This is a genomic window from Pseudomonas sp. NBRC 100443 (assembly GCF_030268185.1).
Classification (GTDB): Bacteria; Pseudomonadota; Gammaproteobacteria; order Pseudomonadales; family Pseudomonadaceae; genus Pseudomonas; species Pseudomonas citronellolis.
In genome coordinates, this window is sequence record NZ_BSQE01000001.1 from 451,324 (window position 1) to 532,327 (window position 81,004).

The window sequence follows — 81,004 nt, forward strand, 5'->3', positions numbered from 1 at the left end:
AGGTGGGCGCAGCCTCTGGGGTTCGGTGTCTGCGTGCTTTGCTGCCTGGTCGTACTGCTTGCTGCCAGGAGCAAGCTGCCGCCACGCGTCACAAACATCCCGGTTGGCCGGGTGCTGTGTGCGTCCATGCTCATCCTGTTCACCTGGCTGCTCTATCTGTTTTCAGCTGTGATCGCAGGCTTCCTGCTGCTGTTCAGCCAGAGCCTGGCGCCGGTCCGGGCAAGCCTGGGCTGGCCGCTGCTGGCTCTGTTCGGAGCCGCCGTCGCATTGCTGCTGCTCTGGTGGGGGGCAGGGAGCATCTCGCGCGGATACCTGGCCAAGCGCCTGGAGGAGGCGACTCAGCCTTCTCCGAGATAATCCCCCCGGCTCAACCCATGCCGCTGCATCTTCTCGTTGAGGGTGCGGCGCGGCAGGCCGAGCAGTTCCATCACCGCCTTGATGTCGCCCTTGCACTGGCTCAGGGCCTGGCGGATGCATTCGGCCTCGTAGGCTTCCATGCGTTCGAACAGGCCGCTGCCGGCCGGCGCTTCCAGTTGCGCGGCGCGGTCCAGGCCGAGCACGTGGCGTTCGGCGGCGTTGGCCAGTTCGCGCACGTTGCCCGGCCAGTCGTGGGCCAGCAGTCGCGCCAGTTCCGCGGTGGACAGCGGCGGCGCTTCGCGGCCGAGCTTCTCGCTGGCCAACTGGGCGAAGTGTTCGAACAGCAGCGGGATGTCCTCGCGCCTTTCGCGCAGCGGCGGCAGGCGCAGTTCGGCGACGTTCAGGCGGTACACCAGGTCCTCGCGGAAGCGCCCGGCGCGGGCCTCTTCCAGCAGGTCCGGCTTGGTCGCGGCGATCACCCGCAGGTCGACGCGGATGCTCTGGTTCGAGCCCAGGCGCTCCAACTGCTGCTCCTGCAGCACGCGCAGCAGCTTGACCTGCTGGGCCAGCGGCATGCTCTCGATCTCGTCGAGGAACAGGCTGCCGCCGTTGGCGTGCTCCAGCTTGCCGATGCGCTTGCCCTGGGCGCCGGTGAAGGCGCCGCTCTCGTGGCCGAACAGCTCGCTTTCGAACAACTGCTCGGGGATGGCCGCGCAGTTCAGCGCGACGAAAGGCTTGTCGGCGCGCGGGCCGAAGTCGTGCAGGCAGCGGGCGACCAGTTCCTTGCCGGCGCCGGTTTCGCCGCGGATCAGCACGTTCACCGGGGTGCCGGCCAGGGCCAGCACCTGGCGGCGCAGGGCCTCCATCGGCTTCGACACGCCGAGCAGGCGCGACTCCACCTGGTTCTTGAGCGTGGCCTGCTCGCGCAGCTGGCGGTTCTCCAGCACCAGGCGGCGCTTTTCCAGGGCGCGGCGCAGGCTGTCCAGCAGGCGCTCGGGGGTGAAGGGCTTCTCGATGAAGTCGTAGGCGCCGTCGCGCATGGCCTGCACCGCCATGGGCACGTCGCCGTGGCCGGTGACCATGATCACCGGCAGGTCGCGGTCCAGCTGCTGCAGGCGTTCGAGCAGGGCCAGGCCGTCCGTGCCGGGCATGCGCACGTCGCTGATCACCACGCCGGCGAAGCCGCGCTCCAGGTTCTTCAGGCACTCCTCGGCGCTCTTGCACAGGCGCACCGTGAAGCCGGACAGCTGCAGCCACTGCTGCACGGCTTCGCGGATGGCGGCTTCGTCATCGACGAAAATCACGTGTTCGGTCATGTCTCTTCGCTCGCGGCGGGCAGCACCAGGCGGAACAGCGCGCCGCCTTCGGGACGGTTGGCGGCCTCCAGGCGGCCGCCGAGTTCGTGGACGATGCCGTAGGATACCGCCAGTCCCAGGCCGAGTCCCTCGCCCACCGGCTTGGTGGTGAAGAAGGGATCGAAGACGTTGCCCAGGTGCTCGGCGGCGATGCCCGCGCCGTTGTCGGCGACTTCCAGAATCCAGTACGGGTCCTCGCGACGCAGCGCCACCTCGATGTGCGGGCGCTCGACGCCGGCCACCGCGTCCAGGGCGTTGCGCAGCAGGTTGACCAGCACCTGTTCCAGGCGGATGGCGTCGCCCAGCACCCAGGCCGGCACGCTGAGCACCTGGCTGACCTCCACCTGCTCGGCGCGGATGCGCGGCGTCAGCAATTGCAGGGCCTGGTCCAGCACGTGGCCCAGTTCGATGCGTTCGCGCAGGCCGCCGGGGGTCTTGCGGGCGAAGGTCTTCAGGTGGCCGGTCAGCGCGGCCATGCGCTCCAGCAACTCGTCCAGGCGCGCCAGGGCGGCGCGCGCCTCGTCGCTGCGCCCGGCGTCCAGCAGCAGGCGCACGCTGGCCAGGTGCATGCGCTGGGCGGTCAGCGGCTGGTTGATCTCGTGGGCCAGGGCCGCCGACATCTGCCCCAGGGCGGCCAGCTTGGCGGCCTGCACCAGGCCGTCCTGGGCGGTTTTCAGGGCGGCGGTGCGTTGTTCCACCAACTGCTCCAGTTCCTCGCGGCTGCGCTGGCGCAGGCGGGCGATGCGCCAGCGCTGTTGCAGCAGCAGGGCCAGGAACACCAGCGCCAGCCAGGCCCCGGCGGCGGCCAGGCGCGCGGTGGCGACGTCGCTCTGCACGCCGCGGGCGTCGCGCAGCAGGTGCAGGGTCCAGTCGTCGTCGGGCAGGCTCAGGGACTGCCAGAGGTAGTCGGTTTCGTCGTCCTTGGCGCCGACGCGCACCAGGCGGCTGTCCTCGCCCAGCGGCTGCAGGGTGCGGTGCTGCAACGGGCTCAGCGGCTGGCGGTCGTACTGGCGGGTCTGCGCCAGTTCCAGGCGGGCGAAGGTGTCCAGCGGCTGCAATTCGCGGTAGCGCCAGCCGGGGTGGTTGGCGAGGAAGACGATGCCCTTGGTGTCGCTGACCAGCACCAGGTCGGGGGTCTGGCTCCACTGCTGTTCCAGGTCGGGGAACTCCAGCTTGACCACGATGGCGCCGAGGAAGCGCCCGGCCTCGTCGCGCACCGCGTTGGCCAGGAAGTAGCCGGGGATGCCGGTGGTCACGCCCACCGCGTAGAAGCGCCCGGTGCCCTGGGCGATGGTCTGGCGGAAGTAGGGGCGGAAGGCGTAGTTGTGGCCGACGTAGCTGGTCGGCAGGCGCCAGTTGCTGGCAGCCACCGCCAGGCCGTCGTGGTCGAGCAGTTCCAGGGTGGAGGAGCGCGCCGCGGCGTTGATCCGCTCCAGCTTGAGGTTCAGCGCCTGCTGCAGCTCGCCCGTGATCGGGCCGGCCAGGGCCTGGCGCAGTTCCGGGTCCAGGGCCAGCACCGCCGGCAGACTGCGGTAGCGTTCCAGCAGGGTGCGCAGGGAGCTGACGTACAGCCCCAACTGTTCGTGGGCGGCCTCGGCCTCGGCGAGCAGCGAGCGGTGCCGCGCCTTTTCCCCGGCCCAGTACACCGACAGCAGCAGGCCGGCCAGCACCAGCAGGCTGGCGAGGATCAGGCGCAGGGGACGGGTTGGGCTCATGGCGCTCGGTGCGGGTGGGCGGAGCGCGACCATAGCACGTCCGGGCACTGGTCCGGCGCGGCCGCGGGTCGCTACACTGCGCGACCCTCGAGGAGAACGTCCGATGCAGTTGATCGCCTGGTCCCATTCCTGCTCCGCCGGCTTCACCCTGCGCGGCTGGCGCAGCGAACCCAGCGGCAAGCCGTTGCTGCACTTCCTGCATGGCAATGGTTTCTGCGGGCGGGCCTACGAGCCGATGCTCAAGCACCTGGCGCGGGACTTCGACCTCTGGCTGTGCGACGTCCAGGGCCACGGCGACAGCGACCACGGCGGGCGCTTCCATGGCTGGAACCGCAACGCCGAGATGGCCGTAGAGGCCTTCGAGGCCGGCCGCGGGGGCTACGGCGAAGTGCCGCGCTACGCCTGCGGGCACAGCTTCGGCGGCGTGCTCAGCAGCCTGATCCTGGCGCGCCATCCGCAGCTGTTCGAACGCGCGGCGCTGCTCGACCCGGTGCTGTTCACCCCGGCGATGATCGGCGTGATGGCGCTGTCCGAAGTGCTCGGCCTGCACGAGCGCAGGGCCATGGTGCAGAAGGCCAGGGCGCGGCGCAGCCAGTGGCCGGACCGCGCCGCCGCCTATTCCGGCCTGCACGGCCGCGGCATCTTCAAGGGCTGGACCGACGAGGCGCTATGGGCCTATGTGGAGAACGCCATCAAGGCGGTGGACGACGGCGTCGAGCTGAAATGCCGGCCGAGCCGCGAGGCGGAAATCTTCAGCTCCTTCCCCAAGCGCCTGTGGCCGTCGCTGGCGAAAGTGAGCACGCCGACCCTGGTGCTGTTCGGCGAGCGGACCTACCCCTTCGTGCCCAGGTCGGTGGCCCGCTGGTGCGCGCAGAACACCCACGTCGGCGGGCAGAACGTCGCCGGCGGGCATTGCTTCATGCAGGAATACCCCCAGGACAGCGCCGAGCGGGTGGCGCGCTTCCTGCTCGGGCACGAGTAGCTAGTCGCCGACCTTCTTGTCGGCGTGGTTGCGCCGCCACTCGTCCAGCCGCACCACCTCGGCCTTGTGCCGTGGCGCCTGTGGCTCGGCCGTGGGCGCCGGCAGGGCCTGGGCGATTTCCACCACCGCGTGCACCTCGTGGGGCTCGGGGTGGAAGCGGAAGGGCTCCAGCTCGATCGGGCCGGGGCGCTGGCCGAGCATGGTGATGCTGCCGTTGTAGCGGTCCTGGCCGCTGGCGGTGAACTCGAAGCCGTATTCCCGGGCCAGGCAGAGCATGCCGTTGGCGCCGCGGCGCAGGCGCAGGCGGCGCAGGGCGACGTTCTCGTCGAGCAGCTCCACCCCCTGCCGCGCGCAGTGCTGGCGCGCCAGCTGCAGGGCGCGCTCGCGGATGCCGTGGGCGCGCCACCACCAGGCGGCGGCCGTGGCCAGCAGGAGGAATACGAAAAGGTTGCCCAAGGTCACTTCAAGGCTCCGCTCGGGAAGAGGCGCTCCAGCTTACCGAGTCTGTAGGAACGCGGCGAGAGCCGCCGGTTCCCAGGTGGTGATTTGCGCCCCATACTGACACATCCAGTTGCAGGAATTCGTCATGTCGTCGCGCACTCCCCACGTCCTCGCCATCCAGTCCCACGTCGTCTTCGGCCATGCCGGCAACAGCGCCGCCGTGTTCCCGATGCGCCGCGTCGGGGTGAACGTCTGGCCGCTGAACACCGTGCAGTTCTCCAACCATACCCAGTATGGCCACTGGACCGGCCAGGTGCTGCCGCCGGAGCAGATTCCGGCGCTGGTGGAGGGCATCGCCGCCATCGGCGAACTGGGCAACTGCGACGCCGTGCTTTCCGGCTACCTGGGCAGCGCCGCCCAGGGCCGCGCGATCCTCGAGGCGCTGGCGCGCATTCGCGAGGCCAACCCGCGGGCGATCTACCTGTGCGACCCGGTGATGGGCCACCCGGACAAGGGCTGCATAGTGGCGCCGGAAGTCGGCGAGTTCCTGCTCCAGGAAGCCGCCGCGGTGGCCGACTACCTGTGCCCCAACCAGCTGGAGCTGGACAGCTTCTGCCAGCGCAGCCCGCAGTCCCTGGAGGATTGCGTGGAGATGGCGCGCAGCCTGCTGGCGCGCGGCCCCAAGGCGGTGCTGGTGAAGCACCTGAACTACCCGGGCAAGCCGTCGGACGCTTTCGAGATGCTGCTGGTCAGCGCCGAGGGCACCTGGCACCTGCGCCGCCCGCTGCTGGCCTTCCCGCGCCAGCCGGTGGGCGTCGGCGACCTGACCTCCGGCCTGTTCCTGGCCCGCCTGCTGCTGGGCGATGCGCCCTGCACGGCCTTCGAATTCACCGCCGCGGCGGTGCACGAAGTGCTGCTGGAGACCCAGCACTGCGGCAGCTACGAGCTGGAACTGGTGCGCGCCCAGGACCGCATCGCGCACCCGCGGGTGCGTTTCGAGGCGAAGGCGATCTGAGTTGAATGCAGGTTGCCTGGCGTGTTGTCCGTCAGGCGCCTGCCGGTCATATCGGCCTGGCTTCGCTCAATAGCCGGGCGCGGAATTTCGCTGGGATGTCGCCGGGCGTCAGCAAATCTACCTTCATGCCCAGTAGTTCCTGCAATTCGTCCTGCAGGCCGCCGAGATCGAACAGGTGGGTACCGGGTACCACGTCCACCAGCAGGTCGAGGTCGCTGCCATCCTGGTCGGTGCCATACAGGACCGAACCGAATATGCGTGGATTGAGCGCGCCGTAACGTAGCGCGAGGTCGCGCACGACCTCGCGATTCCGCTCCAGAGCGACCGAGGGCCTCATGGCCTCAAGCCGACTGCGGCAACCCATCCGGCTGCGGCGCCGGGGTGCCGTGCTGCTCGACGCGCTGGTACATGCCCTGGGCGATCTCGCGTTCGCCCATGATCACCAGGCTGGCGCCGTTCTGTTCCAGGTATTCCACCTCGGCGTCGAAGTGCGCGCGGGCGATGATGTCCAGCTCGGGGTTGGCCGCGCGGGCGCGGCTGGCGATCTGCCCGGCCTCGAAGCCGTTGGGGATGGCGATCAGCAGCCAGCGCGCGGTGGTGATGTTGGCCAGGGCCAGCACTTCCGGGTTGGCGGCGTTGCCGACCACTACGCTGAGGCCGCGCTCGCGCAGTTCGGCGGCCTTCTCGCGCTTGTCCTCGATCACCACCAGCGGCGTGCCGTCCTTCTGCAGGCGCGCGCTGACCAGTTCGCCGACGCGGCCGTGGCCGATGAGGATGGCGTGCTCGTGCTCGCGCACCGGCGGCGGCAGGTCCTCGTCCTGCGCCTGGGCCTCGCTGGGCTGGGCGCTTTCCTTGCGCGCCTGCAGGCGCTCGATGGCGATGAACAGCAGCGGGTTGACCAGGATCGACAGGATGGCGCCGGCCAGCACCAGGTCGCGGCCCTGCTCGGGCAGCAGTTCGAGGGTCACGCCCAGGCCGACCAGGATGAAGGAGAACTCGCCGATCTGCGCCAGGCTGGCGGCGATGGTCAGCGCGGTGCTGTTGGGGTGGCCGAACAGGCGCACGATGACGTAGGCGGCCACCGACTTGCCGAAGACGATGACCAGGAAGGTGGCCAGCACCGGCAGCGGCTCCTGGATCAGGATCGCCGGGTTGAACAGCATGCCCACCGAGACGAAGAACAGCACGGCGAAGGCGTCGCGCAGGGGCAGCGAGTTTTCCGCCGCCTCGTGGCTGAGCTCGGATTCGTTGAGGATCATCCCGGCGAAGAAGGCGCCGAGGGCGAAGGACACGCCGAACACCACCGCCGAGCCGGTGGCGATGCCCAGGGCGATGGCCAGCACGGCGAGGGTGAACAGCTCGCGCGAACCGGTCGCGGCGACCTTCTCCAGGGCCCAGGGCACCACGCGGCGGCCGCCGAGGATCATCACCGCGACGAAGGCCACCACCTTGCCCAGGGTCAGCAGGATCGGCAGCAGGATGCCGCCGCTGGCGCCGTCCTCGGCCTTGCCGCCGAGGGTGCCGGCCAGCGCCGGCAGCAGCACCAGGGTGAGGACCATGGCCAGGTCTTCGACGATCAGCCAGCCGATGGCGATGCGCCCGCGCTTGGTGTCGATCAGCTGGCGCTGTTCCAGGGCGCGCAGCAGCACCACGGTGCTGGCCACCGACAGCGCCAGGCCGAACACCAGGCCGCCGCCCAGCGGCCAGCCCATCATCCAGGCCAGGCCCATGCCGAGCAGGGTGGCCACGCCGATCTGCACCACCGCGCCGGGGATGGCGATGGCCTTCACCGAGAGCAGGTCTTTCAACGAGAAGTGCAGGCCGACGCCGAACATCAGCAGGATCACCCCCAGTTCGGCGATTTCCGTCGACAGCGCCTGGTCGGCGACGTAGCCGGGGGTGAAGGGCCCGGCCAGCACGCCGGCCAGCAGGTAGCCGACCAGCGGCGAGATGCGCAGGCGGTTGGCCAGGGCACCGAGGATGAAGGCCAGCACGAAGCCGACGGCGAGGGTGGTCAGTAGCGGTGTGTGGTGCATGGTCTGGGCTCCGGGCACGCAGGGAACTGCCGCCCCGGGAGGGCGGTGGTTCGCAGGTGGATCACGGGGGCAAACCCGCGGATTGGGCAAGTCTAGGCGCTGGCGAGGCTTTCGGCCTTGCCGACGCTCAAGGTTAACTTGTTGACGCGCCGGACTTTTTCAGCGGCACTTGAGAAATCTTGTCAAGAAATGTCGGCATCCTTGTCCCATTCTTCACGAATTGCCTGGTAACGCTGCTCAAGTTCCTGGCGCAGCTGGCGGCGCTGCTGGGCCTGGGCGAAGCGCCGGCGCTCCTCCCGGGTGACCGGCTGCAGCGGCGGCACGGCGGTGGGTTTGCGCGCGTCGTCCAGCGCCACCATGGTGAAGAAGCAACTGTTGGTGTGGCGCACGGATTTCTCGCGGATGTTCTCGGTGACCACCTTCACGCCGATCTCCATGGAGGTGCGGCCGGTGTAGTTGACCGAGGCGAGGAAGGTCACCAGTTCGCCGACGTGGATCGGCTCGCGGAAGATCACCTGGTCGACCGAGAGGGTCACCACGTAGTGGCCGGCGTAGCGGCTGGCGCAGGCGTAGGCGACCTCGTCGAGGTACTTGAGCAGGGTGCCGCCGTGGACGTTGCCGGAGAAGTTGGCCATGTCCGGGGTCATCAGGACGGTCATGCTGAGTTGGTGGTTGCCGGGTTCCATATCGCTCTCGCAAGGCGGGTGGGGGATGCCAAGACTGGACGCACTGCGCCCAGCCCCGCGACACACTCTTTTCTATACCCCCCATTGGCCCCGGCGAACAGGGGCGCGCGCCAATCGCCGGGCGATTGGCGCGCGGCGCGGCTCAGCGGCCGGCGGAGAGGCCGAAGTCGATGGCCAGGTCGGCGCCGGTGATGGCTTCGGATTGCGGGCCGCAGAGGTACCAGACCAGGTCGGCGACCTCTTCCGGGCGGATGAAGCGCGCTTCCTTGCCCTGTGGATAATCCCGCAGCAGGCCGAGCTTGTAGGCGGCGGGGTTGCCCTGGCCGTAGCGCTCGGCCTGGTAGTCGAGCATCGGCGTGGCGATGTCGGCCGGGGAGATGGCGTTGACGCGCACGCCGTCCGCGGCCAGTTCCAGGGCCAGGGTGCGGGTGAGCATGGTCAGCGCCGCCTTGCTCGCGCAGTAGGCCGCCGAGCCGCGGTAGGCCTGGCGCCCGGAATCGCTGGAGATGTTCACGATGCAGCCGCGGTTGTCCTTGAGGTAGGGCGTGGCGGCCTGGCACATGTAGAACGCGGCCTTGAGGTTGACCCCCAGGACCAGGTCGAAGTCGTCCTCGTTGAAGTTCTCCACCGGGCCCTCGCGCCAGACCCCGGCGGCGTTGACCAGCGCGTCCAGGCGGCCGGTGCGGGCGAGGATGTCCGCCACCAGGCTCTGGCAGTTGTCCGCCCGGCGCAGGTCGGCCACGGCGCTGGCGTCCAGCGGCACCTGGGCGTTGAGCGCATGCAGCCCGCTCTTGTCGACGTCGGTGGCGGCGATGCGCCAGTGGCTCTGGGCGAAGCGCTTGGCGATGGCCTTGCCGAGGCCGCCGGCGGCCCCGGTGATCAGAACAACGGGTGTGCTCATTGACTGAGTGATCTCCCTGCCTGATAGGGAAACGGCGCGCCGTCAGGCAGTGGCGGCACGCCGCAAGGAAGAGGGCCGCACGGGCGGCCCTCTGTCTCTACTGACCAAGAAAAGACCAGAATCTTCGCTTTGCCAGGGTAATTTTTTCGTAAATCCCGCTGGAGCTTTCGTAGGCGACTGATGGTCGCGCTGGCTCAGGCGTGGTGCAGGTACCAGCGCCAGTCCTGCTCGCCGACCTCGCCCATGAATTGCCGGTATTCCTCCCACTTGATGGCCAGGAACACCTTGAGGAACTCCTCGCCCAGCGCCTCGCGGGCCCAGCTGGAGGCCTCCAGGGCGCGCAGCGCGGTGAGCCAGTCGGTGGGCAGGAACTCGCGGGCCTGCTCGTAGCCGTTGCCCTCGATGGCCGCGCCGGGGTCGAGCTGTTCGCGGATGCCCTTGTGGATGCCGGCGAGAATCGCCGCGGCGGCCAGGTAGGGGTTGGCGTCGGCGCCGCAGATGCGGTGCTCGATGTGCCGGCTCTGCGCCGGGCCGCCGGGCACGCGGAAGGACACGGTGCGGTTGTTCACCCCCCAGCTCTTGGCCAGCGGCGCGTAGCTGTTGGCCTGGAAGCGGCGGAAGGAGTTGGCGTTGGGGCAGAAGATGGCCAGGGAGTCGAGCAGCGTGGCCATCATGCCGCCGATGGAGTGGCGCAGCAGTGGCGTGCCATGCGGGCCTTCAAGGTCGGAAAGCTCGCTGGCGTAGAGATTGTTGCCCTGTTCGTCGGCCAGGCTGACGTGCAGGTGCATGCCGCTGCCGGCACGGTCGCCGAACGGCTTGGCCATGAAGCAGGCCTGCAGCCCGTGCTTGTTGGCCACGCCCTTGACCAGGCGCTTGTAGCGCACGCCTTCGTCGATGGCCTGGAGCACGTCGAAGCGGTGCTCCAGGGTCAGTTCCAGTTGGCCAGGGGCGTATTCGGAGATGGCCGTGCGCACCGGCAGGCCCTGGGCCTCGCAGGCGGCGTAGAGGTCGTCGAGGAAGGGCTGCATCTGTTCCAGCTCGTACACGCCGTAGACCTGCGGCGCCTGCGGGCGCACGCCGTTCATCTGCAGCGCCGGCTGCGGGCGGCCCTGGGCGTCGCGCTGCTTGTCCAGCAGGTAGAACTCCAGTTCCACCGCCATCACCGGGTGCAGGCCCTCGGCCTTGAGCCGCTCGACCACGCGCACCAGGGCCTGGCGCGGGTCCGCCGGGGTGGCCGGCAGGCCCTGGGTCGGGTGCATGCTGACCTGCAGCTGACCGGTGGGCGAGCTGCGCCAGGGCTGCAGGGTCAGGCTGCCGGGCAACGGGTAGGTCCAGCAGTCGGCGTCGGCCACTTCCCAGACCAGCCCGGTGCCTTCGACGTCCTCGCCCTGCACGGTGAGCGCGAGGATCGAGCTGGGCAGCGGCCGGCCGTTGTCGTAGATGGCCAGCAGCTCGTCGCGGTGCAGCAGCTTGCCGCGCGGGATGCCGTTGGCGTCGATGATGAACAGCTCGATGCTGCGTACCTCGGGGTGCGCGGCGAGGAAGGCTTCGGCTTCCTTTCGATCGGCGAATTGCATGGTGGTCCTCGGTTGGCGCGGCGCGCCGGATGTTCTCTTCGTAGGAGCAACTGTCTTGCAGGCTGCACCGTAGGATGGGTTGAGCCTGCGAAACCCATGTTGCCGTGGTGATGGGTATCGCTTCGCTCAACCCATCCTACGACGGCGCTGCTCCTGTTCCTTGTAGGAGCGGATTCATCCGCGATCCGCCGGCAGGCGGCAGGCATCGTGGACGGAGTCCGCTACGACGGTGCATCAAGCCTCGCGCGCGCCAGGAATCGCCAGCAGCTCGGTGATGCCCGCGTCGAGGGTGTCGATCAGGCGGTCGACGTCGGCTTCGCTGGTGTCCGGGCAGCACAGGGTCATGTTGTGGAACGGCGTGATCAGGATGCCGCGGTTGATCAGGTACAGGTGCAGGGCCATCTGCAGTTCGTCGTGGAAGGCCGCTTCGGCCTCGGCGCCGGTGCGCGGCGAGACCGGGCAGAACTGGAACTCGCTGCGCGCGCCCAGCTCGGTCACCGACCACTTCAGGCCGTGCTTGGCGATCAGCCGGCGGAAGCCGTCAGCCAGGCGCCTGGCCAGCGGCAGCATGTGGTCGTAGGCGGCCTGGGTCATCACCTGTTCCAGGTTGGCGCGCATGCAGTGCATGGCCAGGGCGTTGGCCGAGAGGGTGGTGCCCATGCCGCTGTGGCCGTGGCCATGGCTGTCTTCCTGGGCCTTCTGCCGCGAGGCGAGCATCTTCTCGGCCATGTCCGCGCTGCAACCGAAGATGCCGCAGGGCACGCCGCCGGCGATCGGCTTGCCGACCACGAAGAAGTCCGGGTCGAGGTTCCACAGTTTCGTGCAGCCGCCGATGCCGGTGGAGATGGTGTGGGTTTCGTCGATGATCAGCAGCGCGCCGTACTTGCGCGTCAGCTCGCGGCACTTCTGCAGGAAGCCCGGATCGGGCAGGACCATGCCGATGTTGGTCATCGCCGGCTCGCACAGCAGGGCGCAGACGTCGCCCCTGGCCAGCGCGGCTTCCAGCGCTGCGACGTCGTTGAAGGGGATGGAGCGGCTGTACTGGGTCAGGTCGTAGGCCTGGCCGACCAGGCCGGAGCGCGGCACGGTCTCGCCGTCGCGGTAGCGCACCATGACGTCGTCGACGGTGCCGTGGTAGCAGCCGTCGAACACCAGCAGGGTGTTGCGCCCGGTGATGGCGCGGGCCCAGCGCAGCACGTAGCGGTTGGAGTCGGTGGCGGTGGCGGTGACCTGCCAGAACGGCAGGCCGAAGCGCGCGGCCAGCAGTTCGCCGCAGACCACGGCGTCTTCGCCCGGGAGCATGGTGGTCAGGCCGTTGTTGGCCTGCTCGGCGATGGCGCGGGCCACCGGGTCCGGCGAGTGGCCGAACATGGTGCCGGTGTCGCCCAGGCAGAAGTCGATGTACTCGTGGCCGTCGACGTCGTAGAAGCGGGCGCCCTTGGCGCGCTCGACGAACAGCGGGCAGGGGGTGGACCAGTCGGCCATCCAGTGCATGGGCACGCCGGCGTACAGCGAGTTGCGCGCGCGCTCGGCCAGGGCCACGGATTTCGGGTTCTGCTCCAGGAAGCGTTGGCGTTCGCGGGCAGTGAATACGTCCACGGCCTGTTGGGCGATTCCGCTGGCGGTCATCTTGCACACCTCGTTCGTTTTTTCGCACATCTTCCATTTGTGATCACAAAAAAGTCAATACATGCTGCGGGACGCCTGTTAATCTTTCTTCTCAACAGAATTTGTGATCACAAAACAGAATGGCTCATGGGAGCGCACTGGCAAGGCCAGTTGGCGCGCCTGATCGGAACGAGGGAAAAGAAAATGACGCACAACTGCAGCCTGACCTTCGCCCAACTGCCGGCGCCGCCGGCCCGCGCGGAGTGACGCCATGGCCGAGAACCTCCAGCAGCAGCTGTACCAGAACCTGCGCCAGGCCCTGCTCAGCGGGCGCTTCCAGCCCGGCGAGCGGTTGAAGATTCGCGATCTGGCCGACGAATGGGGCACCAGCCCGATGCCGGTGCGTGCCGCGTTGCAGCGGCTGGTCGCCGAAGGCGCCCTGGAGGGCGAGCCGCAGCGCTCGCTGCGGGTGCCGCTGATGACCCGCGAGCGCTTCCTGCAGATCCTGCAGATTCGCCAGTCACTGGAGGGGCTCGCGGTGGAGGATGGGGTGCCGCGCCTGCAAGGGGCGGACATCGAGGTCCTGCAGGCCTGTACCGAAGCCATGGAGGAGGCCGTGCGGCGGCGCGACGTGCAGGCCTACCTGGAGCACAACAGCCGTTTCCACCTGACGCTCTACCGCGCCTGCGGCAACCCTACGCTATTGCGCATGATCGAGGCGCTGTGGCTGCAGGTCGGGCCCTTCTTCAACCGGCTGTTCACCGGCGCCGACCTGTCGCTGCGCCTGAACGACTTCCACGGCCAAGCCCTGGACGCGATCCGGCGGGGCGATGCCCGCGGCGCGCGGGCGGCCATCGAGCAGGACCTGGCCTACTTCGGCCAATACCTGCTGAATCTGCTGGCGCTGGAGTCGGGGGCGAGCGTGACGCGCTGAGGGCGCGTCACTCGGTCTTGATGTAGCGGACGTTTTCCTTGCGGATGAGGATCGTCTGCCCGTCGAGCTGCTCGAACTCGTAGTAGTCGTGGTACTTGTCGAAATCGGCATGGTCCTTTACCAGGACCTCGCTGCCGTCGTTCAGCATCACCACGGCCTTGTCGGCACAGCCGGCCAGGCCGAACAGCAGCGCGCTGAGGAGTAGGAATTTCAGCTTCATAGAGTCTCCAAGGGACATCGTGGACCGGCCTTGGCAGAAGGTTTGGGTACACGCTCGGTAGCCACTGTGACAACCGCTCCGCTTGGAAATTCAGTGCTCCGGGCTCAGGTGTCCAACCATACGTCGCGTGCCCAGGTCCACACCGAGTCCCAGGTTTCCTCGGTCAGTTCGCCGTCCGCCCAGAGCACCACCTCGCCGTCCTGGGCCACCGCATAGTAGTCGTCGCCATCGGCGCAGAGCGGTATCAGCTCGCGCGGCAGGCCCATCGCCCAGGCCACCGCGGCCACCTCCGGCAGGTAGGTATGGGAGTGCGGGTCGGTCACCGTGACCGGCTCCAGGCGACCGTAGACCACGTCGCTGACCTTCAGGAGGAACTCGCGGAATTCCGACGGAAGGCCGATCAGCAGCTCTTCCTCGATCTCCACCAGCAGTTCCTCGTCCGGCAGCTCCAGGGGGACAGGGACGGGCTCGTTGAGTTCACGCAATTGGTCGATGACGTCTTCCACGGCAGGGGCCTCTCGATTGACTGGGGCGCTTTATACAGTAGTAGCCGGGCCTGGGCGCAAGTTCACGTTGGGGGTGTCTGGCGGACGAGTGGAAGGGATTGGAGTGGGGCTGTCCTGAGCGGGGTGTCAGTCAGGCGCCATTGGGGTGGTTCCGGGCTACCCTCGCGAATTCCCCCGCCACGGAGGCCCGGACCAGGTGTCTCCTGTCGAGGGTACGTCCATGCAGTCCATCGGGGCTCTCGCGACATTCATGTCGCATGACCTTCTGAGTGCGGAGGTTTCTCTGGAAGTCCGAATCGCGGACAGAGTCCGCTCCTACGGTTCCAGGAAGCGCGGGCGTAGGAGCAACCGTCTTGCGCCGGGGCGCTTTTCGTAGGATGGGTTGAGCTTGCGAAACCCATGCGGTTGCGCTGATGGGTATCGCTTCGCTCAACACCATCCTACGGGTCTCGTGTTTGCCGGAGGGGGTAGCGGACCTTGTCCGCGATGGCCGGAACCTCCGGCGCGATTCGCGGATGAGATCCGCTCCTACGCTGCCCACCCGCGCCATTCCCCTGTAGGAGCGCGCCCTGCGCGCAAAATCGCGGGCAGGGCCCGCTTACAGGTTGCCGGGAGACACGGTATTCCTCCCCCCGTAGGAGCGGACCTTGTCCGCGATTGGACTCACCGATTAAGCCGGACGCCCCGGTGGCACTCCCGGATACGAAAACGCCGTTTCCCGGTAGAGGGAAACGGCGTTCTTTCTTGCTTAAGCGAACAGCCCTACGGCAGAAGCCATCAGCCGTTCTGGCGGATGCCTGCCAGCAGCCAGGGCTGGTCCTGGCCCTGGGCGCGCTCCATGCGCCAGCTTTCGCTGAAGGTTTCGCCCTGGTCGAAGCGCGAGGTCTTGGAGAGGCCGCTGAAGGTCAGGGTGGCGATGGTCTTGTCGGCCTGGTCGTCGACGCCTTCCAGTTGCACCTGCAGATTGTCGATGTAGGTGGACTGGTAGCCGTCGCCCAGTTCGGCGCGTTCCTGCTTCAGCCACTGCAGCATCTGCGGGGTGACGAACTCGGCGATCTTGTCCATCTCGTTGGCGTCCCAGTGCTGTTGCAGGGACAGGAAGTGCTCGCGGGCGGCGCTGACGAAGCGCTGCTCGTCGAACCAGCTCGGCGCGTTGATCGCCGGAGCGGCCGCGGCCGGGCGGGCGCTGGCGCCGAACGGCGACGGCTGGGCGGCCGGCATCTCGCGCTGCTGCGGCGCATGGCCGGCCATCGCCGGCTGGCCCTGGGCCTGCTGGCGGCGGCGCGAGGCGATGAAGCGGAAGGCGATGAAGGCGATCAGGGCGATGATCAGGATGTCGAGGAACTGCATGCCCTGGAAGCCGTCGCCCATGAACATGGAGGCCAGCAGGCCGCCGGCGGCGATGCCGGCCAGCGGGCCGAGCCAGCGCGATGCGCCGCCAGCCGCGGCGGCGCCTGCGGCCGCACCGGCTGCGGGAGCGGCGGCGTTGGGGGTGTTCGGGGCGGTGTTCGGTTGCACCTGGCGGGTCTGGTGGCTCGGCGCCGAGCCCATGCTCTTGCCGCCGCCGAAACGTTTGGCGGCATTGACGTCGAGGCTGAGCGTCACGGCGACACAGAAGGCCATGGCAAGGCTGAGAAAGCGCTTCATTGGGGTCATTCTCTTGGTTGGAATACGACGCGCGTCATGTTGCCGAGCATGGCCGCCAGGAACCAGCCGGATTTTGTTTCCGGCTATTGCCCCTGCGCCGCGCCAGGTCTCGGGCCAGAAGGGCTGCGAAGGTCTGTAACCGGGTTTTTCAGCGGCCTCGAAGACGCTGGCCGTTTGATAGGCTGGCGCCCTAGCGGGGCCGCTGGCCGCGCGATCCCCCCACTGCCACATCGCGCGAGGACCGCCGCCATGCACGCTATCGACTTCATCCAGGACCTGGCGGTGATCATGCTGATCGCCGGTTTCGTCACCATCCTCTGCCACCGCTTCAAGCAGCCGGTGGTGCTCGGCTACATCATCGCCGGGGTGATCATCGGCCCGCACACGCCGCCCTTCGGCCTGGTGCACGACGAGCAGACCATCAAGACCCTCGCCGAGCTGGGGGTGATCTTTCTGATGTTCTGCCTGGGCCTGGAGTTTTCCCTGCGCAAGCTGTTCCAGGTCGGCGCCACGGCGTTCATCGCCGCCTTCCTGGAGATCACCCTGATGATCTGGGCCGGCTTCGAGATCGGCCGGCTGTTCGACTGGAACACCATGGACTCGCTGTTCCTCGGCGCCATCCTGGCGATGTCCTCGACCACCATCATCATCAAGGTGCTGGGCGACCTGAAGCTGAAGAACGAGCGCTTCGCCCAGCTGATCTTCGGCGTGCTGATCATCGAGGACATCCTCGGCATCGGCATCATCGCGCTGTTCTCGGGCATCGCCGTGAGCGGTGCGGTGGAGGCCGACCAGGTGGTTTCCACGGTGGGCAAGCTGAGCCTGTTCATGGTCGTCGCGCTGGTCGTCGGCATCCTGCTGGTGCCGCGCCTGCTGGCCTACGTGGCGAAGTTCGAGAGCAACGAGATGCTGCTGGTGACGGTGCTCGGCCTGTGCTTCGGCTTCTGCCTGCTGGTGATCAAGCTGGAATACAGCGTGGTGCTGGGCGCCTTCCTGATCGGCGCGATCATGGCCGAGTCGCGCCAGCTGGTGCAGATCGAACGGCTGATGGAGCCGGTGCGCGACATGTTCAGCGCCATCTTCTTCGTCGCCATCGGCCTGACCATCGACCCGCGGGTGCTGGTGGACTACGCCGCGCCGATCCTGGTCATCACCCTGGTGGTGGTGCTGGGCAAGCTGGTGTCCTGCGGCACCGGCGCCTACATCGCCGGCAACGACGGGCGCACCTCGATGCGCGTGGGCATGGGCCTGTCGCAGATCGGCGAGTTCTCCTTCATCATCGCCGCCCTGGGCATGAGCCTGGGGGTGACCAGCGACTTCCTCTACCCGGTGGTGGTCGGCGTGTCGGCCATCACCACCCTGCTGACGCCCTACCTGATCCGCTCCGCCGACCCCCTGGCGCTGTACCTGGGGCGCACCCTGCCTTCGCCCATGGTGCGGGTGTTCGGCCTGTACGGCGAGTGGCTGCGCAGCATCCGCCCGCGCGGCGACAAGGCGGTGCTGGCCGGGATGATCCGGCGCATCCTGCTGCAGGTGGGGGTGAACCTGGTGCTGGTGATCGCCATCTTCTTCGGCCTGGCGTTCTTCGCCGGGCGGATCGCCGAGTGGCTGGCCAACTGGGTCGAGCACGAGGCGCTGCACAAGGCGCTGATCTGGGGCGCCGCGCTGCTGCTGTCGCTGCCTTTCCTGATCGCCGCCTACCGCAAGCTCAAGGCGCTGGCCATGCTGCTGGCGGAAATGGGCGTGAAGGCCGAGAGCGCCGGGCGCCACACCGCACGGGTGCGCCGGGTGATCGCCGAGATGATCCCGTTGCTGTCCCTGGGCGGCATGATGCTGCTGCTGGCGGCGCTCAGTTCGAGCATCCTGCCGCCGGGGGAGCTGCTGGTGGTGGTGGGCCTGGTGGCCGCGCTGGCGCTGGCGGTGGGCTGGCGCTGGTTCATCCGCCTGCATTCGCGGATGCAGATCGCCCTGCTGGAAACCCTGGAGCAGGGCAAGGGCGGGCATTGAGCGTGCCGGGGCGATGCGGTCGAACTATACGCCCCACGAAACCGCGCCGAGGGGCTTTCGTAGGATGGGTTGAGCTTGCGAAACCCATGCGGTCGCGGTGGTGATGGGTATCGCTTCGCTCAACCCATCCTACGGGACTTGCCGGATGGTGTAGGAGCGGACCTTGTCCGCGATAGCCGGATGTCTCGGCGCGATTCGCGGATGAGATCCGCTACGCTGCGCCACCCACGCCACTCCCCTATAGGAGCGCGCCCTGCGCGCGATTCGCGGGCAGGGCCCGCTCCTACAGGTATGGGGATAGCGTAGGAGCGGACCTTGTCCGCGATAGCCGGATGTCTCGGCGCGATTCGCGGATGAGATCCGCTACGCTGCGCCACCCGCGCCACTCCCCTGTAGGAGCGCGCCCTGCGCGCGAAATCGCGGACGGAGTCCGCTCCTACAGGTGATGCCTGGCGTTGGGGGAGGTGGCTCTACACCGCCTCCAGCTTGGCGTAGCCGAGCATCAGCCACTTGCTGCCTTCGCTGTCGAAGTTCACCTGCACCCGGGCCTGGGCGCCGGAGCCTTCGAAGTTGAGGATCACCCCGTCGCCGAACAGCGGGTGACGTACCGACTGGCCGAGGGCGAAGGGGGTTTCCGGCACGCCGGCGCCGCTGAACAGGCTGCCGCTGCGCTGGTTGCCGGACAGCGGCCGGCTCACCGAGTTGGACAGGCGCACTTCCTGGATCAGGCCCGGCGGGATTTCGCGGACGAAGCGCGAGACCTTGTTGTAGGTCTCGCTGCCGTACAGGCGGCGCGTCTCGGCGTAGGTCAGCACCAGGCGCTGCATGGCGCGGGTGATGCCGACGTAGGCCAGGCGGCGTTCCTCTTCCAGGCGGCCGGGTTCCTCCAGGCTCATCTTGTGCGGGAACAGGCCTTCTTCCATGCCGGCCAGGAACACCAGGGGGAACTCCAGGCCCTTGGCGCTGTGCAGGGTCATCAGCTGCACGCTGTCCTCGAAGGCGTCGGCCTGGGTGTCGCCGGCCTCCAGCGCGGTGTGGTCGAGGAAGGCCACCAGCGGCGGGATGTCCTCGTCCTCGGGGTTCTCGAAGGCGCGGGCGGCGCTGACCAGTTCTTCCAGGTTCTCCACCCGGGCCTGGCCCTTCTCGCCCTTTTCTTCCTTGTGGTAGCTGATCAGCCCGGACTGCTCGATGACCGTCTGGGTCATCTGGTGCAGCGGCATGCCCTCGACCTGCTGGGCCAGCAGGTCGACGGTCTCGAGGAAGCCGTTGAGCGCGCTGGCGGCGCGGCCGGTCACGGCTTTGGCGGCGATCACGTCGTTGATCGCGCGCCACATGGAGGTGCCGTTCAGCCGCGCGGCGTTGCGGATGGCTTCGACGGTCTTCTCGCCGATGCCCCGCGGCGGGATGTTGACCACCCGTTCCAGCGCGGCGTCGTCGTCGCGCAGGCGGATCAGCCGCAGGTAGGCCAGGGCGTTCTTGATCTCGGCGCGCTCGAAGAAGCGCTGGCCGCCGTAGATGCGGTAGGGGATCTTCTCCCGCAGCAGCGCCTCTTCCAGCACCCGCGACTGCGCGTTGGAGCGGTAGAGGATGGCGATTTCGCTGCGCTTGAGGCCGTCCTTGCGCAGGGCGTCCTCGATGGTCTCGACGATGTAGCGGGCCTCGTCGTGCTCGTTGAAGCCGGCGTAGAGGGTGATGGGCTCGCCATCCACTCCGTCGGTCCAGAGTTCCTTGCCCAGGCGCCCGTGGTTGTTGGCGATCAGGGCGTTGGCGGCCTTGAGGATGGTGGCGGTGGAGCGGTAGTTCTGCTCCAGGCGGATGTCCTCGGTGCCGGCGAAGTCGTCGGCGAACTGCTGGATGTTCTCGATCTTGGCGCCGCGCCAGCCGTAAATCGACTGGTCGTCGTCGCCCACCACCATCAGGCTCTCGCCGCCCTTGGCCAGCAGGCGCAGCCAGGCGTACTGCACGGCGTTGGTGTCCTGGAACTCGTCCACCAGGATGTGCCGGAAGCGCCGCTGGTAGTGCGCCAGCAGGCCGGGGTCGTTGCGCCACAGGTCCAGCGAGCGCAGCAGCAGCTCGGCGAAGTCGACCACCCCGGCGCGGGCGCAGGCCTCTTCGTAGGCCTGGTAGACGCTGACCATGGTGGCCAGGTAGAGGTCGCCGCTGGCCTGGATGTTCTGCGGGCGGTTGCCCTCGTCCTTCTGCGCGTTGATGAACCACTGCGCCTGGCGCGGCGGCCAGCGCTGCTCGTCCAGGCCCAGCTCGCGCACCACGCGCTTGACCAGGCGCAGCTGGTCGTCGCTGTCGAGGATCTGGAAGCCCTCGGGCAGCCCGGCCTCGCGCCAGTGGGCGCGCAGCAGGCGGTGGGCCAGGCCGTGGAAGGTGCCGACCCACATGCCCGCCGGGTTGATCCCCAGCAACTGCTCGATGCGCGCGCGCATCTCCGCCGCCGCCTTGTTGGTGAAGGTCACCGCCAGGATGCTGTGGGGCGAGGCGTGCTCCACCTGGATCAGCCAGGCGATGCGGTGCACCAGCACGCGGGTCTTGCCCGAGCCGGCGCCGGCGAGCACGCGCTGGTGGCCCAGCGGCGCGGCCACGGCCTGGCGCTGCGGGTCGTTGAGGGAGTTGAGCAGGAGGGAGAGGTCGTCGTTCATGGGGCGGCATTCTACCGACGGCGGGGAAAGCCCGGCAAACCAAAGCGCCGTCCGGCACCTGCCCGACGAAAGTTCAGCGATTTGCTGGCATATTGCCGCTTTCCCGAGCTTGGGCGACCCTGCCGCCTCGGTTATGCTCGGGCCACGCCAAGGCCGACCACTACAAGAAAAAGCCGCCTATGACCGCATACCTGGATACCTCGGCCGCGCCTTTCAGCCAGGCCGAGATCCGCCAGCAATACGCCCACGAACTGGCCATCGAGCGCACCCGCCTGCTCTACCAGGGCTCGCGGGTGCCGACCCTGCTCATGCTGCTCAACGGCCTGGCCTGCGCCGGCCTGCTCTGGCACAGCCAGGACGGCCTGCTGCTGTCCGGCTGGCTGGTGTGGCTGGTGCTGCTGGCGGTGATGCGGCTGATCCAGGTCGCTGCCTTCCACAACGCCGAGCCGCAGCGCCAGGCCGAGGCGCACTGGCAGCGGGCGTTCCTCTTCGGCGCTGGCGCCTCGGGGCTGACACTGGCCTTCGCCGCCATCGCCCTGGTGCCGCCCGACGCCTTCCTGCAGCAGGCCCTGGTGTTCGGCCTGATCGCTGCGGCCATTCTTTCCGCCAGCGTCGCCTACGCGGTGAGCCTGCCGGCCTTCCTGACCTTCGCCTTGCCCTGCCTGCTGCCGTCCATCGGCTACCTGCTGCTCAAGGGTAGCGACCTGCAGCAGGGCTGGGGGCTGCTCGGTTCGATCCTGCTGTCGGCCCTGCTGGTGGTGGCCTGGCAGGTCAACCGGCTGGTCCAGGGCAGCCTGCTGCGGCGCTTCCAGACCCTTGCGCTGGTAGACCACCTGGAGCAGGCCAAGGGCCGCGCGGAAGCCCTCAACCAGGACCTGGGCCGCGAGGTCGAGCAGCGCCGCAGCGCCGAACGCGCCCTGCGCGAGGCGCGCGACCAGTTGCAGGTGCGCGTCGAGGCCGGCAGCGTCGAGCTGAGCGACAGCCAGGCGCGCCTGGCCATGGCCCTGGAGGCCAGCGAGCTGGGGCTGTGGGACTGGAACCTGCGCACCGACGAGGTGCACCACTCGCGCCTGCGGGAAATCTTCGGCCTCGACCAGGACGCGGTGCGCAGCATGCGCGCCGACCTGCGCCCGCTGCTGCACCCGGACGACGTGCCGCTGCTGCGCCGGGCCCTGGCCGACCACCTGCGCGGGCGCACCGACGGCTACCGCGTCGAATACCGCGTGCGCCACGCCGACGGCCACTGGGTGTGGGTGGAGGACCGCGGCCGGGTGATGGCCCGCGATGCCCGCGGCAAGGTCACGCGGATGGTCGGCACCCGCTGCGACGTCAGCGCGCGCAAGCGCCGCGAGGAGGAACAGCGCCTGGCCGCCACGGTGTTCGAGGCGGCCAGCGAGGGCATCGTCATCCTTGATGCCGACTACCGCCTGCTGGCGGTCAACCAGGCCTTCAGCCGCGTCACCGGGCACCGCCCGGAAGAGGTGATCGGCCAGGTCGCCACCAGCCTTTCCGGCAACCCCGAGACGCGCCGCCAGTACCTGCTGATCCGCGAGGAACTGGAGCGCGCCGGCAGCTGGCAGGGCGAGCTGCTGGAGACGCGCAAGAACGGCGAGCCCTACCCGCAATGGCTGCAGCTGAACATGGTGCGCGACAACCGCGGCCAGCTGTCCCACGTGGTGGGCTTCTTCGCCGACCTCACCGCGCGCCGCGACGCCGAGGAGCGCCTGCGCTACCTGTCGCACTACGACGAGCTCACCGGCCTGGCCAACCGCGGCCTGTTCAAGCAGCGCCTGCACGACGCCGGCCAGCGCGCGCGGCACAGCGGGCGCAGCCTGGCCCTGCTGCTGATCGACCTGGACCGCTTCAAGCTGCTCAACGACAGCCTCGGCCACGAGGTCGGCGACCAGTTGCTGCGGCAGATCGCCCGGCGCCTGACCCAGGCGGTGCCGGAGGCGGACACCATCGCCCGGCTGTCGGCCGACGAGTTCGCCGTGCTGGTGGACTCCTATTCCAGCCTCTCGGCCCTGGCGCGCCTGTCCAGCCGCCTGCTGACGCGCCTGCGCATGCCGATGAGCGTCGCCGGCGAGGAGCTGATGCTCAGCGCCTCCCTGGGCATCAGCCTGCTGCCGGAGAACGCGCGGGAGATTTCCGCGCTGATGAGCCAGGCGAACATGGCCATGCAGCATGCCAAGCACCTGGGCGGCAACACCTTCCAGTTCTTCACCGACAACCTCCAGGCCTGCACCCTGGAGCGCCTGCAGCTGGAAGTGCAGCTACGCAAGGCCGTCGAGGATGGTCAGCTGGAGGTGCACTACCAGCCCAAGCTGAACCTGGCCAACGGCCGCCTGGACAGCGCCGAGGCCCTGGTGCGCTGGCGCCACCCGGTGCAGGGCATGATCCCGCCCGGCGACTTCATCCCCCTGGCCGAGGAAACCGGGCTGATCGGCGCCATCGGCGAGTTCGTGCTGCGCCGCGCCTGCCACCAGGGGCGCACCTGGCAGGCCCGCGGCCTGGCCGAGCTGCGGGTGTCGGTGAACCTCTCGGTGCACCAGCTGCGCCAGGGCAACCTGGTCAGCCTGGTGCGCACCGTGCTCGACGAAACCGGCCTGGAGCCGCGGCTGCTGGAGCTGGAGATCACCGAGAGCCAGCTGCTGGAGAACGTCGAGAGCGTCAGCACCACCTTCCGCCAGCTGCGCGAGATGGGCGTGAAGCTGGCCATCGATGACTTCGGCACCGGCTATTCCTCGCTCAGCTACCTCAAGCGCTTCCCGGTGGACTACGTGAAGATCGACCAGACCTTCATCCGCGACCTGTCCGCCCAGGGCGAGGACGCCGCCATCACCCGCGCCATCATCGCCATGGTCCACAGCCTGGAGCTGAAGGTGGTGGCCGAGGGCGTGGAGCGCCAGGAGCAGCTGGACTTCCTGCGCCAGCACCGCTGCGACGAGATCCAGGGCTACCTGATCAGTCCGCCGCTGGCGCCGGCGGCCTTCACCGCCTTCCTGGAGGCCCACGGCCAGCGGCCGGGCTAGGCCGCTCAGCGGTGCGCGTGGTCGCCGCTCACGCCCTGCAGCACGGCCTGGTCGATCTCGCTGAAGCGCAGCACGCGGTCGCCTTCGGCCTTGGCCAGGCGCTCGGCGTCGGCCTGGTTGCCGAAGGAGGCGAGGGTGGCGCCCATCGCCCCGGGGCGCTGGATGCCCACCACGTAGTAGGCGCTGGTGGCGTCGATCAGGTGGCGGTCGTCCGGGTGGTTCCAGTCGCTGCGGGCCATGTCGTGCACGTACAGGCGCTGGCCGTCGTGGCGGTTCTCCGGCTGCAGCCACCAGCCGAGCAGCTCGGCGGTGGAGCAGAACTTGCGCACCTTGCCGGCGCTCACGGCTTCGCCCTTGGGCCCGGGGAAGCCGTCGATGAGCATGCCGCAGACGTGGCATTCGTCGCCGTTGTGGAAGGGCACCGGGGCGAGGTCGGCGGCGTCCTGGCGGCTGTCGCCGCAACCGGCGAGCAGCAGGCTGAACAGGGCGGCGGCGAGATAGAGGCGGGGCAGCGGCATCGGGGGCTCCTTGGAGTGGGGGTTCAGGCCGGGCGGCGCCGGAACAGGCGGTAGGCCAGGGCCAGCGCCGCCGGCGTCCAGGCCGCCAGGGCCAGCCAGAGCACGGCGCCGGGCACCGGCAGGTCGCGGCCCAGGACCAGTACGCCGTCGATCTCCGGGCCGAGGCCGGAGAGGTTGATCAGGCGGTAGATGTCGGTGGGGTTGAGCAGCAGCAGCCAGGGCAGCAGTTCGGGGCTGATGCGGCCCTTGCCGAGCACCAGCAGGGCCAGCAGGGCCAGGTCGAAGAGCAGCACGAAGAAGAACCACAGGCCCAGCGCCAGGCCGGCGGCGGTGGACTTCTCGCTCACGCGGCTGCTCAGCGCGTAGGCCATGGCCAGGAACGCCCAGCCGAGCAGGGTGGAGGACAGGATGAAGCGGGCGAAGGCCCACAGCAGCTGCGACAGCTGGATGTCCGCCACCAGCACGGCGATGGACAGCGCGGCGGCGGCGAAACCGAGCAGGGTGGCCAGGGCGAGGATCAGCCCATGGCCGAGGAACTTGCCCAGCAGCAGCTGGCCGCGGCTCAGCGGGTAGGCCAGCAGGAGCAGCAGGGTGCCGCCTTCCTCCTCGCCGACGATGGCGTCGTAGGCCAGCAGCAGGGCGATCAGCGGCATGAGGATGGTGGCCAGGCTTGCGAGGCTGGCCATGGTCGCCGGGATCGAGGTGAAGCCCACCTGCCCGGCGGTGGCCGCGCCGAACCAGGCGATGCCCACGGCGAGCAGGGCGAACAGCAGGCTGATCGCCAGCAGCCAGCGGTTGCGCAGGCCGTCGGCCAGTTCCTTGCGGGCGATGTGCCAGACCGGCGTCATGCTGTTTCTCCGCAGGCGCGCGCGGCGCCCTGCATGTGGTGCAGGTAGAGGTCCTCCAGCGAGGGCGGCAGCACCTCCAGGCCCTCGGGCTGTTCTTCCAGCAGCGCCTGCAGCAGGCGGCGCTGCCGTTCTGCGGCTGCCAGCAGTTCGATGCGCCCGCCGTCCAGGGCGCGCACGCTGTAGCCGCTGTCGCGCCAGTGGGCCAGCCAGCGTTCGCTGCGCGGCCCGGCGAGGCGGATGCGCGTCGGCAGGCCGGCTTCGCGGCGCAGTTCGGCCAGGCTGCCGCAGGTCAGCAGGCGGCCGTTGGCGAGGATGGCGGCGCGGTCGATGTGGGATTCGACGCCGGGCAGCACGTGGGAGCAGAGGATGACCCCGGTGCCCTGGTTGCGCAGGCGGTCGAGCAGGCGGTAGAGCTCGACGGTGGCCAGCGGGTCGAGGCCCACGCTGGGTTCGTCGAGCAGCAGCAGGCGCGGCCGGCCGAGGATCGCCTGGGCCAGGCCGAGGCGCTGGCGCATGCCCTTGGAGTAGGTCTTCAGGCGCCGGTCGGCGGCCTGGGCCAGGCCCACCTGTTCCAGCAGCGCGTCCACTTCGGCGGGCGCTGCGCCCTTCAGGCGGGCGAAGTGGCGCAGGGTTTCGCGGCCGGTCAGCTGCGGGTAGAAGGTGACGTTCTCCGGGAGGAAACCGAGCTGGCGGCGCACCGCGGGGTCTTCGGCGGCGCGCCCGAATACCCGCACCTGGCCTTCGTCGGGGCGCAGCAGGCCGAGCATCAGCTTGATGCTGGTGGTCTTGCCGGCGCCGTTGTGGCCGAGCAGGCCGAGCACTTCGCCGGCGGCCAGGTCCAGGTCGAGCCCGTGCAGGGCGGTGAAGGCGCCGTAGCGCAGGCTCGCGCCTTCTATTTGCAGCAGCTTCATGGGCTCGCCTCCGCTTGCGGTTCGCGCATCAGCGGGTGGCTGTCGCGCACCCCCGGCGAGCGTGTCACCGGGAAGGCGCGCTGCACCCAGCGCAGCAGTTCGATGGATGGGCTGGCGAGCAGCAGGCGCACCTGCGGGTACAGCCACAGCAGGCGGTCGACGTTGTCGTTGGGCTCGTAGAAGACGTCGCCCAGGCCGTCGTCGTCGCGGTCCCAGCCCAGGTAGTCGCTCCAGTAGTTGCCGCGGCCGTCGGCCGACCATTGCTGGGTGCGGTTGGCCACGTAGAGCACCTGCCGGCGGTTGCCGACGAAGGCGTTGCCGGCGATGCGGTTGTCCTCCGAGCCCGCGGTCAGGTGGATGCCCAGGGCGCTGCCGGCCAGGCGGTTGCCCTCGATGCGGTTGTACAGCGAGTTGTAGATGAACAGGGCCTTGCCCTCGGCGCCGGCGATCATGCCTTCGCCGGTCACGCCGCTGCCGCTGCGCACGCCCTCGACGCGGTTGCCGGCGAGGGTCGAGTAGGTGATGTAGTTCATCAGGATGCCGTAGTTCTCGTCGTCCACCGAGCGGTTGCCGATCACGCTGAGCTTGCGGCTCTGCATCAGCGCGTAGCCGGTGCGGGTGCGGCGGGTCAGGTTGCCGATCACCCGGCTGTCGTTGGTGAACATGTAGTGCACGCCGTAGCGCAGGTCTTCCAGGCGGTTGTGCTCGATGGCGCTGCCGTTGGCGGTGTCGATGTAGATGCCGTCGCGGGTGTGGCGCACCCGGTTGCCGCGCACCAGGGCGTTGCGCACCGCGTAGAGGTGGATGCCGTTGCCGCGGTCCTGGGAGCGCAGCCGCGCATCGCCCTCGATGCGGTTGTCCAGCACCTGGGCGTCTTCGCTGGCGTCGAGCCAGATGCCGAAGCCCGGGCCCTGCAGCCGGTTGTTGCGCAGGACCACGCCGCGGGCGCGCTTCTCGACGAAGATCGCCGAGTCCATGTCGGTCAGGTTGCGACCCCAGTTGCGCACCCGGCAGCCTTCGACGCTGACGTCGGCGCTGCGCACGGTGAGGGTGCTGCCCTCGCCCTGGCCGTCGAAAGTGGCGCCGTCTTCACAGCGCAGGCGCATTGGCCGGTCGATGAGGAAGCGGCCGGCGTAGGTGCCGGCCGCCAGCGTCCACAGCCCGTCGCCGGCCGCGCGCAGGGGCAGCTCGTCGATCGGCTGCAGCGCGGCCAGCGCGGGGCTGGCCAGCGTCAGCAGCAGGGCGAGGCAGGCGCGGGAAGTGGGCACGCGGAAGCATCCTCCGGGGGCGTTTGCAGGTGGCGGCTGCCGGGCCCCCGAGCCCGGCAGCGCCAGCGGCCCGTATCAGGCCTTTTCCACCAGCATGCGGCCGACCATTTCCATGTGCAGGGCATGGCAGAACCAGCTGCAGTAGTACCAGTGCACCCCGGGCCTGTCGGCGACGAAGGTGATGGACGAGGTCTGCTGCGGGCTGATCTCCATGCTCACGCCGTGGTTGACCATGACGAAGCCGTGGGTCACGTCCTCGATCTCGTCGAGGTTGGTGATGGTCACCGTGACCTCGTCGCCCTGCTTCACGGTGAACTCGGTGATCCCGTAGGTGGGCGCCATGGAAGTCATGTACACGCGCACCTGCTTGCCGTCGCGGATGACCTTGTTGTCCTTGAGCAGGTCGATGCCGTCCTTCTTCGCCCGGGCCACGGTCGGGGCGAAGAAGGGGTCGTCGCGCGACCAGATCTTGCGCGGCTTGATCTGGTCGCGGCGGGCGAGGATGCAGTCGTGCGGCTCGGCGAAGGTGGGGCCGTCGTGGACCAGTTGCATCTCGTCGCCGGAGATGTCGATCAGCTGGTCGTTCTCCGGGTGCAGCGGGCCGGTGAGCAGGAAGCGGTCCTTGGAGAACTTGCTCAGCACCACCACCCACTTGCCGTCGGCCTCGCGGGTCTCGCAGAGCGAGGCGTGGTTGTGCCCCGGCTGGTAGTGCACGTCGAGCTTCTGGCGGATGTAGTCGACCTTCTCGCCCTTGTAGGCGCGCACCGCGTCCTCCAGGTTCCACTTCACCAGCTGGCTGTCGATGAACAGCGTGGTGTAGGCGTTGCCGCGGCCGTCGAAGGTGGTGTGCAGCGGGCCCAGGCCCAGTTCCGGCTCGGCGACTACGACCTCGCGTGGGTCCTTGAGCTTGCCGGCGAAGAGGTCCGGCAGTTTGTCGATGGCGATCATGCTGCAGGTCGGCGACAGCTTGCCGTTGGCGATGAAGTACTTGCCGTCCGGCGAGGTGTTCAGGCCGTGGGGGTTCTTCGGCACCGGGATGTAGCGCGTTACCACGCTGTCCTTGCCGTCTTTCCTGCGGCCGTCGACCACCGGGACCTTGGAGTCGCCCAGGGTGACGAAGCGCTTGGCCTTGATCTCGGCCTCGATGCGCGGGATGTCGAACACCACCACCCAGTCGCGCTCGTTGCGCATCATGCCGGCCAGGTCCACCGCCTTCTCCGAGTTGTAGCAGGTGGAGGCGGCGAAGCGGCCGGTGTAGTCCATGTCGGTGTTGTCGAGGTTGCCGTCGACTATCACCTGCCAGGCCACCTCCATGGTCTCGGCGTCGATGGCGTTGTACATGGTGAAGGCGTTGTCCGCGCCGGGGTCGAAGCTGGAGCCGTCGTTGGGGTGGGGAATGATGAACTCGGCGTTGCAGAACACGTACTTGGTGTGCGGCACCTTCTGCAGGCGCAGGCCGTGGATGGCCTGGACGTTGGGGATGGTGACGATCCTGTCGCACTTCATGATGTCCAGGCGGATACGCGCGACGCGGCTGTTGGCCTTGTCGTTGATGAACAGGTACTTGCCGTCGTACTTGCCGTCGGTCATGGAGATGTGCGGGTGGTGGCAGTCGCCGTTGTGGAAGCGCGCGCTGTCGCCGAGGATGTGCTTGCTCTCGTTGGTCAGGCCCCAGCCGGTGGCCGAGTCGACGTTGAACACCGGGATGCGCATCAGCTCGCGCATCGACGGGACGCCGATCACCCGAACCTCGCCGGAGTGGCCGCCGCTCCAGAAACCGTAGTACTCGTCCAGCTCGCCGGGGCCGACGTGGGCCTTGGCCTGCGCCGCCTTGACCGTATCGGCCCAGGCCTCGCGCGGGATCACCGCGCCGCCCAGGGCGCTGGCGCCGACCAGCGCCGCGGCGCCGGTGACCGCCGAGGCGCCGAGGAAGTCGCGGCGGCTGAAGCCGCTGGCGTCTTCGGGCTGCGGGTGTTTCTTCTCGTTCATGTCCGTTCCTCCCAAGTTGCTATTCAGAATTGGCGCTTCAGAGTTGGCGCACGGCAATCCGCTCGCCGTCGTCCGCCGGTTCCGGCTTGCTACGTTTCTTGCGCTTGTTCACCAGCGGTGGGCACTTGTTCTGGTCGTGGTAGGTGAGCTGGCAGTCGAGGCAGTAGTGGCACTCGTTGGCGTTGATCCGGCCGTCCGGGTGAATGGCCTGGATCTCGCACTCGCGGGCGCACAGTTGGCAGGGCTGGCCGCATTCCTTGCGCCGCTTGAGCCAGTCGAACAGGCGCGCCTTGCCGGGGATGGCCAGGGCCGCGCCGAGCGGGCAGAGGTAGCGGCAATAGACCTTGCGGGTGAACAGGTTGACCAGCAGCAGGCCGCCGGCGTAGGCGACGAAGCCCCACTGGCGGGCGAAGCCCAGGGTGATGGCGGTCTTGAACGGCTCCACCTCGGCGGCGCGCTCGGCGGTGGCGAGCGATTCGAGGGAGAGGCCGAACAGCGCCAGCAGGATGATGTACTTGATCGCCCAGAGCCGCTCGTGGACCGCGAAGGGCAACTCGAACTGCGGCACCCGCAGCTTGCGCGCGGCCTCGTTGAGCAGCTCCTGCAGGGCGCCGAACGGGCACAGCCAGCCGCAGAACACGCCGCGTCCCCAGAGCAGCACGCTGGCGGCGGTGAAGGTCCAGAGGATGAACAGGATGGGGTCGCTGAGGAACAGTTCCCAGCGGAAGCCTTCGAACAGCGCGTGGACGAAGGTCAGCACGTTGACCACCGACAGCTGGCCCAGGCAGTACCAGCCGATGAACACCAGGGTGAAGGCCAGGTAGCCGCGGCGCACCCAGTGCAGCAGGTGCGGCCGGCGGGTCAGGGCGTCCTGCAGGAAGAGGATGGTGGCGAGCAGCGCCAGGGCGCCGAGCAGCACGCCGATCTGGAAGCTCTTCTGGTACCAGATGCGCAGCCACAGGGGGCGCTTGGCCTCTTCCAGGGCCGCCAGTTCCTCGGCGCTGGGCTGCGGCCGCAGCAGGTAGGCCTCGGGCGTCTGGTAGGGCAGGGCGAAGCTGGTGAACAGGCTGGCCACCGGGCCGGTCTGGCGGCGCACCAGCAGCTCCAGGTTCCACGGCGTGCCGGGGTCGAAGCGGTGCTGGGCGCGGACGATGAAGATGGCCATCTCGGCGAAGGCCGGCATGCCCTCGGCGTAGACGTCGGACAGGCGCTGGTAGTCGAGGTCGCGGAAGCTGAGGATGTCGCCGAACTGGCGCAGCTGCACCCGGTCGAAGATGCCGCCGCGCACGTAGCCCGAGCCCTTGAACGAATACTGGCCGTTGCCCAGCACGGCGATGGCGTATTCGCCGGGCTTCAGCGAGTCCATCAACTCCTGGTACTGGCGCTCGCCCAGCAGGTTGCGGCCGACGGTTGGCGGGTTGAGCAGGGCGGTGTAGAGGTCGATGAAATCGTCCGCACGGTGCGCTGCATCGGCTGCGCCGACGCTGGCGGCCTCGGTGCCCTTGAAGGCGTCGTCGATCTGCCCGCGGTTCAGTTGCAGGCGGTGGATCGCGCCGTTGCCGGTCAGCTCGGCCCAGGTCGCCGGCTGGAAGGCGTCCAGGCGCACCTGCGCGGGCTTGGGCCGCACGCTGCCGCCGTCCTCGATCAGCCCCAGGGACACCGCCACGGTATGGGCGGCGCGCATGACGATCTCGTTGACCACCATGACTGTGACAGTGGCGCCGGCGACGGCATCGATGGTGGTCGTCCGGGCGTCGCTGGAGCGCCCCACCACCACGCGCTGGTCGGCCCGCACGCCGGCATAGCCGGCGGTGAAGGCGTGCAGTTTCTCGACGGGAATGCCGATCAGCAGGATCGGCTCATGGTGTTCCAGCACATAGGCGTCGCGGATCACCGCATGGGGATCGAGGATCACCTGCAGGTTGATCGGCTTGCCGGAATAGGCCGGCATCTGGGTGACGCGGATGCTCTGGAAGGCGTAGCCGAGCAGCTCGTCGCCCTTGAACAGGCGGCGCACGCCGAACTCGCCCTCGGCATCGCCGATGCGTTCTACGCCGGGGAACACCTGGGTGATGCGCGTGCGCTCCAGGTCGCTGAGTTCGGCGCCTTGGGCGGCCAGGCCGACCAGTAGCAACAGCCAGCCCAGCAGCAGATGGAGGCACCGGACGGCGCCTTTGCGGCCGGCGTCGGGCTCCGTACTACAGTGGGCATCCTGGTCGGCGGCCATCGGGTTTCCTCCCCTGCGCAACAACTACTACTTGAGCGTGACTATCCACTCGGCAAGGGTCTTGGCCTCATCCTCGCTGACGGCGTTGGGCGGCATCGGCATCGCGCCCCAGACGCCCTGGCTGCCCTTGCGGATGCTGTGCATCACGTGGGCCACGCCGTCGGACTGGTCGCCGTACTTCTTCGCTACGTCATGGAAGGCCGGGCCCACCAGTTTCTTGTCCAGCGTGTGGCAGGCCACGCAGGCCTTGGCCTTGAACAGGTCCTCGGCGCTGCTGGCGAAGGCTGGCGCCTGTGCCAGCAACCCGGCGGCCAGCAGTACGGCCATTGCTTTGTTCATGGTTCTCTTTCCTCGCAGGCTTGGCGCCGCAGCGCCGGATCCAGGTGCCGGCGTCCCCCCGGCGGTGGCTGCGATTCTAGGAGGGGCCAGTGGCGCAAACGCTTGATGGGGATCAAGAACTTCCGGCGCGGCGCTTGAGGCGGATCGTCGCGCTGGCTAGCGTGCCAAGCCGTGGAACCCGATGGAGAACCCCCGCTCATGAACGCCCCCGCCCAGGAACTTCCGCTCTTCTATCAGCCCAGCGGCAACGAGGTGACGCTGTTCGGCGAAGCCGCGGCGCAAGGCATGCCGGTGCTGATCAAGGGCCCCACCGGCTGCGGCAAGACGCGCTTCGTCCAGCACATGGCGCAGCGCCTGGGCCGGCCGCTGTACACCGTGGCCTGCCACGACGACCTGTCGGCGGCGGACCTGGTCGGCCGCCACCTGATCGGCAGCGACGGCACCTGGTGGCAGGACGGCCCGCTGACCCGCGCGGTGCGCGAGGGCGGCATCTGCTACCTCGACGAGGTGGTCGAGGCGCGCCAGGACACGGTGGTGGTGCTGCACCCGCTGGCGGACGACCGCCGCGAGCTGTTCATCGAGCGCACCGGAGAATCGCTGGTGGCGCCGCCCGGCTTCATGCTGGTGGTGTCCTACAACCCCGGCTACCAGAACCTGCTCAAGGGCATGAAGCCGAGCACCCGCCAGCGCTTCGTGGCGCTGCGCTTCGACTACCCGGCGGCGGAGGTGGAGGCGGGCATCATCGCCCGCGAGGCCAACGTCGACCGCGAGCTGGCCCAGCGCCTGGCGCAGCTGGGCGTGGCCCTGCGCCGCCTGGGGCGGCAGGAGCTGGAGGAAGTCTGCTCGACGCGCCTGCTGGTGCTCACCGCGCGGCTGATCCATGCCGGGCTGGCGCCGCGCGAGGCCTGCCGCGCCGGGCTGGCCGAGCCGCTGTCCGACGACGAGGGCACCGTCGCCGCGCTGATGGACCTGGTCGATGTCCACTTCGCCTAAGGCCCTGGCCGGCACCCGGCGCCTGCCGGGCGACCTGGCGATGTGGCTGTTCATCCTCGCCGAGCTGAGCGTCTTCGCCATTCTCATCCTGGTCTTCGCCGTGGCCCAGCGCCTGGATGCCGAGGGCTTCCGCGACGGCCGCGCGGCGCTGGACCTGTCCCTGGGTCTGGCCCTGACGCTGAGCCTGCTGACCGCCGGCTTCCTCGCCGCCGCCGCGGTGGAGCTGGTGCGCCGCGGCTACCAGCGCCGCGCCGGCTTCCTGCTGCTGGCGGCGCTGGCGCTGGGCCTGTTGCACGTCTGGCTGAAGGCCGGCGAATACCTGCACCTGGCGCAGCGCGGGCTGGACCTGGAGCACAGCACCTTCTTCACGTTGTTCTGGCTGGTCACCGGCTTCCACTTCCTGCACGTCTGGCTGGGCCTGGTGATCCTCGGCTGGATGGCCCTGCGCTGCCTGCGCGGCGCCTATGCCCAGGGCGCCCTCGGCGGGCTGGAGTCCGGGGCTCTGTACTGGCACATGGTCGACCTGGTGTGGGTGATGCTGTTCCCGCTGGTCTACGTGCTGGCGCCGCTGCCATGAGGTCGCTGGCCCTGGCCTGGGCGTTGCTGGTGCCGCTGGCGCTGGCCGGCATCTGGCTCGGCAACCACGCCGCCAGCGCGCTGCTGCCGGTGGCGAGCATCCTGCTGCTGGCGCTGGGCAAGGCCTGGCTCATCGTGCTGCGCTTCATGGAGCTGGGCCACGGCCCGGCGCTGTGGCGCCGGCTGCTGCTCGGCTGGCCGCTGGCGCTCGCCGTGCTCCTCCTGGCCGTCCACGCAAGCTACTGATTTACCTGAAAATAAATACCTGACAGGAAGCATTGGTCTTTCTTGATCGCCATCAAGCGGATCGGCCCGGGGGCCTTCCTAGAATGGCCGCAAATCGAGACCGAGGAGGACCCCATGTCAGACACCTTCACCAAGGGCATGGCGAGGAACATATACCTGGGGGGAGGCGTTTTCTTCTTCCTGGTGTTTCTCGCCCTGACCTATCACACCGAAACCACCTTCCCCAAACGCACCAACCAGGCCGAGCTGACCGAGTCGGTGGTGCGCGGCAAGCTGGTGTGGGAGCAGAACAACTGCGTCGGCTGCCATTCGCTGCTCGGCGAGGGCGCCTACTTCGCGCCGGAGCTGGGCAACGTGATCGGCCGCCGCGGCGGTGACGCCGCCTTCGACAGCTTCCTCGCCGCCTGGATGAAGATGCAGCCGCTGGGCATCCCCGGACGCCGGCAGATGCCGCAGTTCCACCTCAGCGACCAGGAGGTGACGGACCTGGCGGCCTTCCTGCGCTGGACCTCGAAGATCGATACCAACAAATGGCCGCCGAACAAGGAGGGTTGAGCATGAACCCGGGCAATCCCCATCTGAAATTCGCTTCGCAAGCGGTGGCCAAGCCGTACTTCGTGTTCGCCCTGATGCTGTTCGTCGGGCAGATCGTCTTCGGCCTGGTCATGGGCATGCAGTACGTGGTCGGCGACTTCCTGTTCCCGGCCATCCCGTTCAACGTCGCGCGCATGGTGCACACCAACCTGCTGATCGTCTGGCTGCTGTTCGGCTTCATGGGCGCGGCCTACTACCTGGTGCCGGAGGAGGCCGACCGCGAACTGCACAGCCCGAAACTGGCGATCGTGCTGTTCTGGGTGTTCGCCATCGCCGGCGTGCTGACCATCCTCGGCTACCTGCTGGTGCCCTACGCGGGGCTGGCCAGGCTGACCCACAACGAGCTGCTGCCGACCATGGGCCGGGAGTTCCTCGAACAGCCGACCATCACCAAGCTGGGCATAGTCGTGGTCGCCCTGGGCTTCCTCTACAACATCGGCATGACCTTGCTGAAGGGCCGCAAGACGGTGGTCAGCGTGGTGATGATGACCGGCCTGGTGGGCCTGGCGGTGTTCTTCCTGTTCTCCTTCTACAACCCGGAGAACCTGGCCCGCGACAAGTACTACTGGTGGTGGGTGGTGCACCTGTGGGTGGAAGGCGTGTGGGAGCTGATCATGGGCTCGATGCTGGCCTTCGTGCTGATCAAGGTCACCGGCGTCGACCGCGAGGTGGTGGAGAAGTGGCTCTACGTGATCATCGCCATGGCCCTGATCACCGGCATCATCGGCACCGGCCACCACTACTTCTGGATCGGCGCGCCGGGCGTGTGGCTGTGGCTCGGCTCGATCTTCTCGGCCCTTGAACCGCTGCCGTTCTTCGCCATGGTGCTGTTCGCCTTCAACATGGTGCGCCGCCGTCGCCGCGAGCACCCGAACAAGGCCGCCTCGCTCTGGGCCCTGGGCACCACGGTGACCGCGTTCCTCGGCGCCGGCGTGTGGGGCTTCCTGCACACCCTGGCCCCGGTGAACTACTACACCCACGGCACCCAGCTGACCGCGGCCCACGGCCACCTGGCGTTCTACGGCGCCTACGTGATGATCGTGATCACCCTGATCAGCTACGCCATGCCGCGCCTGCGCGGGATCGGCGAGGCGGCCGACGCCCGGGCGCAGAGCCTGGAGATCTGGGCCTTCTGGCTGATGACCATCTCCATGCTGCTGATCACCCTGCTGCTGACCGCCGCCGGCGTGGTGCAGGTGTGGCTGCAGCGGATGCCGGCCGACGGCGCGGCCATGCCGTTCATGGCCACGGTGGAGCAACTGAAGGTGTTCTTCTGGTTGCGCCTGTACGCCGGCTTTGGCTTCCTCATCGGGCTGATCTGCTACCTGCTGAGCTTCCGCCAGCGCGGCCGCATCGCGGTGGGCGTGGCGCAGCAGGCCGGTTGAGTTCCCTCCCCCGGGGCCCGTCTGCCTGGCAGCGGGCCCTTTTTTCGCGAGGCCGCGATGACCATTCACCTGGAACTGGAGGAAGGCTTCGGCCGCGCCTGGCACCGCTTCATCACCCGCCGCGCGAGCCCGACCTTCGAGGACGCGGCGGTGAGCCTGGACGAGGTCCGCCGCAGCCTGCTGCTGCTGTTCCGCGGCACCGGCGGCGAGGCCGGCGTCGGCGTGGAGGCGGCCAGCCCGCGCGAACTGCTGGTGCGCCGCAGCCTGTTGCAACAGGTGGCCGGCACCTGCCAGCAACTGCCGGTGGCCTGGTTCGACGCCGACTCCCTGCGCCTGCCGCCCAGCCTGGCGGTGTACCCGGATGCGCAACTGAATCGTGAACTCTACCGCTGGCTGGCGCTGCTCGCGGCGCACAGCCAGCCGCTGCGGCACTGGGCCGGCGACAACCAGGCCTGGACCCTCGCCGTGTTGCAGCGCTACCCGCTGCTGCGCCCGCGCTACGAACGGCTGGTGGAGGCGCTGCTGCCGCTGCGCCCGGACCCGGCCCAACTGCCGCCGGCCGAGGCGGTGCTGGAGCGCGCGCTGCGCCAGGCCCTGCGCGAGCCGGGCAGCGTCCTCCGCCTGCCGCGCAGCGAGCGCGCGCCCTGGCCGTTGCCGTTGTGGCTGTATCCACCGCAGCAACTGGCGGCGCCGCAGCGCACCGAGCTGGTCGACGGCGACGAGCAGGGCAGGCCGACGGGCGACGCCCGCAACGGCATCGCCCGCAAGCACGGCGAGCGCACCGAACAGGACCCGGGGCGCGGCGGCCTGCTGCTGTTCCGTCTGGAGAACCTGTTCAGCTGGTCCGAGCACGTCGAGCTGGACCGCGCCGGCGACGACAGCGAGGACCTGGACGCCGCACGGGTGGCCGAGGACCTCGACCACCTGAGCCTGTCTCGGCAACGCCAGCGCAAGGGCGGCGGTCTGCGCCTGGACCTGGACCTGCCGGCGGCCGAATACGACGACCTGCCGCTGGGCGAGGGCATCCGCCTGCCGGAGTGGGACTACCGGCGCCAGTGCCTGCTGCCCGACCACGTCTGCCTGCAGCCGATGCTGCCGCGCGATGCCGCGCCGGCGCCCTTGCCGGATGCATTGGCGCCCATCGCCCGGCGCCTGCGCCGGCAATTCGAAGGCCTGCGCCAGCAACCGCAGTGGCTGCGCCGCCAGCCCCAGGGCAGCGAGCCGGACCTGCAGGCCTGGCTGGACTTCAGCGTCGAACGGCGCCTGGGCGCCTGCGCCGAGACCGGCCTGTTCCTCGAACGCCGGCAAACCCGCCGCGACCTGGCCTGCCTGCTGCTGGCCGACCTGTCGATGTCCACCGACGCGCACCTGGACGACCGCCACCGCGTCATCGACCTGATCGGCGACAGCCTGCTGCTATTCGGCGAAGCATTGCAGGCGGTGGGCGACCGTTTCGCGCTATACGGCTTTTCCTCGCTGCGCCGGCACCACGTGCGCCTGACCCAGCTGAAGAGCTTCGAGGAACGCCACGGCGACGCCGTGCGCGGCCGCATCCGCGCCCTGCGCCCCGGCTACTACACACGCATGGGCGCGGCGATCCGCCGGGCCACGCAACTGCTGCTCGAACGCGGCGAGCGCCAGCGCCTGCTGCTGATCCTCACCGACGGCAAGCCCAACGACCTGGATTGCTACGAAGGCCGCTACGGCATCGAGGACACCCGCCAGGCGGTGCTGGAAGCCCGCCGCGCCGGGGTGCTGCCGTTCTGCCTGACCATCGACCGCGAGGCGGCGGACTACCTGCCGCACCTGTTCGGCCACCAGGGCTACCAGATGCTGCACGACCCGGCCCAGCTGCCGCTGCGCCTGCCGCAGCTGTACCGCCAGCTGACCCGCCGCCGCGAGTGAAGCCGTGCGCCATTGTAGGAGCGGGCCCTGCCCGCGAATCGCGCGCAGGGCGCGCTCCTACAGGGGAACGACGTGGCGAGTGAGGCGGTGGACAGCCCTTTGTAGGAGCGAGGGGGACGCCCAGTTCTTGCTCGCGAACCAACCCCCGCAGCGAGACCCGTTCGCGACCGATTTACCGGCCGCTCAGGACAGCCCCCTCTCCCGCTTGCGGGAGAGGGTTGGGGAGAGGGTGCTCTTGAGCCCAACACCTGCGTCGCCGGAAACCCCGTTCGCGAGCAAGCTCGCTCCTACGAAAAGCACCTCGGCGCAGTGCGAACCCGGAAACAGCGTAGGAGCAAGCGTCTTGCCGGCTGCGCCGGAGTGCTTTTCGTAGGATGGGTTGAGCTTGCGAAACCCATGCGGTCGTGGCGATGGGTATCGCTCCGCTCAACCCATCCTACGGGGCTTCGAGCCCGCCTGTAGGAGCGGATTCATCCGCGATCCGGCCGGCAGGCCGGTTTCGGGACGCCTAGCGCGGCAACCAGACCGCCATGGCCACGCAGAACACCGCAAGGACGACGCAGAACAGCTTGAACCGACGCAGCCGCTTCTGTCGGGCCAGGGCCTGTTCGGCCGGCAGCGGCATGCCGCAGCGCGGGCAGTCGGCCTGGTCGTCGGGACTGGCCTGCTGGCAATACAGGCACTGGCGCATGCCTATTCGAACTGCTCCAGGCGCAGCGGGTCGAGGACCTGCACGGTGCGGCCCTGCAGGTCGATGATGCGTTCGTCGATCAGCCGGCGCAGCACGCGGGAGAAGGTTTCCGGCTGGATCGACAAATGCCCGGCCACCAGTTGCTTGGCCATCGGCAGGTCGAAGCGCAGGTCGGCGTCGCCGTGGCGGTTGAGCAGCGTCAGCAGGTAGCGCACCACCCGGTGGGTGGAGTTCTTCAGCGACAGCGTCTCGATCTCGTTGATCCGCCGGTGCAGGCGGATGCACAGGGTGCCGAGCAGGGCGAAGGGCAGCTGCGGGTTGCTGTGCAGCAACTCCAGGTAGGTGCGGTTGGCGAAGCGGTAGACCTGCGTCGGCTCCAGCGCCTGGGCCGAGGCGACGTAGTCCGGGGTGTCCATGAACATCATGGCCTCGGCGAAGGTCTGCCGGCCGACCACCACTTCCAGCACCTTCTCCTGGCCCTCCGGGGTCAGCCGGAAGATCTTCACCGCGCCGGATATCACGAAGAAGAACGCATGCGCCGGCTCGCCCTGGTGGAACAGCTTGTCGCCCTTGTCGAGGTTGAGCAGCTGGCAGGTGGCGAGCAGCTGTTCCAGCTGCGCCTCGTCGAGGGCATCGAACAGGTGATGCCCACGCAGGATCTGCTGGTGGACGCGCTGGGACTGCATGGCGGAGCTTTCCTGGGCCGGGGACATCCGCCCAGTATGCTCGCCATGCGCGGGTTGGGGGGTGAGGCATGCTGTCACGCCGGCCTCCGGCCGATGAATGGTCATTGCGGCCGGTTGGCGCCGACGAACAGCAGGTTGTTTTCCAGGTGGATATGCTGCATCAGGTCGCGGCGCAGCTCCTCCAGCCCGGCGTAGAGCGCGCGCCAGGTGGTGCAGGCGTTGGCCGGGGCGGTCAGGTCGTCGGTCAGCTCGGCCAGCGTGGCCAGGGACTGGGCGTGTTCGTCGTGCTCGTGGCGCATCACCCCGATCGGCCCCTGCACGTGCAGCAGCGGCACGCCCTGGTTCAGCCAGGGGAACAGGATGTGCTCTTCCTTGCACATGTGCGATTCGAGTTCTTCCTGCATCCGCTCCAGCAGCGCCACCAGGCCGTGGGGGCAGTGCGGGTGCGCGGCGTGGGTGCGCTCCACGCGCTGGGCCAGCGGCAGCAGCGCGGGGAACTGCTGGCGGTGGCGCTGGTGGTAGCGCTCGAGGATGTGCTCGATCAGTTCGGCGTTGCTCGCCTGGCGCCAGTCGCGCTCTTCGCTGGCCGGGCGCAGGGCGCGCAGTTCGCTGGCGATGCGCTCGGCGTCCAGGCCCAGTTCGCTGGCGGCTTCGCGCAGGCTGCGCTGGCCGGCGCAGCAGAAGTCCAGCTTGTAGTCGCGCAACAGGCTGGTGCTGCCGGGCAGGCTGCAGGCCAGGTCGCTGAGGGTGCGTTCGGTCAGGTTGTCGTGCATGGCGGCGGGCCTCGGGAGTCGGTGCGGTAGGCAGGCGCCAGTCTAGGAAGGGCGGTGCTCCGGGCTCCTTGATTGCGGTCAAGCGTCGCAGTGCGCGGTTTCCCGTTCGTCGTCGCCCTCGGCGATGTGCAGCAGCTGCTGCGGGTTGCGCACCAGCAGCTTCTGCCGGCCGCTGCGCACCAGGCCGCGGCCTTCCCAGGCGCAGAGGATGCGCGAGACGGTGTGCAGGGTGGTGCCGGTCATCTCGGCGATGTCCTGGCGGCTGACCGGGAAGTCGATGCGCACGCCCTCGGATTCCGCGCGGCCACTGCTGCGCACCAGGCGCAGCACGGCGTGGGCGACGCGGCGTTCGACTTCCTCGGTGGCCAGTTCGCAGAAGCGCACGTGGGCTTCCTGCAGGCGCACGCCGATGGCCTGCACGGTGTTCACGGCGAAGCCGGGGTGGCGCGCCAGCAGCGGTTCCCACAGCGCGGTGGGCCAGGCCAGCGCCAGACTTTCCTGGGTGGCGGTCGCGCTGGCGGGGTAGTCCTCGCGGCCCAGGGCGCGGACGAAGCCGAACAGGTCGCCGGGGTTGACCAGGCGCACCAGCACGCGCTGGCCGTCGCAGGTCAGCTGGGTGGCCTTCAGGCGGCCGTGCACCAGCAGGTAGAAGTGCTCGGCCGGCTCGCCCTGCTCGAACACAGTGGCGCCGCAGTGCAGCGGCAGCACGCTGGCCGGGCGGAGTATGTCGTCCTGTTCCTCGCGGGTGCAGTTGGCAAAGGGTGGCAGGTTCGCCAGCCAGGCGCGGTTGATCGTCGGCTTGTCGCTCACGCTCGGGATTCCCTGGGGCCCGCCGCAGCATACCCGTTTCGCGGGGTGGCGAAACTTGAGTGGGATCAAGTCAAGGCAGCTCTCTGACCAGGCGGAAACCCAGGTTGTCCGGCGGTTGCCCGGCGCTGCAGCCGCCGCCGCGGGCGTCGCGGACGAATTCGTTGATGGCGGCGCGGTGGCGGCCCTCGGCGATGCGGATCGAGCAGGCCTCAACGCGGCTCTTTTCCGCGCCATCGGCGTCCAGGCTGACCCGCGTGTGGCAGCTCTGCGTCCACTCCCAGACGTTGCCCGCAAGGTCTGCCACGCCCAGTTCGTTGAGGCCATGGCTGCCGCGCGGCTGTGCCCGGGCCGGGCCTTCGCCGGCCGCTGCGGCCTCGAAGCGGTAGCGCGCCAGCCAGCGGCGCGCCGGGTTGCGGCCGTCGTCGTCGATGCGCAGGGCGTCGTCGGCCCAGCGCGAGCCGGCGAAGAACGCCCATTCCTCATCGCTGGGCAGGCGCCAGCGCTGGCCGGTGCGCTTGGACAGCCATTCGGCGTAGAGCTGCGCATCCAGCAGGCTGGCGCCGGTGAGCGGCAGGTCGGCGCCGGACGTGGCGGCCTGGCCATCCAGCGCCAGGCAGGCGCCGGCGTCCACGCAGCGGGCGTATTCGGCCCGGCTGACCTGGTATTTCATCACCGCGAAGCGCGGAACCAGGCGTTCGCTGCGCAGCGGCGCGTCCACCGGGCGGGCGTCGCGCCAGTAGTCGCCGGCGGGGCGGAAGCGGTATTCCCGCGGCGTCAGGCTGACGGTCTCCGGCGCCAGGCCCGGGTCGCTGCGCGGCAGCCAGGCGCCCAGGGCGACGGCCAGCAACAGCAGCGGAAGGGCGATGATCAGCGCCTTGCGCATCGGTGTTCCCTCGTGGCGGGGCCGGCCCTCGCGGGCCGGCCGGTGGCGTCACTTGATGGGGGATGGCGGTTCGACCTGGCTCATCAGGTCGGAATCCCACTGCCCCTCGACCTGGAAGTGCGCGGTGGCGCCCAGGGCCACGCCCTCGATCAGGTTGTGGTTGAGGTAGGCGTACAGGCCCGGCTGGCGGAAGGTGTACAGCGCAGCGCCGGCGGCGCCGCCGGGGATGAACCAGGTCTCCAGGCCTTCCTCCGGCGGGTTGCCGAACTTGCCGGTGGCCCAGACGTGGTCGCCGTGGCCGCCGATCAGGTGCGGGCGGGTATCGCGGTTGGCCTGGGAGTGGACGATCAGCACGGTCTCGCCGACCTTGGCGGTCAGCGCGTTCTTGCCGGTCAGGGCGCCGACCCGGCCGTTGAACACCACGTGGCTGGGGATCAGCCCCTTCATGGTCTGCATGGTGTCGTTGAAGCTCTCGGCGGGCGTGGCGTAGCGCTTGAACTTGCCGTCCTTGTCGCGCGGCACGTAGAAGTCCTGCTCGCCGATGTAGAACACCTTGTCGTACTTCAGCGGGCGGCCGTCGCGGTCCTTCAGGCCGTCGCGCGGCAGCACCATGATCGCGCCGTTCATGCCCGAGACCACGTGCCAGGGGATCATCATCCCGCCGGGCGCGCAGTGGTAGACGAACACGCCGGGGCGGGTGGCCTTGAAGCGCAGCTTGACTTGCTCGCCGGGGTTGACGATGGTCAGCGAGCCGCCGCCCAGGGCGCCGGTGGCGGCGTGGAAGTCGATGTTGTGGGCCATGCTGTTGCTGGCCGGGTTGACCAGGGTGAGTTCGACGTAGTCGTCCTGGTGCACCACCATCAGCGGCCCGGGCACCGAGCCGTCGAAGGTCATGGCGTGGACGTGGGTTTCGTCGTCGTCGATGATCAGGTCCTTCTCCTGGATGACCATGCGGAACTCCACCACCCGCGGCTTGGCGCTGGTGCGCTGTTCGTGGGCATGGACGAAGGGCGGGGCGAGCAGCTCGACCTTGCTCCTGGCCAGCTTCGACAGGTCCGGCGCCGGCCCGGTCTGCAGCGGCGCCGACTCCTTGGCGAAGGCCAGACCGCTGCCGAGGACCGAGCCGGCGACGCCGAGCGCGACGGCTCCGGCGAGCAGGCTACGGCGCGAGAAAGGCGTTTTTTCCAGGTCAGCCATGGGTACTTCTCCTAATGGACGAGATTGCGTTGTCCACAGGGAAACCCCTTGGGCGAAAACCTTCTTTGCGCCGCAGCAAATAGCGGCGCAGCTGGACAATCTGCCGCAGCGCGCCGTCTGGTTTTTCCTACGGCGCCTGTGTGAATGCGGCAAGTGCCTGTGCGCCGAGGTAAGATTCCAGCCCAAAGAGCGAATTCCCCGCGCCAAGGCGCGGGCCCCAACGGACAAGGACCTTGCATGCGCCCGCGTGGACTCCCCCTCCTGGCCCTCACCTTCGGCGTGCTTGCCGCGCAGCAGGCCTACGCCAGCAGCGACGATTCCTGCTACCCGAGCTGGAACCTCAAGCGCGACACCCTGGACGTGTGCAACAGCCTGCCGTTCCTCAGCCCCGGCAACGACAGCCGGGTCAACCTGCAGCTGCTGCTGGCCGATGCCGGCCGCGCCAGCCTGCCGGTCAAGGCGCTGTCCGATGACGAGCAGCAGCTGGGCTACGGCCTGGTGCCCTTCCCGCTGACGCGGCTGTTCGACGAACCCATGACCGTGGAGCCCGCAGCGGCCGCCGCGGCCAAGCCGGCGGCGCCCCTGGCGGAGCTGGCGGTGCGCATCGGCCTGCCGGCGGACGCGGTGCCGGCCGAGGGCGAGCGCTTCGCCAGCGGCGAGGGCAGCCGCTGCCGCAGCAACAACCCGGCCACCGCCCAGGACTTCCTCGCCCAGCTGCTGGCCGCCGACCTGCCGCCCGCCGAGCGGCAGGGCCTGGCGCGGGCGCGCCTGGCCCTGTTGCAGGGCTGCCAATGGGACGACGCGCAGCTCGCCGGTCTGCTGCCCAAGGATGTGGATTCCCCCGCCGGGCGCGACTTCGCCGGCTACCTGCAAGGCGTCGCCGCCTTCTACAGCGGCCACTTTCCGGCCGCGCGCAAGAGCTTCCAGGCCCTGCACGACAGCCGGCTGCCGTGGCTGCGCGAGACGGCGCGCTACATGCTCGGCCGCAGCCAGCTCAACCAGGCGCAGCAGAACGCCTTCGACGACATGGGCTACCCCGACCTGCGCAAGGTCGACCAGGCTGCGCTGAAGGTCGCCGAAAGCGACTTCAAGGCCTACCTGCAGGCTTATCCACAGGGCCGCTACGCCACCTCGGCCAAGGGCCTGATGCGCCGCGTGTACTGGCTGATGAACGACCCCGGGCGCCTGGCCGCGGAGTACGCCTGGCTGTTCGCCCAGCCGGAAGCGGCCCAGGGCAACGCCGACCAGGCCCAGCTGATCGCCGAGGTGGACAACAAGCTGCTGGTCAGCGCGCACCCGGCCGAGGTCAAGGACCCGCGCCTGCTGGCGGTGCTCGACCTGATGCAGATGCGCCACCACGAGGCCGGCGAGGGCCGCGCCCTCGACCTGCCCGGGCTGCAGGCGCAGAAGCCGCTGTTCGCCGAGCTGCCGGGGCTGCACGACTACCTGCTGGCCGCCTGGCAACTGTACGTCGAGGAACAGCCGGCCAAGGCGGCCGAACAGCTGCCGAAGGCCCTGCCGCAGAAGCTCGACTACCTCGCCTTCAGCCAACAGACCCTGCGCGGCTTCGCCCTGGAGGCCGGCAACGACTGGCTGGGCGCGGAGAAGCTCTGGCTGCAGCTGCTGCCCCTGGCCCGCCAGCCGCTGCAGCGCGAGCAGCTGGAACTGGCGCTGGCCTTCAACTACGAGCGCAGCGACCGCCTGGTGAAGGTCTATGCGGAGAACTCGCCGGTGCGCACCCCGGCCATCCGCGAGCTGCTGCTGCGCCACATCGCCGGCCCCGAGCTGCTGCGCCAGCAGGTGAAGTCCGAGACGGCGCCGGCCGAGGAGCGCGATACCGCGCTCTTCACCCTGCTGTACAAGGACCTGCTGCACGGCCGCTACGGCAACTTCGTCAACGACCTCGCGCTGCTGCCGGCCGAGCCCTCGACCAAGCCGCTGAGCGCCAGCCTTGGCTTCGTCTATGGCGGCGGGCAGCCGCTGAGCCTGTTCCAGTGGCCGGGCGGCAAGGGCAGCTCCGGCTACGACTGCCCGGCCATCCGCGATCTCGCCCTGGCCCTGCAGCAGGAGCCGCAGCCGCCGCAGGCGCTGAACTGCTTCGGCGAGTTCATCCTGCGCAACAACCTCGACAGCTTCCCGCTGGACAACCAGCCCGGCGTGCGCGAACTGGGCGGCAGCCCGTCGCTGTTCGAAGGCGAGCCCTACTCGCGCCTGGACGGCTACCTGAAGGTGATCGCCGACGACCAGGCCGGCAGCGACGACAAGGCCTACGCGCTGTACCGCGCCATCAACTGCTACGCGCCCAGCGGCTACAACGGCTGCGGCAAGCAGGACATCGCCCCGGCGCAGCGCAAGCGTTGGTTCCGCACGCTGAAGACGCAGTACGCCGATACGCCCTGGGCGAAATCGCTGAAGTACTACTGGTAGCGCCGCCATGGGCCTGGCCGCGAAGAGCCTGGCGCTGGGTCTGCTGCTGTGGGGCGCCACGGCCCGCGCCGGAGTGGTGGACGCCGCCGACTACGACGCCTTCTGGCTGTGGGGCGGCGTGCAGGCCCAGCCGGTGCTGCGCCAGGCGCGCACGCTGTACGTGCTGCAAGGCCAGGTCAGCGCCCCGCGCGGCGCCCCCGAACAGCCGGCGCGCTTGCACGCCCAGGGCATCGCCATGCCGCGCCTGCGCACGGGCCAGGTGTGGCTGGTCTACCGCGCCCACAGCCTGCGCTGGAGCGAGGACAGCTACGCCACCCTGCTGGCCCAGCTGCGCCGCTGGCAGCGCGCCGGCAACCCGCTGCTGGGCGTGCAGATCGACTTCGACGCCCGCACCCGCTACCTCCACGAATACGTGGCCTTCCTGCGCGACTTCCGCCGGCGCCTGCCCATCGAATACCGCCTGAGCATCACCGGCCTGCTGGACTGGAGCAGCAACGCGGAGCCGGCGACCATCAATGAACTCAAGGACGTGGTGGACGAGGTGGTGGTGCAGACCTACCAGGGGCGCCGGACGATTCCCGACTACCAGCGCTACCTGCCCAGGGTGGCGCGCCTGCAGCTGCCGTTCCGCATCGGCCTGGCGCAGTATGGGCAGTGGCAGGCGCCGGAGTATCTGGAGCGCAGTCCGTGGTTCAGGGGGTATGTGGTGTTTTTGCAGAATCCGTGAGTTGGTGGGGGTTGGTTGTAGGAGCGAGCTTGCTCGCGAACGGAGTTTGTCGGTGGCTGCAGTGTTTCGGGTTGACTCTTTTCCCTCTCCCCAGCCCTCTCCCTGAAGGGAGAGGGGGCTAGTCCGTGCCGAGAGAAGTGATGGTTTCAGTCGGAAACCTTCGGTGTTGCCGGCTGACTCAGGAATACCCAAGCACGCCGAACAGTCCCCTCTCCCTTCAGGGAGAGGGTTAGGGAGAGGGCGCTCTTCTGCTCAAGCGCCGAGATTGCCGCCGAAGCCCCGTTCGCGAGCAAGAACTAGGCGTCCCCCTCGTTCCTACGAAGAGCCTCCGCAACCACAACTCCCCCCACACCCCGCCTTAGCCGGCCGCTCCACCAGATCCCGCATCAGCAACCCATGATCCAGCCCCACCTCCTCCGGCACCGGCAGATACACGACGTGCCCATCGCCCGGCGCGACCTCGATGGCTTCACCACGAGCATTCTCCAGACGTTCCAGCCGCAGCGTATGGTTCCCACCCGGCGTCATGAGTTCGAGGCTGTCGCCCACCGCGAAGCGGTTCTTCACCCTTACCTCGGCGAGGTCGCCACGGCGGGCGCCAGTGAACTCCCCGACAAACTGCTGGCGCTCCGCCCGCGAGCTGCCGTACTGGTAGTTCTGATACTCGTCATGCACATGGCGGCGCAGGAAACCCTCGGTGTAGCCACGGTGGGCCAGGGACTCCAGCTCGTCCATCAGGCCACGGTCGAAGGGCCGGCCGGCCACGGCGTCGTCGATGGCCTTGCGGTAGGCCTGGGCGGTGCGCGCCACGTAGTAGTGCGACTTGGTGCGGCCCTCGATCTTCAGCGAGTGCACGCCCATCTCGGCCAGGCGCTGCACGTGCTGGATGGCGCGCAGGTCCTTGGAGTTCATGATGTAGGTGCCGTGCTCGTCCTCGTGGGCTTCCATCAACTCGCCGGGGCGGTTGCCTTCTTCCAGCAGGAACACCGCGTCGGTGGGCGCGCCTTCGCCGAGAGTGGCTTCGCGCACCAGTTGGCCCAGTTCGTCCTCCCGCGCCGGGTGCGCCTGGTATTGCCAGCGGCAGGCGTTGGTGCAGGTGCCCTGGTTGGGGTCGCGGCGGTTGATGTAGCCCGACAGCAGGCAGCGCCCGGAGTAGGCCATGCACAGGGCGCCGTGGACGAACACCTCCAGCTCCATGTCCGGGACCTTCTCGCGGATTTCGCCGATCTCCTCCAGCGACAGCTCGCGGGAGAGGATCACCCGGCTCAGCCCCTGGTCGCGCCAGAAGGCCACGCTGGCCCAGTTCACCGCGTTGGCCTGCACCGAGAGGTGGATGTTCGCCGCGGGGAAATGCTGGCGCACCAGCATGATCATCCCCGGGTCGGACATGATCAGCGCATCCGGCCCCAGGGCCAGCACCGGCTCCAGGTCGGCCAGGAAGGTTTTCAGCTTGGCGTTGTGCGGGGCGATGTTCACCACCAGGTAGAAACGCTTGCCCAGGGCATGGGCCTCGGCGATGCCGACGGCCAGGTTGGCCAGGTCGAATTCGTTGTTGCGCACCCGCAGGCTGTAGCGCGGTTGCCCGGCATAGACGGCATCGGCGCCATAGGCGAAGGCGTGGCGCATGGCTTTCAGCGAGCCGGCGGGGGAGAGCAGTTCGGGGGCTTGGAGCATGGCGTGGGGACGGTTGTGGATAAAACGCCGCACTCTAGCGGGGGCGGGGGTTTGGTGCCCTGAGCGGGGTCAATGTTGCTGGTGGGCTTTTTGTAGGAGCGAGCTTGCTCGCGAATGAGGTTTCCAGGTGGCCCCGGTGTTTCGGTTTGACTCCGCTCCCTCTCCCCAGCCCTCTCCCTGAAGGGAGAGGGGGCTAGTCCGTGCCGAGAGGAGGAGTGATTTCAGTTGGAAACCTTCGGTGCTGCCGGCTGATTCCAGAACATCCAGTTCTGCCCAACGGTCCCCTCTCCCTTCAGGGAGAGGGTTAGGGAGAGGGCGCTCTCCAGGTCAAGCGCCGAGACTGCCGGCGAAGCCCCGTTCGCGAGCAAGCTCGCTCCTACACAAAAAGCTCAACCTCACTCCAACCACCGCCGCCCCTGCAGCTCCAGCAACATCTGCGCCTGCTCCGGCCCGTTGCTGCCGGCGGGGTAGGGGCGCGGACGCTGGTAGTGCTCCTGCCAGCCGGCGATGATCGGGTCGATCCAGCGCCAGGCGGCCTCCACCTCGTCGCGGCGCATGAACAGCGTCGAGTCGCCCTGGATCACGTCCAGCAGCAGGCGCTCGTAGGCGTCCCAGCGGCGCTTGCCGGGGCTGGCCGTCTGCGCCAGGTTCAGGTCCAGCTCGGCCGGTTCCAGGCGCATGCCCTTGCCGGGGGTCTTGGTCATCAGCTGCAGGCTGATGCGCTCCTCCGGCTGCAACCTTATCCACAGGCGGTTGGCCGGGCCGCTGCCGTCGCCTATCAGCGCATGGGGCACCGGCTTGAACTGGATGACGATCTCCGAGCACTTCTTCGCCATGCGCTTGCCGGTGCGCAGGTAGAAGGGCACGCCGGCCCAGCGCCAGTTGTCGATCTCGGCGCGCAGGGCGACGAAGGTCTCGGTGTCGCTGTCGTTGTCCACGTTCTTCTCGAACCAGTAGGCCGGCACCTCCTGGCCGCCGATCCGCCCGGCGCCGTACTGGCCGCGCACGGTGCGGTCCTGCACGTCGAGGCCGCCGATCGGGCGCAGGGCCTGGAGTATCTTCAGCTTCTCGTCGCGCACCGACTCGGCGTCGAAGTGCACCGGCACCTCCATGGCCACCAGGCACAGCAGCTGCAGCAGGTGGTTCTGCACCATGTCGCGCATGGCCCCGGCGTGGTCGTAGTAGGCGCCGCGGTTCTCCACGCCGAGGGTCTCGTTGACGCTGATCTGCACGTGGTCGACGTAGGCGCTGCGCCACAGCGGCTCGAACAGGGTGTTGGCGAAGCGCAGGGCCAGCAGGTTCTGCACCGTCTCCTTGCCCAGGTAGTGGTCGATGCGGAACACCCGCGACTCGTCGAACACCTGGCCGATGGCCTGGTTGATCGCCCGCGCCGACTCCAGCGAATGGCCCAGCGGCTTCTCCAGCACGATGCGCGTGTTCGGCCCGGCGAGGCCCGCGACCTTGAGGTTCTGCGCGATGGGCGCGAAGAGGTCCGGGGCGGTGGCCAGGTAGTGCACCAGCACGCGCTCGTGGCCGAACTTCAGGCGCTGGCGCAGGCGGCTGAAGTCGGCGCTCTGCGAGGCGTCCATGGCCAGGTAGTCCAGGCGCGTGGCGAAGCTCTGCCAGTCGGCGACGCTGAAGTCGGCCCGCGCGACCTGCGCCCGGCAGTGCCGCTCGGCCAGCGCCAGGTAGGCCTCCTGCGAGCGCTGGCTGCGGGCCAGGGCGAGGATGCGGGTGTCGGCCGGCAGGCGCTCCTCGCGGTGCAGGTGGTAGAGCGCCGGCAGCAGCTTGTGCAGCGCCAGGTCGCCGGTGCCACCGAACACCAGAATGTCGCAGGAAAGGGGAAATGCGGAAGTTTCGGACATCATCAGGTACTGCTCCACCACTTATTGCCTGGGCGTGACCACCTGACTTGTAGTATAACTACAAGCAGACTACATCCCTTCCGCCGATCATAGCCGAGTCCAGCCCAGTGAACCTGTTGCAGCACATTGCCCAGTCGCGTCATCTGCTTCGCAAGTCGGAACTCAAGGTCGCCGATCACGTGATGCAGGACCCCGCCTCGGTCATGCACAGCTCCATGGCCGACCTCGCCCACGGGGTGGGCGTCAGCGAGCCGACCATCGTGCGCTTCTGCCGCGCCATCGGCTGCACCGGCTTCCAGGACCTCAAGCTGAAGCTGGCGCAGAGCCTGGCCGCCGGCGCCAGCTTCGGCCAGTTCGCGATCAGCGAAAGCGACTCGGTCACCGACTTCAGCCTGAAGATCTTCGACACCACCCTGCACTCGCTGATGGAAGTGCGCGAGAAGCTCGACACCCACGCCCTGGAGCGCGCCATCGCCGCCATCGCCCACGCCCAGCGCGTGGAGTTCTACGGCTTCGGCGCCTCCGGCGCGGTGGCCGCGGATGCCCAGCACAAGTTCTTCCGCCTGCTGCTCTCGGCCGCGGCCTATTCCGACCCGCACATGCAGGCGATGTCGGCGGTGACCCTCAAGCCCAGCGACGTGGCCATCTGCATCTCGCAGTCCGGCCGCTCCAAGGACCTGCTGGTGACCGCCAACCTGGTCCGCGAGGCCGGCGCCACCCTCATCACCCTGTGCCCCAGCCAGACCCCGCTGGCCGACCTGGCCACGGTGAACCTGGCGGTGGACGTCCACGAAGACACCGACATCTACACCCCGCTGACCTCGCGCATCGCCCACCTGGTGGTGATCGACGTGCTGGCCATGGGCGTGGCCATGGCCCGCGGCCCGGACCTGGTCAACCACCTCAAGAGCGTCAAGCGCAGCCTGCGCAGCCTGCGCCTGTCGCCCAAGGTGGTGAAGAGCCACGAGGAGCCGCGCCCGGAAGAGACGTCCTGAGGCACCTGCCTCAGAGCGCGCGGATCGAAGTGCGGATCGCCCGCGCGCACTCGATCACCGCCGGCGCCAGCTTGCGCTCGGCATCTTCCCGGCTCCAGCGGCTGGTCGGCGCCACCACGTGGACGGCGGCCACCGGCTGGCCGCGGCTGTCGAGGATGGGCGCGGCGATGCTCATGTCACCCAGGAACATCTCTTCCGCATTCACCGCATAGCCCTTGCTGCGCGCCGTGCGCACGGTCTCGAGGATCGCCTCGACGTCGGTCAGGGTGTTCTGCGTCAGGCGCTGCGGCTCGCTGCGTCGTAGCATTTCCGCGGCCTCCTCGTCGTCCAGGCCGCTGAGGTAGGCGCGGCCGCAACCGGTGCAGTACATCGGGATGCGGCTGCCGATGGGCATGTGGATGGGGATGAACTTGGGCGCCACGAAGCGCGCCACGTAGACCATGTCCAGGCCGTCGGGCTCGGTGAGGTTGGTGGTTTCCCCGGTGATCTGCGACAGCTCGGCCAGGAAGGGGTTGGCCACGTCCACCAGGGTGTCCGCGGCCAGGTAGTTGTAGCCGATCTCCATGACCTTCGGCGTCAGCTGGAAACGCCGCGTCTGCTCATGCTTGCGCAGGTAGCCCAGCGCTTCGAGGGTGTGCACCATGCGCTGCGCCGAACTCTTGTTGATCCCCGCTGCCTCGGCCACTTCCGCCAGGCTCATGGTGCGCCGGCGCGCATCGAAGGCGCGCAGCACCGCCAGGCCCTTCTCCAGCGACTGATTGAACAGCAGGCTCCCTTCAGGCATTTTTGTCTTCTCAGTATCGATATTCGATACTTATAAATCTCTTTGCGATTTTTGTAAATTGAATATATCGTCCGAATCGCCTCCTGCCGATCCAGAGGTACCCACACGCACAACCACAACAATGAGCGTCCACTGGGAGACCCACCATGCATCAGAGCATCCGTGCCTTCGTTCTCGCCTGCGCCGCCTCGGCGCTGTTCGCCGGCCCCGCCGCGGCCGAGACTCTCAAGGTCGGCGCCACCTCCACCGGCGTCCCCTTCACCTTCCTCGACATCCAGAGCCAGAGCATCCAGGGGATGATGGTCGACACCGTGGAAGCGGTGGGCAAGGCCGCCGGCTTCGACACGCAGATCCAGCAGACCAACTTCGCCGCGCTGATCCCCTCGCTGACCTCCGGGAAGATCGACCTGATCTCCGCGGCCATGCTCAAGACGCCGCCGCGGGAAAAGGTCGTGCAGTTCTCCGACCCGGTGTTCTCCTATGGCGAGGGCCTGGTGGTGCGCGCCGACGACAGCGGCGCCTATACCCGCATGGACGACTTCAAGGGCGAGGTGGTCGGCGCCCAGGTTGGCACCGTGTTCCTCGACGAGCTGAACAAGCGCGGCATCTTCAAGGAAGTGCGCGGCTACGACTCCATCAATGACCTGCTCCGCGACCTGGCCCTGGGCCGCATCAAGGCGGCCTTCGCCGACCAGCCGGTGCTGGCCTACCAACTGGCCAAGGGCGGCCAGTCCAAGGTGCGCCTGGTCCGCGACTACCAGCCGGTGATCCACGGCGACGTCAGCCTGGTGCTGCGCAAGGACGACCCGGCGCTGCTGCAGCGCGTCAACCAGGGCATCGCCAGCATCCGCGCCGACGGCACCCTGCAGCGCATCCGCGCCAAGTGGAACCTCGACTGATCCGTCGCCGCCCGCGCCCGTGGGCGGCGCCTTCGCGCTCTACCAGGTAATCGCCATGTTTCTTCAGAACGCCATGGATTTCCTGCCCATCCTGCTCAAGGGGGCGGTGATCACCCTGCAGGTCACGGCGGCGTCCTTCCTGCTCAGTTCGCTGATTGGCCTGGCCCTTGCGTTGATGATGGTTTCCCGCTACCGCGCCCTGGCGCTGGCCGGAACCACCGTCGTCAACGTCATCCGCGGCCTGCCGATCATCGTCCAACTGTTCTACATCTATTTCGTCCTGCCGGATTTCGGCGTCCAGCTCAGCGCCTTCCAGGCCGGGGTGATCGGCCTGGGCATCGCCTACTCGGCCTACCAGGCGGAGAACTTCCGCGCCGGCATCCAGGCCATCCACCAGGGGCAGATCGAGGCCGCCGAGTCCCTCGGCATGCGCGGCGCCATGGTGATGCGCCGGGTGGTGCTGCCGCAGGCCTTCCGCATCGCCCTGCCGCCCTACGGCAACACCCTGGTGATGATGCTCAAGGACTCCTCGCTGGTCTCCACCATCACGGTCGCGGAGATGACTCGCGCCGGCCAGCTGATCGCCTCCTCGACCTTCGAGAACATGACCGTCTACACCCTGGTGGCGCTGCTCTACCTGGCCATGAGCCTGCCGCTGTCGTTCGCCCTGCGCCGCCTCGAGGCGCGTATCGGCCGGAGGAGCAAGCGATGATCCGCATCCGCGACCTGCACAAGAGCTACGGCGACGTGGCGGTGCTCGAAGGCATCGACCTGAGTGTCGACAGCGGCGAGGTGGTGTGCCTGATCGGCCCGTCCGGTTCCGGCAAGTCCACGCTGCTGCGCTGCATCAACGGCCTGGAGGACTACCAGGGCGGCGAGGTGCTGGTGTCCGACGCCAAGGTCGACCGGCACGCCGGCAGCATCCATGCCATCCGCACCCAGGTGGCCATGGTGTTCCAGCGTTTCAATCTGTTCCCCCACCGCAACGTGCTGGAGAACGTGATGGAAGGCCCGGTCTACGTGAAGAAGGAGCCGGTTCGCGAAGTACGCGAGCGGGCCCTGGCGCTGCTCGACAAGGTCGGCCTGGTGCACCGTGTCGAGGCCTACCCCGACGAACTCTCCGGCGGCCAGCAGCAACGCGTGGCCATCGCCCGCGCGCTGGCCATGCAGCCCAAGGCGATTCTCTTCGACGAGCCGACCTCGGCGCTCGACCCCGAACTGGTCGGCGAGGTACTGGGCGTGATGCGCCGCCTGGCCGACGAGGGCATGACCATGATCGTGGTCACCCACGAGATGGGCTTCGCCCGCGAAGTGGCGGACAAGGTGTGCTTCCTGCACAGCGGCCGCATCGTCGAGGAAGGGCCGCCGCAACAGGTGCTGGGGGCGCCGCAGCATCAGCGCACCCGGGACTTCCTCAGGCGCCTGCTGGAACCGTCGGGGGTGCAGGCATGAGCGTCGCGCCACGCCACCTGCCCCAGTCCCTGTGGGCAGCCAGCGCCACGCCGGCGCAAGCGACGCCGCCCCTGCAGGGCGAGCTGGAAACGGATGTCGCCATCGTTGGGGCCGGCTTCACCGGCCTGTCCACCGCCCTGCACCTGGCGGAGCTGGGCATACGCGCCTGCGTGCTGGATGCCGGCGAGCCGGGCTGGGGCGCTTCGGGGCGCAACGGTGGCCAGGTCATCCCGGGGCTGAAGTTCGACCCGGAGCAATTGTTGGCGAAATTCGGTGAGCAGGGGGAATACCTGTGCGAAGTGGCGGGAAGCGCCGCCGACGAGGTGTTCAACCTGATCCAGCGCCACGGCATCGACTGCGATGCCACCCGCAAGGGCTGGATCCAGCCGGCGGCATCACCGGCGGCGCTGCGTGGCATCGAGCAGCGCGCCGAGCAATGGCGCCGGCGCGGCGTGCCCGTGGAACTGCTGGACCGTGAGGCGGTGGCCCGGCGCATCGGCAACGAACATTACCTCGGCGCCTGGGTCGATCCGCGCGCCGGCAGCGTGCAGCCGCTGAGCTTCGTGCGTGGCCTGGTGCGCGCGGCTCTCGCCGCTGGGGCGCGGGTACATGGCCACAGCCCGGTGCTGAGCCTGCAGCGCCAGGCCGGACGCTGGCAGTTGGAGTTGGCCTGTGGTGCGCGGGTACGCGCGGAAAAGGTGCTGCTGGCGACCAATGGCTACACCGATGGCCTGTGGCCGGGCCTGCGCCGCACCTTGATCGCGGCGAACAGCTTCATCATCGCCACCCGGCCGCTGTCGCCGGAGCTTGCGGCGAGCGTGCTGCCCGGCGGCGAGGTCTGTTCGGATGCCCGGCGCCTGCTGCTCTACTTCAAGCGTGACGCCCAGGGCCGCCTGTTGCTGGGGGGGCGAGGGCCGTTCAGCGAACCCTCCGGCGACGGCGACTGGAGCCATCTGCAGCGATCCCTGGCGCAGCTTTATCCACAGCTGGCCGGGGTGCCCATCGAGTACCGCTGGAGTGGCCGGGTGGCGCTGACCCAAGATTTCCTGCCGCACCTGCACGAACCGGCGCCGGGGTTGTCGACGCTGCTGGGCTACAACGGCCGCGGCGTGGCCATGGCCACCACGCTGGGCCGGCATATGGCGCTGCGCCTGGCCGGGCGCGGCGAGCGCTTCCCGCTGCCGCCGGCGCCGCTGAAGCCGATCCCGCTGCATGGCCTGCAGCGGCTCTACCTGGGCGCGGCCATCGCCTGGTACCGCTGCCTGGACGCGTTGTTCTGAGGGATGCCCGGAGGGCGCCGACCACTCGTCGGCGTCACCGGCGCTTCACCGCCGCGCCCTCAAATTGTCATCCGTTGTCCGCATCCTGGCGTCTCCAGCCCTTCGGCCTTGGGAGATGCGAGATGCAACGCCATATCGACAACACCCAGCACCTGGACAGCAAGACCCGCCGCAAGCTCGAGGACCAGCGCCGCATGCAGTTCCGCCGGGCCATCGAGGAGCGCCTCGAAGCGCAACGCCTCGACCGCGAGATGTCCGACTATCCCGACCTGATCGCCGCCAACTACCTCAAGTCTGCGCGGGCGTCGGTGAAAAGCGCTCGGCCAGCTGGCTGATCAGCGCGCGTTCCTCGCGGATGAAGGCGACGAACGCCTGGGCCACCGGGCTCAGGCGCTTGCCGCGGGCGTGCACCAGGCACCAGCTGCGGTAGAGCGGCAGTTCCTCCACCGGCAGTTCGCGCAGCAGCCCGGCGCGCAGTTCGCGACTCACCGCGTGGCGCGGCAGGAGGGCCAGGCCGAGGCCGGCCAATACCCCTTCCCGTGAGCCTTCCAGCGAGGCGAATTCCAGTGTCTGCGGGAAGTGCGCGCGCTTCTGCTGGAAGTGTTCCTCGCAGGCCTTGCGCGTGCCCGAACCGGGCTCGCGAATCAGCAGCGGCCAGGATTCCAGGTCCTTCAGCGACAGCTTGGCGGCGCTGCACAGCGGGTGGTCGGGCGGCGCCACCGCGACGATCGGGTTGTTCAGGAAGGGCAGGAATTCCAGGGCCATGTCCTGCGGCACCAGGGACATGATCACCAGGTCGTCGCGGTTGTCCGACAGGCGCTTGATCACCTGGGCGCGGTTGACCACGGTGAGGTGCAGGCTGACGTCCGGGTGCTGCTTCTGGAAGGCGGCGAACAGGTGCGGGGTGATGTACTTGGCGCTGGACTCCACCGCCAGGCGCAGCTGGCCCTGCAGCGAGCCCTTGAGGTCGGAGAGCTGCATGTCCAGCACTTCCAGGCGCTGGAAGATGTCGGTGCTGGCGCGCAGCAGGGCGTCGGCGGCGTCGGTCTGGTAGAGCTTCTTGCCGATGTACTCGAACAGCGGCTGGCCGACCAGTTCCTCCAGCTGGCGGATCTGCAGGCTGACCGCCGGCTGCGTCAGCGCCATTTCCTCCGCGGCGCGGCTGTAGGAACGGCTCTCGCACACCGCACGGAACACCTGCAGTTGGCGAAGTGTCATTCGCATCAAGGACTTACGCATTCGCACCGGCTCCCGCACGGGTCAGTTCGCTCGACTATAAGTCAAAAATTATGGCTATCCCAATAAATATTGATTTTGGGTAATCCTCGATCCCGCGTAGGGTAAAAAAACGCCGGAACCCTGCTCCGGCATTGCGCCGAACCGCCGCGGATCGCTCCGCGGCGGATTGCCGATTGGTTCAAGTGCCGGGTCCACGAGCCCCGGTCGAGGGAAACCGCAAGTGATCAAGAAAATCCTGATCGCCAACCGTGGGGAGATCGCTGTCCGCATCGTGCGTGCCTGCGCCGAGATGGGCATCCGTTCGGTGGCCGTCTACTCCGACGCCGACCGCCACGCCCTGCACGTGAAGCGCGCCGACGAGGCGCACAGCATCGGCGCCGACCCGCTGGCCGGCTACCTCAACCCGCGCGCTCTGGTGAACCTGGCGGTGGAAACCGGCTGCGACGCCCTGCACCCGGGCTACGGCTTCCTCTCCGAGAACGCCGAGCTGGCGGAAATCTGCGCCGAGCGCGGCATCAAGTTCATCGGCCCGTCGGCGGAAGTGATCCGCCGCATGGGCGACAAGACCGAGGCGCGGCGCAGCATGATCGCCGCCGACGTGCCCTGCACCCCGGGCACCGAGGGCAACGTCGCCGACCTCGCCGAGGCGCTGTCCGAGGCCGAGCGCATCGGCTACCCGGTGATGCTCAAGGCCACCTCCGGCGGCGGCGGCCGCGGCATCCGCCGCTGCAACAGCCGCGAGGAGCTGGAGCAGAACTTCCCCCGCGTCATCTCCGAGGCCACCAAGGCCTTCGGCAGCGCGGAAGTGTTCCTCGAGAAGTGCATCGTCAACCCGAAGCACATCGAGGCGCAGATCCTCGCCGACTCCTTCGGCAACACCGTGCACCTGTTCGAGCGCGACTGCTCGATCCAGCGCCGCAACCAGAAGCTCATCGAGATCGCCCCCAGCCCGCAGCTGACCCCCGAGCAGCGCGCCTACATCGGCGACCTGGCGGTGCGCGCGGCCAAGGCCGTGGGCTACGAGAACGCCGGCACCGTGGAGTTCCTGCTCGCCGATGGCGAGGTGTACTTCATGGAGATGAACACCCGGGTGCAGGTGGAGCACACCATCACCGAGGAAATCACCGGCATCGACATCGTCCGCGAGCAGATCCGCGTGGCCTCCGGCCTGCCGCTCTCGGTCAAGCAGGAAGACATCCAGCACCGCGGCTATGCCCTGCAGTTCCGCATCAACGCCGAGGACCCGAAGAACAACTTCCTGCCCTCGTTCGGCAAGATCACCCGCTACTACGCGCCCGGCGGCCCCGGCGTGCGCACCGACACGGCGATCTACACCGGCTACACCATCCCGCCGTACTACGACTCCATGTGCCTGAAGCTGATCGTCTGGGCACTGACCTGGGAAGAGGCCCTGGACCGCGGCCTGCGCGCCCTGGACGACATGCGCGTGCAAGGCGTGAAGACCACCGCGCCCTACTACCAGGAAATCCTCAAGAACCCGGAGTTCCGCAGCGCCCAGTTCAACACCAGCTTCGTCGAAAGCCATCCGGAGCTGACCCAGTACTCGATCAAGCGCAACCCGTCGCACCTGGCCATCGCCATCGCTACCGCCATTGCCGCCCACGCTGGCCTGTAGGGGAAGGATTCAGAACATGAGCAAGAAAATTTCCGTTACCGATACCATCCTGCGCGACGCGCACCAGTCGCTGCTGGCCACCCGCATGCGCACCGAGGACATGCTGCCGATCTGCGACAAGCTCGACAAGGTCGGCTACTGGTCGCTGGAAGTCTGGGGCGGCGCCACCTTCGACGCCTGCGTGCGCTTCCTCAAGGAAGACCCGTGGGAGCGCCTGCGCAAGCTCAAGGCCGCGCTGCCCAACACCCGCCTGCAGATGCTCCTGCGCGGGCAGAACCTGCTGGGCTACCGCCACTACAGCGACGACGTGGTGCGCGCCTTCGTGGCCAAGGCCGCGGTCAACGGCATCGACGTGTTCCGCATCTTCGACGCGATGAACGACGTGCGTAACCTGCGCGTCTCCATCGAGGCGGTGAAGGCCGCCGGCAAGCACGCCCAGGGCACCATCTGCTACACCACCAGCCCGGTGCACACCATCGACGCCTTCGTCGCCCAGGCCAAGGCCATGGCGGCCATGGGCGTGGATTCCATCGCCATCAAGGACATGGCCGGCCTGCTGACCCCCTACGCCACCGGCGACCTGGTCAAGGCCCTGAAGGAAGCCCTGCCCCTGGAAGTGGTGGTGCACTCCCACGACACCGCCGGCGTGGCCAGCATGTGCCAGCTCAAGGCCGTGGAGAACGGCGCCGACCGCATCGACACCGCCATCTCCAGCATGGCCTGGGGCACCAGCCACCCGGGCACCGAGTCGATGGTCGCGGCGCTGCGCAACACCCCCTACGACACCGGCCTGGACCTGGAGCTGATTCAGGAAGTCGGCATGTACTTCCACGCCGTGCGCAAGAAGTACCACCAGTTCGAGAGCGAATTCACCGGCGTGGACACCCGCGTGCAGGTCAACCAGGTGCCCGGCGGCATGATCTCCAACCTGGCCAACCAACTGAAGGAGCAGGGCGCCCTCAACCGCATGGCCGAAGTGCTCGAAGAGATCCCGCGGGTGCGCGAGGACCTGGGCTTCCCGCCCCTGGTCACCCCGACCTCGCAGATCGTCGGCACCCAGGCGTTCTTCAACGTGCTGGCCGGCGAGCGCTACAAGACCATCACCAACGAGGTGAAGCTGTACCTGCAGGGCCGCTACGGCAAGGCCCCGGGGCAGATCAACGAGCAACTGCGGCGCCAGGCCATCGGCAACGAGGAAGTCATCGACGTGCGCCCGGCCGACCTGATCAAGCCCGAGCTGGACAAGCTGCGCGGCGAGATCGGCGCGCTGGCCAAGTCCGAAGAGGACGTGCTGACCTACGCCATGTTCCCGGACATCGGCCGCAAGTTCCTCGAGGAACGCGAGGCCGGCGCGCTGAAGCCCGAGGAGCTGCTGCCGATCCCCAGCGGCGCCGGCGTGGCCGCGGCCGGCGGCGAAGGCGTGCCGACCGAGTTCGTGGTCGACGTGCACGGCGAGAGCTACCGCGTGGACATCACCGGCGTCGGCGTGAAGACCGACGGCAAGCGCCACTTCTACCTGTCCATCGACGGCATGCCCGAGGAAGTGGTGTTCGAGCCGCTCAACGAGTTCATCGGTGGCGGCGGCAACAAGCGCAAGCACGCCAGCGCGCCGGGCGACGTCAGCACCACCATGCCGGGCAACATCGTCGACGTGCTGGTGAAGGAAGGCGACAGCGTGAAGGCCGGCCAGGCCGTGCTGATCACCGAAGCCATGAAGATGGAAACCGAGGTGCAGGCGCCCATCGCCGGCACCGTCAAGGCGATCCACGTAGCCAAGGGTGACCGCGTCAACCCGGGCGAGGTGCTGATCGAGATTGAAGGCTGACCGACGGACAGACGGGTCTCAAGGTTCAGTCCCCGGGGGAGCACGATGCTCCCCCTTTTTTTGCCTTTGCGAAAGCCATCACCTTCCGGCGCGGCCGGCTCGCCGCTTCATTGACCTGCATCCAGGCTCTTCGCCGCGCGCACGCCTATAAACGGCAGGCCGCAGGCCGAGTTCCGGGGAGGAGGCGATGCGTTTCGCGATTGCTCTGCTGTTGACCGTCAGTTGTACCGCCCTGGGCGACGAGGCCGCCCAGGCGCGCTTCGACGCCATCATGGCCGACCCCGCCAAGCGCGAGCAGGCCTATGCCGCCGGCCACGAGCGCATCGTGCTGTGCCGCAACTGCCACGGCGACGACGGCAACAGCCGGCGCGACTACATCCCGAACCTGGCCGCGCAGGCCCCGGGCTACCTGTTCACTGCCTTCGAGCGCTACGCCAGCGGGCAGCGCAGCGACTTCGTGATGAACCAGGCGGCCCGGATGCTGAGCCTCGACGAGCGGGTGAACATCGCCGTGTACTACAGCCAGCAGCAGGTGCTGCCGCGCCAGGGCGCGGTGGACGATGCGCTGCGCGCCAGGGGCGAGGCGCTGTTCGGGCAGGTCTGCGTGGCCTGCCATGGCCCGCAGGGGCTCGGCCAGCAGGGCGTGCCGCGTATCGCCGGGCAGCCGGCGACCTACCTGCAGCGGACGCTGGAGGCCTACCGCGACAAGGATCCGCGCCGCGCCGGCTCGACCATGCTGGCGGTGGCGTCGCAGCTGCAGGCCGGGGATATCGAGGCGCTGGCGGCCTACCTGCAGCAATTGCACCCCTGAGGCGGGCAAATCCTTATATAATGCACGGTCTTTTCCCACCGTCAGTGATAGAGACCATGAGCCTGCCACCCTGCCCCAAATGCAATTCCGAATACACCTACGAGGACGGCGCGCTGCTGGTCTGCCCGGAATGCGCCCATGAATGGTCGGCCGATGCCGCCGTCGAAGGCGAGGGCGATGCCAAGGTGATCAAGGACGCCGTCGGCAACGTGCTGCAGGACGGCGACACCGTCAGCGTGATCAAGGACCTGAAGGTCAAGGGCTCGTCCCTGGTGGTCAAGGTCGGCACCAAGGTGAAGAACATCCGCCTGGTGGACGGCGACCACGACATCGACTGCAAGATCGACGGCATCGGCGCCATGAAGCTGAAGTCGGAGTTCGTGAAGAAGGTCTGAGCCACCTCGGCTTTTGTAGGCGCGGATTCATCCGCGATCGCCGCGCACGGGCCCGGCCGATCGCGGACGGAGTCCGCTCCTACGGTTCCAGGATGCACGGCTTTTCGTAGGATGGGTTGAGCTTGCGAAACCCATGCGGTCACGGTGATGGGTATCGCTTCGCTCAACGCCATCCTACGAAAAAGCGCCTCGGCGCAGTCGCGTAGGAGCGGGCCCTGCCCGCGAATCGCGCGCAGCGCGCGCTATTCCGCCGGCTGCAGGTCCTGGCGCAGCAGCTCCAGCGCCTCGCGCGGGCCGCCGGAGACGATCTGGGTGGGCACCGCCAGCATCAGGTTCAGCGGCAGGCCGAAGGCTTCCAGGACGTTGCCGTCGCGGTCGCGGCCGGGCTGCTGGCCGAGCCATTCCGGGTACTTGCGGCGCATGCGCTCGACGTAGCTGCCGGCGTCCGGCAGGTAGCCGTACAGCGGCTTGCCCAGGGCCGCGGCGTAGCCGACCTCGAAGCAGGTGCCGCTGTCCGGCTCGCTGCCGCGGAACGACGCCAGGTTGGCCAGCACGCAGTCGGCCTCGGCGATCAGGCGCAGGTTGGCGCGGTAGATCCAGATCGCCTGCTGGTGCGGCTCGGTGATTTCCGCCGGCACCTGGACGTCCAGCGGGAACAGCCCCTCGAACCCGTATTCCGCGCACAGCGCCTTGAGCTGCGCGCCGTGCCCGGCGGCGTCGGGGCGGAACACGTCGGGGCCGGCGAGGTAGATCTTCAGCATGGTCACAACCCCATGAACGACAGCATCAGGAAGGTAGCGAAGAGCACGAAGTGAGTCATGCCCTCGATGGCGTTGGTCTTGCCGTCGTGCAGGTTGAAGCCCGCCACTATCAGGGTGATGAACATCATGCCGGTCTGCAGCGGCGTCATCGCCATCTGGATCGGCTGGCCCTTGAACAGCGCCAGGGCCTCGATCACCGGCACGGTGAGGATCACCGTGGACAGCGAGGCGCCCAGGGCGATATTGACCACCGGCTGCATGCGGTTGGCCAGCGCGGCGCGCAGCGCGGTGAGGATTTCCGGACTGGCGGAGATGGCCGCCACCAGCAGCGCCGGGACGATCGGCGGCACGCCGCTGCCTTCCAGGCTGACGTCCAGGGCCTTGGACATGACCTCGGCCAGCGCGCCGATCAGCACCACCCCGGCCACCAGCAGGGCCATGGACTGGCGCGTGCTGCCGTGGGCCTCGTGGCCGTGCTGCTGCTCGCCGTGCACCGCGTAGTTGTAGGCGAAGAAGTAGCTGTGCTGGCCGGTCTGCATGCGCAGGAACAGGCCGTAGAGCATGACCATGCAGCCGATGGTGAACAGCGAGTAGAGCTTCCACTGCGCCGCCGGGATCAGCTCCGGGACCACCATGGAGATGCCCACCGCGGTGAGGATCATGGTCACGTAGGTCTTGCCCGAGTCGTCGTTGTACGACTGCTCGCCGTGCTTCAGGCCGCCGAGCAGCGCGGCCAGGCCGAGGATGCCGTTCATGTCCAGCATCACCGCGGCGTAGATGGTGTCGCGGGCCAGGGTGGGGGAGTGGTTGTGGCCCATCATGATGGCCAGGATGACCACCTCCACCAGCACCGCGGCGAGGGTCAGGATCATGGTGCCGTAGGGCTCGCCGACTTTCTCCGCGAGGATCTCGGCGTGGTGCGCCACGCGCAGCGAGACGCTGATGATCGAGGCCAGCAGGACAGTGGCGGCCACCCCGGCCAGGGCCTTGCCGCCTTCGAGCAGGCTGTGTTCCAGGGGGTAGACCAGCACCGCCAGGAGCAGGGCGAGGAGGAGGAATTTCTCGTCTTTGAGCAGGCGCAGCATCGTCGGGGGACATCCGTTCCATGGGATAGAGGCGCCCATCTTAGGCCTTGCCCGGGGCCTTGCCCACCGTCGCCGGGGCGCAGACACCTATGAGGTTATCCGCCGTTTGGCGCGCGCTTCGGGGTCGGCCGAAACGCCGGGCCGACCTGCCGCGTTACCTCAGGCCGGCTCGACCAACAGCACCGTGCCATCCTGCCCGGTGACCTTCACCTGGGCGCCGGCCGGCAGGTCCGGGCCGCTGACCAGCCACAGGCTGTCGCCGACGCGGATCTTGCCGCGGCCGCCGATGATGGCGTCGTGCAGGGCGAACTGCCGTCCGACCAGCTCGCTGCCGCGGCGGTTCAGGCCGCTGGCGGCTTCGCCGGCGCCCGGGCGGTGCTGGTAGCGCCACCAGAACACCACGGTGAGCAGCGCCAGGATGCCGAAGGCGAGGAACTGCCAGGTCCAGGCCAGGGCCGGGGCGAAGAAGGCGAGCACGCCGGTGGCCGCGGCGGCGATGCCGATCCACAGCAGGTAGCCGCCGGCGCCGAACACCTCGAGGATCAGCAGCAGGGTGCCGAAGGCCAGCCAGTCCCAGAAGCTCAGGTGCTGCAGGTAATCCCACATGGCTCAGCCCCGGCCCTTGGCGCCGGGCGCCCCGTCGCCGAAGGTGGCCTTGACGATCTCGCCGATGCCGCCCACCGCGCCTATCACCTGGCTGGCTTCCAGCGGCATCAGCACTATCTTGCTGTTGTTCGAGGCGGCCAGCTGGCCGAGGGCGTCGACGTATTTCTGCGCGACGAAGTAGTTCACCGCCTGCACGTTGCCGCTGGCGATGGCCTCGGAGACCACCTGGGTAGCCCGCGCCTCGGCCTCGGCCTGGCGCTCGCGGGCCTCGGCCTCGAGGAAGGCGGCCTGGCGCTGGCCTTCGGCCTTGAGGATCTGCGCCTGCTTTTCGCCCTCGGCGGTGAGGATTTCCGCGGCGCGCTTGCCTTCGGCATCGAGGATCTGCGCGCGCTTGAGGCGCTCGGCCTTCATCTGGCTGGCCATGGCCTCCACCAGGTCGGCCGGCGGGCTGATGTCCTTGATCTCGATGCGGGTGACCTTCAGGCCCCAGGGCGCGGTGGCCTCGTCGACGGTGCGCAGCAGGCGTTCGTTGATGGCGTCGCGCTGGCTGAGCATGTGGTCCAGCTCCATGGAGCCGAGCACGGTGCGGATGTTGGTCATCACCAGGTTGCGGATGGCGTTCTCCAGGCCGCTGACCTCGTAGGCCGCGCGCGCCGCGTCGACCACCTGGTAGAAGCACACCGCGTCGATCTGCACGATGGCGTTGTCGGCGCTGATGGCCTCCTGCGGGGGGATGTCCAGCACCCGCTCCATCATGTTGATCTTCTGCCCGATGCGGTCCATCACCGGGACGATGATGTTCAGCCCCGGCTTGAGGGTGCCGGTGTAGCGGCCGAAGCGTTCCACCGTCCACTCGTTGCCCTGGGGCACCACCTTGAAGCCCATGAACACGATCGCCACCGCGAGGATGACGAAGAGGATCAGGACACTGCCGGTTTCCATTTGCTGCACTCCTTGGTCGATTGGGACTTCCGTGGCGCCCGGCTCCCAAAGGAGCGGGGCGGCGGGAAAAGCTAACCCTTTCCCGTGTCATCCCGCGAGCCCTGTCGGGCTCGGAGATTTCCTATTTCTGCTCGCTCTGCGGCGTCACCCGCAGTACTTCCTCAATGGTGGTCAGGCCCGCGGCGACCTTCTGCGCGCCGGACAGGCGCAGGCTGCGCATGCCTTCCTTGAAGGCCTGGCGGCGCAGCGGGATGAGGTCGGTGTCGGCGGTGATCTGTTCCTTCAGGCTGTCGGTCAGCAGCATGATCTCGTACACCCCGGCGCGGCCGCGGTAGCCGGTGTCGCGGCATTCCAGGCAGCCCACCGCCTGCTGCGCGCCGGTGGGCAGCGGGGCGTTCCAGGGCCGCGTCAGCTCCTGCCAGTCGCTCTCCTCCAGCTCCAGCGGCGCCTTGCAGTGCGGGCACAGGGTGCGCACCAGGCGCTGGGCCATGACGCCGAGCACGGTGGCGCGGATCAGGTAGTAGGGCACGCCCAGTTCGAGCAGGCGGGTGATGGCCGTGGGCGAGTCGTTGGTGTGTAGGGTGGAGAGCACCAGGTGCCCGGTCAGCGCCGCCTGGATGGCCATCTCGGCGGTCTCCAGGTCGCGGATCTCGCCGACCATGATGATGTCCGGGTCCTGCCGCAGCAGGGCGCGCACGCCGCTGGCGAAGGTCAGGTCGATGTTGTGCTGCACCTGCATCTGGTTGAACGAGGGCTCGATCATCTCGATCGGGTCCTCGATGGTGCAGACGTTCACCTCGTCCGTGGCCAGCTGCTTGAGCGTGGTGTAGAGGGTGGTGGTCTTGCCCGAGCCGGTGGGGCCGGTGACCAGGATGATGCCGTTGGGCTGGTTGGTCATGCTCTGCCAGCGGCGCAGGTCCTCGGGGGAGAAGCCCAGCTGGTCGAAGCTCTTGAGCAGCACCTCGGGGTCGAAGATCCGCATCACCATCTTCTCGCCGAAGGCGGTGGGCAGGGTCGACAGGCGCAGTTCCACCTCGGCGCCGTCCGGGGTCTTGGTCTTCACCCGGCCGTCCTGGGGCTTGCGCTTCTCGGCGACGTTCATGCGGCCGAGGGACTTCAGGCGGCTGACCACCGCCATGGTGACCTGCGGCGGGAACTGGTAGACGTTGTGCAGCACGCCGTCGATGCGGAAGCGCACCGTGCCCTGCTCGCGCCGCGGCTCGATGTGGATGTCGCTGGCGCGCTGCTGGAAGGCGTACTGGAACAGCCAGTCGACGATGGTGACGATGTGCGCATCGTTGGCGTCCGGCTCCTGGTCGCTGGCGCCCAGGTTGAGCAGTTGCTCGAAGTTGCCCACGCCGCTGGTCTTCATGTCCTGGGCGGAGGCGCCGCTGACCGACTTGGCCAGGCGGTAGAACTCGGTGGTGAAGCGCTGGATGTCCTGCGGGTTGCACACCACGCGCTTGATCGGGCGCTTGAGCACGTGGGTCAGGTTGCCTTCCCAGCTGTGCACGAAGGGCTGGGCGCTGGCGATGGTGACGCTGTCCGGCGCCACGGCCACGGCGAGGATCCTGTGGCGCTGGGCGAAGGCGTAGGACATCAGCGGGGTGACCGCGGCGACGTCGATCTTCAGCGGGTCGATGCGCAGGTAGGGCTGGCCGGAATACTCGGCCAGCCAGTGCACCAGGGCGTCGAGGTCCAGGTGGCGGCCGGGGCGGTGCTGGTCCGGCACCTGCTGGGCGGCGAGGAATTCCAGGGGGTGCTGCTGGTTCTTCACCGCGCTGCGGCGGATCGCCAGGCACTGCTCGGCGTCGCTCTGCGCGACGCGGCCCTGGGCGACCAGCTCGTGGAGGATATCGGCCAGGTCAAGCCAGCGATCCTGGGCGGGCGAAGCGAAGACGGACATTCGGACTCCCTGCGTTCGTGTGTGCCGCGGACGGCTGCGGGTGGAGCTGGTCTGAGTCCGGCCCGCGCCGTCGGGTTCCCCAGCTTATTTCAAAAGCGCCTTCCAGGGTTTGAGGGTCAGCACAGTATGGGCCTGGGCGGCGAGGGCATCCAGGTCCGCGCTGTCGCGCCGGTGCAGGGCCTGTTCCAGCTTGGCCAGCTCGCCGTAGAGGCGGTCGGCCTCGGGCAGGTCGAGCACGCCGCGGGCCAGGCGCAGCCACACCAGCAGGCGTTGCAGGCGCGGCAGTTGTTCGGCGAGTAGTTCCGGCTGCTGCTGGGCGCGGGCCAGGGGCAGGCCCTCGGCCTCCTCGGCGAGCAGGCGCGGCAGCCATTTGCCCAGGGCCGCGGCGCCCTGGCGGTCGCCGCGCTCGTTGCGGCCTTCCTGCCAGGCGCGGGCCAGCAGCCAGCGCGAGGCTTGTAGGGAGAACAGGCCCCAGCGCGTCTGGCCGAGTTCGCCGCGGAAGGCTTCCGGCGCCTGCTGGCGCGCGGCTTCGTCGGCTTCGCCCTGTTCGATGCGCGGGCGCCAGTCGCCGATCAGCGCGTCCAGCGCGGCGCGCAGCTCGCGGCTGCTGGCGCGCGGCGCGGCCTGGCCGAGGCTGCCGAGCAGGGCGCGCAGGTCCACCAGCTGCTGCAGCCACTCTTGCAGCAGGCGCCAGTGGCCGTTGAAGCGGTACTGCTCGGCCAGGCGCTGGCTGCTGCCCAGCAGCGACCAGGCGATGGCGGCGAAGGCGCCGTCCAGCGGGGTTTCCGCCAGCAGCTTCTGGGTGTCCGGGTGCACCGTGTAGCTGGCCGGGTCGAACAGCCGGTAGCCGCGCTCGGCCTTGCTGATGTCGCAGGGCATCAGCGGCAGGTCGGCGGCCAGCTCGGCGGCCAGTTCCAGCAGCGCCGCGGGTTCGCCCTGGCGCAGTTCCAGCTCCAGCTCGCAGATTTCCTCTTCCTGCTGGTCGGCGACGACCTTGCCCAGGTCGAGGGCGGCTTCGATCGCCACCTTGGTCTTGCCGCGGCCCCAGGCGATCTCGGCGCGCTGGCGGGTGAAGTCGGTGCTGAAGATCGGCTGCAGCTGCTGCTTGTCGAGGTCGGCCAGGGCCGCCGGCCAGCAGGAGTCGTCGAGCTTGCCCAGGTCCAGTTCGGGCTTGTCCAGGTACCAGTCCCACTCGTTGCGCTCGGACAGCCCGGCGACGCTGTGGCCGCGGCTCTTCAGCGTCTGGATGTACTGCTCGCCGTCGCGGCGCAGGCGCAGCGCGACCTTGGCCCGGGCCAGGTCGCGGCCGGGGGTGTCGTAGTACTGGTTGTACAGCTCGCTCTGCTGCCAGCCGGACTTGTTGCGCTTCTTCAGCAGCGGGTGGTCGCGCAGCGCCTCGAGGGTCTGGCGGCTGGCGCGCAGCTTGATTTCGGTTTCTTTCTGCATGGCGGAGTCCGGGAAGGAAAGGGTAGACGGGCCCGCAGGGCTTGGCGCGGGAGCGTTCGTCGAAGCCCGCTAGTGTACAGGACCGCGTCGCCGCGCCGCTGTTCCACGCGACAGCGGCGGTTCAATTGCACGCCATCCTGGGCCATGATGGGTACAACGCTTCCGGAGACGCCCATGCCCCTGCCGAGCCTGAAAGACCGTTTCGCCCAGTTGCTCGCCCTGCCGTCGGTGAGCTGTACCCAGCCCGCCCTGGACCAGTCCAACCGCCCGGTGGTGGAGCTGCTGGCCAACTGGCTGGGCGACCTGGGCTTCGCCTGCGAATTGCAGGAGATCGCCCCGGGCAAGTTCAACCTGCTGGCGAGCCTGGGCAGCGGCCCCGGCGGCCTGGTGCTGGCCGGGCACACCGACACCGTGCCCTACGACGAATCGCTGTGGAAAAGCGACCCGCTGCGCCTGGACGAGCGCGACGGCCGCTGGTACGGCCTGGGCAGCTGCGACATGAAGGGCTTCTTCGCCATCGCCATCGAGGCGCTGCTGCCGCTGCTGGACAAGCCCCTGCGCCAGCCGCTGCTGATCCTCGCCACCTGCGACGAGGAAAGCTCCATGGCCGGCGCCCGCGCCCTGGCCGAGGCCGGCCGGCCGCTGGCGCGCGCCGCGGTGATCGGCGAGCCCACCGGGTTGCGGCCGATCCGCCTGCACAAGGGGGTGATGATGGAGCGCATCGACATCCTCGGGCAGAGCGGCCATTCTTCCGACCCGAGCCTCGGCCACAGCGCCCTGGAGGCCATGCACGCGGCCATCGGCGAGCTGCTGGCGCTGCGCGCGCAGTGGCAGAAGGAGTTCGACAACCCGCAGTTCGGCGTGCCGCAGCCGACGCTGAACCTGGGCTGCATCCACGGCGGCGACAACCCCAATCGCATCTGCGGCCAGTGCGCCCTGGAGTTCGACCTGCGGCCGCTGCCGGGGATGGACCCGCAGGCTCTGCGCCGGGCCATCGGCGAGCGCCTGCAGCCCCTGGCCGAGCGCTTCGCGGTGCGCCTGGACTACCAGCCGCTGTTCCCCGCCGTGCCGCCCTTCGAGCAGGCCGCGGACAGCGAGCTGGTACGCCTGGCCGAGCGCCTCAGCGGGCATTCGGCGGAAGCGGTAGCCTTTGGCACCGAAGCACCGTATCTTCAGCAGCTTGGTTGCCAGACCCTGGTCCTGGGCCCCGGCGACATCGCCTGCGCCCACCAGCCGGACGAACATCTGGAACTCGCTCGCATCCCGCCGACCGTGGAACTGCTGCGCGGCTTGATCCAGCATTATTGCCTGTAACCGCCCTGAAGAGGAGAAACCCGTCGATGTGCATGCGACGACGATAACCGCCGCTCCCGCCGCCCTTGCCGGCCATTCGCACTCGACGACCCTTCATCGCCCGCTCACAGGCCACCTGGACAATGCAAGACTACGTCACCTGGTTACGTCACGCTTCTCCCTACATCAACGCCCACCGGGACTGCACCTTCGTGGTCATGCTGCCCGGCGAGGGTGTGGAAGACCCGAACTTCGGCAACATCGTCCACGACCTGGTGCTGCTGCACAGCCTGGGCGTGCGCCTGGTGCTGGTCCACGGCTCGCGCCCGCAGATCGAGGCGCGCCTGGCCCAGCGCGGCCTGGCGCCGCGCTTCCACTGCGACCTGCGGGTGACCGACGCGCCCACCCTGGAATGCGTGATCGACGCCGTGGGCAGCCTGCGCATCGCCATTGAGGCGCGGCTGTCCATGGACATGGCCGCCTCGCCCATGCAGGGCGCGCGCCTGCGCGTGGCCGCGGGCAACCTGGTCACGGCGCGGCCGATCGGCGTGGTCGAGGGCATCGACTACCACCATACCGGCGAGGTGCGGCGCATCGACCGCAAGGGTATCGGCCGCCTGCTCGACGAGCGCTCCATCGTGCTGCTCTCGCCGCTGGGCTACTCGCCCACCGGGGAAATCTTCAACCTCGCCTGCGAGGACGTGGCCATGCGCGCGGCCATCGAGCTGGACGCCGACAAGCTGATCCTGTTCGGCGGCGAGCGCGGCCTGCTCGACGAGGACGGCAAGCTGGTCCGCGAACTGCGCCCGCAACAGGTGCCGGCGCACCTGCAGCGCCTGGGCAACAGCTACCAGGCCGAGCTGCTCGACGCCGCCGCCCAGGCCTGCCGCGCCGGGGTGCGGCGCAGCCACATCGTCAGCTACACCGAGGACGGCGCGTTGCTCAGCGAGCTGTTCACCCGCACCGGCAACGGCACCCTGGTGGCCCAGGAGCAGTTCGAGCAACTGCGCGAGGCGGGCATCGAGGACGTCGGCGGCCTGCTGGAGCTGATCCGCCCGCTGGAAGAGCAGGGCATCCTGGTGCGCCGTTCGCGCGAGGTGCTGGAGCGCGAGATCGAGCAGTTCAGCATCGTCGAGCGCGAGGGGCTGATCATCGCCTGCGCGGCGCTGTACCCGATCGCCGATTCCGACGCCGCCGAGCTGGCCTGCCTGGCGGTCAACCCGGAATACCGCCACGGCGGGCGCGGCGACCAGCTGCTGGAACGCATCGAGAAGCGCGCCCGGGCCCTGGGCGTGAAGACCCTCTACGTGCTCACCACCCGCACCGCCCACTGGTTCCGCGAGCGCGGCTTCCAGCCCAGCAGCGTCGAACGCCTGCCGGCGGCGCGGGCGTCGCTGTACAACTACCAGCGCAATTCGCAGGTGTTCGAGAAGAGCCTGTAGTTCAACGCCCTCTGCCTTTCGTAGCGGATCTTATCCGCGAATCGCGCCGGTGGTTCCGGCTATCGCGGACAAGGTCCGCTCCTACGGGGGAGGAATACCGTGCTTCCCGGCACAACCTGTAAGCGGGCCCTGCCCGCGAATCGCGCGCAGGGCGCGCTCCTACAGGGAATGGTGTGGGCGGGGCGGCGTAGCGGATCTCATCCGCGAATCGCGCCGGGGCGTCCGGCTATCGCGGACAAGGTCCGCTCCTACGGGGGAGGAATACCGTGCCTCCCGGCACAACCTGTAGGAGCGGGCCCTGCCCGCGAATCGCGCGCAGGGCGCGCTCCTACAGGGAGTGGTGCGGGTGGGGCGGCGTAGGAGCGGATCTTATCCGCGAATCGCGCCGGGATGTCCGGCTATCGCGGACAAGGTCCGCTCCTACGGGGGAGGAATATCGTGCTTCCCGGCACAACCTGTAGGAGCGGGCCCTGCCCGCGAAATCGCGCGCAGGGCGCGCTCCTTACAGGGGAATGGTGTGGGCGGGGCGGCGCGGATCTTATCCGCGAATCGCGCCGGGACGTCCGGCTATCGCGGGCAAGGTCCGCTCCTGCGGGGCTTAAACGCCGATCACCCCGAGGATGCTCGCCTGGTAGGCCGCCACGAAGGTGTCGAAATCCCCTTCCGGCTGGCGTTCCAGTTCCTCTTGTTCGGCCAGGGAGATCTTCGCCATGGCCTCGAAGGCTTCCTGCTCGATGGCCGGCAGCGGTTGGGCGAGGGTTTCCGCGTGTTCGCGGCTCTTGCGCAGGGCGAAGGCGGTGAAGCTTTCGCCGCGCTCGCGCATTTCCGCCAGGACCTGCGCGGACGGCGTGCGCTCCGGATCGGCTACCTTCTCGCGCTGTTGCGCCAGGCTCTGCGCATGGGCGTCGCCGCCGGTGGCGCGGTCGAGCAGTTCGGCGATGGGCGCGATGCGTTCCAGCAGTTCGCTGGCCCAGACCTGCAACGGCACGGTCTGCCCGCCACGCTGCAGGTGCAGCCCCGGGCGGCGGCCTTCCTTGACCACCTTGAGGAAGTTGCTGGTGGCCGCGCCGCATTCGCCGTCGGCCAGCAGCGGGCTGTCCTGCAACGCGCAGTAGAGCAGGAAGGCGTCGAGGAAGCGGCCCTCGGCGGCGTCGATGCCCAGCGGCAGGAAGGGGTTGATGTCCAGGCAGCGCGCCTCGACGTACTGCACGCCGCGCGACTCCAGGGCCTGGATCGGCCGCTCGCCGCTGTAGGTCACGCGTTTCGGGCGGATGCTGGAGTAGTACTCGTTCTCGATCTGCAGCACGTTGGTGTTCAGCTGCACCCACTCGCCATCCTGCTTGGTGCCGATCTTCTGGTAGGGCGGGTAGGGCGTGCCCACCGCGCTGCGCAGGCTCTCGACGTAGCTTTCGAGGTCGTTGTAGCAGGGCGTCAGGCCGGCCTGGGCGTTGTTCTGGTAGCCCAGGTCGCTCATCCGCAGGCTGGTGGCCCAGGGCAGGTACAGGGTGTGCTCGTCGAACTGCTGCAACTGGTGCGGGCGGCCGCGCAGGAAGCCGGCGTCCAGCGCCGGCGAAGCGCCGAACAGGTACATCAGCAGCCAGCTGTAGCGGCGGAAGTTGCGGATCAGGGCGATGTAGTGCGCCGACTGGAAGTCGCGCAGCGCCATGCCGCCGTCCTCGTGGCGCTGCAGCAGCTGCCACAGCCCCTCGGGCAGGGAGAAGTTGTAGTGGATGCCGGCGATGCACTGCATGGTCTTGCCGTAGCGCAGCGCCAGGCCCTTGCGGTAGACGTACTTGAGGCGGCCGATGTTGGAGCTGCCGTAGCGCGCGATCGGGATGCTCTCTTCGTCAGGCAGCTCGCAGGGCATCGACGGGCTCCACAGCAGCTCGCCGTCCAGGCGCTGGCTGGCGAAACGGTGGATGCTCTCCAGGGACGCCAGGGTCTGCTCGACGCCGGTGCTGGTGGGGGTGATGAACTCCAGCAGCGCCTCGGAATAGTCGGTGGTGATCTGCGGGTTGGTCAGGGCCGAGCCCAGGGCCTTGGGGTGCGGGCTCAGGGCCAGCCGGCCGTTGCCGTCGACGCGCAGGCACTCGCGCTCGATGCCGTGCAGACACTGGCTGAGCAGGGGCAGGTTGGCAGCGTCGCCGAGCAGCGCCAGGCGGCGGGAGAGTAGGTCGCTCAATTTGATGTCCTTCACGCGGCAGTCGCCCCACTATGGGGGTGGACCGGGCGGTCTACAAGGGGGTGGGCGGCCGGCGTTGTCGCCTGGCGGGCTGCGACTCACCGGAGCCCGCGTGGCGCGCGGGCTGCCGATGGTCAGGATAGAGCAGGAAAGGGGCTCGGGCTTACAGCTGGGCGAAGGTGCCTTGTCCCTTGGCGACCAGCTTGTCGCCCTGGAGCACGTCGGCCTCCACCACCAGCGTGCGGCGCCCGGCGTGCAGGACCTTCGCCACGCAGCGCACCTCGCCTTCGGCGACGGCGCGTATGTAGTTGATCTTGCATTCCAGGGTGACGCTCTGGCGGTCGAAGCCATGGGCGCTGGAGCAGGCCAGGCCCATGGTCACGTCCATCAGCGAGAAGATCGCCCCGCCGTGCATCACGTTGCCGCGGTTGCGCAGGTGCTCGGCCATCTTCAGGCTCACTTCGGCCTCGCCATCGCCCAGGCGCACCGGCTCAAGGCCGATGTTCTCGCTGAAGGCGCTGATCATGACGTCGCGGCTGGGCATCTCGCTCATGGGGCTTCCCTACTTCTTCTTCAGTTGCTTGGCATTGGCGAACAGCGCGGCCATGGCGTTGTTCGCCGGGGCCTTCTCCTGCTGCCGCGGGGCGCTGCGCTCGCCACGCTGGCCGCCGTTGCCGCGGCCGCCGCCGCGCGGGCCCTCGACCTTCTCGCCGGGGGTGTCGCCCATGCGCATGGACAGGCCGACGCGGTTGCGCGGGATGTCCACTTCCATGACCTTGACCTTGACGATGTCGCCGGCCTTGACCACTTCGTACGGGTCCTTGACGAACTTCTCCGACAGCGCCGAGATGTGCACCAGGCCGTCCTGGTGCACGCCGATGTCGACGAAGGCGCCGAAGTTGGTGACGTTGGTCACCACGCCTTCGAGCACCATGCCCGGCTTGAGGTCCTTGAGGCTCTCGACGCCGTCCTGGAACTCGGCGGTCTTGAACTCCGGGCGCGGGTCGCGGCCGGGCTTGTCGAGTTCCTTGAGGATGTCGGTGACGGTGGGCAGGCCGAACTGCTCGTCGGTGAACTTCTTCGGGTCCAGGCGCTTGAGGAAGGCCGAGTCGCCGATCAGCGAGCGGATGTCGCGGCCGGTGTCGGCGGCGATGCGCTGCACCAGCGGGTAGGTCTCCGGGTGCACAGCCGAGGCGTCCAGCGGGTTGTCGCCGTTCATCACGCGGAGGAAGCCGGCGGCCTGCTCGAAGGTCTTCTCGCCCAGGCGGCTGACCTTCTTCAGGTCGTCGCGGGACTTGAACGCGCCGTTGGCGTCGCGGTGCGCCACGATGTTCTGCGCCAGGGTGCTGTTGAGGCCGGAGATGCGCGCCAACAGGGCGGCGGAGGCGGTGTTGACGTCCACGCCCACGGCGTTCACGCAGTCCTCCACCACCGCGTCCAGGCTGCGCGCCAGTTGCAGCTGGGACACGTCATGCTGGTACTGGCCGACGCCGATGGACTTGGGCTCGATCTTCACCAGTTCGGCCAGCGGGTCCTGCAGGCGACGGGCGATGGAGACGGCGCCGCGCAGCGACACGTCGAGGTCGGGGAATTCCCGGGCGGCCAGCTCGGAGGCCGAGTACACCGAGGCGCCGGCCTCGCTGACCATGATCTTGGTGCACTTGAGCGCCGGGTATTTCCTGATCAGCTCGGCGGCCAGCTTGTCGGTCTCGCGGCTGGCGGTGCCGTTGCCGATGGCGATCAGTTCCACCTGGTGCTTGGCGCAGAGCGCGGCGAGCACGGCGATGGTCTGGTCCCACTGGTTCTTCGGCGCGTGGGGGTAGACGGTGGCGGTGTCCAGCAGTTTGCCGGTGGCGTCGACCACGGCCACCTTGACGCCGGTGCGCAGTCCCGGGTCCAGGCCCAGGGTGGCGCGCGGGCCGGCCGGGGCGGCCAGCAGCAGGTCGTGCAGGTTGCGGGCGAAGACGTTGATCGCCTCGGCGTCGGCGCCTTCGCGCAGCTCGCCCAGCAGGTCGGTCTCCAGGTGGGTGTAGAGCTTGACCTTCCAGGTCCAGCGCACCACCTCGCCCAGCCACTTGTCGGCGGCGCGGCCCTGGTTGGAGATGCCGAAGCGCTCGGCGATCATCACTTCGCACGGGTGGCTGGTGCCCGGCAGCTCCTCGCCGACCTTCAGCGCCACGCTCAGCACGCCTTCGTTGCGCCCGCGGAAGATCGCCAGGGCGCGGTGCGAGGGCGCGCCCTTGAAGGGCTCGTCGTGCTCGAAGTAGTCGCTGAACTTGGCGCCTTCGGTTTCCTTGCCCGGCACCAGGCGGGCGGTGAGGGTGGCGTTGTCCTTGAGGAACACGCGCAGGCGGTCGAGCAGGGTGGCGTCCTCGGCGAAGCGCTCCATGAGGATGTACTTGGCGCCTTCGAGCACGGCCTTGATGTCGGCGAAGCCCTTCTCGGCGTCGACGAAGCGCGCGGCTTCGGTCTCCGGGGCCAGGTTCGGGTCGGCGAACAGCGCATCGGCCAGCTCGCCCAGGCCAGCTTCCAGGGCGATCTGGCCCTTGGTGCGGCGCTTCTGCTTGTACGGCAGGTAGAGGTCTTCCAGGCGCGTCTTGGTGTCGGCCAGCTTGATCTCGCGGGCCAGCTCGGGGGTCAGCTTGCCCTGCTCCTCGATGCTGGCGAGGATGCTGGCGCGGCGCTCGTCCAGTTCGCGCAGGTAGCGCAGGCGCTCTTCCAGCAGGCGCAGCTGGGTGTCGTCGAGGCTGCCGGTCACTTCTTTGCGGTAACGGGCGATGAAGGGGACAGTGCTGCCTTCATCGAGCAGGGCCACGGCGGCGGCCACCTGCTGCGGTTGAACACGGCCGGAGGGCAGTGCGGAGAGCTCTTCGGCGATACGGGTGTTGATGCTGTCCATGAATCCACCTGGTGAAACCAACGAGAATACGGGGTGTGGCGCTAGCGCCGGCCGGCTCGCTCGGGCGTCCGGCAGGCGTCTATGACAACGCCCCGCCGCAAAAGCGCCGCATTATACCCAGGCAAAATCGCGCGAGAGGGCGGTCGGTCGGGGAAAAATCTGCTAACAATGGACAATCCGTGGCCAACCGAGGCTGGGCGATAATTGCCGGCCTGACCCGAACCTGGAGTTTCTATGTCGAACCCGTCCACCCTGCCCGAAGGTGAAAAGATCCTCATCGTCGACGACGACGCCCGCCTGCGCCGCCTGCTGGAGCGCTTCCTCGACGAGCAGGGCTACCGCGTGCGCGCCGTGGAGAACACCGAGCAGATGGACCGCCTGCTGGCCCGCGAGCTGTTCCAGCTGGTGGTGCTCGACCTGATGATGCCCGGCGAAGACGGCCTCTCGGCGTGCAAGCGCCTGCGCGAGGCGAACAACCAGATCCCGATCATCATGCTCACCGCCAAGGGCGACGAGTCCAGCCGCATCCAGGGCCTGGAGCTGGGCGCCGACGACTACCTGGCCAAGCCGTTCAACCCGCGCGAGCTGCTGGCGCGGATCAAGGCCGTGCTGCGCCGCCAGGCGCCGCTGGTGCCGGGCGCCCCGGCCGGCGAGGACGAGGTGGTCACCTTCGGCGACTACGAGCTGTACCTGGCCACCCGCGAGCTGAAGAAGAGCGGTGGCGAGGTGCACATGCTCACCACCGGCGAGTTCGCCGTGCTCAAGGCTCTGGTGCAGCACGCCCGCGAGCCGCTGACCCGCGACAAGCTGATGAACCTGGCCCGCGGCCGCGAGTGGGACGCCCTGGAGCGCTCCATCGACGTGCAGATCTCGCGCCTGCGCCGGCTGATCGAGCCCGACCCGTCCAAGCCGCGCTACATCCAGACGGTGTGGGGCGTGGGCTACGTGTTCGTGCCGGACGGTAATGCCCGCAAATGATCCTCCTGTAGGCGCGAGCCCGCTCGCGAACCGACTCCGCAATGGGGCGGGTTCGCGAGCAAGCTCGCTCCTACGTTCCGTGCTCTGTGGTAGTTCATCTTGAAAACCCCGCCCTGGTTCCCGCAAAGCTTCTTCGCCCGCACCCTCTGGCTGGTGCTCATCGTCGTGCTCTTCTCCAAGGCGCTGACGCTGGTCTACCTGCTGATGAACGAGGACATGCTGGTCGACCGCCAGTACAGCCACGGCGCGGCACTGACCGTGCGCGCCTACTGGGCCGCCGACGAGCGCTCGCGCGAGGCCATCGCCAAATCCGCCGGGCTGGCCTGGGTGCCCCACGAGAACGGCCAGCCGGAAGAACAGCACTGGCCCTACAGCGGCATCTTCCAGCGGCAGATGCGCACCGAACTGGGCCCGGACACCGAGACGCGCCTGCGCATCCACCACCCGTCCATGCTCTGGGTCCACGCGCCCAACCTGGGCGACGGCTGGCTGGGCGTGCCGCTGTACCCGCACCCGCTGCGCGGCCAGCAGATCTGGAGCGTGCTCGGCTGGTTCCTCGGCATCGGCCTGCTGTCCACCGCCGCGGCCTGGATCTTCGTGCGCCTGCTCGGCCAGCCGCTCAAGCGCCTGGTGGTGGCCTCGCGAGAGTTCGGCAAGGGCCGCAGCGTGCGCCTGCCGCTGGGGCAGGACACCCCCAGCGAAATGGCCGAGGTATACCGCGCCTTCAACCAGATGGCCGACGACGTCGAACAGGCGGCGCGCGAGCGCGAGCTGATGCTGGCCGGGGTGTCCCACGACCTGCGCACGCCGCTGACGCGCCTGCGCCTGTCCCTGGAACTGATGCCTGAAACCGAGCGCGAGATGGTCGAGGACATGGTCCGCGACATCGAGGACATGGACCAGATCCTCGACCAGTTCCTCGCCTTCATCCGCGACGGCCGTGACGAGCCGGTGGAGGCGGGCGACCTCAACGAACTGACCCGCGAGGTGGTGGCGCCCTACAACCAGGGCGAGGAGCACGTGCGCCTGAGCCTGCAGCCGCTGCCGCCGTTCCCGCTGCGCCGGGTATCGATGAAGCGCCTGCTCGGCAACCTGATCGGCAACGCCCTCAACCACGGCGGCGGCAACGTCGAGGTGGCCAGCCACCTGGCCGGCGGCGACGGCGCGCCCTACGTGGTGCTGAGCGTGCTCGACCGCGGCGCCGGCATCGACCCGCAGGAGCTGGACAGCATCTTCAACCCCTTCATCCGCGGCGACAAAGCCCGCGGCGGCAAGGGCACCGGCCTGGGCCTGGCCATCGTCAAGCGCATCGCCGCGCAGCACGGCGGCAGCGTGGAACTGCGCAACCGCGAGGGCGGCGGGGTGGAGGCGCGGGTATGTTTGCCGCTGGGGCTGATGTTGCCGCGGGGGGCTTCCTGAGCGGCGGTATCCCCGACGGGTGTAGGAGCGGGCCCTGCCCGCGATTCGCGCGCAGGGCGCGCTCCTACAGGGTGGCTGCTACGTAGGGCTTGGGGCTAGTCCGTGCCGAGAGAGGTGATGGTTTCAGCCGGAAACCGCTGGCGCTGCCGGCTGACTTAGGAGTACCCAAGCGCTCCGAACGGTCCCCTCTCCCTTCAGGGCGGGGCGCGCAGCCGAGGGTTAGGGAGAGGGCGCTCTAGAGTTCAGCTCCAGAGTCTCGAGCAAGCACCGTCCGCGATCTGTTGATCCTGACGCCGGCACTACCAGCTCAACCCCTTGGTATCCAACCGCCCCACTTTCCCATAAGGCCACGCCCGATTCTGCGCCCCATGCCCACTCGGCAGCCCGTGGTACAGCGGCACCCCCAGCGGCTTCAGGTACTCCACGAAAATCTCTTCCAGGCTATGCGCCACATTCTTGCGCGGGCAGTCGGTGAAGGTGCCCAGCACCACCGCGCCCAGGCTCTGCGCATCGATGCTGTTGAGCAACTGCCAAAGGCTGCGCTCCAGGCGGTAGTAAGGCTCGCCCACATCCTCCAGCACCAGGATGGCGCCGGCCGGCGCGTGCAGCGCGGCTACCGTGCCGGCGGTGCTGGCCAGGGCAGTGAGGTTGCCGCCGATCAGCTCGCCTTCCACGACCTTTTTCGGGCCGCTCAGCTGGGTGCACGGCAGGTGACGGTCCTCGCCAGCCAGCAGGCGGCTGACCGAAGCCAGCGAGGCCAGGCGCTCGCGCTGTTCGCTGGGGGCGCTCAGCGGCTGCAGGCCGAGGGCGCTGGCCACCGGGCCGTGGATCGCCGGCAGGCCGTGGCGGTGGAAGGCGCTGAGCAGGATGGAAATGTCCGAGAAGCCGACCAGCGGCCGCGGCGAGGCCGCCCGCAGCCGCGCCCAGTCCAGCCCGGGCACCAGCTGGGCGCAGCCGTAGCCGCCGCGCAGGCACCAGACGGCGCTCACGTCCGGCAGCTCGAAGGCCCGGTGGAAGTCCTCCAGGCGCTGTTCGGCGCTGCCGGCCAGGTAGCGGTAGCGGGCTTCGGCGTGCTCGCCCAGGTGGTAGTCGATGCCCAGCACCTCCAGTTGGCGCAGGGTGGCCTCGAAGACCTCCTCGGCGATGGAGGAGGCCGGGGCGACCAGGGCGATGCGGCCTTCGAAGGGCGACCAGGTCAGGTCGGAGGAGCGGGGGGATTTGGGCATGGGCTTATTCGTGAGCGGGCGGGAGTTCGATGTGCTTCATGGTGATCCTGCGTAGACATCCCTGTCGGGGCATCGTGCCCGTCGGCACCCCCAGCCCGGCCATCCATGGCCGGTCGTTCGTCGGCGCGACGCATGCGTCGCGTACGTGCCTCCTCACCCTTTACCTTTAGTCCGCACCATATGCGGCCCGGCATTCTTCTCCAGGTACTCGATGATCACCCCGGCGATGTCCTTGTTGGTGGTGGTCTCGATGCCTTCCAGGCCCGGCGAGGAGTTCACCTCCATCACCAGCGCGCCGTGGTGCGAGCGCAGGATGTCCACGCCGGCCACCTTCAGGCCCATGATCCGCGCCGCGCGGATCGCCGTCATGCGCTCCTCGGGGGTGATCTTGATCAGGCTGGCGCTGCCGCCGCGGTGCAGGTTGGAGCGGAACTCGCCGGGCGCGGCCTGGCGCCGCATCGAGGCGATCACCTTGTCGCCCACCACGAAGCAGCGGATGTCGGCGCCGCCGGCTTCCTTTATGTACTCCTGCACCATGATGTTGTGCTTCAGCCCCATGAAGGCCTCCAGCACCGATTCGGCGGCCTTCTGCGTCTCGGCCAGGACCACGCCGACGCCCTGGGTGCCTTCCAGCAGCTTGATCACCAGGGGCGCGCCGCCGACCATCTGGATCAGGTCCGGCACGTCGTCCGGGGAGTGGGCGAAGCCGGTGATCGGCAGGCCGATGCCCTTGCGCGAGAGCAGCTGCAGCGAGCGCAGCTTGTCGCGGGAGCGGGCGATGGCCACCGACTCGTTGAGCGGGAACACGCCCATCATCTCGAACTGGCGCAGCACCGCGCAGCCGTAGAAGGTGACCGAGGCGCCGATGCGCGGGATCACCGCGTCGAAGCCTTCCAGCGGCTGGCCGCGATAGTGGATCTGCGGCTTGTGGCTGGCGATGTTCATGTAGGCACGCAGGGTGTCTATCACCACCATTTCATGCCCGCGTTGTTGCCCGGCCTCCACCAGCCGACGGGTGGAATACAGGCGCGGGTTGCGCGACAGCACGGCGATTTTCATTGGGCACCTGAAAGGGCGGGGGTAACCATGATGAGGGGTTTGTCCTGGACGTAGGTCAGCGCCGGGTTGACCACCAACTGGCCCTGGACCAGGGCCTTGGAACCCAGCAGCACGCGGTAGCGCATGGTCTTGCGGCAGGCCAGGGTGAATTCCACCGCCCAGGCGCGGTCGCCCAGGGCCAGGGTGGTGCGGATCACGTAGCGCGTCTGGGCCTGGCCGTTGGAACTGCGGATGGTCTTCATCGTCACCAGCGGCGCCTCGCAGCGGTGGCGGCGCTGCACCTGGGTGCCCAGGTGGGCGGTGAAGCGCACCCAGTCGCGGCCGTCACGCTGGAAGGTGGCGATGTCGCTGGCGTGCAGGCTGGAGGTGCTGGCGCCGGTGTCGATCTTCGCGCGCAGGCCGACGATGCCCAGGTCGGGAAGGGCGATCCATTCGCGCAGGCCGATCACTGACAGGTGGTCGAATGTCTTCAAAAGGAGCCATCCCAGGGTTTTGCGGCATTCTAGCAGGGCCGTCGGCGCCCGCCAGGGGCCTGCCGGGAACGCCGGGCCGAGGGTAGACTGGCCAGGTTGCAGAAGTGTGGATGAAGCCGTGAGCGAGAAAGACGACGACAGGGTACGCCTGGACAAGTGGCTATGGGCTGCACGTTTCTACAAGACCCGCGGCCTGGCCAAGGCGGCCATCGAGGGTGGCAAGGTGCATTGCCGGGGCGAGCGCTGCAAGCCAAGCAAGGAGCCGAAGGTCGGCGAGCAATACGTGCTGCGCACCGGGTTCGACGAGCGCACCGTGGTGGTCAAGGCGCTGTCGGGCGTGCGCCGCGGCGCGCCGGAGGCGCAGCTGCTCTACGAGGAAACCGCCGAGAGCGTGAAGCGCCGCGAGGACGCGGCGGCCATGCGCAAGGCCGGCGCCCTGGGCGTGCAGACCGACGGCCGGCCGAGCAAGAAGCAGCGCCGCCAGTTGCTGCACTTCCTCGACGACCAGGAATAGCGAAACCTCCGCCGTGGCGTAATGCTGTTCCCTTAAGAAAGGATGCTGTTTCTTTGCCTGGGGGAAATGGGATTTTCATATGGCTGGGACTATGGCTTGGCTTGCGAACGCGGAAACCCAGTTGCCTCGGCTTGGGTGTTTCTGCGCCGCACCGAGTCTGCCCGACCGTCTTGTTTCGCCCCCTCGGGCGAGTCCCTTTTGTCAAACGCCACAAAAGGAACCAAAAAGGCTTGCCCCGACATACGGGCCCGATGG

Annotated in this window: 71 protein-coding genes (1 of these 71 cut by a window edge); 29 read left to right on the forward strand and 42 right to left on the reverse strand. The window is 68.6% G+C overall.

Annotation, left to right across the window (positions count from 1 at the left end):
- Positions 1–357: the 3' portion of a hypothetical protein gene (locus QSJ95_RS01985; protein ID WP_285639554.1), read on the forward strand. The gene continues 660 nt to the left of window position 1, outside the view; 357 of the gene's 1,017 nt are visible here — the last part of the coding sequence; its start codon lies off the left edge, out of view; it ends in the stop codon at positions 355–357.
- Here QSJ95_RS01985 and mifR read toward each other — a convergent pair.
- Together mifR and QSJ95_RS01995 are read right to left on the reverse strand one after the other, a co-directional pair.
- Entirely contained in the window at positions 339–1,673 is a 1,335-nt protein-coding gene (mifR, locus tag QSJ95_RS01990; RefSeq protein WP_285639556.1) for a two-component system response regulator MifR, read from the reverse strand. The genes QSJ95_RS01985 and mifR overlap by 19 nt on opposite strands.
- Positions 1,670–3,427, reverse strand: a complete 1,758-nt coding sequence (locus tag QSJ95_RS01995) for a sensor histidine kinase (protein WP_285639558.1) — start codon at positions 3,425–3,427, stop codon at positions 1,670–1,672. The genes mifR and QSJ95_RS01995 overlap by 4 nt, the downstream gene beginning before the upstream one ends.
- A 103-nt stretch (positions 3,428–3,530) precedes the next feature.
- On the opposite strand from QSJ95_RS01995, the gene QSJ95_RS02000 reads away from it, so the two are divergent.
- On the forward strand, positions 3,531–4,409 hold the full coding sequence (locus QSJ95_RS02000) for an alpha/beta fold hydrolase (protein ID WP_285639560.1): 879 nt from the start codon (positions 3,531–3,533) through the stop codon (positions 4,407–4,409).
- Here QSJ95_RS02000 and QSJ95_RS02005 read toward each other — a convergent pair whose 3' ends face one another.
- Positions 4,410–4,871, reverse strand: coding sequence for a DUF3301 domain-containing protein (locus tag QSJ95_RS02005; RefSeq protein WP_043269833.1), 462 nt, complete (start codon positions 4,869–4,871; stop codon positions 4,410–4,412).
- Between the two features lie 124 nt (positions 4,872–4,995).
- Here QSJ95_RS02005 and pdxY point away from each other — a divergent pair, with 124 nt between their 5' ends.
- The gene (gene pdxY, locus QSJ95_RS02010; RefSeq protein ID WP_058073048.1) at positions 4,996–5,865 is read left to right on the forward strand and encodes a pyridoxal kinase PdxY; all 870 of its coding nucleotides are present in this window, start codon (positions 4,996–4,998) and stop codon (positions 5,863–5,865) included.
- A gap of 46 nt (positions 5,866–5,911) precedes the next feature.
- Here pdxY and QSJ95_RS02015 read toward each other — a convergent pair whose 3' ends face one another.
- From QSJ95_RS02015 to QSJ95_RS02040, 6 genes are all read right to left on the reverse strand, one after another.
- Positions 5,912–6,163 (reverse strand): nucleotidyltransferase family protein, encoded by a 252-nt coding sequence (locus QSJ95_RS02015; RefSeq protein WP_442963867.1) that lies wholly within the window; start codon positions 6,161–6,163, stop codon positions 5,912–5,914.
- Between the two features lie 43 nt (positions 6,164–6,206).
- A complete protein-coding gene (ybaL, locus tag QSJ95_RS02020) occupies positions 6,207–7,901 on the reverse strand; it encodes a YbaL family putative K(+) efflux transporter (protein WP_043269829.1) in 1,695 nt (564 codons plus the stop codon).
- A 182-nt stretch (positions 7,902–8,083) separates the two neighbouring features.
- On the reverse strand, positions 8,084–8,587 hold the full coding sequence (locus QSJ95_RS02025) for an acyl-CoA thioesterase (protein WP_043269827.1): 504 nt from the start codon (positions 8,585–8,587) through the stop codon (positions 8,084–8,086).
- A 142-nt stretch (positions 8,588–8,729) separates the two neighbouring features.
- Positions 8,730–9,488: an SDR family NAD(P)-dependent oxidoreductase gene (locus QSJ95_RS02030; RefSeq protein WP_043269825.1), complete on the reverse strand. Its 759-nt coding sequence runs from the start codon at positions 9,486–9,488 to the stop codon at positions 8,730–8,732.
- A 194-nt stretch (positions 9,489–9,682) separates the two neighbouring features.
- A complete protein-coding gene (locus tag QSJ95_RS02035; RefSeq protein ID WP_285639566.1) occupies positions 9,683–11,065 on the reverse strand; it encodes a glutamine synthetase family protein in 1,383 nt (460 codons plus the stop codon).
- Between the two features lie 234 nt (positions 11,066–11,299).
- A complete protein-coding gene (locus QSJ95_RS02040; RefSeq protein WP_285639567.1) occupies positions 11,300–12,694 on the reverse strand; it encodes an aspartate aminotransferase family protein in 1,395 nt (464 codons plus the stop codon).
- A gap of 250 nt (positions 12,695–12,944) precedes the next feature.
- Here QSJ95_RS02040 and QSJ95_RS02045 point away from each other — a divergent pair, with 250 nt between their 5' ends.
- A complete protein-coding gene (locus tag QSJ95_RS02045) occupies positions 12,945–13,607 on the forward strand; it encodes a GntR family transcriptional regulator (protein WP_058073047.1) in 663 nt (220 codons plus the stop codon).
- Between the two features lie 7 nt (positions 13,608–13,614).
- Here the strand turns inward: QSJ95_RS02045 and QSJ95_RS02050 are convergent, their stop codons facing one another.
- From QSJ95_RS02050 to QSJ95_RS02060, 3 genes are all read right to left on the reverse strand, one after another.
- Positions 13,615–13,827 (reverse strand): YgdI/YgdR family lipoprotein, encoded by a 213-nt coding sequence (locus QSJ95_RS02050; RefSeq protein ID WP_009614860.1) that lies wholly within the window; start codon positions 13,825–13,827, stop codon positions 13,615–13,617.
- A gap of 104 nt (positions 13,828–13,931) precedes the next feature.
- Complete coding sequence (locus QSJ95_RS02055) at positions 13,932–14,333, reverse strand: SMI1/KNR4 family protein (RefSeq protein WP_009614862.1); 402 nt, start codon at positions 14,331–14,333, stop codon at positions 13,932–13,934.
- Between the two features lie 777 nt (positions 14,334–15,110).
- Positions 15,111–15,980, reverse strand: coding sequence for a Tim44 domain-containing protein (locus tag QSJ95_RS02060; RefSeq protein ID WP_285639574.1), 870 nt, complete (start codon positions 15,978–15,980; stop codon positions 15,111–15,113).
- Between the two features lie 249 nt (positions 15,981–16,229).
- On the opposite strand from QSJ95_RS02060, the gene QSJ95_RS02065 reads away from it, so the two are divergent.
- Entirely contained in the window at positions 16,230–17,987 is a 1,758-nt protein-coding gene (locus QSJ95_RS02065; RefSeq protein ID WP_043314673.1) for a cation:proton antiporter, read from the forward strand.
- A gap of 470 nt (positions 17,988–18,457) precedes the next feature.
- Here QSJ95_RS02065 and uvrD read toward each other — a convergent pair whose 3' ends face one another.
- The gene (gene uvrD, locus QSJ95_RS02070; RefSeq protein ID WP_043269815.1) at positions 18,458–20,638 is read right to left on the reverse strand and encodes a DNA helicase II; all 2,181 of its coding nucleotides are present in this window, start codon (positions 20,636–20,638) and stop codon (positions 18,458–18,460) included.
- Between the two features lie 179 nt (positions 20,639–20,817).
- Here uvrD and QSJ95_RS02075 point away from each other — a divergent pair, with 179 nt between their 5' ends.
- A complete protein-coding gene (locus QSJ95_RS02075; RefSeq protein WP_285639583.1) occupies positions 20,818–23,670 on the forward strand; it encodes an EAL domain-containing protein in 2,853 nt (950 codons plus the stop codon).
- A gap of 5 nt (positions 23,671–23,675) precedes the next feature.
- Here QSJ95_RS02075 and QSJ95_RS02080 read toward each other — a convergent pair whose 3' ends face one another.
- The 7 genes from QSJ95_RS02080 to QSJ95_RS02110 all read right to left on the reverse strand — a co-directional run bounded on the left by QSJ95_RS02080 (position 23,676) and on the right by QSJ95_RS02110 (position 31,770).
- On the reverse strand, positions 23,676–24,188 hold the full coding sequence (locus QSJ95_RS02080) for a nitrous oxide reductase accessory protein NosL (RefSeq protein ID WP_285639585.1): 513 nt from the start codon (positions 24,186–24,188) through the stop codon (positions 23,676–23,678).
- A gap of 23 nt (positions 24,189–24,211) precedes the next feature.
- Positions 24,212–25,036, reverse strand: a complete 825-nt coding sequence (locus tag QSJ95_RS02085) for an ABC transporter permease (protein WP_009614874.1) — start codon at positions 25,034–25,036, stop codon at positions 24,212–24,214.
- Positions 25,033–25,947: an ABC transporter ATP-binding protein gene (locus QSJ95_RS02090; protein ID WP_285639588.1), complete on the reverse strand. Its 915-nt coding sequence runs from the start codon at positions 25,945–25,947 to the stop codon at positions 25,033–25,035. Before QSJ95_RS02090 ends, QSJ95_RS02085 begins: the two co-directional genes overlap by 4 nt.
- Positions 25,944–27,215, reverse strand: coding sequence for a nitrous oxide reductase family maturation protein NosD (locus QSJ95_RS02095; protein WP_502945254.1), 1,272 nt, complete (start codon positions 27,213–27,215; stop codon positions 25,944–25,946). The genes QSJ95_RS02090 and QSJ95_RS02095 overlap by 4 nt, the downstream gene beginning before the upstream one ends.
- Before the next feature lie 75 nt (positions 27,216–27,290).
- On the reverse strand, positions 27,291–29,204 hold the full coding sequence (gene nosZ, locus QSJ95_RS02100) for a TAT-dependent nitrous-oxide reductase (RefSeq protein ID WP_009614880.1): 1,914 nt from the start codon (positions 29,202–29,204) through the stop codon (positions 27,291–27,293).
- Between the two features lie 37 nt (positions 29,205–29,241).
- Positions 29,242–31,341, reverse strand: coding sequence for a transcriptional regulator NosR (gene nosR, locus QSJ95_RS02105; protein WP_285639671.1), 2,100 nt, complete (start codon positions 31,339–31,341; stop codon positions 29,242–29,244).
- A gap of 117 nt (positions 31,342–31,458) precedes the next feature.
- Positions 31,459–31,770, reverse strand: a complete 312-nt coding sequence (locus QSJ95_RS02110) for a c-type cytochrome (RefSeq protein ID WP_009614885.1) — start codon at positions 31,768–31,770, stop codon at positions 31,459–31,461.
- A 198-nt stretch (positions 31,771–31,968) separates the two neighbouring features.
- On the opposite strand from QSJ95_RS02110, the gene QSJ95_RS02115 reads away from it, so the two are divergent.
- From QSJ95_RS02115 to QSJ95_RS02140, 6 genes are all read left to right on the forward strand, one after another.
- Positions 31,969–32,763: a CbbQ/NirQ/NorQ/GpvN family protein gene (locus QSJ95_RS02115; protein WP_009614887.1), complete on the forward strand. Its 795-nt coding sequence runs from the start codon at positions 31,969–31,971 to the stop codon at positions 32,761–32,763.
- Entirely contained in the window at positions 32,747–33,340 is a 594-nt protein-coding gene (locus QSJ95_RS02120; RefSeq protein WP_285639593.1) for a cytochrome c oxidase subunit 3, read from the forward strand. Before QSJ95_RS02115 ends, QSJ95_RS02120 begins: the two co-directional genes overlap by 17 nt.
- Positions 33,337–33,585 carry a cytochrome C oxidase subunit IV family protein gene (locus QSJ95_RS02125; protein ID WP_009614890.1) on the forward strand — a complete coding sequence of 83 codons (249 nt, stop codon included), beginning with the start codon at positions 33,337–33,339 and terminating at the stop codon, positions 33,583–33,585. The genes QSJ95_RS02120 and QSJ95_RS02125 overlap by 4 nt, the downstream gene beginning before the upstream one ends.
- Before the next feature lie 114 nt (positions 33,586–33,699).
- A complete protein-coding gene (locus tag QSJ95_RS02130; protein WP_043270323.1) occupies positions 33,700–34,140 on the forward strand; it encodes a c-type cytochrome in 441 nt (146 codons plus the stop codon).
- Positions 34,141–34,142: 2 nt separating this feature from the next.
- On the forward strand, positions 34,143–35,564 hold the full coding sequence (locus QSJ95_RS02135) for a cbb3-type cytochrome c oxidase subunit I (protein WP_009614895.1): 1,422 nt from the start codon (positions 34,143–34,145) through the stop codon (positions 35,562–35,564).
- A gap of 57 nt (positions 35,565–35,621) precedes the next feature.
- Positions 35,622–37,469 carry a nitric oxide reductase activation protein NorD gene (locus QSJ95_RS02140; protein ID WP_285639603.1) on the forward strand — a complete coding sequence of 616 codons (1,848 nt, stop codon included), beginning with the start codon at positions 35,622–35,624 and terminating at the stop codon, positions 37,467–37,469.
- Positions 37,470–37,977: 508 nt separating this feature from the next.
- Here QSJ95_RS02140 and QSJ95_RS02145 read toward each other — a convergent pair.
- The 6 genes from QSJ95_RS02145 to nirK form a co-directional block, all read right to left on the reverse strand.
- Positions 37,978–38,160, reverse strand: coding sequence for a hypothetical protein (locus QSJ95_RS02145; protein ID WP_061560368.1), 183 nt, complete (start codon positions 38,158–38,160; stop codon positions 37,978–37,980).
- 2 nt (positions 38,161–38,162) lie between these two features.
- On the reverse strand, positions 38,163–38,846 hold the full coding sequence (locus QSJ95_RS02150; RefSeq protein ID WP_009614901.1) for a Crp/Fnr family transcriptional regulator: 684 nt from the start codon (positions 38,844–38,846) through the stop codon (positions 38,163–38,165).
- A gap of 101 nt (positions 38,847–38,947) precedes the next feature.
- Positions 38,948–39,619, reverse strand: a complete 672-nt coding sequence (gene ytfE, locus QSJ95_RS02155) for an iron-sulfur cluster repair protein YtfE (RefSeq protein WP_064581622.1) — start codon at positions 39,617–39,619, stop codon at positions 38,948–38,950.
- A gap of 78 nt (positions 39,620–39,697) precedes the next feature.
- Positions 39,698–40,429 (reverse strand): Crp/Fnr family transcriptional regulator, encoded by a 732-nt coding sequence (locus QSJ95_RS02160; protein ID WP_281685917.1) that lies wholly within the window; start codon positions 40,427–40,429, stop codon positions 39,698–39,700.
- Positions 40,430–40,499: 70 nt separating this feature from the next.
- Positions 40,500–41,312 (reverse strand): SUMF1/EgtB/PvdO family nonheme iron enzyme, encoded by an 813-nt coding sequence (locus QSJ95_RS02165; RefSeq protein WP_285639607.1) that lies wholly within the window; start codon positions 41,310–41,312, stop codon positions 40,500–40,502.
- A gap of 48 nt (positions 41,313–41,360) precedes the next feature.
- Positions 41,361–42,509, reverse strand: a complete 1,149-nt coding sequence (gene nirK / locus QSJ95_RS02170; RefSeq protein ID WP_009614910.1) for a copper-containing nitrite reductase — start codon at positions 42,507–42,509, stop codon at positions 41,361–41,363.
- Positions 42,510–42,746: 237 nt separating this feature from the next.
- Here nirK and QSJ95_RS02175 point away from each other — a divergent pair, with 237 nt between their 5' ends.
- Together QSJ95_RS02175 and QSJ95_RS02180 are read left to right on the forward strand one after the other, a co-directional pair.
- Positions 42,747–44,936, forward strand: a complete 2,190-nt coding sequence (locus QSJ95_RS02175; protein WP_269961854.1) for a PA5441 family protein — start codon at positions 42,747–42,749, stop codon at positions 44,934–44,936.
- A gap of 7 nt (positions 44,937–44,943) precedes the next feature.
- A complete protein-coding gene (locus QSJ95_RS02180; protein WP_058487799.1) occupies positions 44,944–45,663 on the forward strand; it encodes a DUF3142 domain-containing protein in 720 nt (239 codons plus the stop codon).
- A 315-nt stretch (positions 45,664–45,978) separates the two neighbouring features.
- On the opposite strand, the gene trhP is transcribed toward QSJ95_RS02180, so the two are convergent.
- Both trhP and zwf read right to left on the reverse strand, forming a co-directional pair.
- Complete coding sequence (gene trhP, locus QSJ95_RS02185; protein WP_285639610.1) at positions 45,979–47,337, reverse strand: prephenate-dependent tRNA uridine(34) hydroxylase TrhP; 1,359 nt, start codon at positions 47,335–47,337, stop codon at positions 45,979–45,981.
- A gap of 395 nt (positions 47,338–47,732) precedes the next feature.
- Entirely contained in the window at positions 47,733–49,202 is a 1,470-nt protein-coding gene (zwf, locus tag QSJ95_RS02190; RefSeq protein WP_167361039.1) for a glucose-6-phosphate dehydrogenase, read from the reverse strand.
- A gap of 107 nt (positions 49,203–49,309) precedes the next feature.
- Here zwf and hexR point away from each other — a divergent pair, with 107 nt between their 5' ends.
- Complete coding sequence (gene hexR / locus QSJ95_RS02195; protein WP_009614923.1) at positions 49,310–50,197, forward strand: transcriptional regulator HexR; 888 nt, start codon at positions 49,310–49,312, stop codon at positions 50,195–50,197.
- A gap of 10 nt (positions 50,198–50,207) precedes the next feature.
- Here the strand turns inward: hexR and QSJ95_RS02200 are convergent, their stop codons facing one another.
- Positions 50,208–50,981, reverse strand: coding sequence for an IclR family transcriptional regulator (locus tag QSJ95_RS02200; RefSeq protein WP_285639612.1), 774 nt, complete (start codon positions 50,979–50,981; stop codon positions 50,208–50,210).
- Between the two features lie 146 nt (positions 50,982–51,127).
- On the opposite strand from QSJ95_RS02200, the gene QSJ95_RS02205 reads away from it, so the two are divergent.
- The 5 genes from QSJ95_RS02205 (at position 51,128) to QSJ95_RS02225 (ending at position 54,947) form a co-directional block, all read left to right on the forward strand.
- Positions 51,128–51,880 carry an ABC transporter substrate-binding protein gene (locus QSJ95_RS02205; RefSeq protein ID WP_285639613.1) on the forward strand — a complete coding sequence of 251 codons (753 nt, stop codon included), beginning with the start codon at positions 51,128–51,130 and terminating at the stop codon, positions 51,878–51,880.
- A gap of 55 nt (positions 51,881–51,935) precedes the next feature.
- The gene (locus tag QSJ95_RS02210; RefSeq protein ID WP_074978297.1) at positions 51,936–52,592 is read left to right on the forward strand and encodes an amino acid ABC transporter permease; all 657 of its coding nucleotides are present in this window, start codon (positions 51,936–51,938) and stop codon (positions 52,590–52,592) included.
- Entirely contained in the window at positions 52,589–53,332 is a 744-nt protein-coding gene (locus QSJ95_RS02215) for an amino acid ABC transporter ATP-binding protein (RefSeq protein WP_285639622.1), read from the forward strand. The genes QSJ95_RS02210 and QSJ95_RS02215 overlap by 4 nt, the downstream gene beginning before the upstream one ends.
- Positions 53,329–54,612, forward strand: a complete 1,284-nt coding sequence (locus QSJ95_RS02220) for an NAD(P)/FAD-dependent oxidoreductase (protein ID WP_285639624.1) — start codon at positions 53,329–53,331, stop codon at positions 54,610–54,612. The genes QSJ95_RS02215 and QSJ95_RS02220 overlap by 4 nt, the downstream gene beginning before the upstream one ends.
- Before the next feature lie 122 nt (positions 54,613–54,734).
- Positions 54,735–54,947 (forward strand): PA3496 family putative envelope integrity protein, encoded by a 213-nt coding sequence (locus QSJ95_RS02225; RefSeq protein ID WP_285639625.1) that lies wholly within the window; start codon positions 54,735–54,737, stop codon positions 54,945–54,947.
- On the opposite strand, the gene QSJ95_RS02230 is transcribed toward QSJ95_RS02225, so the two are convergent.
- Positions 54,901–55,836 (reverse strand): LysR family transcriptional regulator, encoded by a 936-nt coding sequence (locus tag QSJ95_RS02230; RefSeq protein ID WP_276215567.1) that lies wholly within the window; start codon positions 55,834–55,836, stop codon positions 54,901–54,903. The two genes, QSJ95_RS02225 and QSJ95_RS02230, sit on opposite strands and share 47 nt — an antisense overlap.
- A gap of 235 nt (positions 55,837–56,071) precedes the next feature.
- Here QSJ95_RS02230 and QSJ95_RS02235 point away from each other — a divergent pair, with 235 nt between their 5' ends.
- The 4 genes from QSJ95_RS02235 (at position 56,072) to QSJ95_RS02250 (ending at position 60,518) form a co-directional block, all read left to right on the forward strand.
- Positions 56,072–57,487 (forward strand): acetyl-CoA carboxylase biotin carboxylase subunit, encoded by a 1,416-nt coding sequence (locus QSJ95_RS02235; RefSeq protein ID WP_009614928.1) that lies wholly within the window; start codon positions 56,072–56,074, stop codon positions 57,485–57,487.
- Between the two features lie 16 nt (positions 57,488–57,503).
- On the forward strand, positions 57,504–59,312 hold the full coding sequence (gene oadA, locus QSJ95_RS02240; protein ID WP_285639627.1) for a sodium-extruding oxaloacetate decarboxylase subunit alpha: 1,809 nt from the start codon (positions 57,504–57,506) through the stop codon (positions 59,310–59,312).
- 187 nt (positions 59,313–59,499) lie between these two features.
- Positions 59,500–60,123, forward strand: a complete 624-nt coding sequence (locus tag QSJ95_RS02245; RefSeq protein WP_009614932.1) for a c-type cytochrome — start codon at positions 59,500–59,502, stop codon at positions 60,121–60,123.
- Between the two features lie 56 nt (positions 60,124–60,179).
- On the forward strand, positions 60,180–60,518 hold the full coding sequence (locus QSJ95_RS02250; RefSeq protein WP_009614934.1) for a zinc ribbon domain-containing protein YjdM: 339 nt from the start codon (positions 60,180–60,182) through the stop codon (positions 60,516–60,518).
- A gap of 242 nt (positions 60,519–60,760) precedes the next feature.
- On the opposite strand, the gene QSJ95_RS02255 is transcribed toward QSJ95_RS02250, so the two are convergent.
- The 6 genes from QSJ95_RS02255 to QSJ95_RS02280 form a co-directional block, all read right to left on the reverse strand.
- Positions 60,761–61,279 carry a nucleoside 2-deoxyribosyltransferase gene (locus QSJ95_RS02255; protein ID WP_074978190.1) on the reverse strand — a complete coding sequence of 173 codons (519 nt, stop codon included), beginning with the start codon at positions 61,277–61,279 and terminating at the stop codon, positions 60,761–60,763.
- A gap of 2 nt (positions 61,280–61,281) precedes the next feature.
- Positions 61,282–62,364: a calcium:cation antiporter gene (locus tag QSJ95_RS02260; protein WP_009614938.1), complete on the reverse strand. Its 1,083-nt coding sequence runs from the start codon at positions 62,362–62,364 to the stop codon at positions 61,282–61,284.
- A 159-nt stretch (positions 62,365–62,523) separates the two neighbouring features.
- Positions 62,524–62,970 carry an NfeD family protein gene (locus QSJ95_RS02265; protein WP_285639635.1) on the reverse strand — a complete coding sequence of 149 codons (447 nt, stop codon included), beginning with the start codon at positions 62,968–62,970 and terminating at the stop codon, positions 62,524–62,526.
- Positions 62,971–62,973: 3 nt separating this feature from the next.
- The gene (locus tag QSJ95_RS02270; protein ID WP_009614942.1) at positions 62,974–63,912 is read right to left on the reverse strand and encodes an SPFH domain-containing protein; all 939 of its coding nucleotides are present in this window, start codon (positions 63,910–63,912) and stop codon (positions 62,974–62,976) included.
- A gap of 121 nt (positions 63,913–64,033) precedes the next feature.
- Positions 64,034–65,818, reverse strand: coding sequence for a type IV pilus assembly ATPase TfpB (gene tfpB / locus QSJ95_RS02275; RefSeq protein ID WP_043314698.1), 1,785 nt, complete (start codon positions 65,816–65,818; stop codon positions 64,034–64,036).
- An 84-nt stretch (positions 65,819–65,902) separates the two neighbouring features.
- Positions 65,903–67,264, reverse strand: a complete 1,362-nt coding sequence (locus QSJ95_RS02280; RefSeq protein ID WP_285639638.1) for a CYTH domain-containing protein — start codon at positions 67,262–67,264, stop codon at positions 65,903–65,905.
- 174 nt (positions 67,265–67,438) lie between these two features.
- Here QSJ95_RS02280 and argE point away from each other — a divergent pair, with 174 nt between their 5' ends.
- Both argE and argA read left to right on the forward strand, forming a co-directional pair.
- Entirely contained in the window at positions 67,439–68,578 is a 1,140-nt protein-coding gene (argE, locus tag QSJ95_RS02285; protein ID WP_285639640.1) for an acetylornithine deacetylase, read from the forward strand.
- Between the two features lie 122 nt (positions 68,579–68,700).
- Positions 68,701–69,999 (forward strand): amino-acid N-acetyltransferase, encoded by a 1,299-nt coding sequence (gene argA / locus QSJ95_RS02290; RefSeq protein ID WP_285639642.1) that lies wholly within the window; start codon positions 68,701–68,703, stop codon positions 69,997–69,999.
- Positions 70,000–70,597: 598 nt separating this feature from the next.
- On the opposite strand, the gene gshA is transcribed toward argA, so the two are convergent.
- From gshA to QSJ95_RS02305, 3 genes are all read right to left on the reverse strand, one after another.
- Positions 70,598–72,181 (reverse strand): glutamate--cysteine ligase, encoded by a 1,584-nt coding sequence (gene gshA / locus QSJ95_RS02295; protein ID WP_281685907.1) that lies wholly within the window; start codon positions 72,179–72,181, stop codon positions 70,598–70,600.
- A 163-nt stretch (positions 72,182–72,344) separates the two neighbouring features.
- Complete coding sequence (locus QSJ95_RS02300; RefSeq protein WP_009614954.1) at positions 72,345–72,734, reverse strand: PaaI family thioesterase; 390 nt, start codon at positions 72,732–72,734, stop codon at positions 72,345–72,347.
- Between the two features lie 9 nt (positions 72,735–72,743).
- Positions 72,744–75,080 (reverse strand): Tex family protein, encoded by a 2,337-nt coding sequence (locus QSJ95_RS02305; protein ID WP_043314703.1) that lies wholly within the window; start codon positions 75,078–75,080, stop codon positions 72,744–72,746.
- A gap of 234 nt (positions 75,081–75,314) precedes the next feature.
- Here QSJ95_RS02305 and ompR point away from each other — a divergent pair, with 234 nt between their 5' ends.
- Both ompR and QSJ95_RS02315 read left to right on the forward strand, forming a co-directional pair.
- Positions 75,315–76,058: an osmolarity response regulator transcription factor OmpR gene (gene ompR / locus QSJ95_RS02310; protein ID WP_009614957.1), complete on the forward strand. Its 744-nt coding sequence runs from the start codon at positions 75,315–75,317 to the stop codon at positions 76,056–76,058.
- Positions 76,059–76,157: 99 nt separating this feature from the next.
- Entirely contained in the window at positions 76,158–77,477 is a 1,320-nt protein-coding gene (locus tag QSJ95_RS02315) for an ATP-binding protein (RefSeq protein ID WP_009614958.1), read from the forward strand.
- A gap of 299 nt (positions 77,478–77,776) precedes the next feature.
- Here the strand turns inward: QSJ95_RS02315 and QSJ95_RS02320 are convergent, their stop codons facing one another.
- The 3 genes from QSJ95_RS02320 to rimB form a co-directional block, all read right to left on the reverse strand.
- Positions 77,777–78,703, reverse strand: coding sequence for a S66 peptidase family protein (locus QSJ95_RS02320; RefSeq protein WP_285639648.1), 927 nt, complete (start codon positions 78,701–78,703; stop codon positions 77,777–77,779).
- 153 nt (positions 78,704–78,856) lie between these two features.
- Positions 78,857–79,762 (reverse strand): 30S ribosomal protein S6--L-glutamate ligase, encoded by a 906-nt coding sequence (rimK, locus tag QSJ95_RS02325; protein ID WP_009614960.1) that lies wholly within the window; start codon positions 79,760–79,762, stop codon positions 78,857–78,859.
- Positions 79,759–80,235: a retropepsin-like aspartic endopeptidase RimB gene (rimB, locus tag QSJ95_RS02330; protein ID WP_024128818.1), complete on the reverse strand. Its 477-nt coding sequence runs from the start codon at positions 80,233–80,235 to the stop codon at positions 79,759–79,761. Before rimB ends, rimK begins: the two co-directional genes overlap by 4 nt.
- Before the next feature lie 118 nt (positions 80,236–80,353).
- On the opposite strand from rimB, the gene hslR reads away from it, so the two are divergent.
- Entirely contained in the window at positions 80,354–80,749 is a 396-nt protein-coding gene (gene hslR, locus QSJ95_RS02335) for a ribosome-associated heat shock protein Hsp15 (protein WP_285639651.1), read from the forward strand.
- Positions 80,750–81,004 lie beyond the last annotated feature (255 nt).

What these genes read in the sequence shown, in the direction of transcription:
- ompR (WP_009614957.1), top strand. Translation starts at nt 75,315, where the DNA reads ATGTCGAACCCGTCCACCCTGCCCGAAGGTGAAAAGATCCTCATCGTC.
- QSJ95_RS02035 (WP_285639566.1), bottom strand. Translation starts at nt 11,065, where the DNA reads ATGCAATTCGCCGATCGAAAGGAAGCCGAAGCCTTCCTCGCCGCGCAC.
- QSJ95_RS02200 (WP_285639612.1), bottom strand. Translation starts at nt 50,981, where the DNA reads ATGCCTGAAGGGAGCCTGCTGTTCAATCAGTCGCTGGAGAAGGGCCTG.
- QSJ95_RS02225 (WP_285639625.1), top strand. Translation starts at nt 54,735, where the DNA reads ATGCAACGCCATATCGACAACACCCAGCACCTGGACAGCAAGACCCGC.
- QSJ95_RS02115 (WP_009614887.1), top strand. Translation starts at nt 31,969, where the DNA reads ATGAACGCCCCCGCCCAGGAACTTCCGCTCTTCTATCAGCCCAGCGGC.
- QSJ95_RS02050 (WP_009614860.1), bottom strand. Translation starts at nt 13,827, where the DNA reads ATGAAGCTGAAATTCCTACTCCTCAGCGCGCTGCTGTTCGGCCTGGCC.
- QSJ95_RS02255 (WP_074978190.1), bottom strand. Translation starts at nt 61,279, where the DNA reads ATGCTGAAGATCTACCTCGCCGGCCCCGACGTGTTCCGCCCCGACGCC.
- QSJ95_RS02220 (WP_285639624.1), top strand. Translation starts at nt 53,329, where the DNA reads ATGAGCGTCGCGCCACGCCACCTGCCCCAGTCCCTGTGGGCAGCCAGC.
- mifR (WP_285639556.1), bottom strand. Translation starts at nt 1,673, where the DNA reads ATGACCGAACACGTGATTTTCGTCGATGACGAAGCCGCCATCCGCGAA.
- QSJ95_RS02215 (WP_285639622.1), top strand. Translation starts at nt 52,589, where the DNA reads ATGATCCGCATCCGCGACCTGCACAAGAGCTACGGCGACGTGGCGGTG.
- QSJ95_RS02280 (WP_285639638.1), bottom strand. Translation starts at nt 67,264, where the DNA reads ATGCAGAAAGAAACCGAAATCAAGCTGCGCGCCAGCCGCCAGACCCTC.
- QSJ95_RS02025 (WP_043269827.1), bottom strand. Translation starts at nt 8,587, where the DNA reads ATGGAACCCGGCAACCACCAACTCAGCATGACCGTCCTGATGACCCCG.
- QSJ95_RS02090 (WP_285639588.1), bottom strand. Translation starts at nt 25,947, where the DNA reads ATGAAGCTGCTGCAAATAGAAGGCGCGAGCCTGCGCTACGGCGCCTTC.
- QSJ95_RS02250 (WP_009614934.1), top strand. Translation starts at nt 60,180, where the DNA reads ATGAGCCTGCCACCCTGCCCCAAATGCAATTCCGAATACACCTACGAG.
- trhP (WP_285639610.1), bottom strand. Translation starts at nt 47,337, where the DNA reads ATGCTCCAAGCCCCCGAACTGCTCTCCCCCGCCGGCTCGCTGAAAGCC.
- pdxY (WP_058073048.1), top strand. Translation starts at nt 4,996, where the DNA reads ATGTCGTCGCGCACTCCCCACGTCCTCGCCATCCAGTCCCACGTCGTC.
- oadA (WP_285639627.1), top strand. Translation starts at nt 57,504, where the DNA reads ATGAGCAAGAAAATTTCCGTTACCGATACCATCCTGCGCGACGCGCAC.
- QSJ95_RS02210 (WP_074978297.1), top strand. Translation starts at nt 51,936, where the DNA reads ATGTTTCTTCAGAACGCCATGGATTTCCTGCCCATCCTGCTCAAGGGG.
- QSJ95_RS02045 (WP_058073047.1), top strand. Translation starts at nt 12,945, where the DNA reads ATGGCCGAGAACCTCCAGCAGCAGCTGTACCAGAACCTGCGCCAGGCC.
- QSJ95_RS02060 (WP_285639574.1), bottom strand. Translation starts at nt 15,980, where the DNA reads ATGAAGCGCTTTCTCAGCCTTGCCATGGCCTTCTGTGTCGCCGTGACG.
- QSJ95_RS02040 (WP_285639567.1), bottom strand. Translation starts at nt 12,694, where the DNA reads ATGACCGCCAGCGGAATCGCCCAACAGGCCGTGGACGTATTCACTGCC.
- uvrD (WP_043269815.1), bottom strand. Translation starts at nt 20,638, where the DNA reads ATGAACGACGACCTCTCCCTCCTGCTCAACTCCCTCAACGACCCGCAG.
- QSJ95_RS02120 (WP_285639593.1), top strand. Translation starts at nt 32,747, where the DNA reads ATGTCCACTTCGCCTAAGGCCCTGGCCGGCACCCGGCGCCTGCCGGGC.
- tfpB (WP_043314698.1), bottom strand. Translation starts at nt 65,818, where the DNA reads ATGTCCGTCTTCGCTTCGCCCGCCCAGGATCGCTGGCTTGACCTGGCC.
- QSJ95_RS02140 (WP_285639603.1), top strand. Translation starts at nt 35,622, where the DNA reads ATGACCATTCACCTGGAACTGGAGGAAGGCTTCGGCCGCGCCTGGCAC.
- rimK (WP_009614960.1), bottom strand. Translation starts at nt 79,762, where the DNA reads ATGAAAATCGCCGTGCTGTCGCGCAACCCGCGCCTGTATTCCACCCGT.
- QSJ95_RS02320 (WP_285639648.1), bottom strand. Translation starts at nt 78,703, where the DNA reads ATGCCCAAATCCCCCCGCTCCTCCGACCTGACCTGGTCGCCCTTCGAA.
- QSJ95_RS02030 (WP_043269825.1), bottom strand. Translation starts at nt 9,488, where the DNA reads ATGAGCACACCCGTTGTTCTGATCACCGGGGCCGCCGGCGGCCTCGGC.
- ybaL (WP_043269829.1), bottom strand. Translation starts at nt 7,901, where the DNA reads ATGCACCACACACCGCTACTGACCACCCTCGCCGTCGGCTTCGTGCTG.
- QSJ95_RS02110 (WP_009614885.1), bottom strand. Translation starts at nt 31,770, where the DNA reads ATGAACAAAGCAATGGCCGTACTGCTGGCCGCCGGGTTGCTGGCACAG.
- QSJ95_RS02150 (WP_009614901.1), bottom strand. Translation starts at nt 38,846, where the DNA reads ATGCAGTCCCAGCGCGTCCACCAGCAGATCCTGCGTGGGCATCACCTG.
- zwf (WP_167361039.1), bottom strand. Translation starts at nt 49,202, where the DNA reads ATGTCCGAAACTTCCGCATTTCCCCTTTCCTGCGACATTCTGGTGTTC.
- QSJ95_RS01995 (WP_285639558.1), bottom strand. Translation starts at nt 3,427, where the DNA reads ATGAGCCCAACCCGTCCCCTGCGCCTGATCCTCGCCAGCCTGCTGGTG.
- QSJ95_RS02085 (WP_009614874.1), bottom strand. Translation starts at nt 25,036, where the DNA reads ATGACGCCGGTCTGGCACATCGCCCGCAAGGAACTGGCCGACGGCCTG.
- QSJ95_RS02080 (WP_285639585.1), bottom strand. Translation starts at nt 24,188, where the DNA reads ATGCCGCTGCCCCGCCTCTATCTCGCCGCCGCCCTGTTCAGCCTGCTG.
- QSJ95_RS02260 (WP_009614938.1), bottom strand. Translation starts at nt 62,364, where the DNA reads ATGCTGCGCCTGCTCAAAGACGAGAAATTCCTCCTCCTCGCCCTGCTC.
- QSJ95_RS02130 (WP_043270323.1), top strand. Translation starts at nt 33,700, where the DNA reads ATGTCAGACACCTTCACCAAGGGCATGGCGAGGAACATATACCTGGGG.
- QSJ95_RS02305 (WP_043314703.1), bottom strand. Translation starts at nt 75,080, where the DNA reads ATGGACAGCATCAACACCCGTATCGCCGAAGAGCTCTCCGCACTGCCC.
- QSJ95_RS02175 (WP_269961854.1), top strand. Translation starts at nt 42,747, where the DNA reads ATGCGCCCGCGTGGACTCCCCCTCCTGGCCCTCACCTTCGGCGTGCTT.
- QSJ95_RS02135 (WP_009614895.1), top strand. Translation starts at nt 34,143, where the DNA reads ATGAACCCGGGCAATCCCCATCTGAAATTCGCTTCGCAAGCGGTGGCC.
- QSJ95_RS02205 (WP_285639613.1), top strand. Translation starts at nt 51,128, where the DNA reads ATGCATCAGAGCATCCGTGCCTTCGTTCTCGCCTGCGCCGCCTCGGCG.
- ytfE (WP_064581622.1), bottom strand. Translation starts at nt 39,619, where the DNA reads ATGCACGACAACCTGACCGAACGCACCCTCAGCGACCTGGCCTGCAGC.
- QSJ95_RS02265 (WP_285639635.1), bottom strand. Translation starts at nt 62,970, where the DNA reads ATGTGGGATTACCTGCAGCACCTGAGCTTCTGGGACTGGCTGGCCTTC.
- QSJ95_RS02000 (WP_285639560.1), top strand. Translation starts at nt 3,531, where the DNA reads ATGCAGTTGATCGCCTGGTCCCATTCCTGCTCCGCCGGCTTCACCCTG.
- QSJ95_RS02270 (WP_009614942.1), bottom strand. Translation starts at nt 63,912, where the DNA reads ATGGAAACCGGCAGTGTCCTGATCCTCTTCGTCATCCTCGCGGTGGCG.
- nirK (WP_009614910.1), bottom strand. Translation starts at nt 42,509, where the DNA reads ATGGCTGACCTGGAAAAAACGCCTTTCTCGCGCCGTAGCCTGCTCGCC.
- nosZ (WP_009614880.1), bottom strand. Translation starts at nt 29,204, where the DNA reads ATGAACGAGAAGAAACACCCGCAGCCCGAAGACGCCAGCGGCTTCAGC.
- QSJ95_RS02125 (WP_009614890.1), top strand. Translation starts at nt 33,337, where the DNA reads ATGAGGTCGCTGGCCCTGGCCTGGGCGTTGCTGGTGCCGCTGGCGCTG.
- QSJ95_RS02065 (WP_043314673.1), top strand. Translation starts at nt 16,230, where the DNA reads ATGCACGCTATCGACTTCATCCAGGACCTGGCGGTGATCATGCTGATC.
- QSJ95_RS02075 (WP_285639583.1), top strand. Translation starts at nt 20,818, where the DNA reads ATGACCGCATACCTGGATACCTCGGCCGCGCCTTTCAGCCAGGCCGAG.
- QSJ95_RS02165 (WP_285639607.1), bottom strand. Translation starts at nt 41,312, where the DNA reads ATGCGCAAGGCGCTGATCATCGCCCTTCCGCTGCTGTTGCTGGCCGTC.
- QSJ95_RS02180 (WP_058487799.1), top strand. Translation starts at nt 44,944, where the DNA reads ATGGGCCTGGCCGCGAAGAGCCTGGCGCTGGGTCTGCTGCTGTGGGGC.
- QSJ95_RS02300 (WP_009614954.1), bottom strand. Translation starts at nt 72,734, where the DNA reads ATGAGCGAGATGCCCAGCCGCGACGTCATGATCAGCGCCTTCAGCGAG.
- QSJ95_RS02230 (WP_276215567.1), bottom strand. Translation starts at nt 55,836, where the DNA reads ATGCGAATGACACTTCGCCAACTGCAGGTGTTCCGTGCGGTGTGCGAG.
- argE (WP_285639640.1), top strand. Translation starts at nt 67,439, where the DNA reads ATGCCCCTGCCGAGCCTGAAAGACCGTTTCGCCCAGTTGCTCGCCCTG.
- argA (WP_285639642.1), top strand. Translation starts at nt 68,701, where the DNA reads ATGCAAGACTACGTCACCTGGTTACGTCACGCTTCTCCCTACATCAAC.
- QSJ95_RS02245 (WP_009614932.1), top strand. Translation starts at nt 59,500, where the DNA reads ATGCGTTTCGCGATTGCTCTGCTGTTGACCGTCAGTTGTACCGCCCTG.
- QSJ95_RS02145 (WP_061560368.1), bottom strand. Translation starts at nt 38,160, where the DNA reads ATGCGCCAGTGCCTGTATTGCCAGCAGGCCAGTCCCGACGACCAGGCC.